At 64.6% G+C, this 112,878-nt stretch carries 104 protein-coding genes and 1 tRNA gene (2 of these 105 running past the window's edge); 70 read left to right on the plus strand and 35 right to left on the minus strand.

Annotated features, from left to right (window positions below; all coding sequences use genetic code 11):
- Together JQ635_RS07805 and JQ635_RS07810 are read left to right on the plus strand one after the other, a co-directional pair.
- Window positions 1-81, plus strand: partial view of a DUF1656 domain-containing protein gene (locus JQ635_RS07805; protein WP_211409282.1) — the final stretch only. The gene continues 126 nt to the left of window position 1, outside the view; 81 of the gene's 207 nt are visible here — the last part of the coding sequence; its start codon lies off the left edge, out of view; the stop codon is at window positions 79-81.
- Entirely contained in the window at window positions 78-944 is an 867-nt protein-coding gene (locus JQ635_RS07810; RefSeq protein WP_211409283.1) for an efflux RND transporter periplasmic adaptor subunit, read from the plus strand. Before JQ635_RS07805 ends, JQ635_RS07810 begins: the two co-directional genes overlap by 4 nt.
- Window positions 945-1,604: 660 nt before the next feature.
- Here JQ635_RS07810 and JQ635_RS07815 read toward each other — a convergent pair.
- The 3 genes from JQ635_RS07815 to JQ635_RS07825 form a co-directional block, all read right to left on the minus strand.
- A complete protein-coding gene (locus JQ635_RS07815) occupies window positions 1,605-2,816 on the minus strand; it encodes an acyl-CoA dehydrogenase family protein (protein WP_211409284.1) in 1,212 nt (403 codons plus the stop codon).
- Window positions 2,817-2,848: 32 nt separating this feature from the next.
- A complete protein-coding gene (locus tag JQ635_RS07820; RefSeq protein ID WP_211409285.1) occupies window positions 2,849-3,967 on the minus strand; it encodes a glycoside hydrolase family 172 protein in 1,119 nt (372 codons plus the stop codon).
- Between the two features lie 102 nt (window positions 3,968-4,069).
- Window positions 4,070-5,695: a long-chain fatty acid--CoA ligase gene (locus JQ635_RS07825; RefSeq protein ID WP_211409286.1), complete on the minus strand. Its 1,626-nt coding sequence runs from the start codon at window positions 5,693-5,695 to the stop codon at window positions 4,070-4,072.
- A gap of 178 nt (window positions 5,696-5,873) precedes the next feature.
- Between JQ635_RS07825 and JQ635_RS07830 the strand changes: the two genes are divergently transcribed.
- The 14 genes from JQ635_RS07830 to JQ635_RS07895 all read left to right on the plus strand — a co-directional run bounded on the left by JQ635_RS07830 (window position 5,874) and on the right by JQ635_RS07895 (window position 18,878).
- Entirely contained in the window at window positions 5,874-7,718 is a 1,845-nt protein-coding gene (locus JQ635_RS07830) for a flavin-containing monooxygenase (protein ID WP_211409287.1), read from the plus strand.
- 5 nt (window positions 7,719-7,723) lie between these two features.
- Window positions 7,724-8,527, plus strand: coding sequence for a shikimate dehydrogenase family protein (locus tag JQ635_RS07835; RefSeq protein WP_211409453.1), 804 nt, complete (start codon window positions 7,724-7,726; stop codon window positions 8,525-8,527).
- A gap of 119 nt (window positions 8,528-8,646) precedes the next feature.
- Window positions 8,647-9,462: a lytic murein transglycosylase gene (locus tag JQ635_RS07840; RefSeq protein ID WP_211409288.1), complete on the plus strand. Its 816-nt coding sequence runs from the start codon at window positions 8,647-8,649 to the stop codon at window positions 9,460-9,462.
- A 157-nt stretch (window positions 9,463-9,619) separates the two neighbouring features.
- Complete coding sequence (locus JQ635_RS07845; protein WP_211409289.1) at window positions 9,620-9,841, plus strand: hypothetical protein; 222 nt, start codon at window positions 9,620-9,622, stop codon at window positions 9,839-9,841.
- 12 nt (window positions 9,842-9,853) lie between these two features.
- Entirely contained in the window at window positions 9,854-10,276 is a 423-nt protein-coding gene (locus JQ635_RS07850) for a hypothetical protein (RefSeq protein ID WP_211409290.1), read from the plus strand.
- Between the two features lie 455 nt (window positions 10,277-10,731).
- Window positions 10,732-11,178, plus strand: a complete 447-nt coding sequence (locus JQ635_RS07855; RefSeq protein WP_211409291.1) for a MaoC family dehydratase — start codon at window positions 10,732-10,734, stop codon at window positions 11,176-11,178.
- Window positions 11,179-11,276: 98 nt separating this feature from the next.
- Window positions 11,277-11,789 carry a hypothetical protein gene (locus JQ635_RS07860; protein WP_211409292.1) on the plus strand — a complete coding sequence of 171 codons (513 nt, stop codon included), beginning with the start codon at window positions 11,277-11,279 and terminating at the stop codon, window positions 11,787-11,789.
- Window positions 11,790-12,093: 304 nt separating this feature from the next.
- Complete coding sequence (locus tag JQ635_RS07865) at window positions 12,094-13,251, plus strand: helix-turn-helix transcriptional regulator (protein ID WP_211409293.1); 1,158 nt, start codon at window positions 12,094-12,096, stop codon at window positions 13,249-13,251.
- Between the two features lie 223 nt (window positions 13,252-13,474).
- Window positions 13,475-14,449: a helix-turn-helix transcriptional regulator gene (locus JQ635_RS07870; RefSeq protein WP_211409294.1), complete on the plus strand. Its 975-nt coding sequence runs from the start codon at window positions 13,475-13,477 to the stop codon at window positions 14,447-14,449.
- A gap of 151 nt (window positions 14,450-14,600) precedes the next feature.
- Window positions 14,601-14,849 carry a DUF6894 family protein gene (locus tag JQ635_RS07875; protein ID WP_211409295.1) on the plus strand — a complete coding sequence of 83 codons (249 nt, stop codon included), beginning with the start codon at window positions 14,601-14,603 and terminating at the stop codon, window positions 14,847-14,849.
- 278 nt (window positions 14,850-15,127) lie between these two features.
- Window positions 15,128-16,246, plus strand: a complete 1,119-nt coding sequence (locus JQ635_RS07880) for a helix-turn-helix transcriptional regulator (protein WP_211409296.1) — start codon at window positions 15,128-15,130, stop codon at window positions 16,244-16,246.
- A gap of 110 nt (window positions 16,247-16,356) precedes the next feature.
- Window positions 16,357-17,475: a helix-turn-helix transcriptional regulator gene (locus JQ635_RS07885; protein WP_211409297.1), complete on the plus strand. Its 1,119-nt coding sequence runs from the start codon at window positions 16,357-16,359 to the stop codon at window positions 17,473-17,475.
- Between the two features lie 230 nt (window positions 17,476-17,705).
- Complete coding sequence (locus JQ635_RS07890) at window positions 17,706-17,963, plus strand: hypothetical protein (protein ID WP_211409298.1); 258 nt, start codon at window positions 17,706-17,708, stop codon at window positions 17,961-17,963.
- A gap of 186 nt (window positions 17,964-18,149) precedes the next feature.
- Window positions 18,150-18,878, plus strand: coding sequence for a sulfite exporter TauE/SafE family protein (locus JQ635_RS07895; protein WP_211409299.1), 729 nt, complete (start codon window positions 18,150-18,152; stop codon window positions 18,876-18,878).
- Window positions 18,879-18,888: 10 nt separating this feature from the next.
- Here JQ635_RS07895 and JQ635_RS07900 read toward each other — a convergent pair whose 3' ends face one another.
- Both JQ635_RS07900 and JQ635_RS07905 read right to left on the minus strand, forming a co-directional pair.
- On the minus strand, window positions 18,889-22,089 hold the full coding sequence (locus JQ635_RS07900; protein ID WP_211409300.1) for an efflux RND transporter permease subunit: 3,201 nt from the start codon (window positions 22,087-22,089) through the stop codon (window positions 18,889-18,891).
- A gap of 143 nt (window positions 22,090-22,232) precedes the next feature.
- Complete coding sequence (locus JQ635_RS07905; RefSeq protein WP_211409301.1) at window positions 22,233-23,474, minus strand: efflux RND transporter periplasmic adaptor subunit; 1,242 nt, start codon at window positions 23,472-23,474, stop codon at window positions 22,233-22,235.
- A gap of 200 nt (window positions 23,475-23,674) precedes the next feature.
- Between JQ635_RS07905 and JQ635_RS07910 the strand changes: the two genes are divergently transcribed.
- Both JQ635_RS07910 and JQ635_RS07915 read left to right on the plus strand, forming a co-directional pair.
- Complete coding sequence (locus JQ635_RS07910; protein WP_211409302.1) at window positions 23,675-24,277, plus strand: TetR/AcrR family transcriptional regulator; 603 nt, start codon at window positions 23,675-23,677, stop codon at window positions 24,275-24,277.
- A gap of 243 nt (window positions 24,278-24,520) precedes the next feature.
- Complete coding sequence (locus JQ635_RS07915; protein ID WP_211409303.1) at window positions 24,521-25,549, plus strand: transglycosylase SLT domain-containing protein; 1,029 nt, start codon at window positions 24,521-24,523, stop codon at window positions 25,547-25,549.
- A gap of 241 nt (window positions 25,550-25,790) precedes the next feature.
- Here the strand turns inward: JQ635_RS07915 and JQ635_RS07920 are convergent, their stop codons facing one another.
- The 5 genes from JQ635_RS07920 to JQ635_RS07940 all read right to left on the minus strand — a co-directional run bounded on the left by JQ635_RS07920 (window position 25,791) and on the right by JQ635_RS07940 (window position 31,754).
- The gene (locus JQ635_RS07920; protein WP_349631843.1) at window positions 25,791-26,204 is read right to left on the minus strand and encodes a hypothetical protein; all 414 of its coding nucleotides are present in this window, start codon (window positions 26,202-26,204) and stop codon (window positions 25,791-25,793) included.
- A gap of 182 nt (window positions 26,205-26,386) precedes the next feature.
- Window positions 26,387-27,871, minus strand: a complete 1,485-nt coding sequence (locus JQ635_RS07925) for an amidase (protein WP_433996555.1) — start codon at window positions 27,869-27,871, stop codon at window positions 26,387-26,389.
- A 269-nt stretch (window positions 27,872-28,140) separates the two neighbouring features.
- The gene (locus JQ635_RS07930; protein WP_211409305.1) at window positions 28,141-29,508 is read right to left on the minus strand and encodes an MFS transporter; all 1,368 of its coding nucleotides are present in this window, start codon (window positions 29,506-29,508) and stop codon (window positions 28,141-28,143) included.
- Window positions 29,509-29,577: 69 nt separating this feature from the next.
- The gene (locus tag JQ635_RS07935) at window positions 29,578-31,107 is read right to left on the minus strand and encodes an aldehyde dehydrogenase (RefSeq protein WP_211409306.1); all 1,530 of its coding nucleotides are present in this window, start codon (window positions 31,105-31,107) and stop codon (window positions 29,578-29,580) included.
- Window positions 31,104-31,754: a GntR family transcriptional regulator gene (locus JQ635_RS07940; protein ID WP_211409455.1), complete on the minus strand. Its 651-nt coding sequence runs from the start codon at window positions 31,752-31,754 to the stop codon at window positions 31,104-31,106. Before JQ635_RS07940 ends, JQ635_RS07935 begins: the two co-directional genes overlap by 4 nt.
- 144 nt (window positions 31,755-31,898) lie before the next feature.
- Between JQ635_RS07940 and JQ635_RS07945 the strand changes: the two genes are divergently transcribed.
- The 5 genes from JQ635_RS07945 to rnz all read left to right on the plus strand — a co-directional run bounded on the left by JQ635_RS07945 (window position 31,899) and on the right by rnz (window position 37,652).
- Complete coding sequence (locus tag JQ635_RS07945; protein WP_211409307.1) at window positions 31,899-32,672, plus strand: alpha/beta fold hydrolase; 774 nt, start codon at window positions 31,899-31,901, stop codon at window positions 32,670-32,672.
- A 444-nt stretch (window positions 32,673-33,116) separates the two neighbouring features.
- Window positions 33,117-34,289, plus strand: a complete 1,173-nt coding sequence (locus tag JQ635_RS07950; RefSeq protein WP_349631844.1) for a multidrug effflux MFS transporter — start codon at window positions 33,117-33,119, stop codon at window positions 34,287-34,289.
- Window positions 34,290-34,304: 15 nt separating this feature from the next.
- Entirely contained in the window at window positions 34,305-35,702 is a 1,398-nt protein-coding gene (gene guaD, locus JQ635_RS07955; RefSeq protein WP_211409309.1) for a guanine deaminase, read from the plus strand.
- Window positions 35,703-35,713: 11 nt separating this feature from the next.
- The gene (locus JQ635_RS07960) at window positions 35,714-36,697 is read left to right on the plus strand and encodes an antibiotic biosynthesis monooxygenase (protein WP_211409310.1); all 984 of its coding nucleotides are present in this window, start codon (window positions 35,714-35,716) and stop codon (window positions 36,695-36,697) included.
- Window positions 36,698-36,749: 52 nt separating this feature from the next.
- On the plus strand, window positions 36,750-37,652 hold the full coding sequence (gene rnz / locus JQ635_RS07965) for a ribonuclease Z (RefSeq protein ID WP_211409311.1): 903 nt from the start codon (window positions 36,750-36,752) through the stop codon (window positions 37,650-37,652).
- A 15-nt stretch (window positions 37,653-37,667) separates the two neighbouring features.
- Here rnz and JQ635_RS07970 read toward each other — a convergent pair whose 3' ends face one another.
- Window positions 37,668-38,531, minus strand: a complete 864-nt coding sequence (locus tag JQ635_RS07970) for an IclR family transcriptional regulator (protein ID WP_246583358.1) — start codon at window positions 38,529-38,531, stop codon at window positions 37,668-37,670.
- A gap of 102 nt (window positions 38,532-38,633) precedes the next feature.
- On the opposite strand from JQ635_RS07970, the gene JQ635_RS07975 reads away from it, so the two are divergent.
- From JQ635_RS07975 to JQ635_RS08000, 6 genes are all read left to right on the plus strand, one after another.
- Window positions 38,634-39,557, plus strand: coding sequence for a dihydrodipicolinate synthase family protein (locus JQ635_RS07975; protein WP_211409312.1), 924 nt, complete (start codon window positions 38,634-38,636; stop codon window positions 39,555-39,557).
- Window positions 39,558-39,584: 27 nt separating this feature from the next.
- The gene (locus tag JQ635_RS07980; RefSeq protein ID WP_211409313.1) at window positions 39,585-41,024 is read left to right on the plus strand and encodes an FAD-binding oxidoreductase; all 1,440 of its coding nucleotides are present in this window, start codon (window positions 39,585-39,587) and stop codon (window positions 41,022-41,024) included.
- A 2-nt stretch (window positions 41,025-41,026) separates the two neighbouring features.
- On the plus strand, window positions 41,027-42,133 hold the full coding sequence (locus tag JQ635_RS07985; RefSeq protein ID WP_211409314.1) for a four-carbon acid sugar kinase family protein: 1,107 nt from the start codon (window positions 41,027-41,029) through the stop codon (window positions 42,131-42,133).
- Complete coding sequence (gene pdxA / locus JQ635_RS07990; RefSeq protein ID WP_211409315.1) at window positions 42,130-43,167, plus strand: 4-hydroxythreonine-4-phosphate dehydrogenase PdxA; 1,038 nt, start codon at window positions 42,130-42,132, stop codon at window positions 43,165-43,167. Before JQ635_RS07985 ends, pdxA begins: the two co-directional genes overlap by 4 nt.
- The gene (locus JQ635_RS07995; RefSeq protein WP_211409316.1) at window positions 43,124-44,311 is read left to right on the plus strand and encodes an iron-containing alcohol dehydrogenase; all 1,188 of its coding nucleotides are present in this window, start codon (window positions 43,124-43,126) and stop codon (window positions 44,309-44,311) included. The genes pdxA and JQ635_RS07995 overlap by 44 nt, the downstream gene beginning before the upstream one ends.
- An 80-nt stretch (window positions 44,312-44,391) precedes the next feature.
- Window positions 44,392-45,339, plus strand: a complete 948-nt coding sequence (locus JQ635_RS08000; protein ID WP_246583359.1) for a Bug family tripartite tricarboxylate transporter substrate binding protein — start codon at window positions 44,392-44,394, stop codon at window positions 45,337-45,339.
- A 47-nt stretch (window positions 45,340-45,386) separates the two neighbouring features.
- Here JQ635_RS08000 and JQ635_RS08005 read toward each other — a convergent pair whose 3' ends face one another.
- Genes JQ635_RS08005 through JQ635_RS08015 form a run of 3 tightly spaced genes read right to left on the minus strand, consistent with a single transcriptional unit; the run spans window position 45,387 to window position 49,370 of the window.
- On the minus strand, window positions 45,387-46,373 hold the full coding sequence (locus JQ635_RS08005) for a G1 family glutamic endopeptidase (protein WP_211409318.1): 987 nt from the start codon (window positions 46,371-46,373) through the stop codon (window positions 45,387-45,389).
- Window positions 46,360-47,301: a phosphatase PAP2 family protein gene (locus JQ635_RS08010; protein WP_211409319.1), complete on the minus strand. Its 942-nt coding sequence runs from the start codon at window positions 47,299-47,301 to the stop codon at window positions 46,360-46,362. The genes JQ635_RS08005 and JQ635_RS08010 overlap by 14 nt, the downstream gene beginning before the upstream one ends.
- 35 nt (window positions 47,302-47,336) lie before the next feature.
- Window positions 47,337-49,370 carry a BTAD domain-containing putative transcriptional regulator gene (locus JQ635_RS08015; RefSeq protein ID WP_211409320.1) on the minus strand — a complete coding sequence of 678 codons (2,034 nt, stop codon included), beginning with the start codon at window positions 49,368-49,370 and terminating at the stop codon, window positions 47,337-47,339.
- Window positions 49,371-49,925: 555 nt separating this feature from the next.
- Between JQ635_RS08015 and JQ635_RS08020 the strand changes: the two genes are divergently transcribed.
- From JQ635_RS08020 to JQ635_RS08055, 8 genes are all read left to right on the plus strand, one after another.
- The gene (locus JQ635_RS08020; RefSeq protein ID WP_211409321.1) at window positions 49,926-50,246 is read left to right on the plus strand and encodes a hypothetical protein; all 321 of its coding nucleotides are present in this window, start codon (window positions 49,926-49,928) and stop codon (window positions 50,244-50,246) included.
- Window positions 50,247-50,431: 185 nt separating this feature from the next.
- Window positions 50,432-50,505, plus strand: a tRNA-Gln gene (locus tag JQ635_RS08025).
- Between the two features lie 175 nt (window positions 50,506-50,680).
- Window positions 50,681-51,043, plus strand: coding sequence for a DUF1428 domain-containing protein (locus JQ635_RS08030; RefSeq protein ID WP_211409322.1), 363 nt, complete (start codon window positions 50,681-50,683; stop codon window positions 51,041-51,043).
- Between the two features lie 336 nt (window positions 51,044-51,379).
- On the plus strand, window positions 51,380-52,633 hold the full coding sequence (locus JQ635_RS08035; protein WP_211409323.1) for an ABC transporter substrate-binding protein: 1,254 nt from the start codon (window positions 51,380-51,382) through the stop codon (window positions 52,631-52,633).
- Window positions 52,634-52,696: 63 nt separating this feature from the next.
- Window positions 52,697-53,560, plus strand: coding sequence for a branched-chain amino acid ABC transporter permease (locus tag JQ635_RS08040; protein ID WP_211409324.1), 864 nt, complete (start codon window positions 52,697-52,699; stop codon window positions 53,558-53,560).
- 13 nt (window positions 53,561-53,573) lie between these two features.
- Complete coding sequence (locus tag JQ635_RS08045) at window positions 53,574-54,575, plus strand: branched-chain amino acid ABC transporter permease (protein WP_246583360.1); 1,002 nt, start codon at window positions 53,574-53,576, stop codon at window positions 54,573-54,575.
- The gene (locus JQ635_RS08050; protein WP_211409325.1) at window positions 54,565-55,332 is read left to right on the plus strand and encodes an ABC transporter ATP-binding protein; all 768 of its coding nucleotides are present in this window, start codon (window positions 54,565-54,567) and stop codon (window positions 55,330-55,332) included. The genes JQ635_RS08045 and JQ635_RS08050 overlap by 11 nt, the downstream gene beginning before the upstream one ends.
- On the plus strand, window positions 55,329-56,048 hold the full coding sequence (locus JQ635_RS08055; RefSeq protein WP_211409326.1) for an ABC transporter ATP-binding protein: 720 nt from the start codon (window positions 55,329-55,331) through the stop codon (window positions 56,046-56,048). The genes JQ635_RS08050 and JQ635_RS08055 overlap by 4 nt, the downstream gene beginning before the upstream one ends.
- Window positions 56,049-56,157: 109 nt before the next feature.
- Here the strand turns inward: JQ635_RS08055 and JQ635_RS08060 are convergent, their stop codons facing one another.
- The 4 genes from JQ635_RS08060 to JQ635_RS08075 all read right to left on the minus strand — a co-directional run bounded on the left by JQ635_RS08060 (window position 56,158) and on the right by JQ635_RS08075 (window position 61,569).
- A complete protein-coding gene (locus JQ635_RS08060) occupies window positions 56,158-56,526 on the minus strand; it encodes a hypothetical protein (RefSeq protein ID WP_211409327.1) in 369 nt (122 codons plus the stop codon).
- Between the two features lie 96 nt (window positions 56,527-56,622).
- On the minus strand, window positions 56,623-57,189 hold the full coding sequence (locus JQ635_RS08065; protein ID WP_211409328.1) for an invasion associated locus B family protein: 567 nt from the start codon (window positions 57,187-57,189) through the stop codon (window positions 56,623-56,625).
- A 64-nt stretch (window positions 57,190-57,253) separates the two neighbouring features.
- Entirely contained in the window at window positions 57,254-60,400 is a 3,147-nt protein-coding gene (locus JQ635_RS08070) for a multidrug efflux RND transporter permease subunit (RefSeq protein WP_211409329.1), read from the minus strand.
- On the minus strand, window positions 60,397-61,569 hold the full coding sequence (locus JQ635_RS08075; RefSeq protein WP_211409330.1) for an efflux RND transporter periplasmic adaptor subunit: 1,173 nt from the start codon (window positions 61,567-61,569) through the stop codon (window positions 60,397-60,399). The genes JQ635_RS08070 and JQ635_RS08075 overlap by 4 nt, the downstream gene beginning before the upstream one ends.
- A gap of 389 nt (window positions 61,570-61,958) precedes the next feature.
- Between JQ635_RS08075 and JQ635_RS08080 the strand changes: the two genes are divergently transcribed.
- From JQ635_RS08080 to JQ635_RS08105, 6 genes are all read left to right on the plus strand, one after another.
- Complete coding sequence (locus JQ635_RS08080; protein WP_027571757.1) at window positions 61,959-62,198, plus strand: hypothetical protein; 240 nt, start codon at window positions 61,959-61,961, stop codon at window positions 62,196-62,198.
- Between the two features lie 229 nt (window positions 62,199-62,427).
- The gene (locus JQ635_RS08085; RefSeq protein ID WP_211409457.1) at window positions 62,428-64,833 is read left to right on the plus strand and encodes a TonB-dependent receptor; all 2,406 of its coding nucleotides are present in this window, start codon (window positions 62,428-62,430) and stop codon (window positions 64,831-64,833) included.
- A 2-nt stretch (window positions 64,834-64,835) separates the two neighbouring features.
- Window positions 64,836-65,525 carry a Fe2+-dependent dioxygenase gene (locus tag JQ635_RS08090; RefSeq protein ID WP_211409331.1) on the plus strand — a complete coding sequence of 230 codons (690 nt, stop codon included), beginning with the start codon at window positions 64,836-64,838 and terminating at the stop codon, window positions 65,523-65,525.
- The gene (gene exbB / locus JQ635_RS08095) at window positions 65,522-66,502 is read left to right on the plus strand and encodes a tonB-system energizer ExbB (protein WP_211409332.1); all 981 of its coding nucleotides are present in this window, start codon (window positions 65,522-65,524) and stop codon (window positions 66,500-66,502) included. The genes JQ635_RS08090 and exbB overlap by 4 nt, the downstream gene beginning before the upstream one ends.
- Before the next feature lie 3 nt (window positions 66,503-66,505).
- Window positions 66,506-66,970: a TonB system transport protein ExbD gene (exbD, locus tag JQ635_RS08100; protein ID WP_211409333.1), complete on the plus strand. Its 465-nt coding sequence runs from the start codon at window positions 66,506-66,508 to the stop codon at window positions 66,968-66,970.
- A gap of 8 nt (window positions 66,971-66,978) precedes the next feature.
- Entirely contained in the window at window positions 66,979-67,812 is an 834-nt protein-coding gene (locus tag JQ635_RS08105; protein ID WP_211409334.1) for a TonB family protein, read from the plus strand.
- On the opposite strand, the gene JQ635_RS08110 is transcribed toward JQ635_RS08105, so the two are convergent.
- The 3 genes from JQ635_RS08110 to JQ635_RS08120 form a co-directional block, all read right to left on the minus strand.
- Entirely contained in the window at window positions 67,800-68,222 is a 423-nt protein-coding gene (locus JQ635_RS08110) for a hypothetical protein (RefSeq protein WP_211409458.1), read from the minus strand. The two genes, JQ635_RS08105 and JQ635_RS08110, sit on opposite strands and share 13 nt — an antisense overlap.
- 63 nt (window positions 68,223-68,285) lie before the next feature.
- The gene (locus JQ635_RS08115) at window positions 68,286-68,966 is read right to left on the minus strand and encodes a site-2 protease family protein (protein ID WP_211409459.1); all 681 of its coding nucleotides are present in this window, start codon (window positions 68,964-68,966) and stop codon (window positions 68,286-68,288) included.
- 71 nt (window positions 68,967-69,037) lie between these two features.
- A complete protein-coding gene (locus tag JQ635_RS08120) occupies window positions 69,038-69,910 on the minus strand; it encodes a LysR family transcriptional regulator (protein ID WP_211409335.1) in 873 nt (290 codons plus the stop codon).
- Between the two features lie 89 nt (window positions 69,911-69,999).
- On the opposite strand from JQ635_RS08120, the gene JQ635_RS08125 reads away from it, so the two are divergent.
- The gene (locus JQ635_RS08125) at window positions 70,000-70,908 is read left to right on the plus strand and encodes a DMT family transporter (protein ID WP_211409336.1); all 909 of its coding nucleotides are present in this window, start codon (window positions 70,000-70,002) and stop codon (window positions 70,906-70,908) included.
- 2 nt (window positions 70,909-70,910) lie between these two features.
- On the opposite strand, the gene JQ635_RS08130 is transcribed toward JQ635_RS08125, so the two are convergent.
- The 6 genes from JQ635_RS08130 to JQ635_RS08155 form a co-directional block, all read right to left on the minus strand.
- Window positions 70,911-71,303 (minus strand): GFA family protein, encoded by a 393-nt coding sequence (locus JQ635_RS08130; protein WP_211409337.1) that lies wholly within the window; start codon window positions 71,301-71,303, stop codon window positions 70,911-70,913.
- 3 nt (window positions 71,304-71,306) lie between these two features.
- The gene (locus JQ635_RS08135) at window positions 71,307-72,452 is read right to left on the minus strand and encodes a serine hydrolase domain-containing protein (RefSeq protein ID WP_211409338.1); all 1,146 of its coding nucleotides are present in this window, start codon (window positions 72,450-72,452) and stop codon (window positions 71,307-71,309) included.
- Window positions 72,453-72,478: 26 nt separating this feature from the next.
- Window positions 72,479-73,225, minus strand: a complete 747-nt coding sequence (locus JQ635_RS08140; protein ID WP_211409339.1) for an SDR family NAD(P)-dependent oxidoreductase — start codon at window positions 73,223-73,225, stop codon at window positions 72,479-72,481.
- 16 nt (window positions 73,226-73,241) lie between these two features.
- Window positions 73,242-73,973, minus strand: a complete 732-nt coding sequence (locus tag JQ635_RS08145) for an SDR family oxidoreductase (RefSeq protein ID WP_211409340.1) — start codon at window positions 73,971-73,973, stop codon at window positions 73,242-73,244.
- 157 nt (window positions 73,974-74,130) lie between these two features.
- A complete protein-coding gene (locus JQ635_RS08150) occupies window positions 74,131-75,957 on the minus strand; it encodes an IlvD/Edd family dehydratase (protein ID WP_211409341.1) in 1,827 nt (608 codons plus the stop codon).
- 135 nt (window positions 75,958-76,092) lie between these two features.
- The gene (locus JQ635_RS08155; protein WP_211409342.1) at window positions 76,093-77,193 is read right to left on the minus strand and encodes a LacI family DNA-binding transcriptional regulator; all 1,101 of its coding nucleotides are present in this window, start codon (window positions 77,191-77,193) and stop codon (window positions 76,093-76,095) included.
- Window positions 77,194-77,397: 204 nt separating this feature from the next.
- On the opposite strand from JQ635_RS08155, the gene JQ635_RS08160 reads away from it, so the two are divergent.
- The 14 genes from JQ635_RS08160 to JQ635_RS08225 all read left to right on the plus strand — a co-directional run bounded on the left by JQ635_RS08160 (window position 77,398) and on the right by JQ635_RS08225 (window position 90,380).
- Window positions 77,398-78,465, plus strand: a complete 1,068-nt coding sequence (locus JQ635_RS08160; protein ID WP_018645714.1) for an ABC transporter ATP-binding protein — start codon at window positions 77,398-77,400, stop codon at window positions 78,463-78,465.
- A gap of 51 nt (window positions 78,466-78,516) precedes the next feature.
- Window positions 78,517-79,836, plus strand: a complete 1,320-nt coding sequence (locus JQ635_RS08165) for an ABC transporter substrate-binding protein (protein WP_211409343.1) — start codon at window positions 78,517-78,519, stop codon at window positions 79,834-79,836.
- Window positions 79,837-79,936: 100 nt separating this feature from the next.
- On the plus strand, window positions 79,937-80,854 hold the full coding sequence (locus tag JQ635_RS08170; protein WP_211409460.1) for a carbohydrate ABC transporter permease: 918 nt from the start codon (window positions 79,937-79,939) through the stop codon (window positions 80,852-80,854).
- Between the two features lie 73 nt (window positions 80,855-80,927).
- Complete coding sequence (locus tag JQ635_RS08175; protein ID WP_433996417.1) at window positions 80,928-81,773, plus strand: carbohydrate ABC transporter permease; 846 nt, start codon at window positions 80,928-80,930, stop codon at window positions 81,771-81,773.
- A 66-nt stretch (window positions 81,774-81,839) separates the two neighbouring features.
- Window positions 81,840-82,826: a D-erythronate dehydrogenase gene (gene denD, locus JQ635_RS08180; RefSeq protein WP_211409345.1), complete on the plus strand. Its 987-nt coding sequence runs from the start codon at window positions 81,840-81,842 to the stop codon at window positions 82,824-82,826.
- A 29-nt stretch (window positions 82,827-82,855) separates the two neighbouring features.
- The gene (locus JQ635_RS08185) at window positions 82,856-83,836 is read left to right on the plus strand and encodes a sugar kinase (RefSeq protein WP_211409346.1); all 981 of its coding nucleotides are present in this window, start codon (window positions 82,856-82,858) and stop codon (window positions 83,834-83,836) included.
- Window positions 83,837-83,846: 10 nt separating this feature from the next.
- Window positions 83,847-84,497 (plus strand): bifunctional 4-hydroxy-2-oxoglutarate aldolase/2-dehydro-3-deoxy-phosphogluconate aldolase, encoded by a 651-nt coding sequence (gene eda / locus JQ635_RS08190; RefSeq protein ID WP_130362361.1) that lies wholly within the window; start codon window positions 83,847-83,849, stop codon window positions 84,495-84,497.
- Window positions 84,498-84,557: 60 nt separating this feature from the next.
- Window positions 84,558-85,727, plus strand: a complete 1,170-nt coding sequence (locus tag JQ635_RS08195) for an acetyl-CoA acetyltransferase (RefSeq protein ID WP_211409347.1) — start codon at window positions 84,558-84,560, stop codon at window positions 85,725-85,727.
- 146 nt (window positions 85,728-85,873) lie between these two features.
- The gene (locus tag JQ635_RS08200; RefSeq protein WP_211409348.1) at window positions 85,874-86,080 is read left to right on the plus strand and encodes a hypothetical protein; all 207 of its coding nucleotides are present in this window, start codon (window positions 85,874-85,876) and stop codon (window positions 86,078-86,080) included.
- A 125-nt stretch (window positions 86,081-86,205) separates the two neighbouring features.
- Window positions 86,206-87,405 carry a CaiB/BaiF CoA transferase family protein gene (locus tag JQ635_RS08205; RefSeq protein ID WP_211409349.1) on the plus strand — a complete coding sequence of 400 codons (1,200 nt, stop codon included), beginning with the start codon at window positions 86,206-86,208 and terminating at the stop codon, window positions 87,403-87,405.
- A gap of 143 nt (window positions 87,406-87,548) precedes the next feature.
- On the plus strand, window positions 87,549-88,685 hold the full coding sequence (locus JQ635_RS08210) for a thiolase family protein (RefSeq protein ID WP_211409350.1): 1,137 nt from the start codon (window positions 87,549-87,551) through the stop codon (window positions 88,683-88,685).
- The gene (locus JQ635_RS08215; RefSeq protein ID WP_211409351.1) at window positions 88,682-89,041 is read left to right on the plus strand and encodes a Zn-ribbon domain-containing OB-fold protein; all 360 of its coding nucleotides are present in this window, start codon (window positions 88,682-88,684) and stop codon (window positions 89,039-89,041) included. The genes JQ635_RS08210 and JQ635_RS08215 overlap by 4 nt, the downstream gene beginning before the upstream one ends.
- Before the next feature lie 482 nt (window positions 89,042-89,523).
- The gene (locus JQ635_RS08220; protein WP_211409352.1) at window positions 89,524-90,051 is read left to right on the plus strand and encodes a carboxymuconolactone decarboxylase family protein; all 528 of its coding nucleotides are present in this window, start codon (window positions 89,524-89,526) and stop codon (window positions 90,049-90,051) included.
- A gap of 26 nt (window positions 90,052-90,077) precedes the next feature.
- Window positions 90,078-90,380: a nucleoside triphosphate pyrophosphohydrolase family protein gene (locus tag JQ635_RS08225; RefSeq protein WP_211409353.1), complete on the plus strand. Its 303-nt coding sequence runs from the start codon at window positions 90,078-90,080 to the stop codon at window positions 90,378-90,380.
- Between the two features lie 67 nt (window positions 90,381-90,447).
- Here JQ635_RS08225 and glsA read toward each other — a convergent pair whose 3' ends face one another.
- The 4 genes from glsA to JQ635_RS08245 all read right to left on the minus strand — a co-directional run bounded on the left by glsA (window position 90,448) and on the right by JQ635_RS08245 (window position 95,984).
- Entirely contained in the window at window positions 90,448-92,295 is a 1,848-nt protein-coding gene (glsA, locus tag JQ635_RS08230) for a glutaminase A (protein WP_211409354.1), read from the minus strand.
- Window positions 92,296-92,316: 21 nt separating this feature from the next.
- A complete protein-coding gene (locus JQ635_RS08235; RefSeq protein ID WP_211409355.1) occupies window positions 92,317-94,392 on the minus strand; it encodes a TRAP transporter permease in 2,076 nt (691 codons plus the stop codon).
- Between the two features lie 37 nt (window positions 94,393-94,429).
- The gene (locus JQ635_RS08240) at window positions 94,430-95,596 is read right to left on the minus strand and encodes a TAXI family TRAP transporter solute-binding subunit (RefSeq protein ID WP_211409356.1); all 1,167 of its coding nucleotides are present in this window, start codon (window positions 95,594-95,596) and stop codon (window positions 94,430-94,432) included.
- A 166-nt stretch (window positions 95,597-95,762) separates the two neighbouring features.
- Window positions 95,763-95,984, minus strand: coding sequence for an acetyl-CoA carboxylase biotin carboxyl carrier protein subunit (locus JQ635_RS08245; RefSeq protein ID WP_018645731.1), 222 nt, complete (start codon window positions 95,982-95,984; stop codon window positions 95,763-95,765).
- Window positions 95,985-96,079: 95 nt separating this feature from the next.
- Between JQ635_RS08245 and JQ635_RS08250 the strand changes: the two genes are divergently transcribed.
- The 6 genes from JQ635_RS08250 (at window position 96,080) to JQ635_RS08275 (ending at window position 102,344) form a co-directional block, all read left to right on the plus strand.
- Window positions 96,080-97,054, plus strand: a complete 975-nt coding sequence (locus tag JQ635_RS08250; protein WP_211409357.1) for an IclR family transcriptional regulator — start codon at window positions 96,080-96,082, stop codon at window positions 97,052-97,054.
- A complete protein-coding gene (locus JQ635_RS08255) occupies window positions 96,984-98,543 on the plus strand; it encodes an acyl-CoA carboxylase subunit beta (RefSeq protein ID WP_211409358.1) in 1,560 nt (519 codons plus the stop codon). Before JQ635_RS08250 ends, JQ635_RS08255 begins: the two co-directional genes overlap by 71 nt.
- 277 nt (window positions 98,544-98,820) lie before the next feature.
- Complete coding sequence (locus JQ635_RS08260) at window positions 98,821-99,315, plus strand: hypothetical protein (protein ID WP_211409359.1); 495 nt, start codon at window positions 98,821-98,823, stop codon at window positions 99,313-99,315.
- 382 nt (window positions 99,316-99,697) lie between these two features.
- Window positions 99,698-101,107: a TadE/TadG family type IV pilus assembly protein gene (locus JQ635_RS08265; RefSeq protein ID WP_211409360.1), complete on the plus strand. Its 1,410-nt coding sequence runs from the start codon at window positions 99,698-99,700 to the stop codon at window positions 101,105-101,107.
- 11 nt (window positions 101,108-101,118) lie between these two features.
- On the plus strand, window positions 101,119-101,679 hold the full coding sequence (locus JQ635_RS08270) for a TadE/TadG family type IV pilus assembly protein (protein ID WP_211409361.1): 561 nt from the start codon (window positions 101,119-101,121) through the stop codon (window positions 101,677-101,679).
- A complete protein-coding gene (locus JQ635_RS08275) occupies window positions 101,679-102,344 on the plus strand; it encodes a TadE/TadG family type IV pilus assembly protein (RefSeq protein ID WP_211409362.1) in 666 nt (221 codons plus the stop codon). Before JQ635_RS08270 ends, JQ635_RS08275 begins: the two co-directional genes overlap by 1 nt.
- Window positions 102,345-102,430: 86 nt before the next feature.
- Here the strand turns inward: JQ635_RS08275 and JQ635_RS08280 are convergent, their stop codons facing one another.
- Window positions 102,431-103,405: a LysR family transcriptional regulator gene (locus JQ635_RS08280; protein WP_211409363.1), complete on the minus strand. Its 975-nt coding sequence runs from the start codon at window positions 103,403-103,405 to the stop codon at window positions 102,431-102,433.
- Between the two features lie 124 nt (window positions 103,406-103,529).
- On the opposite strand from JQ635_RS08280, the gene JQ635_RS08285 reads away from it, so the two are divergent.
- The 5 genes from JQ635_RS08285 to leuD are packed head-to-tail and all read left to right on the plus strand — an operon-like array spanning window position 103,530 to window position 108,767.
- Window positions 103,530-104,489, plus strand: coding sequence for a hydroxymethylglutaryl-CoA lyase (locus JQ635_RS08285; RefSeq protein ID WP_211409364.1), 960 nt, complete (start codon window positions 103,530-103,532; stop codon window positions 104,487-104,489).
- Window positions 104,486-105,700: a CaiB/BaiF CoA transferase family protein gene (locus tag JQ635_RS08290; protein WP_211409365.1), complete on the plus strand. Its 1,215-nt coding sequence runs from the start codon at window positions 104,486-104,488 to the stop codon at window positions 105,698-105,700. Before JQ635_RS08285 ends, JQ635_RS08290 begins: the two co-directional genes overlap by 4 nt.
- Before the next feature lie 47 nt (window positions 105,701-105,747).
- Complete coding sequence (locus JQ635_RS08295; protein WP_211409366.1) at window positions 105,748-106,743, plus strand: Bug family tripartite tricarboxylate transporter substrate binding protein; 996 nt, start codon at window positions 105,748-105,750, stop codon at window positions 106,741-106,743.
- Between the two features lie 3 nt (window positions 106,744-106,746).
- Window positions 106,747-108,144 carry a 3-isopropylmalate dehydratase large subunit gene (gene leuC / locus JQ635_RS08300; protein WP_211409367.1) on the plus strand — a complete coding sequence of 466 codons (1,398 nt, stop codon included), beginning with the start codon at window positions 106,747-106,749 and terminating at the stop codon, window positions 108,142-108,144.
- The gene (leuD, locus tag JQ635_RS08305) at window positions 108,141-108,767 is read left to right on the plus strand and encodes a 3-isopropylmalate dehydratase small subunit (RefSeq protein ID WP_211409368.1); all 627 of its coding nucleotides are present in this window, start codon (window positions 108,141-108,143) and stop codon (window positions 108,765-108,767) included. The genes leuC and leuD overlap by 4 nt, the downstream gene beginning before the upstream one ends.
- Before the next feature lie 42 nt (window positions 108,768-108,809).
- Here the strand turns inward: leuD and JQ635_RS08310 are convergent, their stop codons facing one another.
- From JQ635_RS08310 to JQ635_RS08320, 3 genes are all read right to left on the minus strand, one after another.
- Window positions 108,810-110,099 carry an MFS transporter gene (locus tag JQ635_RS08310; protein ID WP_211409369.1) on the minus strand — a complete coding sequence of 430 codons (1,290 nt, stop codon included), beginning with the start codon at window positions 110,097-110,099 and terminating at the stop codon, window positions 108,810-108,812.
- Window positions 110,100-110,209: 110 nt separating this feature from the next.
- The gene (locus JQ635_RS08315; RefSeq protein WP_211409370.1) at window positions 110,210-111,406 is read right to left on the minus strand and encodes an acetyl-CoA C-acyltransferase; all 1,197 of its coding nucleotides are present in this window, start codon (window positions 111,404-111,406) and stop codon (window positions 110,210-110,212) included.
- Window positions 111,407-111,614: 208 nt separating this feature from the next.
- Window positions 111,615-112,385: an enoyl-CoA hydratase gene (locus tag JQ635_RS08320; protein ID WP_211409371.1), complete on the minus strand. Its 771-nt coding sequence runs from the start codon at window positions 112,383-112,385 to the stop codon at window positions 111,615-111,617.
- 155 nt (window positions 112,386-112,540) lie between these two features.
- Here JQ635_RS08320 and JQ635_RS08325 point away from each other — a divergent pair, with 155 nt between their 5' ends.
- On the plus strand, window positions 112,541-112,878 hold the 5' portion of the coding sequence (locus JQ635_RS08325; protein WP_211409372.1) for a PaaI family thioesterase. Its footprint extends 190 nt past the window's final position; only the first 338 of its 528 coding nucleotides appear in the window; it begins with the start codon at window positions 112,541-112,543; the stop codon falls past the right edge of the window.

The raw sequence follows: 112,878 nt of genomic DNA on the forward strand, positions 1-112,878 counted from the left end.
TGGCACCGCGCGCTGTTCGATTTCGCAATTTTCGTCTGCCTTCTCGGCGGCGTCGTCTATCTCTCGGAGTACCTCACATGAAGGGGAATCTTGTCTGGCTCGGCCGCATCGCGCTGACCGTCATAGCCGTCGTGCTTGCGCTCGTCGTCGGACGCGAGCTCTGGGTCTATTACATGGAATCGCCCTGGACCCGTGACGGCCGCGTGCGCGCCGATGTGGTGCAGGTCGCGCCCGATGTCTCCGGTTTCGTCACGGAGGTGTTGGTTAGGGATAACCAGAAGGTCCGTCGCGGCGACGTGTTATTCCGGATCGACCGCGAGCGCTTTGCCCTGGCGCTGCGGCAGGCCGATGCGTCGGTCGCCGGTCATCAGGCGACGCTCGACCAGGCCAATGCCGATCTGAAGCGCTACAGCACGCTCACGACCGACGCGGTGTCGCAGCAGAAGCAGGAGCAGGTGCTCGCCACCCAGCTCCAGGCCAAGGCGGCCTTCGATGCGGCCGTCGCCGACCGCGCGGTGGCGCAGCTCAACCTCGACCGCAGCGAGGTTCATGCCTCCGTGAACGGCGTGATCACCAACATGGATTTGCGTCCCGGCGCCTACGTCACGGCCGGGAAGGGCGTGATGGCACTGGTCGACACCGACACGCTGCATGTGGAAGGCTATTTCGAGGAGACGAAGCTCGCGCGCATCCGCGTCGGCGACAAGGTGCAGGTGCGCTTGATGGGCGAGAAGACCACGCTCTCAGGCCGTGTCGAGAGCATCGCCGCCGGCATCGAGGACCGCGACCGCGCCGAAGGCGCCAGCATGCTCGCGAACGTCAACCCGACTTTCAGCTGGGTCCGGCTCGCGCAACGTGTGCCGGTACGGATCGCGCTGGATAATGTTCCGGGTAACGTGTCGCTGGTCGCCGGCCGCTCAGCGACGGTGGAGGTATTGGACTAACGCAGCAAGCAGATGATTGCGCTTGGCCTGGGGAAAACCGGCGACAGACGTTTCAAAGCCAAATCGCAAGGCTAATCCTGACTCGCCTGTGTTGAGTCGGGGGACTGTATGGGCGTTTGGTTTTTAGTCCTAGCAGCATGCGTTGTCGGCGCGTTGCTCCTCTTGGCGTTCTGCCGATAGCGCCGATAGCAGATGCAATTGTTGCCGCGAAGCATCAGCGAGCCGCGGAATAGCGGTTCCAGACCGATGGTTTTTGACTGTGCATGGATGAACGCGTTCACTTCCGGGATCGGAGGCGGACGTGAGCTGGTTGTTAGTGTTTCTCATTGCCGCAAGCGCAGTCGTTCTGATCGCCCATGCGGTTGACGCGATGCGCTCTTGATACGGCCTGTGACTCGGTTTCGTCGGTAGCTTGGTAAGCGCCGAAAATGTTCCGAGGCGGGCGAGCGTCAATTTGAGGAACCTGGCCCTGCGGGCCAAGGTTGTCACATCAGGAGGAATACGATCATGCTTGCGTTCTATCTGCCGTTCATCATTTTCGGAGCGATGCTCGAAGCGATTTCGAATCAGAACGTATCTGCGCCCTTCCAGGAGCCGCCAAGCTTCGACTAGACGCCGATCCCCTTGCGCAGTCTCCAGTACTGACGCGCCAGCGTCGGCTTAGACATTCGAATATTTCTTCAGCTCGAACCGCGCGATCTGGTTCCGGTGCACCTCGTCCGGTCCGTCGGCAAGGCGCAGCAAACGTGCCGTCGCATAAGCCTGCGTCAAACCGAAATCGTTCGAGGTGCCGCCGCCGCCATGGGCCTGGATCGCCCAGTCGATGATCTGGCAGGCCATGTTGGGCACGGCGACCTTGATCATCGCGATCTCGCTTTTCGCGACCTTGTTGCCGACCGTGTCCATGGCATAAGCGGCGTTCAGCGTCAGCAGGCGCGCCTGCTCGATCATGATGCGGGCTTCCGCGATGCGCTCCTGCGTCACCGTCTGCTCGGAGACCGGCTTGCCGAAGGCGATGCGGCTGCGGACGCGGCGGCACATCTTTTCCAGCGTGCGTTCGGCAAGGCCGATCAGCCGCATGCAATGGTGGATGCGGCCCGGGCCGAGGCGGCCCTGTGCGATCTCGAAGCCGCGGCCTTCGCCGAGCAGCATGTTTTCCTTCGGCACCCGCACATTGGTGAAGACGACCTCCGAGGCGCGATCCGGTACGCCGTAGAAGCCGAACACGGGCAGGGGCCGTTTCACCTCGATGCCCGCCGCGTCCATCGGCACCAGGATCATGGATTGCTGCTTGTGGCGATCCGGATTGTCAGGATCGGTCTTGCCCATGAAGATGCAGATCTTGCAGCGCGGATCGGTGGCGTTGGTCGTGTACCATTTGCGGCCGTTGATGACGTAATGATCGCCGTCGCGCACGATCGAGCTTTCGATGTTGGTCGCATCGGATGAGGCCACCGCCGGCTCGGTCATGGCGAAGCAGGAGCGGATTTCGCCCGCGAGCAGCGGCTTCAGCCAGCGCTCCTTGTCCTTCTCCGAACCGTAGCGCTCCAGCACCTCCATGTTGCCGGTGTCGGGCGCCGAGCAGTTGAACACTTCGGGGGCAAGGTGCGAGCGGCCCATGACCTCGCAGAGCGGGGCATATTCGAGATTGGTCAGGCCCGCGCCGTGGCTCGACTCCGGGAGGAACAGATTCCAGAGACCTTCAGCGCGTGCCAGCGGCTTCAGCTCCTCGACGACGGGATAGACTTTCCACGGTCCGAGCTCCTCCGCCTCGCGATAGAAGCGTTCCTCGTTCGGATAGATGTGCCGGTCCATGAAACTTTCGAGCTTGCGCTTGAGCTCGACGACTTTGGGCGACATCGGGTAGAGCATCTCTGGTCTCCTTGATCGAAGAGCGGCCGGGCCTATGCGATTTCGAGATAGTCCGGCCCGGGCAGTGTCGGGAAGGGTGCCGTCGGCAGCGTCTGGTACCAGAACGCGACCGAGGCGATGTCGTCCTGCAATGGAAGATATTTTCCGTCTTTCGCGCCGGGCAGCCAGCCCAGCGCCTGGATGGTCACGCGCAGATCGCTCCGGAAGCGCACGGGATCGGGGATGTGCCAGCGATAGAGGCCAAAGCGCTGCTGCGATCGGTAAACGCCGTCGGGGCGGATCACCTGCGGCAGGCCGGCATAGGGCGTGGTGAATTCCTGATAGCGCGATTGCTGAAACGGGGCCTCGCCGGCATGGGCGACATGGGGATCGAAATTGTAGGCGCCGCAGAAATAGTCCTCGGTGCCGGTGCCGCAAATGGTCGGGAATGCGCCGTCGCCGTCGATGAAGAACTTGATCTCGCCCTCGCCCCACCAGCCGTTGTTGTGGACGCCCCAGGCCATGTAAGTGCCGACATAATGGCCGGCGCCTTTGACACCATCGAGGATGGTGTAGACCTCCTTGTAAGGCAGCGGGTTGGTGCGGCGGAATTGCGCATGGAAATAGGCGCAGTCTTCCGGCACGTCGGTCAGCGTGTAGTTGATCTGGTAGTAGATGGTGAGCGCTTCCTCGCTGCGGTTCTCCAGCGTGAAGCGCGCGCGCTTGCGGAACGGCATTTCCCAGTAGCAGTTGAAGGCGCGGCCCGGATTGACGCAGACCGCCAGTGAGGAGACCTGCGCGAATTCCTCCCACCCACAGGCGAAGAAATCGCCGGCCGGACATTCCACGCTCGGCTGTGCCTGATCGTCCCAGTAGACGCGCAGGATCGAGTGGCGCAGGCGTCCGCGCGCCAGCGTCATCCAGATCTGCTGGATCGCGCCCTGGCCCTCGATGTCGGCGAGCGTGAACGTCGCGCCGGGCTCGATCACGACATAAGGAGAGACCTTCCAGCCCTGGCCGAGATCGCGGGCCTGACGCGCGGCGGGGCCGTCGATCGACATGCCGCCCTTGCCCTTTTCGCCGGTGAAATTCTCCGGGCTGATGGAGCGCGTCAGCGCATTCGACAGGCGCGACAGATTGCCGAGATGCATGCCCAATCCGGAAAACGTCATGATGTCCTCGATCCAAGGTGAGCGAGGCCTCGATATATCGCTCCCGAATTGACCAAAACATGAAGACCGCGCGCAGAATTGTCCGCATGCGATCAGGTGCCGTCATGCGATGCGATACTCCCTAAATCTCTCGCGCAGCGCCGATTTCAGCACCTTGCCGGTGCCGGTCATTGGGAATTCGTCGAGGAATTCGACGGCGTCGGGCAGCCACCAGCTCGCGATCTTGGGTCGCATGTGCTCGAGCAGCGTCTTGCCGTCGACGGTCGCGCCCTTCTTGCGCACGACGAGGAGCAGGGGGCGCTCCTGCCATTTCTCATGCGCGATGGCGACGACGGCGGCTTGCAGCACGTCGGGATGCGACAAGGCGATATCCTCGAGCTGGATCGAGGAGATCCATTCTCCGCCGGACTTGATCACGTCCTTGGAGCGGTCGGTGAGGGTGACGTGGCCTTGGCTGTCGATCACGGCCATGTCGCCGGTGATCAGCCAGCCGTCGCGGTCGAGGCCTTCCTCCAACTTCATGTAGCCGGAGGCGACCCACGGTCCGCGGGCGCGCAAATGGCCGACCGTCTTGCCGTCGCGCGGCAGCTCATTGCCGGCATCGTCGACGATGCGTAAGCTCGTGCCGAAACAGGCGCGGCCGGAGACCTGCCGGCGGTCGAACTTCTCCTTGTCGCTGAGGTGCTCCGAGCCCGGCCGCAGGCCCGGCATCGAGCACCCCAGCGCCTCGGTCATGCCCCAAGCCTGGATATAGTCGACATTGTACTCGCGCTTGAGCTTCTCGACCATGGCGCGCGGCGGGGCGGAGCCCGACGACAACGTCGCGCGCAACGTCGAGAATCTGTTGCCGGTCCGCCCCAGCCAGTCGAGCAGGATCAGCCAGAAGCTCGGCACGCCCGCCGACAGCGTCACCTTCTCGCCTTCGAGCAATTCATAGAGCTTGTCGGGCTCGTAGTTGCGGCCGGGCAGCACCAGCTTGGAGCCGGTGTAGGGCGCGGTGAACGGCATGTTCCAGCCATTGCCGTGGAATAGCGGCGCCATCGGCATCATCACCTCGCGCACGCCTTCGACATGGCCCGGCAGGAAGTCGAAATTGCAGCAGGTCATGGTCTGCAGGATCGCGGCGCGGTGCGAATAGATCACGCCCTTGGGATTGCCGGTCGTGCCCGAGGTGTAGCAGATGGTGGAAGCGGATTTTTCGTCGAACTCCGGCCAGGTGAAGCCGGCGTCTTTCTCCTTCTCCAGTAATTCCTCGTAGCAATGCACGTTGGCGAGCTTCGTTTCCGGCATCCGCTCGCGCGAGGACATCACGACAAAGGCTTCGACCGTCTTGAGCTGCGACGCGATCGCTTCCACGATCGGCAGCGTGGCCCGGTCGATGAACAGCAGGCGGTCTTCGGCGTGGTTGATGATGTAGACGAGCTGCTCGGGAAAGAGCCTGGGATTGACGGTGTGCAGCACGTAGCCCATGCCGGGGGCCGCATAGAACATCTCGAAATGCCGGTGGGTATTCCAGGCCAGCGTGCCGACGCGGTCGCCTTGCGTCATCCCGAGCCGCTTGAGCGCCAGCGCCATGCGCTTGATGCGCGGATGCGCGTCGGCATAAGTATAGCGATGGATGTCGCCCTCGATCTCGCGAGCGACGATTTCGGCTTCGCCGTGATAGTCGGCGGCATACTGGATCAGGCCGCTGATCAGGAGCGGCATGTCCATCATCAATCCCTGCATTGTCTCCTCCGGATTGCCACGTCGTTGCGTGGCGTAGGCTTGTGATTTGCGCGCGAGGTTACCGGAACGTCACGCGGCGTTCACGCAAAAAACAGCGGACGTGATTGCGTGCGTCACTTTTTCAGGGCTAACGTGAGTACAGCTGCCGGCGAAGCAGCGTCCGCCGTGGAGGAAATGAATGTCAGCGGAAAGACACAAGACCGGCACAGCCGGCGCATCTACGCTCGATGTTTCCGCACTCCGTGCGCGCTATCGCGACGAGCGCGACCGCCGTCTGCGCGCCGACGGCAAGGCGCAGTATGTCGAGCTCACGGGCGAATTCGGCCGCTATCTCGACGATCCCTGGGCCGATCCCGGCTTTGTGCGCGAGCCTCTCAGCGAACAGACTGAGGTGTTGATCGTTGGCGGCGGCTTCGGCGGGCTGCTTTGTGGTGCCCGCCTGCGCGAAGCCGAAATCAGAGATTTTCGTATCGTGGAAAAGGCCGCTGATTTCGGCGGTACCTGGTACTGGAATCGCTACCCTGGAGCTGCCTGCGATACCGAGAGCTACATCTATCTGCCGCTGCTGGAAGAGACCGGCTACATGCCGGTGCGAAAGTATGCGCGGGCGCCGGAAATCTACGAGCACTCGCGCCGCATCGGCCGTCACTTCTCGCTTTATGAGCGCGCGCTGTTTCAGACGGTCATCTCGCGCATGGAATGGCAGGAGCAGGAGGCACGCTGGCTGGTCGAGACCGATCGCGGCGACCAGATCCGCGCGCGCTTTGTCATTCTGGCCGGTGGCCCGCTGAGCCGGCCGAAGCTGCCGGGCATTCCCGGCATCGAGACGTTTAGGGGCCACAGCTTCCACACCAGCCGCTGGGACTACGCCTACACCGGCGGCACCGCTGAGGGTGATCTCACGGGCCTTGCCGGCAAGCGCGTCGGCATCATCGGCACCGGGGCCACCGCCGTGCAATGCGTGCCGCATCTCGGCCGCTCCGCGAAGGAGCTCTATGTCTTTCAGCGCACGCCCTCGGCGATCGGCGTGCGCGACGACCGGCCGACGGATCAAGCCTGGGCGCAAAACCTCAAGCCCGGCTGGCAGCGCGAGCGCATGGATAATTTCACCGCCGTGATCTCGGGCGAGCCCTTCGAGCAGGATCTGGTGCAGGACGGCTGGACCGGCCTCCTCGGCGAGATCCTGCTGGCGCCGCGCCGGCAGCCGCAGCCAGTGACCTCGATGGAGGAGGCGCTGAAGGTCATCGAGCAGGCCGACTACCGCAAGATGGAAGAGATCCGCGCCCGCGTGGACGCCGTGGTGAAGGACGAAGCAGCCGCGGCGGCGCTAAAACCCTGGTACAAGGCATTCTGCAAGCGGCCATGCTTCCACGACGAATATCTCGACACTTTTAATCAATCCAACGTGCATCTCGTCGACACCAAAGGGCAGGGCGTCGAGCGCATCACGGAGAATGCCGTCGTCGTCGACGGCAAGGCCTACGAGCTCGACGGCCTGATCTACGCCAGCGGTTTCGAGGTCGGCACCGATTACGCGCGCCGCATGGGCTTCGAGGTCTATGGCCGCGACGGCATCAGCCTGTCCGAGCGCTGGCGCGACGGCGTCAAGACGATGCACGGATTCTACAGCCGCGGCTTTCCGAACTGCTTCCTGATCGTCACGGTGCAGGCCGGCCAGAGCGCGAACTTCCCGCACATCATCGACGAGCAGTCGCAGCACATCGCCTATGTCATCGATCAGGCGCGCAAGCGTGGCGCCAGCACGCTGGAGCCGACGCTCGCCGCCGAAAACGCCTGGGTCGAGGAGGTCGTCAAGGCCGCGATCGGCCGCCAGACCTATCTCGCCGAGTGCACGCCCGGCTATTACAACAATGAAGGCGTGTTCGATCCTATCGCGGCTAGAAACAGCCAGTACTGGCGCGGGCCGGTGGCGTTCCTGCGGATGCTCGACAGATGGCGCAAGGAGGGCAATCTGGACGGATTGGAGTTGACCTGCGGGACCGACGCGGAGGCCCGGGCTTGAGCGACATGATCCCGGCTCCGAAAGGTGCCACGCGGCTCCACGTCATCGTCGGCGACCCCATCGCACAGGTGCGCTCGCCGGCGGGGGTGTCGGCCGCCTTCGCCGCGCGCGGGCACGACGGCATTCTCGTGCCGGTCCAGGTGGCGCCGGTAGATTTGCCCGACTTCCTCTCGGTGGCAACGCGACTGAAGAACCTCGACGGCATTGTCGTGACCATCCCGCACAAATTCGCCTGCTACCAGGCCTGCGCGAGCGCGACGGCGCGCGCGCATTTCCTGCGGACCGTGAACCTGATGCGCCGGCGTCCCGACGGCGCATGGCACGGCGACATGGTGGACGGCCTCGGCTTCGTCGGCGCGGCGCGGGCGAAAGGGATCAACCCTGCGGGCATGCGGGCGCTGCTCGTCGGTGCCGGCGGTGCGGGCTCGGCGATTGCCCTTGAGCTGGTCGAGGCCGGCGTCCGCGAGCTTGCGATCCACGACAGCGCGACTGAGCGGCGCGACACACTGGTCGGCCAGCTCGACAGACTGGGCAAGGCGTCGGTGCGGATCGGCTCGGCGGATCCGGCCGGCTTCGATTTTGTCGCCAATGCGACGCCCGCAGGGATGAAGGATGGCGATCCGCTGCCGGTCGATGTGGCGCGGCTTGCGCCATCAGCCTATTGCGGCTGCGTCATCACAAAGCCCGAGGTTTCGCCGTTCATCGCAGCCGCCCGCAGGATCGGTTGCGTGACCGGGACCGGCACGGACATGTACCAGCAGCACCAGAGCATCATGGTGGATTTCCTGCTGGGAACGGACGAGGCGTGACCGCTGGTGTCAAGGGCTTTGCTTGTATTGATTGTAGCCATCGGGACTTGAGCGATCGCAACGGGCGTAGGATCATGCGCTTGCGCGAGCCGGTCGCGCACCAGCAAGAGGAATGCGCAATGATCAAGGGCAGGACAGTCGCAACGGCGGTGATTGGCGCGACCGCGCTGCTACTCTCCCTGCCTTCGGCCGAGGCCGCGCAATGCGGCAGCTCGCCGGCCGGCTTCGAGGCCTGGAAGCGCGAGTTCAGCGCGGAGGCGCAGGGCAAAGGCATCGGCCCGACCGCGATCGGCGCCCTGATGCAAGCCAACTACGCCAGCGCGACCATCGCGGCCGACCGCGGCCAGCGCAGCTTCTCGCTGTCGCTCGACCAGTTCCTCGCCAAGCGCGGCGCCACCACCATCGTCGCCAAGGGGCGGCAGCTCAAGCAGTCCCAGGCCGCCTTGTTCGCCTCGATCCAGCAGCGCTACGGCGTCCCGCCGGGGCCGCTGATCGCGATCTGGGGCATGGAGACCGGCTTCGGCAGCCAGCGTGGCAACCAGAACATGCTCTCCTCGATTGCGACGCTCGCCTATGACTGCCGCCGTCCCGAATTCTTCACCGACCAGCTCTACGCCGCGCTGAAGCTGATCGACCGCGGCACCCTGTCGGGATCGACCCGCGGCTCCATGCATGGCGAGGTCGGCCAGACCCAGTTCATGCCCAAGAACATCCTGGCCTATGGCACCGGCAATCTCGAGGTCGCCGCCAATGCGCTGAACTCGACCGCCAATTTCCTCAAGGCCCACGGCTGGCGTGCGGGAGCCGGTTACCAGCCGGGCGAACCGAATTTCGCGGCCATCGAGGCCTGGAATGCCGCCGGCGTCTATCAGAAGGCAATCGCGCTGATGGGCCGGCAGATCGACGAGGGGGGAGGGGCGGCGGCCTCGCGCTGACGAGAGCCCGTCACGCGAACCGGCGTCCACTTCGCTCGAAAAACGCTCTTGCTCAGCAAGGCGTGATGCGTTGGTGCGAGAAAGTTGTTGCCTTCGGGAACCGACGGCATGAGGTTTGCTTTGATCGATTCAGGGCTGGGCATGAGGAGACTCAACTATGGCAACCCAGATCGTGATGGACCAGACTGGCGACACCCGCCACGAGTTTGATCCTGGCAATGCCGAAGCGCTGGCGCGAGCTGAGCAGCGCTTTCGGGAGCTGACCGGAGCCGGCTTCACCGCCGCCTACAGAACCGGACCCGGCGAAGTCACCCGTATCAAGTCGTTCGATCCGACCGCGCAGGAAACCCTGTTCTATCCTCGCCTGGTCGGCGGTTGATCTGAGCTGCTCATGTTCGCGGCACTGTGGTTCCGCGCGCCTGCGCGTGCGCGCTTGCACGCGCTGCGCGAACTCTACCGGCGCTTCTTCGGCGAGAACACGCCCGATGCGCGGGGCCGCCGGCTTCTGGCCGAGTGGCTGACGGCGGAGCAGCGTGCACAGTTCGAACAGCACCGGTATTTCGACGTCATCGGCTGCGATACCGGCAAGAGGTATCGCATTCACTACGGCACGGCCGCCAACGTCCACGAGGTCGATGACGCCGGTCACGCGACGATGGGCTGGTGCTTCGTCCCCTCAGGCTTCCTCGTGCCCGGCGACGTGATGCTCGCGCAGAAGATCGCGCTCGAGACGGATGAAAAGGCCGCGCTCGCGCTCGCCAACAGGTTTCCGCCGGCAACGCATTCAGAGCATTTTTACCGGCGGCCGTTCTAAAGCATGATCCGGACCCGAAGGACCGCGTTAGCGCAAAGTGTGCAGCGGTTTTCCGAAAAGATCATGCTCAAACGAAGAGCAAGCGCTCAGTAGTGCGTGGTGCGATAGGCATCCAGCGCATGCGCCGCAAAGATGCCGATGCTGCAAAGGGCGAGCAGGGCCGAGATCAGCTCGATCATAACTCGTCCTCCCGTAGCGGCTGCGCGACGAGGTTCTGGCAGCAGGCATAGTCGTAGATCAGGTCGAGGAGGAATTGCATGGTGGCCGTCCCTGTATTTATTTTGACAACGACTTAACCGGCCATCTGTTTCAGGGGTGTTTCGTCGCATCGGGAAAGAGGTTTCGCAGGGAACCCAGGGCTGGTTTGTGCGCCGCGGACCCGCTACATCGCAATTTCGCTAAATCCTCTTAGCCGCGCACTCCCGGTAGCGGCGCACCAAATTGCGAGGCAAATCATGGCGCAGGTCGAGTGGTTCGACGATCTCACCATCGGAATGCGGTTCAAGTCCCCGGAAGTTCAGGTCACCGAGGCCGACATCAAGCGCTTCGCCGCCGAGTATGATCCGCAGCCGATGCATCTCGACCATGAGGCGGCCAAGGCGACCCGGTTCAGGGGGCTGGCAGCCTCGGGATGGCACACCGCCGCGATTGCCATGAACCTCGCGATCCAGGCTCGCCCGTTCGGCCCGCATCCGCTGATCGGCGCCGGTGTCGACGGGCTGCGCTGGACCATTCCGGTGCGACCCAACGACCGCCTGCATCTGGTCGGGGAGGTCATGAGCCTGACGCCCTCGAAGTCGAAGCCGCAGGGCATCGCGCTGGTGAAATGGACGATGTTCAACCAGAACGGCGAGGAGGTTTACACCTTCACCCCGATCGCGATCGTGCTGCGACGGGGGTAGGGCGGCCGCCGGCCGGTTGCCTCGCCCGCTGCCCGAAACCCTTGCGAGCCGCCGGCAGAGATGGTCATCTCGGCGCGGGGAACGCGCCGGAGGCCGACATGAAACGATCTCTTCTCGCCGCCGGAATTCTCGCGGGCGCCTTGAGCGCAGCCGCCTTGGGCGCAAGGCCTGCGCTTGCGCAACAATCCAAGGTCGGCGACTGGACCATCGAGAAGCGGACCCAGGACACGCATTGCAATGCGAGCCGCGGCTACAAGGACAAGGAGGACGAGAACCGCGACTACGTCATCGTCATCACCTATTCCGACAAGGCGATCGTGATCGTGATGATCTATGACGGCTGGGAATGGGACAAGGTCGGCGAGATCCTCCGCGCCGATGTCGGCACCGATGACGCCGACATCATGAAGAGGGCGAAATGGGAGGTCATGGACAAGACCACCGTGCGCGGCATCTTCGAGTACGACCAGTCGATCATGGACCGGCTCTCAAAGGCCAAGCGCCTCACGCTCGATTTCGAGGACGATGACGAAGACAGCATCGAGATGCAGATACCGCGTGCGGGCGAGGCGCTCGCGGCGCTGAAATTCTGCGAGGAGAACCGGAAATAATTTGCCGACGCCGGTGTTCGGTCGCCAGGATCGGCGGCAATGCGATGGGCCGCAGCGAGCGGACGCGTGACCATCGGGACACAGCCCGATCGCTGTTCGCATGAATCCTAGTCTTTGGCGAAAACGTCCAAGCTCCATCCTGAGGTTGACGTTACGCAAGGACGATGTTCGATATTCCAGCATCGCGCTGTCGCGTTTTGTCATCGTCCGGGGCGGCGATTGGCCGGCCCGTTTCCTTCGCCAGTTCCCGACGTGCTCACCCCTCGCGCGGCGGGGGCTCCACGCCGATCGCATCGTCCATCCGATGACGATCCTGCAGGCAAACCGGTTCTCGTCGCTGGTCGGCGAGATCTACGATGCGGCGGCCAATCCCGCGCTGCGCAGCGCCGCATTGGAGCAGGTCTCCGATTTCGTTGGCGGCTGTGCCGCGACCATCCTGTCCCGGGACGCAGCCGGGCTTTCGATCGAGATCCACCAGCATTTCGGCACGGAGTCCCGGTTCCGCCAGCTCTATCGTGACAGATATGTCGAGCTCGATCCGCTGCTCGATCGCAGCCTCGGGCTCGCTACGGGGCGAACGCTCGGCGTGGCCGACGTCATGCCCTATCCGGAGTTCGTGGCGACGAACTTCTATAGCGAGTGGTTGGAGCCGCAGGGCGCGATCGACCTTGCGGCAGTCACGCTCGAGAGATCGGACGCGCGTACAACGATCCTACAGGTGTTGCGTCACCGGTCCCGCGGAGTCGTCGATGACGCGATGCGCGAGCGCATGCGGCTTCTTGCGCCTCACCTCCAGCGATCGCGAGTCATGGGCCGCCAGATCGGGGCCCGCTCGCATACCGTTGCGGATCTTGCCGATGTCCTGGACGGACTGAGCACGGCGATTTGCCTGATCGACGCGGATGGGCGGGTCGTGCATGCCAACGCGGCGTGCCGTCAGCTCTTTGCAAATGCCGATCTCTTCGCAATGGTCGGCGACAGAATTGTCGCCCGCAACACCCAGGCCGACAAAATATTCCGCAGCCTGTTTGAAATCGTCGCGGACCCCGGAACTCATTCAGCTCGTCGCCGCCGGACCAATCTGGTGACATCGTCCGACGGCCAGCATTATCTGCTCCATGCCTTTCCGCTGAGGCGGGAAGACCACGCGCCGCGCGATATGGCGGCCACCGTGCTCTTCGTTCAAAGGGCGTCGATGGTATCGTCGCTCGTGCCAGATGCGATCGCCGCGGCGTTCAGGCTGACTCCGTCCGAATTGCGCGTGCTGATGGCTATCGTCGAGATCGGCGGCGTTCCCGACATTGCGGCCAGGCTCGGCGTCGCCGAGACGACGGTGAAGACACATCTCGGCCGGCTGTTCGAGAAGACCGGAGCGGGCAGGCAGGCCGATCTCGTCAAGATCGCCGCCGGTTTCGCCGCGCCGTTTGCCCGGCGAACCGACAACGGCAACGACGCCGTGTGATCCAATTCACATCGCGAACCGCGCATACGCGCAATCTCAATCCATTGTGATGAGCAGGGCCTCCGGGTCATCCAAACGCAGGACGCACGTCGTTTGGTACTTTCGTATATGGCGCCACGCGAAGAAGAGCCTCGTTGCGTAACGGAGGCAATGCGCGATGCGTACCGAGCGCGGCGGGATCTCGGCGCATGGTCGGACTTGTTTTTCGATTGGAGAGATTGCGGTGAACGGCAAGGATGATTTTTCCATCTTTAATGTTTCAACGGACGACATTCCGGAAGACGAGCGCGTGCCGCTCCTGCGCGAGTTCTATTGCCGCGGCGTGGTGAGGGCGGAGGTCGAGGCAAGGGAAGGCAAGCCGGCGGCGGCTAGCTTCACGTCCCACGTCCTGCCGGAAGCTCAGTTGCTGATCGGAGGACTGTGTGGAGCGCGGGTCGTCCGAACCAAGCAGCTGGTTGCGGACGGCGACGACAGTCTCGCTTTGATCGTGAACAGGTCCGGCGTTCTCGGCATATCCGAGCGGGGACACGATGTGAGGCTTCAGGCCGGAGAGGCGGTCCTGACGAGTGCGGAGGACGTCACGATCTTCGAGCGGCTTTTGCTGGGAAGTGGCTTCTCGCTGCGCGTGCCGAGGCGCGTGCTGGCTCCGATGATCGTGGACGTCGACGACGCGGTGATGCGCGTCATTCCGGAGAGCGCCACCGGGCTGCGACTGCTCGTCGATTATGCGATCGCGCTGGTGCGCGACAAGACGCTGGAAGTGCCTGCGATGCGGCAGCTCGGCGTCGCGCATCTGCATGACCTTCTGGCGCTCGTTCTCGGCGCAACGGATCACGCCCGCGAGGTGACCGGACGGCGCGGAGTCAAGGCGGCGCGGCTCCAGAAGGCGAAGTTCCTCATCGCCAACAATTGCTGGCAGCAGGATCTGTCGGTGACAAGCGTTGCCCACGAGCTCGGCGTGACCCCGCGCTATCTGCAGCGCCTGTTCGAGGCGGACGGCAAGACCTTCTCGTCGTTCCTGACCGAGCAACGTCTCAAGCGCGCCCATCGCATGCTGCGTGAGCCGGATTTCGCCGCGCGGCCGGTGAGCTCGATCGCCTACGACGTCGGCTTCGGCGATCTCTCTTATTTCAACCGCTGTTTCCGGCGGACCTATGGCGCGACGCCGAGCGACGTCAGGAGCGGCGGGGTGCTGTGAGTGCGCTCCACTGAATTTCAGTTGGCTGTCGATTTCAGCCAGAAGAAAGGGATTTGACATGTTCCTTTATGCCGCAGTGTCGCCTCCGTTCTGGCGCGTGGAGTAGCTCGTGATGCAGCTTTGCGTGCGCCGCCGGGCAGCGGAGTCCTGAATGCGCCGTTTCTTCTTCGACCTCCTGGTCGGCAATGTCGTGAAGATCGATCCGGGCGGTATGGTGTTCGAACATGCCAAGGCGACAATCGTCGTGGCCGACGAGATGGCGCGGCATCTCTTCGTCTGGCGCGATGATCTTCGCGATCGCGACGCCTGGATTCGCGTGCGCGACAACAGCGGGCGCGAGATCTATCGCGCCGCGGTCTGGGCGGAGAGCGCGGAGAAGGTTGGCTGGGACCAGATGTGAGCGGCGCGGGTGGTGTCGCTACTTTGCACCACGTCCGGGCGAAGCGCGTTCGGTTCGTTCTGAGCCGCGACCCGGTCGCCTACGTCCAAGCCGCACCAGCACCGCGAAAGGCGGCGTTCGCGTCGCGTTCTGAGCCGGCACCAGCCCTGGCGGCCTGAACGCGATGCTTGCCGGCCGGGCTCCATCCGCCCGGCCGGCGCCTCATCCGATCGGAGGATGTCGCGTGCTTTGGTTGTGTTACGCTTCCTGGCATTGATCATTCAGTGCCATTTTGAGCCATGCCCGGAACGCGGAAACTGCCTGACCTGGTCGAGTCCATCTACGATGCCGGGCTTGATCCCTCGTTGTGGAACAACGTCGTCACCGGCATCCGCGATTTCGTCGGCGGCCAGGCCTGCGGGCTGTTTTCCAAAGACTCCATCAGCAAGTTCGGCGTCACGCACTATTATTGCGGGGCGGATCCGCACTACATCCAGCTCTATTCCGAGACCCATTCGAAGTTCGATCCGCTCACGGTTCTGCCGCCACACGGCCGGATCGTAAGCATCCCGGAGCTCGTCAATTTCGATGAGTACCGGCGCGGCCGCTTCTATCAGGAATGGATGCAGCCGCAGGGCTGCACCGACGCGGCCAACGTGGTGCTCGACCAGTCGAATGCGAGCTGCCCGGTGATGATGACGGTGCTCTCGGGCCGGCGCATGGTCGATCCCGCGATGAAGCACCGCCTCTCGCTCATCGTTCCCCACGCCAGCCGCGCGCTGCTAATCAACCGCGCCATCGATTCGAAATTGACCCTGGCGGCGGCGCTGGCGGATGTCTTGGACAATCTGGCGTCCGGCGTCTTCCTGCTCGACGCCTGTTGCCGGGTGGTGCATGCCAATTCCGCCGGTTATGGCCTGCTCGCTGCGGACGAGGTCGTCCGGTCCGTTGCCGGGCGGCTCGTGACCAGCAGTAATGAAGCCAATCAGCGGCTGCGCGAGGCGTTTGCAACCCGCAGCGAAGTTGCCCTGCTCGCCGCGAGGGCGCACGCGATTCCGTTGCTGTCGCCCCACGGCGAGCGCTATGTCGCGCACATCTTGCCGCTGTCGTCGGTGCTGCGCAACGGCAGCGAACGCGTCGGCGATGCCGTCGGCGCGCTGCTGTTGCGCGCGGTGTCGCTTCGAGGGCAGTCCTACGGCGAACTGATCGCGCGGACCTTCGATCTCACGCCGGCCGAACTCCGTGTGTTCCTGTCGATCGTCGAGGTCGGCGGCGTTCCGGAAACGGCGGCTGCGCTCGGTATCGCGGAAACAACTGCGAAGACGCATCTGCACCGCGTCTTCGCCAAGACGGGCGCGTCCCGGCAAGCCGACCTCGTCAAGCTCGCGGCGGGATTCGCCAATCCGCTCGTCAACTGATCAGCAAATCACGGCCGGAATTGAACCTTTTGCTCCCGTGAGAGACTCACAGAAGCCGCCGGGCACGAAGAACATTTCGCAGTCTCCATGCATGACCACTGGCTCTTCCGATGCCCCGACCTCCCAAACATTCCGAGCTGATCGAGAGCATCTATGACGCCGGCCTCCACCCTGAGTTGTGGAGCGAGGTGATCGTCAAGGTTAATGCGTTCATCGGCAGCCGGGCCTGCGGCCTGATCTCGAAGGATCCCGTCAGCAAATCCGGCGCGACGCATTTTTATTGTGGGGTCGATCCGCACTACATCCAGCTCTATGCCGAGACCTACGCCCAGTACGATCCGCTCGCGAGGCTCCCCCGTTATGGCGAGGTGTGCAACATCCCGGATCTCGTGGACTTCGAGGAATATCGCCGCGGCCGCTTCTATCAGGAATGGTTGCGCCCGCAGGGCTGTGCCGATGTCGCGAACGTGGTGCTGGAGCAGTCGCAGTCGTCGTGTCCGATGCTGCTGACCGTGATCCCGGGCAGTGACATGCTCGATGCGGAGAAGCGGGCGCGGATGCAGTCCCTCGTCGCACACACCAGCCGGGCGTTGCTGATCAACAAGGCGATCGAGCGACAGCAGCAGCACGCGATCGCGCTCGCCGATGTCGTGGACCGGCTGAGTGCCGGCGTCATCCTGCTCGATGCCACCTGCAACATCGTCCACAGCAATCCCGCCGCGGAGGCGCTTCTGGCCGAGGCCGACGTGCTGCGGTCGGTCTCGGGCCGGCTCGTGGCGCGCTCGTCGGAGGCCAATCTGGCCCTGCGCGATATCTTCCGTGACGGGGGGCAGGTCGCCATTGCCGCGGCGGCGGGCCGGAAAATTCCGCTGGTGTCGCACAGCGGTTCCTACCATGTCGCCAACGTCATCGCGCTGCCGTCGCTGTTGCGCGATGGAGCGACCGAACGTACGTCGGCCGTTGGGGCCTTGTTCGTCTGGAGGGCGGAACTCGACAGCCGCTCGGGCGCCGGTCTCATCGACCGCACGTTCGACCTCACTCCGGCCGAGCTCAGGGTGCTGCAGTCGATCGTCGAGGTCGGCGGCGTGCCGGAGACGGCGATCGCGCTCGGTATCGCGGAGACGACGGTGAAGACGCATCTGCATCGCGTCTTCGCCAAGACCGGCGTTTCGCGCCAGGCCGATCTCGTCAAGCTTGCGGCGGGATTTTCCAATCCGCTCGTGCACTGACGCGCGCCCGCGGGCGCAGGCTGGTCGCGCGAGCGCGCGATAGGTTCAATCAGCAGCATCATTTGAAAGTTATCGCGCCTCATTCGATCGAATGACGCGATTGGCGGCGTTCTCTTCTACAGACACGTCACACGATTTCTTGTGCGGCGGTCTCGATCTTCGTGTGAAGCAACTCACAGCAGGCGGGCGTGAATCCCGTCAGTCTCTCGTGCCATTGAGAGGAGATTGTCATGCGAACGGCGTCACCTGCTTTCATCGCCGGGCTCCGCGACATCGTCGCGCGCGTCGGTGCCGCCATTCGCAGCCAGCGCGAGATCGACGCGCGGCGCGCCTTGCAGCGCTATCGTCATTTGCTGAGCGAGCCGCACGACACATTGCTTTTGAATGAAATCATTCCGGCCTGCAACGAAGAGGAAATTTCAGGACATGCCCACCGATCTGATGCGTGCGAGCGCGCCGCCGGCCACCCCACATTCGAACGGGCGTAACGCCAACATCGTCGCGGTCGCACTCACGGCGGCACTCGTCACGCTTCAGTTGATGGGATTGGCGGTTCTGGAACGCTCCCACGCCCACGCGATTCATGTGTCGCTTCCGCTCGAGGCGGCCGCCTGCACCGAGAGCGCCACGGCTGCGGTCCCGCGGATTCCCTACGATTGACCGGAGGACTGCTCGTGCCCGATGTCACGACTCTGATCCTGCTCAGCGCCGCCGTCTTCGCCGGCGCGTTCGTCTCGGGGCTTTCGGGCTTCGCGTTCTCGGCGGTGGCGGGGGCGATCCTGCTGCGGGTGTTCCAGCCGCTGGAAGCCGTGCCGCTGATGATGGCGTGCAGCATCGGCGTGCAGGCAACCAATCTCTGGGCGCTTCGGCGCAACATCCGCTGGGAGGGCAGCCTGCTGCTGATCGTCGGCGGCGTGATCGGCGTTCCCATCGCGGTCTCGCTGCTGCAGACCACCGACACGCATCTGCTCAGACGCGGCTTCGGCGTCATCGTCGCGCTCTATGCCGCCTATATGCTGCTGCGGCCGACGCTGGTGACGGCCGGCGAGGCTGTCGGCCGTCACTGGGTCGCGCTGATCGGATTCGGAGGAGGCCTCGTCGGCGGTCTTACCGCCATGCCCGGCGCGATCCCGACGATCTGGTGCGACATGCGCGGCATGCCCAAGAGTGAGCAGCGCGGCTTGGTACAGCCGTTCATCGCCGCGATGCAGGTCTTCGCCATCGCGCTGCTGGTCGGGCACCAGGACCTGTCGTCAAAAGTCTTCGTCGACCTCGCGATCAGCCTGCCGGCGTTGTTCGCCGGTTCGGCGCTGGGCGTGATCGCCTTTCACCGGGTCAACGAGACGGTCTTTCGCAAGACCGTGCTCGTTCTGTTGCTGATCTCGGGGATTTCCCTGATCTAGTGCCCTTGACTTAATGTCCTTGGGCTTCGTGAAGCCTCTGGACCGGTGCCGCGCTGGTGTCGCTGCTGTGATGCACCAGCGGCTTGTTGCCGGTGATGGTTCTGAGCAGCACGTAGAACACCGGCGTCAGGAACAGGCCGAACACGGTGACGCCGATCATGCCGGAGAACACGGCAACGCCCATGGCCCGTCGCATCTCCGAGCCGGCGCCGGTCGAGAGCACCAGCGGCAGCACGCCCATGATGAACGCCATCGACGTCATCAGGATCGGACGGAGCCGCAAGCGGCTCGCCTCGATCGCAGCGCGGATCGGCGTGCGGCCTGCGAATTCGAGCTCGCGCGCGAATTCCACGATCAGGATCGCGTTCTTGGCCGAGAGTCCCACGAGAACGATCAACCCGATCTGGGTGAAGACGTTGTTGTCGCCTTTCGAGATCCAGACGCCGAACATCGCGGCGAGCAAGCCCATCGGCACGATCATGATGATCGAGAGCGGCAGGGTCAGGCTCTCATAGAGCGCGGCGAGTACCAGGAACACCAGCAGGATCGCCAGCGGGAACACCCAGATGCCGGAATTGCCGGCGATGAACTCCTGATAGGTCAGGTCGGTCCATTCGAAGGCAAAGCCGGGCGGCAGCGTCTCCGCCGCGATCCGCGTCGCCGCCTCCTGCGCCTGGCCCGAGGAGAAACCGGGCGCAGCCGCCGCGTTGATGTCGGACGACAGGAAGCCGTTGTAGCGGATCGCGCGCTCGGGCCCCGCGCTCTGGCGGATCTTGAGCAGCGCCGACAGCGGCACCATGTCGCCGGAAGATGAGCGCACCTTCAACTGCCTGATGTCGTCGGCGCGCGCGCGGAACGGCGCGTCGGCTTGAACCCGGACTGAATAGGTGCGGCCAAACTTGTTGAAGTCGTTGACGTAGTAGGACCCGAGGTAGATCTGCAGCGTGTTGAACACCTCCGTCACGGGCACCCCGAGCTGCAGCGCCTTGGTGCGGTCGATGTCGGCGAACAGCTGCGGCACGTTGACCTGGAAGCTCGAGAACACGCCGGCGATCTCCGGCGCCTTCTGCATCGCCGCCATGAACGCCTTGGTTGCCTCGTTCAGCGCCTCATAGCCGAGGCCGGCGCGATCCTCGATCTGCAGCTTGAAGCCGCCGATGGTGCCGAGGCCGTTGACCGGCGGCGGCGGGAACATGGCGATGAAGGCTTCCTGGATGCCCGCATACTTCTTGTTCAGCTCGGCCGCGATGGCGGGACCGCTGAGCGCGGGATCCTTGCGCTCGTCGAACGGTTTTAGCGTCGAGAACACGATGCCGGCGTTGGAGGAGTTGGTGAAGCCGGAGATCGACAGGCCCGGGAAGGCGACCGAGCTCTCGACACCGGGCTGGGTCAGCGCGATGTCGCTCATCTTGCGGATCACCTCTTCGGTGCGGTCGAGCGTTGCGCCATCGGGCAGGCGCGCGAAGCCGACCAGATATTGCTTGTCCTGACCGGGGACGAAGCCGCTCGGCACTTGCTGGAACAGAAAGGCAGTCAGGCCCACGAGCACCACATAGAGCCCCATCACCGCGGCCTTGCCCGAGATGACCTTGGTGACGGTGCCGCTGTAGCTCTCCGAGGAGTAGGTGAACGCCCGATTGAAGCGACGGAAGAACCAGCCGAGGCTCTTCTCCATGATGATCGTCAGTCTGTCCTTCGGCTCGTTGTGACCCTTGAGCAGCAAGGCAGATAGCGCCGGCGACAGCGTCAGCGAGTTGACGGCCGAGATCACGGTCGAGATCGCGATCGTCAGCGCGAACTGCTTGTAGAACTGCCCGGTGAGACCGGAGATGAAGGCGAGGGGGACGAACACGGCGATCAGCACCATCGCGATCGCGATGATCGGCCCCGACACCTCGCGCATGGCCTGATAGGTGGCATCGCGCGGCGACAGTCCGGCCTCGATATTGCGCTCGACGTTCTCGACCACGACGATGGCGTCGTCGACGACGATGCCGATCGCGAGCACCAGGCCGAACAGGCTGAGCGCGTTGATGGAGAAGCCGAACACGTGCATCACCGCAAACGTGCCGACGATCGAGACCGGAACGGCCAGCAGCGGAATGATCGAGGCGCGCCAGGTCTGCAGGAACAGGATCACCACCAGCACCACCAGCGCGATCGCCTCCAGCAGCGTGTGGATGACGGCCTCGATCGAGGAGCGCACGAACTGGGTGGGATCGTAGACGATCTGGTAGGACACGCCCTCCGGCATGTTCTTCTTGATCTCGGCCATGGTGGCGCGGACGTTGTCGGAGATCTGCAGCGCGTTGGAGCCGGGCGCCTGGAAGATCGGGATCGCCACCGCCTGCTTGTTGTCGAGCAGCGAGCGCAAGCCGTATTCGGACGCCCCGAGCTCGATGCGCGCGACGTCGCGCAGGCGAACGACTTCGCCGCGCGTGCCGGTCTTGACCACGATGTCGCCGAATTGCTCCTCGTTCGCGAGCCGGCCTTCCGCGTTGACCGAGAGCTGGAGATCGATGCCCCTGACGTTCGGGGAGGAGCCGACCACGCCGGCGGCGGCCTCGACGTTCTGCGCCTGGATCGCCCTCACGATGTCGCTGGCGGTGAGCCCGTGCTCGGCTGCCTTCTGTGGATCGACCCAGACGCGCATCGAATAGTCGCCGGCGCCATAGAGCTGGACGTCGCCGACGCCGTCGATCCGCGCCAGCCGGTCCTTGACGTTGAGCACCGCGTAGTTGCGCAAATACGTCATGTCGTAGCGGCCGTTGGGCGACAGCAGATGCACGACCATGGTGAGGTCGGGCGAGGACTTCTTGGTGATGATGCCGAGCTGGCGCACCACGGCCGGCAGGCGCGGCTCGGCCTGCTGCACGCGGTTCTGCACCAGCTGCGTCGCCTTGTCGGGGTCGGTGCCGAGCCGGAACGTCACCGTCAGCGTCATCGCGCCGTCGGTGGTCGCCTGGCTCGACATGTAGAGCATGCCTTCGACGCCGTTGATCTGCTCCTCGATGGGAGTAGCCACGGTCTCCGCGATCACCTTGGGATTGGCACCGGGATAGGTCGCGCGCACCAGCACCGAAGGCGGCACGACATCGGGATATTCCGAGATCGGCATCGCGAACAGCGAGATCAACCCTGCGAGAAAAATCAGGACCGACAGCACGCCGGCGAAAATCGGACGGTCGATAAAGAACTTTGAGAGATTCATGGCTTTGCCCCTGCGCGAGAGACAGCTCTCCCGTTATTCCGGAAGGCGGCTGAGCCCGCGCCCGGAATCGAGAAGCGTTGTCCTGGTCGGTCTATGACGTCGTCCTTCCGAGCTCGCGTGATGCGCGGCCCGGAAGGACGTAACTAACGTTGCACCACGTCCTGGTTGCTGTGGTTGGAGGCCTGCAGCCCGCGCGCACCCATTGCCGCGATCTCCGTCTTGAGGAGGGCGCCGGGGCGCACGCGCTGCAGGCCGTTGACGACGATGCGGTCGCCGGGCTTCAGGCCCGCGGTGACGATACGCAGGCCATCGACCGCGCCGCCAAGCGTGATCGGCCGATACACCGCGCGGCTGTCGTCGCCGACCGCCATCACGAACTTCTTGTCCTGGTCGGTGCCGATCGCGCGCTCGTCGATCATCACCAAGGTCTGCTGCTTCGGCTGGCCCATGCGCACGCGGGCGAACTGGCCGGGGATGAGGCGCCCGTCCTCGTTCTTGAATACCGCGCGGACGCGGATGGTGCCGCTCTGGCCGTTGACCTGGTTGTCGATGAGCTGGATGTGGCCCTTGGCCGAGAGGCCGCCCGACGTCGCCATCTCCACCGGGATCTGGTCGAGATTGCCGCGCTTGCCGGAGCCGTCTGCGATCGAGTTCAGCGCGCGCAGCACGACCTCTTCATCCGCATCGAAGGACGCGTAGATCGGATTGACCGAGACCAGCGAGGTCAGCACGGGGGAGGCAGTGCCGGCGGCGACGAGGTTGCCGACGGTGACCTCGATCTTGCCGACGCGTCCCTCCACCGGCGCGCGCACCTCGGTGTAGTCCAGATTGAGCTTGGCGGTCTGGAGCGTCGCCTCGGCTGCTTTCACATTGGCGATCGCCTCGCGATTGGCGTTGTCGCGCTGGTCGTAGTCGCGCCGGGTGACGACCGCGTTGCCGACGAGCTGCGCGCCGCGCTCGAGCTCGCTCTGGGTGAACACGACGCGCGCTTTCGCGGCTTCGAGCTGAGCGGCGGCCTTGTCGACCTCGGCCGCGTAGGGCGCCGGATCGATCTTGAACAGGACGTCGCCGGCCTTCACCAGCGCGCCTTCGGTGAAATTGGTGGAGAGGATCGCGCCGGCCACGCGCGGGCGAAGCTCGACGCGTTGGATGGCTTCCAGCCGGCCGGAGAAATCGTCCCACAGCACGGTCTGCTTGGGTTCGATCAGCGCGACCGTCACAGGGACGGCCTGTTCAGCCGCGGCCGCCGTCGCGGTCGCCTGTGCGGCACGGAAGTAGTGGCCGGTCGCGATCGAGCCGGCTACGGCGAGGGCGCCCACGATGGCGACGCCGCCGAGAAGGCGGCGGATACGGCCGGTGCGGGAGGTATTTTGGGAGGGGGGCATTTGCGCGCTCCAGATATGTAGTGTTCACTACAGATGTGAAGCTGGATATCGCGGCGCAAGATACTTATGTAACATTCGCTAAGAAAATTGTAGCCGCTTACCGCAAGAATGGAAAGGCGAAAGAGAAAATAAAGCGAGAACAACTAGATAGCATCGGGCGTTGATTGGGGCGAAGCGCCGATTGTGAGGAGACTGAAGTCATGGGCATGGGACGCCCCCGCGAATTCGATGCCGATGTGGCATTGGACCAGGCGATGGAAGTGTTTTGGCGCCATGGCTATGAGGGCGCCACGATCGCCCAGCTCACCGAGGCCATGGGCATCAACCCGCCGAGTCTCTACGCCTGCTTCGGCAACAAGGAAGGCCTGCTGAAGGCCGCGCTCGACCGCTATACCAAACTGCGCGGCGCCTGGATGGACGAGGTGGTCGCAGCCCCCACCGCCCGCGACGTCGCCGAACGGATGCTGATGGGCATCGCCGAGAAGCAGACCGATCCCGCCAATCCGCCCGGCTGCCTGCTCGTGCAAGGCGGCATCGCCTGCGGCACCGGCTCCGAGAACGTCCCCTTCGAGCTCGCCGCCCGCCGCGCCCAGAACGAGGACCAGCTCCGCGATCGCTTTGTCCGCGCCAAGGCCGAAGGTGATCTCAAGCCGACGTCGGATCCCGCCGCGCTCGCGCGCTATGTCTCGGCGGTGTCGGTCGGCATGGGCGTGATGGCGTCTTCGGGCGCGGATCGCGAAGCGCTGCGACAGGTGGCTGATGTCGCCGTGCAGGCGGTGGAAGCGCAGTCGGCGCGAAAGTAAAATGCGGAACTATTGGGCCGGAGCTTCAAACCAGGGCGTCTACTTCGTCGCTGCCGGTGATACAGCGGAAGCTGCCAGTTCGATCGGCCATCGGCGGCACCCATAGCGCCGACGTGTGGCGAGGCAGAAAGTCCGCTCTCGTTCACCACATTTAAACCATACGATTCTACGAAGGAGGACTAACCTAGGCCGCAGGAACATGCGAATAGCCTTCATACAGAAGCCATCCGTGGACTTCCGGCAGTGAAGGTTTTGCAGACCAGCTGCATCGTGGTTGTCATCGCATCCCTTGGACTTTGTCTGGCCGCCGGTAACAGACTGGCCGCGACGGTGCCGGATGTCATGCCGGAAGCGGCAGCGAACATGACGGCTCCTGCGAACATGGTGACGCCTGCCGTGTACGCAGAGGCATCCGCCAGGCTTGCGGCTGCGCTTCGGGCAGAAAGAGCAGAGCTTGGCTCGGTGACGTCAGCAGGTTCCGGGTCGTTGAGCACCGGAGCCGACATCGTCGATGAACCCGTCGCGCCAAAATTGGCGTCGTTGGGACAGGATATCGTCCAACCGATGCCGGCAGAACGCGATGCGCCCAACGATGCTCCGAAATCGGCGTCGACGCAGGATTTCCGTTATCTGGTCTACTACGTCTGGTCCGAACTGCCGCCCGCCGAGAAACCGGCGGAGATCGTCCCGCGTGCGTTGAAGGACATTCCGGTCGGAACGCCGGCCGAAGAGATCAAGCGCGCTTCCGAGGCATTTGGACTCGATTTCAATTTCATGATGGCGGTTGCCAAGATCGAATCGGGTTTCAACCCCAATCAACGCACCGGGTCGTATATCGGCCTGTTTCAGCTGAGCCAATATGAATTCGGGAAGTTCGGCTTCGGACAGATCCGCAATCCGCGGGACAACGCCGTTGCGGCCGCCTACAAAATCATTACCGAAGGCGTCCAGTTCGAGTGGATCACGCACCGGACGCCGGACATGAGCGATCTTTACCTGATCCATCAGCAGGGCTGGGAAGGCGCCGCTGAGCACATCAGCCGGCCCGCTCGGACCGCCTGGAAATCAATGTGCGCCACCAGCGAAGGCAAGGAGAAGGGTGAGAGGTGGTGCAAACGCGCGATCTGGGGCAATGCACTTCCGGCGTTCAAGCGCACCTGGAAATCGGTGGACAACGTGACGTCAGAGGCGTTCGTCGGCATGTGGCGCGGCCGGGTCGCCGAATTCTACACGAAATATGTGGCGACCGCCGCTGCGGCGGCAAGCCAATAATTCCTTTGTCGCCGGGGCGGCGTCCTCAGCTGTCGGCTCATCGGGGAGACCGGAAGCAACTGGCCGACCTTCCAAACGGCGCTTATGACCGAAGGCGAAGTCGCTGAGCCGACTCGTGGTGCTCGCGGCGAGTCTTTCCGTTGATGAGTGCGGCCCATTGCCTGGGTTGCGGTATCCAATACGTCGCTGAGCGAGGCAACCGATCATACGTCCGGCGGCAGTGGATAGCATTGTTGCCTGATCAGTCATTCGCGCCGACCTCCGTAAAAAGGAATCCCGCCGGCGTCTTGGTAAAGACGAAGATGAGCTCGCCGCAGAAGACGAAGTAATTGTCATTGTTCTCTTGATCGCGATCGTAGACGGCCTTGCCGCGCTCGATACACGCGCGATTTTTCGCCGTGAACGAGGTCGGATAGGTCTTGGCGCGAAATTGCGCGGCGTCGCGAATTGCGCTGTCGTTCATGAATGGCAATCGTGTCATACTGGCGACGGCAGCGGAATCGTTTGTTCTCAGCGCCGCGCGAAACTTCTCGATGAAGCCGTCGAATTCCTTTTGCAAGGCAGGAGAAGCGACGGCTTTCTTCGGCGCCTTGGCGACGGCTGGAGCAAGGTTCACGAGAGCGGTTGCGAGCATAATTCTCAGCAAAAATCCCACAGGTCGGCTCCGTCCATCGACTAATCAAGATCTTCCGACCGATCCAAATCCATGGTGTTCTGTTGCGTCAAGGACTTTCTGGCTCGCCGGCGTAGCGTTAACCCCGCCCAGGCGTGGACCAACGCCATTGGCCGGAGCATGCGCTGGCATGTTTTGCCGCGCTGCCTAGGCCGTCTCACAGATTACATTGCAGAGAGCGACGGCGGTGGGACGAATCCGCCGAATTCGCGTTCGATGAGCCCGCCGAGGGCAATCGTCGTACAGTCTTCCAGATAAGGTCCGATGATCTGCACGCCGATCGGCAGGCCTGACGGCGTGCGCTCGATTGGAACGGCGGTCGCAGGCAGTCCGCAGGTCGAAGCCGGATCTGCCCAGATGAAGCACGCATCGGAATAGTTGTAGGGCTTGCCGTCGATGTCGAGCTGCCGTGCGTCGAACGGCTCGGAATGATCGTGTGGAAAGGCCGGCACGGTGGCGGCCGGATAGATCACCGCGTCGAACTCGCGGAAGAACTCTTGCCAACGTTGCTGCAGCTGCAGGCGAGCCGCGTCGGCCGCCAGCCAGTCCCGATGGCTCATGCCCCAGCCGCGGGCGCGATCGGCCTGCAAGCTGCGGTCGTCGGGCGAGAGTGCTGTGGCAGCGTCTTGCGCCTCGGCGAAGGCGGCCGCTGTCAGGCGCGGGCTTCGCGCGCCGTTCAACAGCTTCATGTAGAGCCGCGCGGACTCGCCGAGATCGGGCAGCGATGCGCTCGCGCGCGCGACATGTGCGCCCGATCGTTCGAGCCGTTCGGCCAATCGTCCGATGGCGGATCGCACGGCGTCGCCGGTCGGCATCAGCGGATGCGTATCGATCACGAGGATGCGAAAGTTCCTGAGCTGGTCGTGACGTGGTGCAGGCAGCGCGAGGCGATAGCCGACGCCGTCGCGCGTCTCGTCGGGACCGGCAATCACGTCGAGCGACAAGGCGAGATCCGAGGCGGTGCGCGCCATCGGCCCGACGACGGCGAGATCGCCCTGGCCGGGGACGGGCGGGGCCGGCGGCAGGCTGTAGCCGCGCAGCGGCACCAGGCCGAGGCTCGGCTTGTGTCCGAACACGCCGCAGAAATGAGCGGGCACCCGGATCGAGCCGCCGATATCCGAGCCGATCGAGAGCGGACCGAAGCCTGCGGCCAGCGCCGCGCCGCATCCGCCCGAGGAGCCGCCGGGCGAGCGGCCGAGATCCCACGGGTTGTTCGTCGCCCCATAAATCTCGTTGTAGCTCTGGAAGTCCCTGAGGCCGATCGGGATGTTGGTCTTGCCGATGATGACAGCGCCCGCCGCCTTCAGCCGCGAGACCACAAGGGCATCTTCCCTCGGCTTAAAATCCCTGAAATGCGGAAAGCCCCATGTCGTCGGCAGGCCGGCGACGTTGAACGGTTCTTTGAGAGTCACGGGGATGCCGAGCAGCGGCAGCCGCTCGCCGCGGCCGAGCGCAGCATCGGCGGCGCGCGCGGCCTCTCTGGCGCGATCGAAATCACGAACGATGATCGCGTTGATCGGCCCGTCCAGCGCCTCGATGCGGGCGATGGTATGCGCGAGCAGCTCTGATGCAGATATTTTTCGGGCGTGCAGGGCGCCGAGGAGTGCGCCGATCGAGCCGTAGTTCAGGTCAGTAGCGTCTGCGGTCATCACGCGCTCCATCGTATCCCGGCCGACACCTTGTAGCCCGGATGGAGCGCGGCGCAATCCGGGACATGTCCCGACGCGGATGGAGGACCCGGATTACGCTATCGCTTCATCCGGGCTACGGGGCTGCGGCCCATCCTTCGAGACGCCCGCCTGCGGCGGGCCCTCAGGATGAGGTCGCGTTTTGCGGCAAGATATCAGACCCTCATGGTGAGGAGCCCGCCAAAGCGGGCGTCTCGAACCATGCAGGCCGCGTTCGTCCCGGCAGCCTCTCAGGAAGCTTCCTTCAGCACCGGCGAAGCCGTTTCCTCCGCCTTCAACTCCTCGAGACTGCGATGCCTGGGCTCGATGCCGAGCGCCCAGACCGTGATGATCTGCACCAGCAGCAGTCCGATCATCAGCGCCATCACGCCGGCGACGCCGCGCGACTCGAACAGCGACACGACGAGGAACGGCGTGACGATCGTGGCGCCGCGCCCGAGCGTGTTGACGATGCCGGAGGCGCGCAGGCGGACCTCGGTCGGAAACAGTTCTGGGATGTAGATGCCGAACAGCAGGGCGACCAGCACGTAGATCGGCACGGTCAGCGCGAAGCCCACGGCCGGCAGCAGGATCGGATCCGAAATCATGGGGTAGAGGATTCCGAGCACGACCGCGATCAGCGAGGCGCCGATGATGGTCGGCTTGCGGCCCCAGCGGTCCGCGGTCAATGCACCGATGGCCGAGCCGATGGGCGCGCCGAGCGCCATCAGCAGCGAATAGCCGAACGAGGTCGCAATCGAGAGGCCCTGCTTGACGAAGAACACCGGCAGCCAGGTCACGAAGCCGTAGAGCAGGGTGTTGATCGTGATCAGGCAGACGGCGCCCACGATCATCCGCGACAGCAGGGGCGCGGTGAACAGCGTGCCGAGATCGGGCGCGACCGGGGCCGGGATCGCGGGCGCCGGCGCGGGCAAGGGCTGGCCCTGCGCGGCCTCCTTCTCGATCGCTTGCATCAGCGCTTCCGCTTCAGTGGTGCGACCGACGGCCTCCAGCCAGCGCGGGGATTCCGGCAGCGACTTGCGCATGTACCAGACGACGAGCGCGCCGACGCCGCCGAGCACGAACATCGAGCGCCAGCCGAATTGCGGCACCAGCACGGATGCGACCAGCAGCGCCACGGGTAGGCCCGTCACCACGCACACTGCGGTGAAGCCCAGCCATTTGCCGCGGGTGCGCGCGGGCACGAACTCGGTCATCGTCGAATAGCCGACGACGTTTTCCGCGCCGAGGCCGACGCCCATCACGAAACGGCAGGCGATCAGGAAGGCCATGTTCGGCGAGAACGCGGCGGCAAGGGAGGCGATGCCGAACAGCAGCAAATTGAATTGATAGGTGAAGCGGCGTCCGTAGCGGTCGCCGAGGAAGCCGGTGCCGAACGATCCCAGCATCATGCCGACGAAGGTCGCGGAGATGAAGGCCGCGTTCTGGGCGAGGGTCGAAAAGCCCGTCTTCAGCGTCACGCTGAGCACGGTCCCGGCGATATAGATGTCGAAACCGTCGAAGAACATGCCGATGCCGATCAGCAGCATGATGCGGCGGTGGAATGGTCCGATCGGAAGCCGATTAAGACGGCCGCCTGCGTTCACCGATGTCGACATAGACGCTCTCCCTGTTATCCCCGTTGATGCGGCCCGCCTTCTCTGGGCGTTTGCCGCTTGTCGTTTCTGCTAGTTCAGTCGCTTCTGATTGGCCGTGTCGCGGTACCAGTCGAACGGCTGCTCGTGCGTCGCGACCATCACGCTCTTGGTGTTGAAATGGTCGTTGAAGCTTTCGGTGCCGCATTCGCGGCCGATGCCGGAATCGTCGACGCCGCCCCAGGGCGATGCCGGGTCGAGCCGGTGGTGATCGTTGATCCAGACGATCCCGGCCTTAACGGAGGCGGCGACGCGATGGGCGCGCGCGACGTCGCGGGTGCGGATCGCGGCCGCGAGGCCGAACGGCGAGTCGTTGGCAAGCCGCAGCGCATCGGCCTCGTCCTTGAACGGCGTCACCGAGGTGAAGGGACCGAACACCTCTTCCTGGAAGATGCGCATGTCGGATCTGACATCGGCGAACACTGTCGGCTCGACGAAATAACCGTTCTCATGGCCCGGCACCTTCGCGGCAACGCCGCCAGTGACGAGACGCGCGCCGTCGGCGTGACCGTAGCCGGCATAGGCGAGGACGCGATCTCGCTGCCTGGCGGAGATCACGGGACCCATCTGGGTGTTCGCATCAAAGGGATCGCCGACGCGGATCGTGCGGGTCTTCGCCTGCAGCTTCTCGACGAATTCGTCATAGATCGAGGCCTGGACGATATGGCGCGAGGCGCAGACGCAGGTCTGGCCGGCGCCGATGAAGGCGCCGAACGCGGCGTAGTTGACGGCGCGGTCGACGTCGAAATCGTCGAACACCATCACCGGCGTCTTGCCGCCGAGCTCCATGGTCTGGTGCGCGAACACTTTTGCGGCGGCGCTGCCGGCGATGCGGCCGGCCTCGGTGCCGCCGGTCAGCACCAGCTTGTCGATGTCGCCATGTTCGGCCAGCATCTTGCCCGCACTCTGGCCGAGGCCGAGCACGATGTTGAAGACGCCAGGCGGAAGGCCCGCTTCGGTGAAGATTTGCGCCAGCTTCAGCGTCGTCAGCGGCGTGTATTCGGACGGCTTGACCACGGTCACGCAGCCGGTCGCCAGCACCACGGCGAGTGACTTGCACAGGATCATCAGGGGATGATTGAACGGCGTGCAATTGGCGACGATGCCGATGGGGGTGCGCAGCGTGTAGTTCAGATACGCGCCTTCGACGGGGATCACGGAGTCGCGGCGCGACAGGGCGACGCCGGCAAAGTAGCGAAAGAAATCGGGCAGGCGCGAGAGCTGCGCGCGGGTCTCGTTGAGCGGACGGCCGTTGTTGAGCGTCTCCAGCCGGTAAAGGCTGTCGAGATTGGCCTCGAAGGCATCGGCGAGCCTGTTGACCAGTCGGGCGCGCGCACGCGTATCCAAGCCGCCCCAGGCCTTGCTTTCGAACGCCGCGCGCGCGCTCTTCATGGCGCGGTCGATGTCTTCGGCGGTCGAGTTGGGGATGCGGGCGATCACGTCGCCGGTGGCGGGATTACGGACATCGAGCATTGCGCCGTTCCCGGCCTCGACTTCACGTCCATCGATGAAATTGCCGTGGGTTTCGACGTCGATTGACGTGGGTTTCGACGGAACGTTCATGACGACCTCTCTTCCACGATGACGGCGTTGCGCTTGAGCGCCGGCAGAACGCGTTTTTCGGTGGCTCCGATATGGGCCTTGATGATGCGCGCGGCGGTTCGCGTCTCGCGCTGCTGCATGGCGTCGATCAAAGCGACGTGCTCGGCGACGAGCTTTGCCGGATCGTGGCCCTTCAGATTGGAAATGCTCACGCGGACCAGCCGGTCGGCCTGGCCGATCAGGTCGCACAGCGCGGTGGCCATGCGGCGATTGCCGGAGGCGTGGGCGAGCGCGCTGTGGAAACCGCGATTGTAGGCGATGAAGTCCTCGTGGTTGCCGGAGAAGCGGCGGAATTCGTCAAGCGACTTCAAGACGCTGTCGGGCGCGCTCTCGATGGCTTCGGCGACACAGGCCGGCTCCAGTGCAAGACGGAAGCGCAGGAGGTCGCGGGCGTCCGAGAGCGAGATCGGCGTGACCCGATAGCCCTGGCGCGGCTGCACCGTGACGAGGTGCTCGCGTTGCAGCCGCAGGAGCGCATCCCGGACCGGTTGCCGGCTCACGTCATAGCGCTCGGCCAGGTCCTGTTCGCGCATTTCATCGCCGGGTGCGAGGCGGCATGCTAAAATATCAGATCTGAGACGATCGTAGATATTTTCGCGCAAAAGCATCATATATTTGGTCTCCTTGGCGTTAATATCTCAGTCGTGATATTTCACGTCAAGGGCCAAATGCTTGAATTCCCTGACAGTTGATTTATCAGTCGGGGCTCTCAGGGCACGCCAACGACCGCTGAAGTGAGGAAAAGACCGGACATGGACAGGCTTCTTGCCAACGGGACCGTCAACGCCGCGCAATCGGGCGAGGGGGCGCCGCTGTTCCTCTTCCACTCGCTGTTGTCGGATCGCGCGAGCTTTGATGCGATCGTGCCGGAGCTTGCGACATCGTTTCGCACCATCGTGCCGGAGTTGCCGGGGTTCGGCGGTTCACGCGCGGTGGAGGGTGGCCTTGCAGCGGTCGCGGACCGGATGGCAGAGGCTGTGACGGATGCCGCGGGCGGTGCGCCGGCAATCGTGCTCGGCAATGGCTATGGTGGTTTCATCGCTTTGCAGATGGCGATCCGGCATCCGGCGATTGCCAGCAAGCTCATTCTCGCCGACAGCGGCGCTGCCTTCTCGGAGCCCGGCCGCGAAGCGTTTCGCAATATGGCGAGGGTCTCGCGCGAAAAGGGGCTGCAGGCCATCACCGACGTCGCGATGCGACGCCTGTTCGCGCCCGAGTTTCAGGAGCGGCACCCCGATCTGATGCGGGACCGTCGTGAAGCCTTTCTGCGAACGGACCTCGACGTGTTTCGCGCCGCATGCGACGCTTTGGCCGGCCTTGATCTCCGCGCTGAGCTCGCCACGGTGAAGGTTCCGGTGCTCGTTCTGGTCGGCGAGCACGACGAAGCGACGCCTCCACCGATGTCGCATGAGCTGGCCGCCGGATTGCCGCGTGCCGAACTCAAGATCATTCCGGGTTGCGCACATGTGCCGCAGCTTCAGGCGCCGTGGCAGTTTCTCGAAGCGCTCGAGGGCTTCCTGACCTGATCGGCGCCTAGCGCCTCGTGGCGAAGCGAAGCGCATTGCATTCGTAGCGGCGATGGCTTCCGAGCGGTTAACGGCAGCGGCGCGATGACGTATTCACAATCGGCGATCATGCAGCCGAGCGCCTGTTTTGCCCGACGTGTCAAGCGCCCGTGCTCGCGCCATGCCACGCGAAATTCCTCTATGATTTGTACTGTGCATGGGGTTGTTCTCGCATTTTTTGTTTGAAGGTTCCCCGGGGCGGAACGTCGGCCATCAACGTCGGTATCGATACGGCCACCTCTAAGAGTTTCTACACACAGTTCTGGCACGTTCCGCGCGTCAATATCCGCAACCTGCATCGTCGCCTCTCATTGCGCGCACGAAAAGACAGGGCCCGCGGGGATCGAGGGGGCGTAAGCCATGACTGCACTTGCTTCGGACGTCGGTCGCGCGAGGGGGGGGATCGTGCCGATCCTGTTGTGCGTCGTGCCATTCAGCCAGATTCCGCTCGACGCCTACACGCCCGGCCTGCCGCAGATGGTGGTGGATCTCGCAACCGACTCTGCCTCGATGCAGAACACCGTCACCGCCTACATGCTCGGCATGAGTCTGGCGCTGGTGCCTGTTGGAATCGCCTCCGATACGCTCGGTCGCCGCAACGTCCTGCTCGCGGGGCTGTCGGTGCTAATCGCGATGAGCATCGCCTGCGCGCTCGCTACCAGCGCCTCGCTGCTGCTCGCGCTGCGCTTCCTGCAGGGCATCGGCGGCTGTACCTGTCTCGTCGTCGCCTATGCGGTGGCCGCCGATTGCTTCCGCGGCCGTGAGCTCACCGCGATCTCCGGTCTGCTGGGTGCCGCCTGGGGGCTTGCGCCCGTGCTTGCACCTGCAGCTGGCGGCTTCATTGTCGAGCTGACCTCGTGGCGTGGCGTCTTCGTCGTCATCGCCATCGCCGCTGCGATCGTCGCCACCATCGTCGTATTTCTTCTGCCTGAAACATTGCCGGCCGAGCGGCGGGCGCCGTTCGATCCGCGTCGTACCGCCGGCATTCTTCGCGACGCGCTTGTCCGCCCGGGCTTCCTGGCTTTCGTGCTGGTGTTTGCCGCGGCGGCCAGCGCGCAGCTGGCGTTCGGCGTGGTCGCCCCGTTCTTCTACCAGACCGGCCTCGGTTATTCCGCGGCCATCTACGGCCTCGTTGCGCTTGGCCTTGGCGGCGTCAATCTCGCCGGCGAGCTCGGCTGCGCGCATTTCGCGCGCTTCATGCCGGCCCGCGTGTTGGGCTTCGGTGCCTTCGCGCTGTTTCTTGCCGGTGCGGTGGTCCTGACCGTAACAGGCATGACCGTCGGTCTCGATTTCATGTCGATCACGATCGGCGGCGCGCTGGTGCTCGCCGGCTGCGGCGTGCTGTGCCCGATGATGTACGGCATGGCGCTCGGCCTGTTCGGGCGCGACCACGGCCTGATCGGCGGCCTCATTAGCGCGCTCTGCTATCTCGCCGTCAGCGGCGCCATGGCGATCGCGGCGGTGCTGCCCGAGGCGACGCAGGCGCCGATCGGATGGCTCTATCTCGGCCTCTGCGCCGTCGCGGGCACGCTGCTTGCGATCTCGCTGCCCTCGGCGCGGCAGGCCACACAGCCTTAAGGAAGGAACCAGATCATGGCCACTGTTGGTATTCGCGGCACATTCTTCGACTTCGTCGACGATCCCTGGAAGCATATCGGCAACGAGCAGGCCGCCGCGCGCTTTCACCAGGACGGCCTCATGGTCGTGACGGACGGCGTGATCAAGGCGTTCGGCCCTTATGACAAGATCGCCGCCGCCCATCCGGGCGTCGAGATCACCCATATCAAGGACCGCATCATCGTCCCCGGCTTCATCGACGGCCACATCCATCTGCCACAGACCCGCGTGTTAGGTGCCTATGGCGAGCAGCTCCTGCCGTGGCTGCAGAAGTGGGTCTATCCGGAAGAGCTCAAATACCGGGATCGCAACTATGCGCGCGAGGGCGTCAAGCGTTTCCTCGACGCGCTGCTCGCCTCCGGCACCACCACCTGCCAGGCCTTCACGAGCTCCTCGCCGGTCTCGACTGAAGAGCTGTTCGAGGAAGCGAGCAGGCGCAACATGCGCGTGATCGCGGGCCTCACCGGCATCGATCGCAACGCGCCAGCCGATTTCATCGATACCCCGGAGAATTTCTATCGCGACAGCAAGCGGCTGATCGCGCAGTACCACAACAAGGGCCGCAACCTCTACGCCATCACGCCGCGCTTCGCCTTCGGTGCCTCGCCGGAGCTGCTAAGAGCGTGTCAGCGCCTCAAGCACGAGCATCCGGATTGCTGGGTCAACACCCACATCTCCGAGAACCCTGCCGAATGCAGCGGCGTGCTGGTCGAGCATCCGGACTGCCAGGACTATCTCGGCGTCTACGAGAAGTTCGACCTGGTGGGGCCGAAGTTCTCCGGTGGCCACGGCGTCTATCTCTCGAACAACGAATTCCGTCGCATGTCGAAGAAGGGCGCGGCAGTGGTATTCTGCCCGTGCTCCAACCTGTTCCTCGGCAGCGGCCTGTTCCGCCTCGGCCGCGCCACCGATCCGGAGCACCGCGTGAAGATGTCGTTCGGCACCGACGTCGGCGGCGGCAACCGCTTCTCGATGATCTCCGTGCTCGATGACGCGTACAAGGTCGGCATGTGCAACAACACGCTGCTCGACGGCAGCATCGATCCGACCCGCAAGGACCTTGCGGAAGCCGAACGCAACAAGCTCTCGCCCTATCGCGGCTTCTGGTCGATCACGCTCGGCGGCGCCGAAGGCCTCTACATCGACGACAAGCTCGGCAATTTCGAGCCGGGCAAGGAGGCTGATTTCGTCGCTCTCGATCCGAACGGCGGGCAGATCGCGCAGGCCTGGCACCAGTCGCTGATCGCCGACGGCGCCGGTCCGCGCACGATGGACGAGGTCGCGAGCATGCTGTTCGCCGTCATGATGGTCGGCGACGACCGCTGCGTCGACGAGACCTGGGTGATGGGCAAACGTCTCTACAAGAAGAGCTGAAGCGATCGCTCATGAGCGCATCTCCTGACACAGCCGGCCAGCCGGTCGCCCTCGTCATCCAGCGCCGCATCGCCGACGACGGCTTTGCCGCGTTCGCGCGCTGGAACGGCGAGGTCGGCGAGGTGCTCAAGACTTGGCCCGGCTTCCTCAGCCAGGAGGTGGTGCCACCGCAGCCGCCGGCGCATGTGGACTGGGTGACAATCGTGCGTTTCGCGAGCCCGGCCGCAGCGCGGGCCTGGCTCCAGAGCGAGGTGCGGGTGAAGCTGATTGCGGACGTGCAACGCTTCTTTGTTGGCTCGGAGGACGTTCACATCCTGCCCGATACCGGCGTTCAGCGCGACAGCGCGGTGTCCGCCGTCATCTCGTTCAAGGTGCCAGCCGGATTGGAGGACGCGTTCCTCACTTGGCAGCAGCGCATCCAGGCGGCGGAAGCCGAGTTCAAGGGGTTTCTGCGCCACAAGATCGAGCGGCCGATTCCCGGCCTGCATGACGAATGGATCATCATCCTGTCGTTCGACAGCGATGCGAACCTCAATGCCTGGCTCGACTCGCCCCTGCGGCAGACGCTGCTGAAGGAGGGCGCGCGCTTCAACGCCGGCATGAACGTGAAGCGGGCGAGCTACGGCTTCAATTTCTGGTTCCCGGCCGGCAAGACCCAGGCGCCGGAGCAGGGGCCCGCGTTGATCTGGAAGAGCAATCTCATCGTCCTGCTGGTGCTCTATCCCGTGGTGTACCTCTGGGGTTATTTCATCAGCAGACCGCTGATCGACAGCCACGGCGTGCCTGTCTGGCTGTCGCTCTTCGTCGGCAATCTCGTCAGCACCCAGCTGCTCGGCTGGTGGCTCGTGCCCGCCGCCTTCAGGGCGCTCGACTGGTGGGTGGCGCCGAAGGCGGCGATCAGTCGCCAGATCGCGGGCTACGTGCTGCTTGCCGCGCTCTACGCTGCGTCGATGGGCCTGTACGCGCTGCTGCTCGCGTGGCATTGGGGACGGTGAGACCGTCCACCGTGCTGTCGCGGAGAAGGGCGGTCGCTGGACATCGACGACCATGTTCGCCCTGACATTTCTCGGGACCTCGGCAAGCGTTCCTTCGGCGGAGCGCAACCATCCGGCTCTTCTGGTGGAGGCCGCGGGCCAGCGCATCCTGGTCGATTGCGGCGAGGGCACGCAGCGGCAGCTGCTGCGCAGTGGCGCCGGCTTCCGGCGGCTCGACCGCATCCTGCTGACGCACGCGCATCTCGATCACGTGCTCGGCATCCCCGGCCTGTTCTCGACACTGGGTTTGCGACAAACCTTCGAGGTGATGACCATTCACGGCGGTGAGGGCACTCTCGACCTCGTCATCCGCATGCTTGCGGGCCTGTGGGGTGCGGGCAGGGCACCGATCCCTGTGGAGTTCGCTGCCCTGAGCCTAGGGCAGGTCATCGACGTCGGCGACTTCACCATCGACTGCTTTCCGGTCCGCCATCGCGACACCGACAGTTTTGGCTTCGTCTTCAAGAGTCCCGCTCGCCGCCATCTTCAGTCCGATCGCCTCGCTGCGCTCGGTGTCCCCGATGGTCCCTTGCGCGGCGAGCTGGCCGCCGGCCGGCCAATCGTGGTCGATGGCCGAGCGATTGACCCGGAGGATGTCCTGGGGCCGCCGAGCGGCGGCAAAAAGCTCGTCGTGATCGGCGACACCGAGACAACGGATGGACTTTCCAGGCATGTTGCCGACGCCGACATGCTGGTGATCGAGGCGACGTTCCTCGATCGCGACGCGCCGACTGCGCGAAACTACGGCCATCTCACCGCGGCAGAGGCGGCGTCCTTTGCCGCCGCGAACAACGTCGGTCAGCTCGTGCTGACCCACATGTCAGGGCGCTACGAAGACGAGGAGATCCTGACTGAAGCGGCAAGGATCTTTCCGAACAGCCGGATCGCCGCCGACTTCGACCATGTGATCATCTAGTCGCCGCGACCGTGTTCAGCTCGACAATCCCGACTTGATCGCGAGATCCTGTGCCTGGTTCGTCACCTGCACCAGCCGCGGCAGCGCCTGGTCGCGAAAGGCCGGCATGTCCATCCGCATCGCATCGACGGTGACGCTCAATCCGGCGATCACCAGACCCTGCGCATCGAAGATCGGCGTTGCCAGCGTGCGCAGGCCGTAGGCGTTCTCTCCGTCGGAGACGGCATGGCCTTTCTTCTTCACCTGATCGAGCCGGGAGAGCAGGGCATCGAGGTCGGTGAGCGTCCGCTCCGAGAGTTTGACGCGCGGCCGTGACTCCAATCGCGCGATCTGCTCGTCGCGGGCCAGATGCGCCAGCATGACGTGGCCGAGCGCGGCGCTGTAGGCGGGGATGCGCGTGCCCGGCCGACGGTCCACCTTGTGGCGGTCGAGACCGGTGCCGATGCGCGCGAGATAGACCACGTCGCCGCCGTCGAGGATGCCGAGCGAGGCCGCATCGCCCACCGCAGGCACGAGCTCGCGCAGCAGCGGCTCGACGATGGTCCGCAAGGATCCGTGCGACAGCACGGTATAGCCAAGATCGAGACAGGCGACGCCGAGGCGGAACCGGCGGCTCTGCGGAACCGCCTGGAGGTATCCGAGCTCGCACAGGGTCTGGATCAGCCGGAACGCGGTGCCGCGATCGAGATCGGCGCGTGCGGCAATCTCACTCAGGGTGAGCTCGAAGCCCTCGCTGGTGAAACTCTTGAGCACGGCAAACGCCTTGCCGACGGAAGCGACGTAATTCTTTGGATTTTTCGGTGTCGCTTCAGGCTTGCGTTTTGTGGTCTTGCTCTCAGCCTTGCTCTCAGTCTTGGCCATGCCCGAATGCCCCGCCATGACTGCCGCCCTTGACGCGGCGGCAGCCTGCTCTTACCAACGGGACAGATCATAACAAATGTTCGCATTCCGAACAATATCGAATTGACGATCGGAGGAAGTTTGTCGACATCATCGCTACACCCTCATGGTGTGTTCTCCGCCGCGTTGACGCCCCTCGACGCCGAACTCGCCCCCGATCATGCGCGCTTCGTCGCGCATTGCCGCTATCTGCTGGACGAAGGCTGCGACGGCATCGCGCTGCTGGGGACCACGGGCGAGGCGAACTCCTTCTCCGCGGCTGAGCGCATGGCCCTGCTCGAGGCGGCGGTGGCCGCGGGCATCGCGCCGCGGCGGCTTCTCCCCGGAACGGGCGTCGCTGCGCTTACCGAGACCATCGCGCTGACGCGTCACGCGCTGTCGGTCGGTGTCGATACCGTGGTGATGCTGCCGCCGTTCTACTACAAGGGCGTCAGCGATGACGGCATCTACGCGTCCTACAGCGAAGTCGTGCAGCGCATCGGCGATGCCAGGCTCAAGGTCGTGCTCTATCACATCCCGCAGATGTCGGCGCAGCCGATCTCGCATGCGCTGATCGATCGGTTGCGCAAGGCCTATCCGGCCGTCTTCACCGGCATCAAGGATTCCTCCGGCGACTTCGCCAACATGACCGCGATGGTCGAGCGCTTCCCCGGCTTTTCGGTTCTCGTCGGGGCCGATCCGCTGCTGCTGCCGCTGCTGCGCAAGGGCGGGGCGGGCTGCATCACCGCGACCTCGAACCTCATCGCGCGCGACCTTGCCTATGTCTACAAGCATTTTCGCGACAGCGACGATGATGCGGCGCTCAAGGCGGCACAGGCGCGTATCGTGAAAGCGCGCGAGCTGGTCTCGCGCTTCCCGCAGATGGCCTCGCTGAAGACGATCGTCGCTGAACGCACCGGCCATGCCGGATGGCAGCGCCTGCGGCCGCCGCTGGAGTCGCTGCCGCCGGCTCAAGCGAAAGAGCTGCTTGCAGATGCTGCGGCATTCGCTGCCGCCACCGTCTAGAATAAGCCCGGGCGACGAGGCGAACCGATGTCCGAGTCTTTCCAGGATGCGCTGACCGGGCTCGCCGCGATCGTCGGCGACAAGCACGTCATCGCGCCCGGACCTGACCAGGAGCCCTATGTGGTGGACTGGCGCGGGCGCTACCACGGCCGTGCGGTCGCGGTGGTGAAGCCGGGCTCGACCGCCGAGGTCGCCGCCGTCGTGAAGTTCTGCGCCGCCAGGCGGCTCGCGATCGTGCCGCAGGGTGGCAACACCGGCATGTGCGGGGCGGCGACGCCGGACGATCACGCGGGCAATGTCGTGATCCGGCTCGACCGCATGCGCACCGTGCGCGACGTCAGCCCGCTCGCCAACACGATCACGGTGGAAGCCGGCTGCATCCTTGCCGAGGTGCAGAACGCGGCGCGGGACGTCGATCGCTATTTTCCCCTGAGCCTTGGCGCCGAGGGCTCCTGCCAGATCGGCGGCAACATCTCGACCAATGCCGGCGGCACCGCCGTGCTGCGCTACGGTCCGACGCGCGATCTCGTGCTCGGGCTGGAGGTCGTGCTGCCCGATGGTCGCGTCTTCAACGGGTTGCGCGCGCTGCGCAAGGACAATACGGGCTACGCGCTCAAGCAGCTCTTCATCGGCGCGGAGGGCACGCTCGGCATCGTCACCGCGGCGGTGCTGAAACTGTTCGCGCCGCCGCGCAGCTCCGCCCTGGCGCTGTTGAAGCTGCAGAGCGTGGAGCAGGCGCTCGAGATCATGCAGCGCCTGCGCGGCGCGGTCGGCGACCGGCTCGGCAGCCTCGAGATCATGTCGCGTTCGCAGATCGAGGCGATCGCCGCGACCGTGCCGCATGTCACCATCCCCTTCGAGCTGACGACGCCATGGTATCTGATCGTCGAGCTGACCGACACGCTCGCGGGCGTCGATCTTAGCGAGCCGCTGGCGACGGTGCTTGCGGACGCGATGGAAGCGGGGCTCGCCGAGGACGCCATCTTGGCCTCCAATCTGGCGCAGGCGAAGGCGATCTGGGCTGTCAGGCACAGCGTCTCCGAAGGCAACAAGCGCAGCGGCTATGTGGTGTCGCATGACAGCGTGGTGCCGCTGGAGCGCCAGGCGGCTTTCGTCAACAATGTCGAGGCGCGGATCAAGGCCGCTGTGCCGCATGCGAACGTCGTGATGCACGGCCATATCGGCGATGGTAACATCCACGTCGTGGCCTTGATCGATCGGGTGCATTGCCAGGACCCGGAAGCGACGGCGAGGCTGGTGGCTGAGATCAACGAGATCGTCGATGACGAGACCGCGGCGCAGGGCGGGGCGATCAGTGCCGAACACGGCATCGGCATCACCAATCGCGGCCGGCTCGCGCGGGTCGCCGATCCGCTCGACATCGCGCTGATGCGCGACATCAAGCAATTGCTCGATCCGCATGGTCTGATGAATCCCGGCAAGATTTTTGGCGCGGGAGCGAGATGACGATGACGAGCGTCCGCCTGCTTGCTGACGATCTCACCGGTGCGCTCGACACCGCGGCGGAGTTCGTCGGCCTGTGCGGACCGTTCGACGTCACCTGGCCGGAGGCACCCGCGACGTCGGGCTCCGGGAGCCTCGCGATCGACAGTGGCACGCGGGAGCGGTCGAGGGCCGAGAGCGTCGAGATCGTCGGCCGGCTGGCGCCGCAGCTTCAGGGAGCGACGATCGCCTACAAGAAGTTCGACAGCCTCCTGCGTGGGGCGTGGGCGGCCGAGCTCGGCGCCTGCCTGCGCAGCGGCCATTGGGCATCCTGTGTGGTCGCGCCCGCGTTCGACTATCAGGGGCGCCGCACCGCAGGCGGCCAGCAATTTGCGCGCAACGTGCAAGGCGAGTGGCACCGGGTCGGCGACAATTTGCTGGATCAGTTGAGACAAGACGGCATCGAGGCGCGACAGGTCGGCTCCGATACGCTGTCGCATGGCGGCGTTCAGGTGTTCGATGCCGAGAGCGACATCGACCTCGATCGCGTCGTCGAGATGGGATGGCGCATGCCGGGGCCCGTGCTGTGGTGCGGAAGCGGCGGATTGGCCGGCGCGCTCGCGCGCAGTCACCGTGCCGATGCGCCGAGCCAACTGAAGTTGCCGGTGCTGGGGCTGTTCGGCTCCGATCAGCCCGCCACCGCCTCCCAGCTGGCTGCGTGCGGAGAGGCGACGATTGCGCTTTCGGAAGGCGAGGGCGCGACGCGCGTTCAGCGCAAGCTGGCCGAGGACCGCGTCGCCATGGTCAAATTCTCACTCGCCGAAGGCCTGTCGCGCGCTGAAGCGGCGCAGCGGATCGCGCGCGAGATGGCGGCATTGATTGCGGCGCTCGATCCGCCCGGCACATTGATCGTCGCCGGCGGCGAGACCTTGAAGGCCGCATGTGTTGCCCTTGGCGCGCATGCGCTCCAGGTGACAGGACGCATCGTACCGGGATTGCCGCGTTCGATCCTGCAAGGCGGGCGCTGGGCCGGTGTCGACGTCGTTTCAAAGTCTGGAGCGTTCGGCAACAGCGAGCTGTGGCGCGACCTGCTCCGGGACAATCATCTGCTCAGAATGGAGAGTCCGATATGACCTCTCGTCATCTTGCCATCACCATGGGCGATCCGGCCGGGATCGGACCGGAGATCATCGTCAAGGCCTGCGTCGGGCTGAAGGAGCGGATCACGAAGGGGGATCTACGCCTGCTCGTCATCGGCAGTGGCGCGGCGCTGGAAGGCGCGAAGGCCGCGCTCGGCGCCGACGTTGCGATCCCGGAGGTGACGGCCGACGATCGCGAATGGCCCAATCTCTGCTACCTGCAGGCCGACGCCGAGGGCGATCCGATCAAGCCCGGCGTGCTCAGCGCCGATGGCGGCCGCTTCGCCTACAAGGCGATCGAGCAGGGCGTGCGCCTGACGCAGGCCGGCCGCACCGCGGCCATCGTCACCGCGCCGCTCAACAAGGAAGCCCTCAACAAGGCCGGCTATCATTTCCCCGGCCATACCGAGATGCTGGCGCATCTCACCGGCGTGCGCGGCTCGGTGATGCTGCTCGCCCATGGCAACATGCGCGTCAGCCACGTCTCGACTCATGTCGCGCTGGAGGACGTGCCGAAGCGCCTGACGCCGGAGCGCCTGCGCATGGTGATCGACCTCACCAACGACGCGCTGCGCCTCCTCGGCGTTGCCAAGCCGAAGATCGCGGTCGCCGCGCTCAATCCGCATGCGGGCGAGGGCGGCCTGTTCGGCCGGCAGGACATCGACGTGTCGGCGCCGACGATCGCGAAAGCGGTCGCCGACGGCCTCGACGTCGTCGGGCCGGTGCCGGGCGACACCATCTTCGTCAAGCTGCGCGCCGGCCAGTTCGATGCTGCGGTCGCGATGTATCACGATCAGGGGCACATTCCCGTCAAGTTGCTCGGCTTCCAGGTCGATCCCGCGACCGGCCGCTGGCAGGAGCTTTCCGGCGTCAACATCACGCTGGGCCTGCCGATCATCCGCACCTCCGTCGATCACGGCACCGCCTTCGACATTGCCGGCAAGGGCATCGCCAACGAGCACAGCCTGATCGAGGCCATCGACTATGCCGTGCGGCTCGCCGCCGGCGCCTCCGCAGCCAAATCATGAGATCGAACGCACGATGACCAACGCCTTCACGCCCATCGAAATCCAACGCCCCACCATCCTGGAGTTCGGCAACGGCACGATCACCGCGGCGGCGCGTTTCGCCGAGCGGATCGGCGCCAAGCGGCCGCTGGTGATCTCGGACCCGTTCAACGCGCGCCGCGTCGACACGCTGGCGCTGCCGGGTGCCGTGAAGGTGTTCGGCGACGTGAAGCCTGAGCCGGACCTGCCGAATCTCGAGAAGGCGGTGGCGATGGCGAAGGACGCCAAGCCCGATCTCGTCGTCGGCTTCGGCGGCGGCAGCGCGATGGATCTCGCCAAGCTGGTCGCGGTGATGTGCAGGTCTGACGTGCCCTTTGCCGACATCGTCGGGCCGGAGAAGGTCGCGGGCCGCAGCGTGGCGCTGATGCAGATCCCGACCACGTCGGGCACCGGCAGCGAGGCCGGCACCCGCGCGCTGGTCACCGATCCCGTCAGCCAGAACAAGCAGGCGGTGCAGAGCCGCTTCATGCTCGCCGATATCGCCATCGTCGATCCGGACCTGACCATGACCGTGCCGAAGGAGGTGACGGCGGCGACTGGCGTCGATGCGCTGGCGCATTGCGTCGAGGCCTATACCAGCCGCAAGGCGCACCCGACGATCGATCTCTACGCGCTCGAAGGCGCGCGGCTGGTCGGACGCTATCTCAAGCGCGCGGTGGCCGATGGCGGCGACCGCGAGGCGCGCGCTGGTCTTTCCCTGGCCTCGCTGTATGGCGGCTATTGCCTGGGACCGGTGAACACCACGGCAGGCCACGCGGTGGCCTATCCGCTGGGCACGCGCCATCATGTCGCGCATGGCCTGGCCTGTGCGGTGATCTTCCCGCACACGCTGGCCTTCAACATGTCCGCGGTGGAAGACAAGACCGTCGCCGTGCTGGGGGCGCTGGGGCTTCCCGAACAACGCGACCCGAAGCTCGCGTTCGAGGCGACCTACGCGTTCTGCAAGGATCTCGGCATCGAGATGCGGCTGTCCGCGCTCGGCGTGCCCAAAAACGACCTCGGCGTGATGGCCGACGAGGCGCACGCCATTCGCCGCCTGCTCGACAACAACCCGCGCGATTTGAGCCGGGATGCGATCCTCAACATGTACGAGGTCGCGTTCTAACTGCTCTCTGCCGTGCGCGGCCAATCAACAACACAGTGAAAGTAGAGGAAACTTCGATGAGATCGATGTGGCTTGGTCTTATGTCAGCAGTGTTGCTGGCGACGTCGCCGGTGAAGGCGCAGGACGGTTATCCGTCCAAGCAGGTGACGGTGATCGTTCCCTTCGCCGCCGGCGGTACCGCCGACATTTTCGCGCGCATGGTCTCGAACCATTTGCAGGTGAAGCTCGGCAAGCCCTTCGTGGTGGAAAATGTCGGCGGCGCCGGCTCGATCCTCGGCGTGACGCGGCTGGCGAAGTCGGCGCCTGACGGCATCACGCTCGGCCTTGCCAGCACATCCGCGCTCGCGATCAACCCGTCGCTCTACGGCCGGAAGCTGAGCTACCAGCCGGACAAGGATCTGGTGCCGGTCGCCCAGATCAGCGTCGTGCCCAACGTGCTCGTCGTCAATCCCAACAAGATCAAGGCGCGTACCGTGCCTGATCTGATCGCCTATCTGAAGGCCAACCCGGACAAGGTCTCGTTCGGCTCGGCCGGCGTCGGCACCTCGCAGCATCTGGCCGGCGAGCTGTTTCAGCAGATGACCGGCACCAAGATGGTGCACGTGCCCTACAAGGGCTCGAGCCAGATGCTGACGGACCTGCTCAGCGGCCAGATCGATCTCGCCTTCGACAACGTGCCGCTGCTGCTGCCGCAGGTGAAGACCGGCCAGCTCGCGATGCTTGCGACGGCAACGCCGAAGCGGGCCGACTTCGATCCGCAGGTCCCGGCGGTGGCGGAATTCCTGCCGGGCTTCGAGGCCGTGGCCTGGCACGGCTTCTTCGTGCCTGCGGGCACGCCGAAGCCGATCGTCGAAAAGCTCTCGGCTGAGATCCGCTCCTTCATGCAGCAGCCGGAGACGGTGCAGAAGATGGCCGAGCTCGGCGCGACCGCGGTGGCGGTGGATTCGGAGCCGTTCGCAGCCTACATCGCCGCGGAAACGACACGCTGGAAGAAGGTGATTGAAGCCGCGAACATCAAGCTGGAGTAGGTGTAGAGAACGACATCAGATATGGCTCCGGACCGGATGGCGGCCAATCAGTTTGTCGGCTCATTGAAAGTGCACGTCACGTCAATCGAGCCATCTTTATTCCGCCGTAGCTCCGGGGTCGAGACGGAAACGGTACGATAGGGATCCGCGAAAGCCTCGCGCATGTGGATCATGAGCGCCTTGTCGTCCAGCGTCATCAAGCGCCCCGGCGCGAGTGGCCCATTGGTTGTTGCTCGCGCCAGGCAATATTTGAAATCCACCGAACCATAAGCGGGAAGTGGGAACAATTTGCGGCTGGGAGGGTCTGTCGGCCGCTCCACCACCCATTCCACCGATGATCCAAGCGGCAGGATTGCGCCTGGAGGCCGGGCGAGAAACGAGCGAAACTCGCCGCTGTTCTGGTTCTTGATGAAGAAGAGCACGTCTCCGCTGACCTGAACGGCAAGACCGGCAAGGATCTCGTCGCCGGCGTCGATCGGGAGGTTGTCGATCAGCGTGATTGCTTGTGGGGGCGCGCCGGTCCCTCCATCCAACGCAGAGTTGCGCCACCACTCCCACCACACGAAGTGTTGGGGCTTGTGATTCGGCCAGTGGCCGGTGCCGATTTGAGGCAGGGAGATGTTCGCAATCGCGCCGTTGTGGCCGTCGAGGCCCACCCATAACAACGATCTTGGATCGTTCGAGGGCGTGAAAAGCGCCGGTGCCGACGGCAGGCTCACTTTCGGCGCATTCCATCCAGCCGCGGCGAAGACGATCCGCTCCGGCGCGGACGGAGCGATGAGTGCACCTGACCAGTTCATCAGCGACTGGAGCGGACCTCCCAGCAACGGAGGATCGATGGTGCTGAATGTTGGTCGTCGTGCTGTGAATGGCGACGACACGAGCCTTTTCCAGAACTCGAACAGGCGCGGCTCGGCGACGGAATCCGGCTTTTGTGGAATGCCGTAGAGATCGAGCTTGTCGGGTGTCGCGTCGAGAAGATTGAAGCCGTTGGGCACGACTTCGTAGAAGCCGTAGCTGTCATTCTCCGGCATTTTTTCCTCCCGTGAAGACGCCGGTGTCCTTCCACTCGCGCTTCGCATTGTCGACGAGCTCTGCGAACTTCGGCAGGTAGGTCCGATCCAGGAGAATTTTTCTGGTGATCGCCGTCGCCAGCTTCACTCCCGCCCTCGTATCCGACGGATAGTGTAGGCCGGCGATCTCGCGATTCCGCGAAACTCTGTCGGCGAGAACGCTAAGCGACTTTTCGATCGTGGTTCTCTCAGGAGCTTCCGGAGTTGGATCACCGAGCCACTTCGGCATCACTTCGGTGAGGAGCGCCGCAAAAACGTGCGATTGGGTGGCGTGGCCGCTAGGGAAGGAGGCGTGCCCGCCGTGCTGGATCGGCGACATCAGTCCGGGGACTACCTGCGTAGGGCGCGGACGATTGAAATGCGCCTTGTAGTGCATCGAGATCAGGGCGGTGAGGGCATCGGCAACGATCAACATGCGCGATGTCGCCGGATGTGTCGTCGCCGTGGCGGACACGAGGTGCAGAAACTTGCTGATGAACTCGTCGGCCTCGGTCACGATTTCGTCGATTGCATCGGCGCGCTCGGAGAGTGGTACGGCGGTCATCCTTCTCAACTCGACAATGTCGACTTCGAGATCGCCGTCCCATGGCGTCGGTCCCGCGCCAAGCAGTGCAAACCCGCCGAGTCGCTCGAGCCAATCTGCCCGACTGGCGAGATCGGACATCACGACCCACGCGTACCACCGGGTCGACCAGAGCCGCGTGCCGAAACCGGCGGTATTGAATGTGACTTCGCTGATTCCAGGATCCCCTGCGAACGGAAGATTGGCGCGGTCGGCGAACATGGCGCCGCCCGATCCGCCGGTGCCGCCGTATCCTCCATAGCCGCCATATCCTCCGTAGCCGCCATACCCGCCGTAGCCGCCGTATCCTCCGTATCCGCCCGCCATATGTGCCTCCTCTGGTGCGATTTGTCGGTGCTGCCTCAGGTGTTTCCGTGCCGGAGTGTCGACGCCAGCCGTGAAAGTGCTGCTTCGATGCGCGCCAGGGTCGACTTTGGCCATGGCGACGTCGCGATCCATTTCAGGTCGAGCTGGCCGTCCGTGATCAGCGGCCGCGCAAAACTCTGTGCATCGTCGAGACGTTCGCTTTCCGCGAGCGCAGCAACGAGAACGCGCAGGTTCACCTGGTTGCTGGGCAGCAGCGTCGCGACCCGCGTCGCGTGTTCGATGGCCGAGTTCAAATCGTTCATGGCAAAGTGGGCCTGGGCCGAAATCATCTCTGCGAACCAGGCGTGCCGGTCTCGCGGCGACAGGCGTAGATTGATCGCCGCATCGCTGAGTGCGTCCGCATATCGTTCGCAGCGAACATGCACGGCAGCCCGGTATGCGAATGCGAGCGCGAGATTCGGGGTGAGCTCGATGGCGCGGTCGAGCTGTTTGAGCGCCTCGACATGATCGTGCTTGCATTGCGACAGCGTGTAGCCGCCCACCGCATTGGCGAGCGGATCGGCCGAGTTGCGCTCCAGCGCCCGTTCGGCGAGCGCCCGCGCGGTGTCGAGCTCGTTCGGTGCATTCGCGGACCATCCGCGCGCCACGCGCTGCATGTGCCAGATCGCGCTGTAGGACAGCGGCGGAGCCCAATTCGGGCTGAGCATATGCGCCCGCTCGAAGTTGGTTCGCGCCGTCACGAATGTCGTGTAGTCAGGGCTGAACATCTGGTCGTAGCCGACAAGGGCCAACTGGTATGCATCGAGGTCGTCGGGCCTTTTTTGCATTGCGCGATGTAGCTCCCGGTCGCGTACTTGAGGCGCCAGCGAGCGTATGACCTCGACGGCGATGCGGTCCTGCAGGTCGAAGACGTCGGCCGCAGTCCCGCTGAGGCGATCGACACGAACGACTTCGACCGTTTCGGCGGCAACGAGCTCGGTCGAGATCCGGATCTGATCGCCGGCGCGCTGAATGCTTCCGTGCAGCAGATATTGCGCATTGAGATCGCGGCCGATGGCGCGCAGATCCGGTGTCTGGGACATCGGGATCATGGTCGAGCCGCGCGAGATCACGAACAGCTCTTTCAGAGTCGACAGGGCCTGCACGACGCTGTCGACGATACCGATCGTGAACTGGGGCTCGAGCGCCGGCGACAGCGCGCGGAAGGGCAGAACGGCAACCGATGGCCGGCTCGCGGCAAATCCGGCGAGGCCGAGCGCGGGGGCTGCCGCCGAGGACACGACCGGCCGCGTGACTGTCTCGGGTTGCTGCTGTCGCAGGCCGGCAATCAGCTCTTGCGTGAGCTTGTGCGGCTCGATGTCGTAGGTGTCTTCGAGCTGGCGCCAGAGCCGTGCATAGATCGCGAGCGCGGCACCGATACTTCCGGACGCGATGTGGCTCCTGATGAGAACGCGAATGGCGCGCTCGTTCTCGGAATCCAGCCGGTAGATGGACTTGGCTGCAGCCTCCGCGGTGGCCGTGACATCGGCTTGGCCCTCATCGGGAAGCAGTCTCGTCAGGGCATCGATCAGCCGTTCGTGGATCAGCGGTCGCGTCTCTGCAAGCCAATCCGAAAATGCGGGATCGACACCTTCCAGGTCGTCGAGAATGCCGTCGGTCAGGCGTTCGCGTGCGAGCAGGGTGGGATGGACGATGCCGCCCTCGGCATCCGCGATGATTTCCATCAGGTCACATGCGACCTGCTCGATATCGAGTGCCACGTACATCTGGTCGGCATGGAAATGCGTGCAGCCGTACGTCTTGAGTTCGCGCTGGATTTGGCTCAGCGATTGACGCAGCGAACCCTTGGCGAGCGGATCTTCCTTCTCGCTCCAGAGCAGGCCGACCAGTTTGGTCCTGGGCAATTGTCGTGCGGAGGAGAGCATCATGTAGCCGAGAAGCGCTTGCGCTTTGCGGCCGAGCGCGATCTCGTGTCCGTCCACCGATGCTGAAAATGCTTCGATGATATTCAGCCGCAGGCGGCCGGTCGCGCTCCCGCCTGCCGCCTTGTCGCCGCCAACTCCCGACATCTCGTCCCATCCCCCGTCGACATCGTCGACGACAATACAGGAGGGCAGGTCCCGGGAGCTTAGGCTTGGTGAAATACAGATAATCGGTTCGCGTTGTCCGCGAAACCAATGACTCGTGAGCTCAGGAATGCAGCCCGCCGGATTTGGTGCAATGCCGAAATGGTACATCTTGGGTTGTCAGACGGTCAAGGGTTGCTGAGCGATAGGAATGCGACCTTGCGGGCAAAATGAAAATCGCTCCTCACTTGGAGCCGACGAGCGTGAAATGAGCGTGAATGGCGAGTTTTCGCTCACCTGCACCAAGCGCGCGATGCGGTCGCAAGCCGTCGGCAACTCACACGCGAGTACGTCCGACTTGTTCGCCGGCCGACATGTGTCGCGAACCGGCACAAGCGCCGCGCCGGTCGGTATCGTGTGGTGGCAGGCTCGTGGTCTTCGCAGCGGGAGCTCGCCGGCTCGCCCGATTCACGGGTCATTCACGTTTCGCTTCGCTGTGCCGCCTATGTTTCGCCCGCGATCGCAGGATCGCGCAACTTGGCGAGGGAGAGGTGCATCATGACTGTCCTGCTGAGAAACACCTTCAAGGCCTGGATCGACCGCGCGCCGGGTGCGCCGCCCAGGCTGATCATGATTGGCGACGTGCGGGTCCCGAGCAATGGCTGGCAGGCCCGCCTGACCAAGCGCTCACCGCAGGGGATCAATCCGAAGATCCTGATCCTCGATGTGGACGCGGAGCAGCCGGCCGGCGCGGCGCAGGAGCAGATCACCACGATCCCGCTCCGCTACGAGGAGAGCCCGCCGCAGGACGAATATGGTCAGGTGATGATCGCTCATAGCCGGGGCGAGATCGTCGTCAGCATCGGCCGCATGCATTAGGGGACGTTCGCTCCGGTCGTATCCCGGTCCCGCCATTGGGCTGACGAGCCATCCACCGGAGCGCTTGCCAGCCCAGATGCGAGCGGGTAGAAGGCTGCCACGCCTGAGCCGTGATTTGCGCCAAACGCGCTTCCGGCCAAAGTCGGACAGATCAGTAAGGCATTGAATTTGTTCGACTATTCCGTTGGGGAATGGTGTAACGGTAGCACAACAGACTCTGACTCTGTTTGTCTTGGTTCGAATCCAGGTTCCCCAGCCAATTCCGGGCGCTTTTCTGAAGAATGATTTGTCGGCTCCGGCGCCGTACCATTCTGGAAACCGGAGTGTCGCACTGTTGCTCGCGACGGTTTGCCTCAGTGGAAATGGCGTCTTCGACGTCGGCCCGCCGCGCTCCCCGTCGTCCTTGGGGCACATACAACCCGAGGAGATCAGGAATGCCCTATGTCGATGGTTTCGTGCTGGCGGTCCCGAAGGACAAGATCGAGGCCTACAAGGCCCTGGCGCGAACGGCCTGCGCGGTCTGGATGGAGCATGGTGCGCTCGATTATGTCGAGTGCATCGGTGACGACGTTCCCTATGGCGAACTGACGTCGTTTCCGCGCGCGGTGATGGCGAAGGAGGAGGAGGTCGTGGTGTTCTCCTGGATCGTCTATCGCGACCGGGAGACGCGCGACGCCGTCAACATGAAGGTGATGGCGGACCCGCGGCTCAAGCGCGGCGACATGCCGTTCGACGGCAAGCGCATGATCTATGGCGGCTTCGCGACGCTGCTGCGGGCAAGCGACGTAATGAGTTGAGCGAAGGGGAGCGGGGAGACCCGTAGCCCGGATGAGCGAAGCGACATCCGGAGATGGCGGCCGCTGTTGTCCCGGGTGTCGCTTCGCTCACCCGGGCTACACGTTCTTGCACCGACGATCCTCGTCGTAGTTGTCGCGCTAACACAAAGCTATGTCAGATTGAGTGCGCGCAATCGCTGCTCCCATATGCAGCATCGTCGCAGCCCGTTTCACCTTGCCGGTCGTCAGTCGGCATGCCATCCTCCCGCAGCCAGGCATAATCAAACGGAGGCGGGCGTTTCGCCCAGGCTCTCCAAAAAATCTTGGTTGGGGAAACCCTTGGGGAGGTCTGATTTCATGACATTGAAGCAGGTCACGAGGCTGCTTTGCGCGGCCGCAATGTCCTCTGCGCTCGTCTCGGGCGCAACAGCGCAGGACAAGGTCGTCAAGATCGGGGCGATCCTGCCGATGTCCGGCGGCACGGCCTCGATCGGCGCGCACGCCAAGGCGGCGCTCGAGGTCGCCATGGACATCATCAACAACGCCCATCCGGAGCTCGGCAGTCTCCCGCTGGCGAAGAATGCCGGCCTTGCCGGCCTCGGCGGCGCCAAGGTCGAGGTGGTGTTCGCCGACAACCAGGGCAGCCCGGCGACAGGGCAGAACCAGGCGCTGCGTCTGATCACGGAAGAGAAGGTCGCCGCGATCCTCGGGGCCTATCAGTCCGGCATCACGCTGACCTCGAGCGCGATTGCCGAGAAATACGGCATCCCGTTCCTGACGCCGGAATCGGTTGCCGCCAATCTCACCGAGCGCGGCTTCAAATGGTTCTTCCGCACCACGCCGATCGCGCCGGACTTCGTCCGCATCTATGACGAATTCCTCACCGACATGAAAGCGGCCGGCGCCAAGACCGACAGCATCGCGCTGGTCCATGACAACACCGAATACGGCACCTCGGTCGCCAACACGATCGCCTCCGGATTCAAGGAGAAGGGGCGTGGCGGCGTCATCGACATCGCCTATGCCGTCAACGCCACCGATTTGCAGGCCCAGGTGCTTCAGCTCAAGGAGAAGAAGCCCGACGTCGTGCTGATGATCAGCTACACCTCGGATGCGATCCTGTTCGCCAAGACGATGCAGTCGCTCGACTACAAGCCGCCGCTGCTGCTTGCGGACGATGCCGGCTATTCCGATCCGTCCTTCATCAAGGCGGTCGGCAAGCTCTCGCAGGGCGTCTTCAACCGCTCGTCCTGGGCGGTGGGGCCCTCCGGATCGCCGTCCGCCATCATCGCCGACATGTACAAGAAGAAGAGCGGCGAGGAGATGGACGACACCGTCGGCCGCCAGATGCAGGGCTTCTTCGTGCTGGTCGACGCCATCGACCGCGCCGGCTCGACCGATCCGGCCAAGATCCAGGCCGCGCTGAAGGCGACCGACCTCAAGCCCGGGCAGCTCATCATGGGCTACAAGGGCGTGAAGTTCGATGACAAGGGCCAGAACATCCTGGCCTCGGCCTACATCATCCAGCTTCAGGACGGCGAGAACTACGTCTCGGTCTGGCCGAAGGCCAATGGCGAGAAGGCGCCGGTGCTGCCCTACAAGGGCTGGTGATCATGCGAAGGCGGGACCTGCAGCCCCACCTGTTTCACAAGGCTTGATAGAGCAGCGCAGCTCATGTCCTTTGTTCTCGTGCAGGTGATCATCGGCGGCCTTCTGCTTGGCGCCGTCTACGCCCTGTTCTCTTCGGGCCTCACGCTGGTGTGGGGCATGATGAACATCGTCAATTTCGCGCATGGCGACTTCGTCATGCTCGGCATGTACGTCGCCTATGTCGTCTACACCCTGATGGGAGGCGGGCCGCTGCTCGGCGCCCCGCTCGCGACGCTGGTGCTCGCCACGCTCGGCATCGTGGTCTATTTCGGCCTGATCCGCGACATCATGAAAGGGCCGATGCTGGCGCAGATCCTCGGCACCTTCGGCCTCGCGCTGCTGCTGCGCTATTCCGTGTTCTGGTGGTTCGGCGCCAACTTCCTGTCGATGCCGCCGAACATCGTGGGCGGCACCTATGCCTTTGCCGGCCTGCGCATCGAGGCCTCGCGGCTGCTCGCGGGCGTCGTCGCGCTGCTGGTGACGCTCGGCCTGCATCTGTTGCTGACACGCACCTCGCTCGGCTCGAAGATGCTGGCGGTGGCGGAGGATCAGACTGCGGCGCAGCTGATGGGTATCCGGCCCGACACCATGCAGGCGATCGCCTGGGCGATCGCGGCCGGGGCCACTGGGCTAGCCGGCGCGCTGATCGCGAACTTCTTCTACATCGTGCCGACCGTCGGCGAGACGCTCGGCATCGTCGCCTTCGTCACGGTCTCACTCGGCGGTTTTGGCAGCGTGCCCGGCGCGCTCGTTGCGGGTCTTCTGATCGGCGTGATCGAATCTCTGTCCGGATATCTCATCGGCGCGATCTACAAGGACATCGTCGTCTACGTCCTGTTCCTGTTCTTCCTCTGGTTCCGGCCGCAAGGCTTGATGGGCAAGACCTGATGGGGAAGATGTGATGCGGCGCTGGATCTGGCTCTCGGTCGTCGCAGCCTTTGCGATTGCCTATCCGCTGCTGCTGTCCTCGCCATTCCAGCAGCGCCTCGGCGCGCTGGTGCTGCTCTATGCCATCGCCGCGTCCGCCTGGAACATCGTCGGCGGCTATGCCGGGCAGGTGTCGGTGGGGCATGTCGTGTTCTTCGGCTGCGGTGCCTACGCCGCGATGGGCGCGTACGCCAAATTCGGCCTGTCGCCGCTGTTCGGCATTCCCGGCGGCATCGTGCTCGCGGTCGGGCTCGCCGCGATCGTCGGCGTGCCGACGCTGCGGCTGTCGGGCCACTATTTCAGCATGGCGACGATCGCAGTCGCCGAAACGATGCGGCTGATCGTGACCAACACCGAATGGCTCGGCGCGGCCGTCGGGCTTTCGGGCCCGACCGTGCCGCGCAACATCTTCGATCTCTCGTTCCTGTCGGCGCTGCCCTACTACTATCTTTTCCTCGCCATCCTCGCGATCACGCTTGCGATCACCTGGTGGATGACCAACAGCCGGATGGGATTTTACCTGCGCGCAATCAAGGATTCCGAGCGCGCCGCGCGCTCGCTTGGTGCGCCCGCCAGCCGCACGAAACTCTACGCCTACATGCTGAGCGCGGCGCTGACCAGCGTTGCCGGCGCGCTCTATGCGATGATGTTCGGCTTCGTCGATCCCGAGTCCGGGCTCGGCATCCTGATCTCCGTGAAGATCCTGATCATGGCGGCACTCGGCGGGGCGGGGCTGCTGTTCGGGCCGCTGGTGGGCGCGGCGATCCTCGTGCCACTGGAGGAGATCTCCAACAGCTGGCTCGGCGGCAAGGGCGCCGGGCTCACCTTCGTGGTCTATGGCGCGATCATCGTGCTGATCGCGCGCTTCCAGCCGGGCGGCCTGCTCGGCCTGCTCACCCGCCGCGGCAAGCCCAAGACTGACATGTCGAAGACTGACACGTCGAAGACCGATACGGGAGCCGGCCATGCTCCTTGAAGCGCGCGGCATCACAAGAGCGTTCGGCAGCTTCAAGGCGGTGGATGACGCCTCCGTGACCCTGGAGCAGGGCGACATTCTCGGCCTCATCGGCCCGAACGGCGCCGGAAAATCCACCTTCTTCAACTGCCTCACCGGCGACATCAAGACCACCTCCGGCCGCGTGCTGTTCGAGGGGAGCGACATCACCGACGTCGCGCCGGAGCAGCGTGCCGGGCTTGGGCTCGCCCGCAGCTTCCAGGTGCCGCAGACCTTCGAGGGCATGACGGTGCTGGAGAACGTCATGATCGGCGCCTTCCTGCGCACCTCGCATCGCAAGGAGGCCGAGGCTAAGGCATACGCGGTGCTGGAGCGCGTCGGCATGAGCAGGCTTGCGGAGGCGCCGGCGCGCTCGCTCGGCACGCCCGGCCGCAAGCGGCTGGAGATCGCCCGGGCCCTTGCGACCGAGCCGAAGGTGCTGCTGCTCGACGAGGCCATGGCCGGCCTCAACGCACATGAGGTGAGGCTCGCCATCGATCTCGTCCGCGACATCCACCGCTCCGGAATCACGCTCGTCATCGTCGAACACATCATGGAGGTGATCATGTCGCTCGCGAGCCGCGTGATGGTGTTCCACCAGGGCAAGGAGATCGCGCGCGGCAGCCCACGCGAGGTCACGTCCAATCCGGCGGTGATCGCGGCCTATCTCGGCACGCGCGCGGCGAAGGCCGCCGCGGGGCATACGCCGGTCGAGCTGATGGGCGGGCCGGACCTATGAGCGGGGCGCTTCTCAGGATCGAGCATCTCGAGGTGCGCTATGGCGATCTCATCGGTGTCTCCGACGTGTCGCTGGAGGTGCCCGAGGGCAGCGTCGTCGCACTGCTCGGCTCCAATGGTGGCGGCAAGACCACGACGCTGAATGCGATCGCCGGTCTCATTCCCGTGCATTCCGGCTCGATCAGTTTTCGCGGCGAGGGGATCGCGGGCCAGAAAGCCTTTGCGATCGTACGCAAGGGGCTCGCGCTGTCGCCGGAGGGCTGGCGGCTGTTCGTGCAGCAGAGCGTCGAGAACAACCTGATGTTAGGTGCGACACCGCTGCACGACAAGTCGCGGCAGGCGACGCTGCTCGAGCGGGTCTACGAGATCTTCCCGCGCCTGAAAGAGCGCCGCAACCAGCGCGCCGGCACCATGTCCGGCGGCGAGCGGCAGATGCTCGCGGTCGGCCGCGCGCTGATGAGCGATCCCAAGCTGCTGATGCTCGACGAGCCCTCGCTCGGCCTCGCGCCGGCGGTAGTCGAATCCATGTACGAAACCTTCGGCCGCCTGCATCGCGAAGGCCTGACCATCCTGCTCGCCGAGCAGTCGATCGAGCTGGCGCTGGAGGTCTCGGACTTCGCGACGGTGCTCCAGGTCGGCAAGAGCGTTTTGTCAGGCACCGCGGCCGCGCTCGCGGAGGATCCGCAGGTGCAGAAGGCCTATCTCGGTGTGGACTGACCAAGCTCCGCCTGGAGCAGCAGCAGGCAGCCGGCGAGCCGCGTCTCCATCTCTTTCGACCGCAACGCACAGATGGCGCGGCAGTGAGCGCAATGCCGCAGGGTTGTCGCTAAGGCTTGGTTGGGGGCGGTTGCAGCGGCGCGATCGCGGGAGGAGCGGAATCGTCCGTGATCCGCTCACGCGTCGTCCGAATGCGCTTGGCGTCGGAGGCGTTAAGAACGCCGTTGCCGCCTTCCGTCATTCGTTCGTGCGAGGTGCGAACCTGCTTCACATCGGAGGCGGGCAGTGATTTGCCGATATAGGGTGTCGGCGACCGGCCGCTGTCGGTTTGCTCGTTGTTTGGCCGGACCTTGACGTTGGTGATCATAGGCGAAGCCGGCGGCTGTGATTGAGCCTCAGCGACCTGGGTCGCGCCGATTGCTCCAAGCAGGATCATCAAAAGGCCAAACCGGCCAGAACCTGACTTCTCGCGCGTCATGCTTCACCGCCGATGTCTGGCCCCCGCCGGCAGCAGGATAGACCGGCCCGCGCGGCTCGGGAAGTCGCCCGGGGCGAGCAACCGGCGTGTGCAGAACTATTTGATCTTGTCGTAGGCCGCCGCGAAATCGCCGAGCGGCATCGGAATCGCGATCGTCTCCTTGGCCATGTTCTGGAAGGAGACCTTCAGCTGCTTGCCCGACCGCAACGCTGCGAGCATGTCGGCCGCGATCGGCGTCGAGGCGTAGCAGCCGCGGCTCTCGCAGGTCTGGATCTGCAGGTCGAACGTCTTGCCCTCGTCGACCTGGAGCTTGGCGCCGACGGGAAGGTTGAGGCCGAGCGGCAATTGCAGCAGCGCGATCGGCGTGCGGGTGTCGGGTGCGATGCGGATGTTGATCAGGATGACGGTCTGGCCGGTCTTGGTCAGCACCGCGTTCTGCTCCATCGCGCATTCCAGCGGCGCCTCGCGGCTGGCGCTGGTGCAGCGGACGACCCAGCCGGGTTGTCCGGAACCACCTTCAGCCTGGGGCTGCGTCGGCGCAGGCGCGGGTTGCGCGGCCGCGGCGGGCGCTGCGTTCTTCTTGGCGCCCTGCTGGGCATGCGCGGCGCCCGTCGACAACAGGACAGCAGCGACGAGGGCGACAAGTCTGGATTGCATGAGCATGGCGAAACCGCGTTGGCGTGAACCGGGGGTCTCGCTGTAGCGTCGCGGGAGCCGCCGCGCAAGCTTACTCGGCGGCTTCCTTGACGGTGCCGTGCTGTTGCGTCTCGTGACCTTCGCCGTCACCCGTACGGCCCCAGCCCGAGAACCAGTTGTTGAGTTCGTCGAGATAAAGATAGACCACGGGCGTGGTGAACAGCGTCAGCGCCTGGCTGACGATCAGGCCGCCGACCATAGCGTAGCCGAGCGGCTGGCGGATCTCGGCGCCGGTGCCGTGGCCGAGCATCAGGGGCACGCCGCCGAGCAGGGCCGCCATCGTCGTCATCATGATCGGACGGAAGCGCAGCAGCGCGGCCTGGCGGATCGATTCCGCCGGCGTCTTGTGCTCGTCGCGTTCGGCGGCGATCGCGAAGTCGACCATCATGATGCCGTTCTTCTTCACGATGCCGATCAGAAGGATAATGCCGATGAGCGCGATCAGGCTGAAGTCGAAACCGGCCGCCATCAGGATCGCGAGCGCACCGACGCCGGCCGAGGGCAGGGTCGACAGAATCGTGATCGGATGGATGTAGCTCTCGTAGAGAATGCCGAGGATCAGATAAACCACGACCAGCGCGGCGAGGATCAGCAGCGGCACGGTGCCGAGCGACTGCTGGAACGCCTGCGCGGTGCCCTGGAAGCTCGAATTCAGCGTCGGTGGCGCGCCGAGCTCGGCCATCGCTTTCTGCACGGCCTCGGTGGCCTGGCCGAGCGCGGTGCCTTGCGCGAGGTTGAAGCTGATCGTGATCGCCGGGAACTGGCCCTGGTGGCTGATCGAGAGCGGGCGGACCGGATCGGTGGTCCAGGTCGCGAAGGTCGACAGCGGCACCTGGTCGCCGGTCAGCGGCGATTTCAGATAGAGCTTGTTGAGGCTTTCGAGATTGCCCTGCATCTCCGGCAGGATTTCGAGGATCACCTTGTAGGTGTTGAGCTGGGTGAAATACTGGGTGACCTGCCGCTGTCCGAAGGCGTCATACAGCGTGTCGTCGATCAGCTGCGGCTGGATGCCGTAGCGCGATGCGGTGTCGCGGTTGATCTTGAGCTGGACCGTGGTGCCCTGGGTCTGCTGGTCGGTGGCGACGTCGCGCAGCTCCGGCAGCGTCTGCATCTTGGCGAGGATCTTCGGTGCCCACTCGTTCAGCTCGCCGAGGTCGGCGTCCTGCAAGGTGAACTCGAACTGCGTGCGCGTCGGCCGGCCGCCGAGCCGGACGTCCTGGGCAGCCTGCATGTAAAGCCGGGCGCCCTCGACCTTGTCGAACTGCGGACGCAGTCGCGCGATGATCTGCTGGGCTGAGGCCTCACGTTTGTCGCGAGGCTTCAGCGTGATGAATATGTTGCCGTTGTTGCCGGCGCGGCCGCTGCCGCCGATCGACATGGCAACGCTGGCAACGTCGGGATCGGCCAGGATGATCTTGCCGAGCTGTTCCTGGCGCCGGACCATCTCCTTGAACGAGATGTCCTGCGAGGCTTCCGAGGTCGCGGTGATCAGGCCGACGTCCTGCTGCGGGAAGAAGCCCTTCGGGATCAGGACGAACAGGTAGATCGACAGTCCGAGCGTGGCGAAGAAAATGGCGAGCGTGGTGCGCCGCCAGGCCAGGGCATGGTCGAGGCCATATTCGTAGCCGCGTAGCATCGAATCGAAGGCGCGCTCGCTCCACTGGTAGAAGCGGCCGTGGCGCACTTCGCCATGGGCGCGTAGGAAGCGCGAGGCCATCATCGGCGTCAGGGTCAGCGACACGAACATCGAGACGAAGATCGTCATCGCCAGCACGACGGCGAATTCGCGGAACAGGCGGCCGATGATGCCGCCCATCAACAGGAGCGGGATCAGCACCGCGACCAGCGAGATGCTGATCGACACGATGGTGAAGCCGATCTCCTTGGAGCCGCGGAAGGCCGCCGCCATCGGCGATTCGCCTTCCTCGATGTAGCGGGTGATGTTCTCGAGCATCACGATGGCGTCGTCGACGACGAAGCCGACCGCGATGGTGAGCGCCATCAGAGACAGGTTGTCGAGCGAATAGCCGGCGACCCACATCAGCGCGCACGCGCCCAGGAGCGCCAGCGGAACCGTGATGGTGGGGATCACGGTGGCCCAGAAGCTGCGCAGGAAGATGAAGATGACCATGACCACGAGGGCGATGGTCAGCAGCAGCGTGAACTGGACGTCCTCGACCGCGGCGCGGATGGTGGTGGTGCGGTCGCTGATGAGCTCGATCTTGATCGCGGGCGGGATCGCCGCCACGAGGCGGGGCAAGGTGGCCTTGATCCTGTCGACCGTCTCGATGACGTTGGCGCCCGGCTGCTTGAAGATCACCAGGAACACGCCACGCTTGCCGTTGGCCCAGGCCGCCTGCTTGGCGTCTTCGGCACCGCTGACCGCCTGGCCGATGTCGCGGATGCGCAATGGGCCGCCGTTACGATAGGCGATGATGACGTCGTTCCAGTCCTTGGACTGGGTGAGCTGGTCGTTGGCGTAGATCGTGTAAGCGCGTTTCTCGCCGTCGATATTGCCCTTGGGGCTGTCGACCGTGGTGATCGCGATCTGGCTGCGCACGTCCTCCATCGACAGGCCCTTGGCGACGAGCTTCGCCGGGTCGACCTGGATGCGGATGGAGGGTTTTTGCTGGCCGCCGATGAAGACCTGCGCGACGCCGGAGAGCTGGCTGATCTGCTGGGCGAGCTGGGCGTCGACCGCGTCGCTGACGCTGGTCAAGGGCAGCGTCTCGGAGGTTGCCGACAGCAGCAGGATCGGCGCGTCGGCCGGGTTGACCTTGCGGTAGGTCGGCGGCGAGGGCAGGTTCTTCGGCAGCTGGCCGCTGGCCGCGTTGATGGCCCCCTGCACATCGTTGGCGGCGCCGTCGATGCTGCGGTTGAGGTCGAACTGGATGGTGATCGACGCGGTGCCGAGATAGCTCGTCGAGGTCATCTGGGCGATGCCCGGGATCTGGGCGAACTGGCGCTCCAGCGGCTGGGCCACCGACGAGGCCATCGTCTCGGGGCTGCCGCCCGGCAAATTGGCGGTGATCTGGATGGTCGGGAAGTCAACCTGCGGCAGCGGTGCGACCGGCAGCAGCGGATAGGCGACGAGACCAACGAAGAGGATGCCGGCCATCAGCAGCGAGGTGCCGATGGGATAACGGATGAAAGGTGCCGAAATCCCGCCCTCGGTCATTCCCGTCGTACCTTGTTCTGCCCCGGATCCGAACTTGCCACTGCCGTCGAGACGAGGCTTCCGGGCTGCACCTTGAATTGACCGCCAGTGATCACCTGCTGCCCGGGCGTGAGCCCTTCGTCGACGACCGAACGGCCGTCGATGGCGTAGCTGACCTTGATCTTGCGCACTTCGGCCTTGTTGTCCTGATTGACGGTGTACGCGTAGAGGCCGTTGGTCGAATGCTGGACCGCGTCATCCGGAACCACGGTCGCATCCTTCAGCGTCCGCACCAGAAGGCGCGTCGACACCGATTGTCCCGGCCACAGCGTGTGGTCCTTGTTGTCGAACACGGCCTTGAGCCGAATAGTCCCGCTGGTGGTGTCGACCTGGTTGTTGATGACCGCGAGCTTGCCTTCCGCCAGCGTCTTCTTGCCGTCGGTGGTGAACGCGATCACCTTGAGCGCGCCTGCCTTCTGTCCTTCGCTGATGTAGGGAAGCTGGTCCTCGGGCGCGGTGAAGATCACCGAGATCGGCTCGACCTGCGTGATCGTGACGATGCCGGTCTGCGTCGAGGCATTGACGATGTTGCCGACGTCGACCTGGCGCAGGCCGGCCACGCCGGTGATCGGCGCCTTGACCTGGGTGTAGTCCAGCTGGGTCTGTGCGTTGGCGATTGCGGCTTCGTCGGCGGCGATCTGGGCAGTAAGCTGGGCGACGGTGGAGCGCTGGGTGTCGACCCGCTGTGCTGTGGCGAATTCGCCGAGCTTCATGGCGCGCTGGAGCTCGAGATTGGCATTGGCCAGACTAGCCTCGTCCTGCGCCTTCTTGGCCTTGGCCTGGTCGAGCGTGGCTTGATAGGGGCGGGGGTCGATCGAGGCCAGAAGCTCGCCTTCCTTGGCGATCTGGCCTTCGGTGAAGGCGATCTTGTCGATCTGGCCGTCCACCCGGGTGCGGACCTGAACGGTGTTGAAGCCCTGAACCGTGCCGAGACCGGTCAGATAGACCGGGAAGTCGACCTTCTGGACCGGCGCCACGCTCACGGGAATGGCGGACGCGCGAGGCGGACCTTTCTGTGCTGTCTGGGATTTTCCGGCGTCCGGCGAGCCGTATTTCTGCCAACCAAAGTAACCCGCGGAGGCCACGGCCGCGAGGATCAGAATCCAGAGGATCGGCCGTGTTTTTTTCATATCGGCTCGTGTCGGCTCTTGTGCCCTAGCTTACGAATTTTGGGGCAATCATAGGGTTCCAAGGCGTTTGTATAATACACGCCAAGTTCCAGTGTAAACAGCACTATCGGGTGAGAAATCTAAACAATTGGAAAGCTTTGCACCGCTTAGGCAACTCACTGGCGCGCCGGTGTGCAGTGCTGCATTTCCTCGACCCGGGCGATCAACGAGTAAGAATAAGGCAATGCCCGCGGAGGATGTTGCAGGCGCGGCGGGACTGGCGAAGCACCTTGGTCAGGCCGCCGGGGATACGCACTTTGCAAGAACGGTTCTAAATCGCGTTGGTCCCGTTTCGGTTGTCAGGAAAATCGGCATCGTCCATATCGGCGCCGCCACACATGGAGCGCAGGATGGACGAATTGAACGGCAAGCTGATCGCGTGCCAGATTCTGATCACCGGATTGATTGCGCGCGTCGCCAACGAGCAGCGCGATCCCTTGCGCTTCCTCACGGACTTCCGCGACGAGATCAAGGCCGTGGTCAATGGCGTCAACATCGCCGGCATGGACAGCACCGATCGTGTGCGCGCCGTCGCGCAGAAGACAGTCGACGAATTGTTCTCGCTGATGAAGCCGCCGAGCAGTGATTGATGTTGCGAGCGTGAGCGCCGATTTCGCGGTGTTTTTTTTGTGCTCGTTTTAGAACGACTCCAATCTGTTTTTAGAACCGTTTCAAACTGAAATTTAGAATCGTTTTGATCTGGACTTATTCAAAGGTTCTCGCGGCTTGCCCGCATTGACCCACTATTTTGCCGCCGATACCAACAGCCCAATCGCTCGTCGAAGTGAGTGAGCGAACATGAAGATGGGGCGTGGTGTAATGGGGCAGGTGGTCGCACCGAAGTCGTTGCGTTCGGTGACAGCATTCAATCCGGCGGATGAGAAGTCCGCGGGCATTTCCGGCAAGAAGGTCTCGGCAGTCGCGAGTCTGATCGCGGCGGCGTCGGTGTCGAGCGGTGCAGAGGCGCAGCAGTCGAACCTGCCGCCGGTGACTGTCGATGCTCCGGTGCAGCGCCCGCGTCCGACGGCTTCGAAGCCCACGCCGGATCAAGTCCGCGCCCGCAACGCGCTTCGCCGCGCCGCGCAGCGGCAGCAGGCGGCGCAGCAGGCCGCTCCCGCAGCGCCGGCCGGCGAGGTGGACCGCAATCCCTATTCCGATCCGGCCGCGCCCTACAAGGTCGACCACGTCCAGGCCTCGGGCAAGTTTCCCGAGCCGATGCTGAACACGCCCAAGACCATCACGGTGCTCAGCAAGGAAGTGCTCGCGGACAAGAACGCCACGACGCTGAAGGAGATCGGGCGCTCGACCGCCGGCGTGACGCTGGGCTCGGGCGAGGGCGGCAACGCGTTCGGCGACCGCTTCTTCATCCGCGGCTTCGACGCGCGCAACGACGTCTTCATCGACGGCATTCGCGATCCCGCGGTCTCCATCCGCGAGAACTTCTTCACCGAGCAGATCGAGATTCTGCGCGGTCCGGCCTCGTCCTATGCCGGCCGCGGCACCGCCGGCGGCGCCATCAACATCGTCACCAAGCAGGCCGGCGACGTCAATTTCAAGCGCATGGATACCGAGTTCGGCACCGACATGACCAAGCGCGTCACGCTCGACGTCAACCAGGTCATCGACCCGACCTTCTCGGTGCGCACGGGCGGCCTGTTCCAGGACGCCAACGTTGCCGGGCGCAACTACGTGACCGACAATCGCTGGGGCAGCTTCATCTCGACCAAGTACACCCCGACCAACGACATCAAGATCACGACGAACTACGTCCACACCGATCTCAGCGGCTATCCCGATTTCGGCGTGCCTTATTACAAGCAGGGCAACGTGCCGGTGACGTCGGCGGGCATTCCCCGCGGCAACTGGTACGGCTTCCTCAACCGCGACTTCCAGACCGCGCGGCAGGATTTCGGCACCGGCACGATCGAGTACAAGGTCAACGATGCCATCACGCTGACCAGCAAGGTGCGCGGCGAGCACTCGCTGCTCAACTACATCGGCACGCTGCCGCAGAATCCGGTGACGACCAACGCCAATCCGCTGCTCTGGACCACGACGGCGAGCGCGCAGAGCCGCTACCAGAACGTGGACGTGTGGGCCAACCAGAACGAGGCCACGTTCAAGCTCGACACTGCCGGGGTCAAGCACACCGCGGTGTTCGGCGTCGAATATTCGAACGAGAACATCTCGATCGACCGCTACGCGGGTCTCGCGTCGGAGCTGGCCGGCTCCGCTTTCACCAGCACTGGCGCCGTGACGGGGGTCAATCTCTACTCCCCGCAATACACCAACATCCCCTTCGGCACCCCGTCGCTGCTTGGAAACCCGACGCGCTATGGCGTCAACACCAGCAGCGTCTACGTCATGGACACCGCGAACTGGCAGGACACCATCATCCTCAACGGCGGCGTCCGCTATGACGGCTACAGCCAGAGCTCGTCCACGAACTCGGCCTACCTCAAGCAGAATGCCGATCTCGTCAACTACAACGTCGGCGCGGTCTACAAGCCGATGTCGATCGGCAGCATCTATGCGGCCTATGCGACCTCGTCTAACCCGTTCGGCTCGGAGCTCGATGCGACCGGCACCGATTACGGTGGCATTCCGGCAAACACGGCCATTCTGCTTGGGCCCGAGCGCAACAAGGCGGCCGAAATCGGCACTAAATGGGAGCTGGCGGATCGCCATCTGCTGGTGACCGGTGCGTTGTTCCAGACCACCAAGGACAATGCGCGCGAGAACGACGCCACGGGCAAGCTCACATCGAACGCGGCCTACCGCATCCAGGGCATCGACATCGAGGCCGAGGGCAAGATCACCGATCGCTGGAGCATCTTCGGCGGCCTGGTGCTGATGCAGTCGAAGGTCACGCAGAGCAACATTCCCTCCAACATCGGCCTGCAGCTTGCCAACGTCGCCCACCAGTCGTTCAGCATGCTGACCAAGTACAAGTTCGACGACGGCTGGGAGATCGGCGGGCAGGCGGTGTACCGCTCGAAGGTCTATGGCGGCACGTTCGCGGCCAATACCGGCAACCTGCTGCCGAGCTATTGGCGCTTCGATGCCTTCGTCGAGAAGAAGATCGACCAGAACTGGACCATGAAGTTCTACGCCCAGAACCTCACCAACAAGCTGTACTACGACACGCTCTATCGCAGCGCAGTGCCGTTCGTGGCGGTCGCACCGGGCCGGGCGTTCTACATCGTGACGACGGCGAAGTTCTGATCATGTTGACGTGCCTGCCTGGCATCCTGAGCAAAGACGATGTGGCGGATTTCCGCCGCATCATGGACGCCAGCGCGTGGGAAGACGGCCGCTCCACCGCGGGTGCGCAGTCGGCCATGGTCAAGCGCAACGAGCAATTGCCGCCGGACAGCGAGGTCGCGCGCAAGCTCGGCAACCGCATCATCTCGGCGCTGACGTCGAACCCGCGCTTCATCGCGGCGGCGATCCCGCTGCAGATTTTCCCGCCGCTGTTCAACCGCTATGCGGCCGATAGCGGCCACCATTTCGGCCTGCATGTCGACAATGCGATCCGCGGTGACCGTCTGACCGGCCTTCGCATCCGCACAGACCTGTCGGTCACCTTGTTCCTCGCCGAGCCGGAGGATTACGACGGTGGCGAACTTGTGATCGAGGACACCTACGGTTCGCACGAAGTCAAGTTGCCAGCCGGCGACTGCGTGCTCTATCCCTCGACCAGCCTCCATCTCGTCACGCCGGTGACCCGGGGGACCCGGGTTGCGTCTTTCTTCTGGCTTCAGAGCATGATACGGGACGATCAAGCCCGGAGCATGATCTTTGACCTCGACACCGCGATACAGGCGCTGGTGGAACGGCTCGGGCGTGACGATCCCGAAACGGTCAAATTGACAGGTATCTATCACAACCTCATTCGCTACTGGGCCGAAGTATGAAGACCACAACGTTCCAAGCCAGTCTTGCCGCAGCCGTCCTCCTGGCGGCCACCTGGCTCGCATCGCCTGTTTCTGCCCAGACACAAACCCAGCCGGCCGCGCCGGCGCCGGCCCAGTCGAAGGCTCAGCCGGCCGCGCCCGCTCCGGCGGCAGCGCCATCGGCAACGGCGCCTGCGCCCGTTACCGCCCCCGTGGCGGCTGCGCCGGCGGCTCCCACGGCCGCCGCGGCTCCCACAGCCACCGCACCGGCGGCTGCGAAGTCCGAGGCTGTATCCACTGCCCCGGCCATGAAGGAATTGTCGCCCTGGGTGATGTTCATGTCGGCGGACGTCATCGTGAAGGCGGTGATGATCGGGCTCGCCTTTGCATCGCTCATGACCTGGACCGTCCTGATCGCGAAGTCGATCGAGCTGTCGGTCGCCTCGGCCAAGCTACGTTCGGCGCTGAAGAAGGTCTCGGAGGCGCGCTCGCTCGCCGAAGCCCAGATGGCGCTCGGCTCCAAGGAGGGCATCCTGCCGTCGTTCCTGGCGGCGGCGCTGCGCGAGGCGCGGATGTCGGCCGGCCTGTCCAGCGATGTCGGCATCAAGGAGCGCGCAGCCTCGAGCTTCCAGGAGATCGTGCGCGCGGAGGCGCGGCGCATCCGCATCGGTATGGGCGTGCTCGCGACCATCGGCTCCACGTCTCCCTTCGTCGGCCTGTTCGGCACGGTCTGGGGCATCATGAACAGCTTCATCGGCATCTCGAAGTCGCAGACCACGAATCTCGCCGTGGTCGCGCCGGGCATCGCCGAGGCGCTGCTCGCCACCGCGATCGGCCTCGTCGCCGCCATTCCCGCCGTCATCATCTACAATCACTTCTCGCGCGTGACGAAGGGCTATCTCGAACTGGTCAGCCGTGCTTCGGGCGCGGCGGGGCGGCTGCTCTCGCGCGATCTCGACCGCAGCCACGGCAGCGTGCATTCGCGCGCAGCGGAGTGAACCATGGCCGTCTCGCTCGCAGACAATGATGACGACGACGATTTCTCGGAAACGCATGACATCAATGTCACGCCGTTCATCGACGTCATCCTGGTGCTGCTGATCATCTTCATGGTCGCAGCGCCGCTCTCGACGGTCGATCTGCCGATCGACCTGCCGACCTCGAGCGCAACGCCGCAGAAGAAGCCGGACAAGCCGACCTATCTCAGCATCAAACGCGATCTGGCGCTCGCGATCGGAGAGGACTCCGTCCACCGGGCCGATTTGATCGCCACGCTCGATTCAATGTCCGACATGAGCAAGGACAAGTACCTCTTCCTGCGCGCCGATCGCTCGGTGCCTTATGGTGAATTGATGGGCGTCATGGAGCTGTTGCGCTCCGGCGGCTACACACGGGTGAAGCTGGTTGCACTGGAAGGTCCGGCCGGGCAGGCGGGAGCGCCTGCCGCGGGGGCTGCGCAGCCATAGGGATAGCCATGTCCAGCGCCGAGCACGAACCCAGACCATCCCGGAAGCTGTGGATCCTGGCCGCGATCGCGGCGGTCGCGCTCCATCTGGGTGGGGCCGCGCTCGCGCTCGCAAACCTGCGGGCCGACGATGGCGACGAGGGGCTGGGGGCTGCGGGGGCGGAGTTCGCGGTCGAGATGACGTCGCCGCCGGTCCAGGAGTCCGACAGGCCAACCGGGCCTAACGACAGTGAAGCGCAAGAGGAGCGTCCCGAGCTTCCGGAGCAAAAGGCCGAGGTCAAGGAAACGGATCTTCCTCAGGATCGACCGCAACAGGTCGAGGAGGCCGACCGGATCGTCACAGAGAACAAGCCGAAGAAGGAACAGGACGACGATCCGAAGATCGCTGCCGTCGAAACACCGGCCATGGAGGCAGCCCCGAAACAGATTGACCAGGAGCGGCAAACCTTCGAGGACGCCACGCGAGAAGCCGAGAAGGCGATGGCGCCCGTGCTCGGCATCGGCAAGGACATCCTGAAGGTGACGACCGACTGGAACCGGAAAATCAGTGCGCATCTCAAGCTGCACCAGATCAATCCGGAAGGGAAAGAGAACAGCAATCAGAAAGTGAAGGTCAGCTTCGCGATCAATCGCCGGGGAAACGTGCTGTCCGTCGACGTGGTGGAGTCGTCAGGGGACGCAGCCTACGATGCGGCTGCGATCGCAATGGTTCACAAATCCGATCCCTTCACGCCGCCGCCCGCCGCGCTGACTGAGGATCGCTTCGAGCGCACCGTCGAAATCCGCTTCCCGCCGCCGGACGAGAAGAAAAAGAAGAAGTCGGCCCAGGCTCAGCGCCAGTAGAACCGGATCCCGACATAGACCACCACTAGGCAGGCGAAGATCAGCGCCACCGGGAGGGGCCGTTTCTGGGTTCCGGCGGCTGTGCCGGCCCCGAAAAAGCCGGTGGTCTTTGGCTTCGGTGCGGGGCGTCGGAAAGCGGTAACATTGTCCGCAGCGGGCTCGGCCTGGCGGGGGCGGACGTCGGGCGGAGTTCCCCCGCCGCCCATTTCGACATAGTAGGATTTGTAGATCGCGGCGATGGTGGCTTCGGTGGCCTCGCCCTCGCTCATCTGGGCCAGCAGGTTCTGGTAGCTGCTGAGGAACTCCTGGGCCTCGGGAGGCAGCGCGGATGCCCCGTTGAGCTTGGCCATCATCTTCCAGGTGGCGAAATCGGCGCGGGCACGGGTGTCGGCGCGTCGCGCGATCAGCATATCGGCAGCTTTGACCAAGTCGGCCTCTGGCCCTTCGGCGTGTGTTCGGAGCGGTCTGTTCAACTACGCATTGCCGGTCAGGAAGAGAACAGCCTGAATCACATAACCGGTCAACGTTCGCAGTATTGCTGAAATAACATCAAGATTTAGACCGAACTGCGAGCCCGCGAGCGGGAGCAGGATCAACAGGCCGATCAGGATCAGCATACCGAACGGCTCCAGCCGGGCGAGCGGCAAAGCGAGGGGGCGGGGCAGCAGCCCGACCGCGACCCGCCCGCCGTCGAGCGGCGGGATCGGCATCATGTTGAACACGGCCAGCGCCGCGTTGAGCCGGATCGCATTCCAGATGTTGTCGAATATCCACCGCTCTGAGCTGTCCGGGGCCCACGGCAGGGCGTGGAGGGCGACGGCGGCGATCAGCGCCAGCAGGATGTTGGTCGCGGGTCCGGCCAGCGCCACCCAGACCATGTCGAGCCTGGGGTTGTTGAGCTTGCGGAAATTCACCGGCACCGGCTTGGCATAGCCGAACAGGAACGGCGAATGCGCAAACAGCAACATGGCCGGCAGGATCACGGTGCCGAACGGGTCGATATGGCGGAACGGATTGAAGCTGACGCGGCCGAGCTGCCAGGCCGTATTGTCGCCGAGACGGTGCGCGACGAAGGCGTGCGCGGCTTCGTGGAAAGTAATGGCGATCAGGACTGGGAAGACCCAGACCGACACGTCATAAAAGGAAATGTTCACGGCTCGTCCGTCCCGGTTTGTGCCTCGTGACCTTGCAGCCAACCCGGCCAATCCGGTGGTGGGGCAGCGCGTCAGGACAGGATATGGGACGCCGGTTCCGAAATCCCAAGCTGTAGATGATCGGCCAGCAAGGCCGCCGGACGCGACAGGTTGCGCGTGCGGTGGAGGCGGATGTCCGCGGCCGGCAGCGGCGGCAGGCCTTCGCGCTCCGACAGAGTGCGCAGGCGAGGGGGCAGGGTGCCGGCTTTCACGACGGTGATCGCAAGGCCCTGCGCCGCGATCGCCTCCACCGCTGCAAGCGTCCGGCTGACAAAGGCGAGTCGCCAGGGCCGGCCGGCGGCATTGAGGGCCTCCGCGGCCCATTGCCGGAATAGACAGCCCGGCGGGTAGAGCGCCACGGGCAGCGTGTCGTGCGCCTCGGCCGAATACGACGCGGCCGCGGCCCAGACCGCCTGTTCGCGCCGTAGTAGCTCGCCGTCGCCGCGTCCTTCCGGGTGCATGGCGATGACGAGGTCATAGGTCTCGCCGAGCCGGGCCGGCATCGTCGCGGTGAGTCCCGTCTCGATCTCGACACGGATCTCCGGATGGCTTCTCGCGAATTGCGCCAGCAATGGCGGAATGACGATGGTGCCGTAGTCGTCCATCACGCCGAGGCGGACCACCGCTTCGCGCTTGCGCGCGCAGAGTGCATCGACGGCCTCTGCATTGAGGTCGAGCAGCCGCTTTGCATAGACGAGGAGTTCATCGCCTGCTGCGGTCAGTGCGACGCCGGCCCGGGTGCGTTGAAACAGTTTTGTGCCAAGCCGTTCTTCCAGGCGCCTGATCTGGACGCTGACCGCCGATTGGGTCCGGTTGAGCGTCGTGGCGGCGCGCGTGAAGGAGCGATGCTCGGCGACGGCGGCAAACGCCTTCAGCAGATCAGGATCGAGAACAGGTGAGCTCATGACGAAAGCTTATCCTGGCATGACGGAAATTCCATTCCCTGTTTCGGCGCGCCTCCTATGCTGCTTGCAAAGCATCAACGGGAGGAAGCGTGGGCGAGATTCTGGGCGTTCTGGCCGCTGTGCTGTCGAGCGCGCTGGGCGGGACTTCGATCGGCGCCACACGCTACCTCGTAGGCAGCATCGATCCGCTGGCGATCGGCTCGCTCCGGTTCGGCATCGGCTTCGTCCTGCTGCTGCCGCTGACGCTGCAGCGCGGCGATCGCTGGCCGGAGCGAGGCGACTGGGCCACCGCCGCCGCACTAGGCATTCTCTTCTTCGCGTTGTTCCCGATCCTGTTCAATGCGTCGCTGATCTTCACGACAGCCGCGCGCGGCGCGCTCGCTTTGTCGACGCTGCCGCTCTTGTCGCTGGTGATCGGGGCCGCGCTTGGCGCCGAAGCCCTGACCTGGCGAAAATCGGTCGGTGTCGTGATTGCGACATTGGGCGTCGCCGTCGCGCTTGTCTCGGACCTGACCTCGGCGCCATCTGGCGCCTGGCGTGGCGATCTCCTGATGATGGCGGCTGCGCTGTGCATGGCGCTCTACGGTATCTGGTCAAAGCCGCTGATCCGGCGCTCGGGCCCGATCGCCTTCACCACGATGAGCATGGCGGCGGGCGCCGTCTGCCTGATTCTGCTCTCGTATGTCCGCGGCAGCTTTGCGCCGGTCGCAGGCTTCGGCACGCCGCAATGGCTGGCGAGTGCCTATCTCGGTGCCTTCGGCGCGGCGCTGACTTTCTATCTCTGGGCCTTCGCGCTGGAGCGCACGACGCCCACGCGGGTCGCGATCTCGGTGACCGTCAATCCGATCACCGCGTCGCTGGTTGGCGCCTGGCTTTTGAACGAGCCGCTGCGCTGGAATCTGGCGGCCGGCATCGTCGCGGTATTTGCCGGGATCTGGATCGCGACGACGAGCGGGCGCACTCAGCCGGCAAGTGCGCGCGCGTCAGATCAGGCCTGACGTCACGCCGGGATCGTCCCCTGATATTGCACCAGACCATCATCGAGTTTCACCCAGGCGAGCTTCTCGCTGACCCAGATGTGCTCGGTCGGAGCGAAGGCGTTGCGGTCGTCGAAGACGGCGAGTGCCACACCGGCCAGCGTGCCGTTGCGCCGCCACGCGAACAGCCGCGTACCGCATTGCTTGCAGAACACGCGGTCGATGTTCTCCGATGACGCGTAGCGGGCGGTCTCGCCTTCGACGGTCAACGCGCGTTGATCGAATTGCGCGCGGGCAAAATAGGGCGAGCCCATCGCCTTCTGGCAAATGCGGCAATGGCAGACGCGGACGTTGAGCGGCTCGCCCTCTGCCTTGAACCGCACCGCGCCGCACAGGCATCCACCTTCCCGGATCATGGCTCAGGCCACCCGCCATTCGCCGACCTGGCGCGCCATGTTCCAATTGAGATTGTCGAGATCGCCATCCATGTCGGAATTCCTGCGTCTGGTGTTGGTGAAGGCGGCCCAGCAGAAGCCGCCATGGGTGCGCACGGCAATCGTGCTCGTGCCCGGCAGGCTGCCATTGTGCCACCAATTGCCTGATTTGTTGACGCAAAAACCCTTGGCATAGTCCGGGCTGTAGCTGGGCGCGGTGGTCATGACCTCGATGGTGCGCGGCCGCAGGATGTTCGCCGGCTTCGTGTAGCCGTCCACATGCATCAGGAATTGCACGAGGTCCGCCGGCGTCGCGATCCAGCCGCCATGGGAATCCATCCGCCGGACATTCATGCTGTAGGGAGTTTCGCCCTGACCGTAATAGACGACTTCACCGGCCTGGCGCTGGTCGCGCGTGTTGCCGGCAATGGTCATGTCGGGAACGCCACAGCGCGCGAGCACGTCGGTGTGGACATGCTCGGCATAGGGTCGGCCGGTGAGCTTCTCGATGACGCGGCCGAGCACGCAATAGCCGAAATTGGAATAGGCGTAGCGCTGGCCCGGCGGCCGGTTGGCGAGCGTCCGGGCGATCAGCTCGGCATGATCCATCCGCGGATGGGTGAACATGGGATCGCGGTTGTCGTTGCTCCAGCCGCCGGCGGTGTGGGTCAAGAGATGCTCGAGCGTGATCTGGTCGATGCCGGCAGAGTAGGGCGGCTGTCCGTAGTCGGTGCCCAGCAGCGCGCCCGGGCCGAACACGCGATCCGTCAGCTTGAGGCGGTTCTCCTCGATCAGGCGGAAGATCGTGACCGAGGTGATCATCTTGCTGACGCTGGCGATCCGGAACAGATGCCGCGGCGTCACGCCCTCGTTCCGCTCGATGTCGGCAACACCGAAGGCGTCCTCATGGACAATGGTGCCCGCATAGCCGATCGCAAATGACAGCGCCGGCACGCCGTACTTGTCCATGAAGCTGTGCGCGAGCCGTGCCATGGCGCCGCACTCGGCCGGCGAGGGCGGGCGGATGCTCGGCGGGTTGGGCGCGAGTTGCGCTGTTGTCGTCGATGACAGCAGCGGCAGCGCGCCTGCGCCCGCTGCGAGCTTCACGAAATCCCGACGCCCAAATTGCATGATCCGCCCCCTCGGGCGGCCATGCCTCAGTAGGTCGCCCGTCCGCCGGAAATATCAAACACCGCGCCGGTGGAGAAGGCACAATCTTCGGATGCGAGCCAGCTCACCATCGCGGCAAGCTCTTCCACCAGCACGAAGCGTGCTTTCGGGATCTTTGACAGCATGAAGTCGATATGCTGCTGCGTCATCTGGTCGAAGATCGCGGTCTTGGCCGCGGCCGGCGTCACTGCGTTCACGAGAATGTCGTGTGCGGCGAGTTCCTTGCCGAGCGACTTCGTCAGCGCGATCAGGCCGGCCTTGGAGGCCGAATAATGCGCCGCATTCGGGTTGCCTTCCTTGCCGGCGATCGAGGCGATGTTCACGATGCGCCCGTATTTCTGCTTGAGCATCGCTGGCACGATCGCCTTGCAGACGATGAAAGGACCGTCGAGGTTGATGCGCAGCACCTTGCGCCATTCCTCGAGGTCGGTCTCCCAGACCGGCTTGTTGACGCCGGCGATGCCGGCATTGTTGACGAGGATGTCGATCTTGCCGAAGGCTTCGAGCGTCGCATCGCGCGCCTGCTCGACGGCTGCGGTGTCGGTGACGTCGACCTTGAAGACTTTTGTCTCGCCGCCGATCTCTTTTGCCGTTTTCTCAGCCAGCGCGGCGTCGAAATCCCAGATCGCGACCTTGGCGCCGGAGGCGACGAAGCGTTCGGTGATGGCACGGCCAAAACCCTGCGCGCCGCCGGTGACGACAGCGACGCGGCCGTTGAGATCGATCTTGTTCATGCCGGTGCCTCTGGCGTCAGAGCATGTAACCGCCGTCGACGACGAGGTCGACGCCGGTGGTGAAGGCGCTCTCGTCGCTGCCGAGATAGATCGCCATGTTGGCGATCTCCTCGGCGGTGCCGAGCCGACCCATCTTCTGGCGGGAGATGAACATCTCCTTGCCCTGGGGGCCTTGCGCGGCGGCGCGGTCGAGCATCGAAGGTGTCTCGACGGTGCCGGGGCAGATCGAGTTGCAGCGGATGCCCTTGGTGATGAAGTCGAGCGCGACCGCGCGCGACAGCAGCGACACCGCCGCCTTCGACGAGCTGTAAACGTAGCGGTTCGCCGGCGGCCTCAAGGCCGCGCAGGACGAGATGTTGACGATGCTGCCGCCGCCGCCCGCAATCATGTCGGGCAGGAAGGCCTTGATGGTCCGGTGCATCGACTTGACGTTGAGGTCGAACGAGAAATCAAAATCCTCTTCCGAGCATTCCAGGATGGTGCCATGGTGCACGAAGCCGGCCGCGTTGAGCAGGATGTCGATCTTGCCGACGCGCTTGGCAAACGCATTGACGTCGGCGGTGTTGCGGACGTCGAGTTTGGCGACCTCGGCAATGCCTTCCTTGGTCAGGCCAGCGATGCCGGCTTCGTTGATGTCGGTGGCAATGACGGTTGCGCCTTCACGCGCGAATGCGATGGCGCAAGCGCGCCCGATGCCTGCTGCCGCAGCCGTGACGACGGCCCGCTTTCCCTTGAGGCGGTCTGCCATTTTTCTCTCCTGTGAATTTTCTGTCGTCATTCCGGGGCGCGCCTCTTGGCGCGAACTACGGTGCGCAATTGCACACCTGAGAATCCATCGGGCCACAGCGTCGGCGGATCAATGGATTCCGGGCTCGCGACTTCGTCGCGCCCCGGAATGACAGTTGTCAGTGATTATCCCGCGCCACACCAAAGGTGCCGGCGACGTTCTGGTAGCGCGTGGCGAGCTCCATGCAGGCGCCGGTCGATTGCTGGCCGACGGTGTTGCGATAGATCTCCTGCCACGGCGTCTGGTTCGGCGGGTGCTTGAAGCCGCCATTGGCCTTGAGCTCGGCGTGGCGCTGCTTCAGCTCCTCGTCCGAGATCAAAATGTTGGCGCTGCCCTTGTTGAGGTCGATGCGGACCTTGTCGCCGGTCTTGAGGATCGCAAGCCCGCCATTGGCGGCGGCTTCCGGCGAAGCGTTCAGGATCGAGGGCGAGCCCGAGGTGCCGGACTGACGGCCGTCGCCGATGCAGGGCAGGGACAGGATGCCGCGTTTGATCAGCGCCGCCGGCGGCTGCATGTTCACGACCTCGGCTCCTCCAGGGTAGCCGATCGGGCCGGTACCGCGGATGAACAGCACGCAGCGCTCGTCGATGTCCAGCGAGGCATCGTCGATCCGCTCGTGGTAATCCTCCGGACCCTCGAACACGATGGCGCGGCCTTCGAAGGCGTTGAGGTCTTTCGGATTGCTCAAGTAGCGATCGCGGAATTCCTTGGAGATCACTGAGGTCTTCATGATCGCGGAATCGAACAGGTTGCCCTTCAGCACCAGGAAGCCGGCATCCTTCACCAGCGGCTTGTCGTAGGCCCAGATCACGTCGTTGTCGGGCTTGGGCGCATCCCTGCAGTTCTCGCCGATGCCGCGGCCGTTGACCGTGACCGCATCCTCATGGATGCGCTTGTGCTTCATCAGCTCGCGCACCACGGCCGGCACGCCACCGGCGCGGTGGAATTCCTCGCCGAGATAGAAGCCGGCCGGCTGCATGTTGACCAGCAGCGGCACGTCGTGGCCGACCTTCTGCCAGTCGTCGATCGACAGCTCGACGCCGATATGGCGGGCCAGCGCGTTGATGTGGATCGGCGCGTTGGTCGAGCCGCCGATCGCCGAGTTGATGACGATGCAGTTCTCGAACGCCTTGCGGGTCAGGATGTCCGAGGGCTTGAGATCTTCCCAGACCATCTCGACGGCGCGTTTTCCCGTCTCGTAGGCGATCTGGCCGCGCTCGCGATAGGGGGCGGGGATCGCCGCGCAGCCCGGCAGCGAGAAGCCGAGCGCTTCGGCAAGCCCGTTCATGGTCGAGGCCGTGCCCATGGTGTTGCAATGGCCGACCGAAGGCGCCGAGGAGGCCACGATCTCCATGAACTCCTCATAGTCGATCTCACCGGCGGCGAGCCGCTCGCGCGACTTCCAGACGATGGTGCCGGAGCCGGTGCGCTCGCCGTCGTGCCAGCCGTTCAGCATCGGGCCGCCCGACAGCACGATCGCGGGCAGGTTGACGGTCGCCGCCGCCATCATGCAGGCGGGCGTCGTCTTGTCGCAGCCGGTGGTCAGCACCACGCCGTCGAGCGGATAGCCGTAGAGGATCTCGACCAGGCCGAGATAGGCGAGGTTGCGGTCGAGCGCCGCGGTCGGGCGCTTGCCGGTCTCCTGAATGGGGTGGGTCGGGAATTCCATCGCAATGCCGCCGGCCTCGCGGATGCCTTCGCGGACGCGGTGGGCGAGCTCGATATGGTGGCGGTTGCAGGGGGAGAGGTCGTTGCCGGTCTGGGCGATGCCGATGATCGGCTTGCCCGACTGCAGCTCGGCGCGGGTGAGGCCGTAGTTCAGGTAACGCTCCATATAGAGCGCGGTCATGCCTGGATTATGCGGGTTGTTGAACCAGTCCTGCGAGCGAAGGTGGCGGCGGGTGCCGTTACCGGGCGCGTGCCCATTGGTAGGCTTTTTTGTCATTGGTTTCTCCTGCAATGCAAACGCACTGGCGTCAGTCACCGGCGTAAATCTTGGGCTGTCGGCTTGTGCGATGCCCAACGGCGTGAGCAATGGTCTGCCTGCCCGTTGGCGGGTCGTTTCCTCACAAGTTCGATATTAGTCATGGCTGCTTGGTAACGCTACCATTTTGTTCGGTGCGCCGCCGGCCGATACGGCTGGCCTGTTGTCCGACTGCCGCGACGACGAGCTTTGCCGCTCGATCACCTTGAAGCCGAGGTCGAGCACCGGCTGCTCCGGGCGCCGTCCCTCGATCGCCTCGATCAGCATGGTGGCGGCCGTCTTGCCCATCTCGTAGCGGTTGGTGCGCACGCTGGTGAGGGTGGGAACGGCGGAGGCCATGAATTCGAGGTCATTGAATCCGACGATCGCGATCTGCTCGGGGACGCTGATCTCGCGGCGGCGGCATTCGAACAACACGCCGAGCGCGAGGTCGTCATTGGCGCAGAACACCGCGTCGAGGTCGGGCTGGTGCGCCAGGAGATCGGTGAAGAGGGCGCCGCCAAGCGTGACCGAGGTCGGCGTCGCGGTCGTCACGACGAGGCGCTGCTCGAACAGGCCGGCGTCCTTCATGGCGGAGACATATCCGTCCAGCCGCCGCTGCACCCTGGGATCCATCCGCGCGCCGACGAAGCCGATCTTGCGGTGACCTTGCGCGAACAGGTGGGCAATCGCCGCGCGTGCTGCATCGTAGTGGGAAAAGCCGATCATCATGTCGACCGGACTGGGCCCGATCTCCATGATCTGCACGATCGGGCAGTCGGCCGCCTCCAGCATCGCGCGCGATTCCGCGGTCTGGTCGATGCCGGTGACGATCAGCCCGGCCGGCTTTTGTGCCAGAAACAGGCGCAGCAGCTTCTCCTCCTGGAGAATACTGTAGCGTGTGTTGGACAACTGGATCGAGTAACGGCTGCCTTCGGAGGCGTCGTAGATGCCGCGCAGCACGTCGGAAAACACGTTGTTGGTGAGTGACGGAATCAAGACACCGATCACCTCGGTGCGCTGCGAGGCGAGGGCACGTGCCGCAAGGTTGGGCACGTAGCCGAGCTCCTTGGCCGCGCTTTCGACCCGCGTCCGCTTGGCCACCGACAGCGCCTCGGGATTGCGGAAGAAACGGGACGCCGTAATCGGGCTCACGCCGGCAAGCTCGGCGACTTCCGCCAGCCGGATTTTGCCTGACTTGGTGCGTTTTCGACCCATTTGCTGCTCTTAGCATAGCCACTGTCGCAAACAAAGGATCGTTGACAGCGCTACCAGCAACGACTAACCAAAGACAAATTGCCAAAGCCGCGCAAACTGCTGACAATGTCGCCTGCTAAGAGTGGGCTTCGTTCGGCGAAGTTCGGAAAAACAAGACGGTGGCGGCGCGAGGGTTGCGTCGCCTGAGTCGGAGGAGGGAGCTAGATGTCGTCTGTGCAAATCCGCGACGTGCGGAAATCGTTCGGCAATTTTGAAGTCCTGCACGGCGTCACGATTCCGATCGAGGACGGCCAGTTCGTCGTCCTGGTTGGCCCCTCCGGCTGCGGCAAGTCGACGCTTCTGCGCATGCTCGCAGGCCTCGAGAACATCACCTCCGGCACGATCTCGATCGGCGACCGCGTCGTCAACAATGTCCAGCCCAAGGAGCGGGACATTGCGATGGTATTCCAGAACTACGCGCTCTATCCGCACATGACGGTGGCCGACAACATGGGCTTCTCGCTGAAGCTGCGGAATGCCGGCTCCGACGAGATCAATAAGCGCGTCAAGCGTGCCGCCGAGATCCTCGCGCTGTCGCCGCTGCTCGACCGCTATCCGCGCCAGCTCTCCGGCGGTCAGCGCCAGCGCGTCGCCATGGGCCGCGCCATCGTGCGCGATCCCCAGGTCTTCCTGTTCGACGAGCCCCTGTCGAACCTCGACGCCAAGCTGCGCGTCGCCATGCGCACCGAGATCAAGGAGCTGCACCAGCGGCTGAAGACGACCACCGTCTACGTCACCCACGACCAGATCGAGGCCATGACCATGGCCGACAAGATCGTCGTCATGCATGACGGCATCGTCGAGCAGATGGGCACGCCGCTCGAGCTCTACGACAAGCCGGAGAACCAGTTCGTCGCCGGCTTCATCGGCTCGCCTGCCATGAACTTCCTCAAGGGCCATGTGCGCGTCAACGGCGTAGCGACCTTCGAGGGGCCGAACGGCGTCAAGCTGCCGCTCAAGACTGCGCCCGCGGCCTCCGACGGCCGTCCCGCCGTCTACGGCGTGCGGCCCGAGCATTTCACCATTGCCGACGACGGTGCCGAGGCCGAGATCATCGTGGTCGAGCCGACCGGCTCGGAGACGCAGGTGTTCGCCAAGCTCGGCGGCGAGCAGGTGGTCGCGGTCTTCCGCGAGCGTCACCAGTTCAATCCGGGCGACAAGGTGCGGCTGAAGCCCGATCCGTCGCTGGTCCATTTGTTCGACGATGCGACGGGCAAGCGCATGAACGCCTAGCGATAAGACGACAAGTCATAAGACAACAAAAAGCATCACAGGGAGGACACCATGCAAGACTTTACCCGCCGGACTCTGCTTCAGGGCGGAACGGCTCTGGCTGCGACCGGCATGCTCACCGGGCCGGCGCTGTTCGACTTCGCCAGGGCGTGGGCACAGAGCGCGCCGTGGAAGGCCGAGCCGGGCGCCAAGCTGACCGTGATGCGGTGGAAGCGCTTCGTGCCGGCGGAAGACGATGCATTCAACGCGATGGTGGCGGCGTTCAAGGCCGCGACCGGCACCGAGATGAACGTGTTCAGCGAGTCGTTCGAGGACGTGCAGCCGAAGGCCTCGGTTGCGGCCAACACCGGCTCGGGGCTCGACCTTGCCTGGGGGCTGCACACGCTGCCGCAGCTCTTCCCCACCAAAGTGCTGAAGATGAACGACGTCGCCGATTATCTCGGCAAGAAGTATGGCGGCTGGACCGATGCGGCCGCCAAGACCTGCAAGCTCGGCAACGACTGGCTCGGCATTCCCGTTGCGACCAACGGCGGCTACATGACCTACCGCAAGTCGGCGCTCGACAAGGCCGGCTTCAAGGAATTCCCGAAGGACTTCCCCGGCTTCCTCGAGATGTGCAAGGCCCTGAAGGCGAACAACACGCCGGCCGGTTTCGCGCTCGGGCATGCCTCGGGCGACGGCAATTCGTGGCTGCACTGGGTGCTGTGGGGCCACGGCGCCTACACCGTCGACCAGAACGACAAGATCATCATCAATTCGCCGGAGACGGCGAAGGCGCTGGAATATTGCAAGGCGCTGTATGAGAGCTTCATCCCGGGCACGGCGTCCTGGAACGACTCTTCCAACAACAAGGCGTACCTCGCCGGCGAGCTCTATTGCACGGCGAACGGCATCTCGATCTACGTGGCCGCCAAGACCGACGCGACCAAGAAGGAGCTCACCGAGGACACCTATCACGCGCTCTGGCCGGTCGGACCGGTCGGCAAACCGACCGAGCTGCAGCTCGCGCTGCCAATCCTCGCCTTCAACTTCACCAAATATCCGAACGCGGCGAAGGCTTTCGTCGCCTTCATGCTGGAGAAGGAAAACTACGAGAAGTGGCTGGACGGCGCGCAAGGCTATCTGACGCAGACCTTGAACGCCTATGAGTCGGCGCCGATCTGGACGGCAGATCCCAAGAATACCGTGTTCTCGCAGGCCTCCAAGCGCACCCTGCCGGCGTCCGGCATCGGCACGGTCGGTGAGAAGGCGGCGACCGCGATCGCCGACTTCATCGTCGTCGACATGTTTGCCAACTACTGCACCGGCGCCAAGGATGCGAAGGGGGCGATGGCGGAAGCCGAACGCCAGCTGAAGCGCATCTATCGCTAACGGTCACGGAGTGGGCGGCCATCCGGCCGCCCACTCGTCAACATTTCGATCAGGGATATCGGGCATGGCTGAAGTCGCAATTCCCCGGGCCAAGCCTCAGATGAGCGAGGCGAGCGCCTGGAACCAGCTCAAACACAATCGCAACTGGCTCGGCTTCTGGTTCATGGTGCCGGCCATGGCGTTCCTGATCTTCTTCCTGGCCTATCCGCTGGGGCTCGGCATCTGGCTGTCCTTCACGGACACCCGTATCGGCAGGGTCGGGCACTTCGTCGCCACTGAGAACTATGAGTGGCTGTGGGACGATTCCATCTTCTGGCTGTCGGTGTTCAACACGCTCCTGTACACCTTCGTCGCCAGCGCTCTCAAATTTGCGATCGGGCTCTATCTCGCACTGCTGCTGAACGAGAATATGCCGTTCAAGGCGATGCTGCGCGCGATGGTCCTCATCCCCTTCATCGTGCCGACGGTGCTCTCTGCGCTGGCGTTCTGGTGGATCTTCGATTCGCAATTCTCCATCATCTCCTGGTCGCTGAAGCATCTCGGTCTGATCAGCCAGAACATCAACTTCCTCGGCGATACCACCTGGGCCCGCATTTGCGTGATCTTCGCCAATATCTGGCGTGGCGTGCCGTTCGTGGCGATCACGCTGCTGGCAGGCCTGCAGACGGTGTCGCCGTCGCTCTATGAGGCGGCAACGCTCGACGGCGCCACCCGCTGGCAGAATTTCCGGCACATCACCTATCCGCTGCTGACGCCGATCATCGCCGTCGTCATGACGTTCTCGGTGCTCTTCACCTTCACCGACTTCCAGCTGATCTGGGCCATGACCCGCGGCGGACCGGTCAACGCCACCCATCTGATGGCGACCCTGTCGTACCAGCGCGCGATCATCGCCGGGCAGCTGGGCGAGGGCGCCGCGATCTCCAGCGCCATGATTCCGTTCCTGCTCGCTGCGATCATGGTGTCCTGGTTCGGCCTGCAGCGTCGCAAGTGGCAGCAGGGAGAGAGCAATGACTGACCTGCCCACCAGATCCATCGATCTCAAGAATGTGCTGTCGGGCTCGGGGCCTACGGCCGATCACAGCGAGGGCATGAGCTATCTGCAGTCGGTGCCGCGCCGGATCGTGACGCTGTATCTGCCGCTCGCGATCATCGTCGTCATCCTGCTGTTCCCGTTCTACTGGATGGCGCTGACGTCGGTGAAGCCGGACGAACAGCTGCTCGATCTCGACAGGTACAATCCGTTCTGGACCTGGAGTCCGACGTTCAAGCACTTCCACAAGCTATTGTTCGAGAGCTACTACCCGCACTGGCTCTGGAATACGATGTACGTGGCCGTCTGCGCGACAGTGCTCTCGATCTTCGCGAGCGTGCTGGCCGCCTATGCCATCGTGCGGTTGCGCTACAAGGGGGCCCATCTGGTCGGCGGCCTGATCTTCCTCGCCTATCTGGTGCCGCCGTCGATCCTGTTCATCCCGCTCGCCACCGTCGTGTTCCAGTACGGCCTGTTCGATTCGCCGCTGGCGCTGATCCTGACCTATCCGACCATCCTGATCCCGTTCTCGACCTGGCTGCTGATGGGCTATTTCAAGACCATCCCGTTCGAGCTCGAGGAATGCGCCCTGATCGACGGGGCGAGCCGCTGGCAGATCCTGATCAAGATCGTGTTGCCGCTCGCGATCCCCGGCCTGATCTCGGCCTTCATCTTCTGCTTCACCCTGTGCTGGAACGAGTTCATCTACGCCCTGACATTCCTGCAATCGACCAGCAACAAGACGGTGCCGGTGGCGATCGTCAACGAGTTCGTGGACGGCGACATCTACCGCTGGGGCTCGCTGATGGCGGGCGCGCTGGCCGGCTCGCTGCCCCTCGTCATCCTTTACGCCTTCTTCGTGGAGCATTATGTGTCGGCGATGACCGGCGCCGTGAAGGAATGATCGCGGGGCTTGCCTGAGGGCGCGTCAGGAGCGGCGCGTTCCGTCCAATAAGAAGGAGTTAAGCTCTTGCACATTCTGGTTCTCGGCGCCGCCGGCATGGTCGGCCGTAAATTCTGTGAACGGCTGCTGCGCGACGGCCGGCTCGGCAAGAGCGACATCACCAAGCTGACCATGCACGACGTGGTCGAGCCGAAGAAGCCGGAGAAGGCCGGTTTCCCCGTCGAGACCGTCTCGGGCGATTTCGCCGTGCCCGGCGCAGCCGAGAAGCTGATCGCCGGCCGCCCGCACGCGATCTTCCATCTCGCCGCCATCGTCTCGGGCGAGGCCGAGCTCGATTTCGACAAGGGCTACCGCATCAATCTCGATGGCACGCGGATGCTGCTCGACGCGATCAGGCTCGTCGGCGGCGGCTACAAGCCGCGCGTGGTGTTCACGTCCTCGATCGCGGTGTTCGGCGCGCCGTTCCCGGAGGCGATCGGCGACGAGTTCTTCCACACCCCGCTGCTCAGCTACGGCACCCAGAAGGCGATCGGCGAACTCTTGCTCGCGGACTATTCCCGCCGCGGCTTCCTCGACGGCATCGGCATCCGCCTGCCGACCATCTGCATCCGGCCCGGCCTGCCCAACAAGGCGGCATCGGGCTTCTTCTCCAACATCCTGCGTGAGCCGCTGGCCGGCAAGGAAGCGGTGCTCCCGGTCTCCGAGGATGTCCGCCACTGGCACGCCACGCCGCGCTCGGCGGTCGGCTTCCTGCTCCACGCCGGCACCATGGACCTCGCCACCGTCGGCCCGCGCCGCAACCTCACCATGCCCGGCCTGTCGGCCACCGTCGGCGAGCAGATCGCCGCGTTGAAACGCGTTGCCGGCGAAAAGGTCGCAGCCCGCATCAAGCGCGAGCCCGATCCCTTCATCGTCGGCATCGTCGGCGGCTGGCCGCGCAATTTCGACGCAAAGCGCTCGCGCGAGCTCGGCTTCACCACCGCCGAGAGGACGTTCGACGATATCATCCGCATTCACATCGAAGACGAGCTCGGCGGCAACTTCGTCGCCTGACCTAACCGATGAACAGCGTGGATATGACGATGGCGAGCGTTGCTTGCATCGGCGAATGCATGGTCGAGCTCCGGCAGGCCCAGGGGGGACATTCCTCTGGGCAGTCTGCCGGGCAGGGCGGTGGTCTCTACTCGCGCGGCTTCGGCGGTGACACCCTCAACACGGCCGTGTATCTCGCGCGGCTCGAGGTCAAGGTCGACTATCTCACCGCGCTCGGCGACGATGCGCTCAGCGATGAGATGATCACGGCCTGGAGCGCGGAGAGCGTCGGCACGCGGCGCGTCGTGCGCTTGCCGGGCAAGCTGCCCGGCCTCTACATGATCCAGACGGATGCCAAGGGCGAGCGCCAGTTCTTCCACTGGCGCGACAGCGCGGCGGCGCGCCAGCTGATGAGCCTGCCGGAGACCGACGAGCTGCTCAACTCGCTGATGAGCTACGACATCGTCTATCTCTCCGCGATCACGCTCTCGATCTACGATCAGGCCGGGCGCGATCGCCTGTTCGCGGCGATCCAGCGCGCGCGCCTGCTCGGCACGCGTTTCGTGTTCGACACCAATTTCCGGGCGCGCGGCTGGCCGGATCGCGACGTCGCCCGCGAGGTCTTTGCCGGAGCGTTCGCGGCCGCCGACATCGTGCTGACCTCGACCGAGGACCTGCTCGCGCTCTGGCCCGGCGAAAGCCACGAGCAACTGATGGCGCGCATTCCGACGCCCGAGCTGGTGTTCCGGCTCGCCGAGCCCGTCAGCCTGTTGCGCTTTCCCGGCGGGACCCACGAGGTCCGCGCCGAGCCCATGACCAAACCCGTGGTCGACACCACCGCCGCCGGCGACAGTTTTGCCGCAGCCTATATCGCGGCCCGGCTCGCCGGCGCAGAGCCGGTCGAGGCGGCCCAGGCCGGCCATCGCCTCGCCAGCCTCGTGATCTGCTATCCCGGCGCCATCATTCCGGGCTATGCCATGCCGCCGAAGAAGCGGCATCGGCCGGCGGCCTCTCGCCAAGCCACCAAATGAATCGAGACCCATGACCACCTCTGCCCAACAGAACCACCTCGTCGCGCTGTTCAAGGCCGCGACCGTCATTCCCGTCCTCACCATCGAGCGTATCCAGGATGCGGTGCCGCTGGCGCGCGCGCTGGTCGCCGGCGGCGTCCGCACGCTGGAGGTGACCCTGCGCACCCCCGTTGCGATCGAGGCGGCGCGGGCGATGATGGCCGAGGTGCCCGAGGCGGTCGTCGGCATCGGCACGATCCTCAACCCGGCCGACTTCACCCGTGTCGAGAAGCTCGGCGTCGCGTTCGGCATCAGCCCGGGCCTGACCCCCGATCTCCTGAAGGCCGCAGCCCACAGCTCCCTGCCATTCGCGCCGGGCATTGCCACGGCCTCCGAGCTGATGCTGGCGCTGTCCCACGGCTTCGACGTCGCAAAGTTCTTCCCGGCCGAGCAGGCCGGCGGCATCAAGGGCCTGCGGGCGCTCGGCGGCCCGTTCCCGAACGTGCGGTTCTGTCCCACGGGCGGGGTCGGCGAGGCCAATGCGGCGACCTGGCTGGCCGAACCCAACGTGGTCGCGGTCGGCGGTTCCTGGCTGTGCCCGACGGCGGAGATCAGGGCCGGGAACTGGGCCGGCATAACTGCCATCTGCCAGCGCACCCTCCAGGCCCTTAAACCTGCGTGAAGTCTTGCCATCCCTGCGCTAAGACTTAGCTCAGGTGAAAGACCCCAGGGAGAAGAGACCATGACCGCCAGCATCGTCGGATGGGCGCATACGCCGTTCGGCAAGTTCGACACCGAAACCGTCGAAAGCCTTGTCACCCGCGTCGCCAATGAGGCGATGGCCGATGCCGGCATTTCGGCCTCCGACGTCGACGAGATCGTGCTCGGCCATTTCAACGCCGGCTTCTCGCCGCAGGATTTTACCGCCTCGCTAGTGCTCCAGGCCGACCCGAAGCTGCGCTTCAAGCCGGCGACCCGCGTCGAGAACGCCTGCGCCACCGGCTCTGCCGCGGTGCACCAGGGCCTGCGCGCGATTGCCGCAGGCGCTGCCAAGATCGTGCTGGTCGTCGGCGTCGAGCAGATGACCCGTACGCCGGGTCCGGAGATCGGCAAGAACCTGCTCAAGGCGTCTTACCTGCCTGAGGACGGCGACACCGTCGGCGGCTTCGCCGGCGTGTTCGGCAAGATCGCCAGCTCCTATTTCCAGAAATACGGCGACCAGTCCGATGCGCTGGCACTGATCGCGGCCAAGAACCACAAGAACGGCGTCGCCAATCCCTTCGCCCAGATGCGCAAGGACTTTGGCTTCGACTTCTGCCGCGCCGAGAGCGAGAAGAACCCTTACGTCGCCGGCCCCCTGAAGCGCACCGACTGCTCGCTGGTCTCCGACGGCGCAGCCGCCCTGGTGCTGGCCGACGCCGAGACCGCCAAGGGCATGAGCAAGTCGATCGGCTTCCGCGCCACCGCGCATGCCCAGGATTTCCTGCCGATGTCCAAGCGCGACATCCTGCAGTTCGAGGGCTGCACCGTCGCCTGGCAGCGTGCGCTGGAGAAGGCGGGCGTAACCCTGTCCGATCTCTCCTTCGTCGAGACCCATGACTGCTTCACCGTCGCCGAGCTGATCGAGTATGAAGCGATGGGCCTGACGCCGAGGGGGCAGGGCGCCCGCGCCATCAAGGAAGGCTGGACGCTGAAGGACGGCAAGCTGCCGGTCAATCCGTCCGGCGGCCTGAAGGCCAAGGGCCATCCGATCGGCGCCACCGGCGTCTCCATGCATGTGATGACCGCGATGCAGCTGGCCGGCCAGGCGCCCGAGGGCATGCAGCTCAAGAACGCCAAGCTCGGCGGCATCTTCAACATGGGCGGCGCGGCCGTCGCCAACTACGTCTCCGTCCTGGAGCCGTTGAAGTAGGCTTGCGTCGGGTGGGTTGGCCCCGCGACTGCGCAAAGCGCAGTTCGCACGGCGCAACCCACCCCTCGCATTGAGTTCTTTGCGTTAGATCATGGTAGGCCCGCGTGGCCCCCTTAATGCTCTGATTAGTTTGCAGGGAATGCATCATGAGCACTGACTACGAAGATTCACTTTCTCTCGAAGCCCTCAACGACCGCATCGCGATCCTTGAGGACAATATCCGCCAGCTCATCGAGCAGGCCGCCGCCGCCTCCGGCGAGCAGAACGAGTCGCGTATCGCCGATCGGATCAACCAGCAGAATGACGAGCTCGAGCGGCTCTTGAAGATCCGGGAATCCCGCCAGAAGAAATAGCCGCCGAAATCGCCGCGCGGCGCATGCGGCCATACCCCGGCCGCCCTTGCGCGCGCGGCGTCCCTGTCTTTAGCTGGACCGAAATCGCCGGGCCGCTTCCAGGCCCGCGCAATCGGGAGCGAACGATGGGGCCGCTGAAGGGCATCAAGGTCATTGATATGACCACCGTGCTGATGGGGCCCTATGCGACCCAGATGCTCGGCGACTACGGTGCCGACGTCATCAAGGTGGAATCGCTAGACGGCGACGTCACCCGCCTGATCGGCCCGATGCGCCATGCCGGCATGGGCCCGGTGTTCCTCAACACCAACCGCAGCAAGCGCTCGATCTGCCTCGACCTGAAGAAGCCTGCGGGGCGTGAAGCCGTGCTGCGTTTGCTGAAGGACGCCGACGTGCTGGTCTACAACGTTCGTCCGCAGGCGATGGCGCGGCTGCAGCTCGGCTACGACGTCGTCTCCGGCATCAACCCGCGCCTCGTCTATGCCGGCGTGTTCGGCTTCGGCCAGGATGGTCCCTATGCCGCAAAGCCCGCTTATGACGATCTGATCCAGGGCGCCACCGCGTTGCCGGCGCTGATGGCGCAGACCGGCGACGGCGTGCCGCGCTACGTGCCGAACGCGCTGGTCGACCGCATCGTCGGCCTCACCGCGGTCGGCGCGATCTGCGCCAGCCTCGTGCATCGCGACCGCACCGGCCGCGGCCAGCGTCTGGACATCCCGATGTTCGAGACCATGGCCGGCTTCGTCATGGGCGACCACATGGGCGGGCTCACTTATGAGCCGCCGCTCGACAAGGGCGGCTATGCCCGCCACCTTTCGCGCGACCGCCGGCCGTACAAAACCTCGGACGGCTATCTCAGCGTCATCGTCTACAACGACAAGCAGTGGGAGAATTTTTTCAACGCCACGGGCCGCGACGATCTGCGCGCCGATCCCAAATTCGCAACTTTCGCCGGACGTGCTGCCAATATCGATGTCGTCTATGCCGAGCTCGCGCGCATCTTCGAGACGCGTACGACGGCGGAATGGATCGAACTGCTCACCAAGGCCGACGTGCCCGTGATGCCGATGCACGATCTCGCCTCGATCCTGCATGACGAGCATCTGGAGGCGACGGGATTTTTTCCGGTGGTGACTCATCCGACCGAAGGCCCGATCCGCAGCATGAAGGTGACCGCGACCTGGTCGGAGACCGAAGCCGAACCGGTGCGGCTCGCGCCGCGGCTCAACGAGCACGGTGCGGAGATTTTGCGCGAGATCGGTTACTCCCAGGACGAGATCGCCGCCATGATCCGTGACGGCGTCACGCGTTCGGCGCCGGAGTAGGGGATGGTGATGGCTCTCTCATCCGTCATTCCGGGGCGCGACGAAGTCGCGAGCCCGGAATCCATTTTTCCTCCGCACACGCCGCGCGATGGATTCCGGGCTCGGCCCTTCGGGCCGCCCCGGAATGACGAGGAGGAGAGACGATGAGCTTCATCACGGGCGTCGGCCTCACACCTTTCGGCAAGCACGAGGGCTCGTCCTCGCTCGACCTGATGAGCAAGGCCGCGCAAGCCGCGCTCGACGATGCCGGGCTGAAGCGTGCCGAGATCGACGGCATCCTCTGCGGCTACTCCACCGTCTCCCCGCACATCATGCTCGCCACCGTCTTCGCCGAGCATTTTGGCATACGCCCATCCTACGCTCATGCCGTGCAGGTCGGCGGCGCCACGGGCCTCGCGATGACGATGCTCGCCCATCATCTCGTCGAAGCCGGTGTCGCGCGCAACGTTCTCGTCGTTGCCGGCGAGAACCGCCTCACCGGACAGAGCCGCGACGCCTCGATCCAGGCGCTGGCGCAGGTTGGCCATCCCGACTACGAGGTGCCGCTGGGCCCGACCATCCCGGCCTATTACGGCCTCGTTGCCAACAGGTACATGCACGAATACGGCGTAAGCGAAGAAGATCTCGCCGAGTTCGCGGTGCTGATGCGCAGCCACGCCTGCACCCATCCCGGTGCGCAATTCCACGATCCCATCACGGTTGCCGACGTCATGGCCTCGAAGCCGGTGGCGATGCCGTTGAAGCTCCTCGACTGCTGCCCGGTGTCCGACGGCGGCGCGGCGTTCGTCATCAGCCGCGAGCGAACCGGAGACGTCGGCGTCCGCATCCGCGGCTGCGCCCAGGCCCACACCCATCAGCATGTCACCGCTGCGCCCGCGCTCAGCGAGCTCGGTGCGGAGATCTCCATCGCGCGCGCCAAGGAGGCAACTAGCCTGGCGATCTCCGATGTGCGCTACGCCGCGATCTACGACAGTTTTACGATCACGCTCGCCATGCTGCTGGAAGACCTCGGCCTTGCCGGCCGTGGCGAGGCGGCGGCCCGCGTCCGCGCCGGCCATTTCGGCCGCGACGGCGCGATGCCGCTGAACACCCATGGCGGCCTGCTCAGCTACGGCCATTGCGGTGTCGGCGGCGCGATGGCGCATCTGGTCGAGGCGCATCTGCAGATGACGGGGCGGGCGGCGAATCGCCAGGTGCGCGACGCGTCGATTGCACTGCTGCACGGTGATGGCGGCGTGCTGTCGTCCCATGTCAGCATGTTTCTGGAGCGGGTGCGATGAGCAAGCGTCTAGCGGACTGGACCAAGGGCGAAGAGGTCATCACCTATCAGACCTGCACCTCATGCGGTCATGTCCAGTATTTCCATCGCGCCTTCTGCGCGGCCTGCGGGGCGTCCGATCCGCGCGAGCAGCGCGCAAGCGGCAAGGGCAGGGTGTACGCGACCTCGCTGGTCGGCCGCGCCGCAACGCCCGAGACGCGCGCGCACGTGCCCTACAACATCCTGCTGGTCGATTGTGCCGAAGGCTTTCGCATGATGGCGCATGGTGACAACGGACTCGCCATCGGCGATTCGGTCGTCGCGAGCTTCAAGCCGTTCGCCGGAAAGCTCGTGCCGTACTTTGCCAAGAGCAAATAGTAGGATCCGTCATTCGGGGGCGGTCCGAAGACCGAGCCTGGAACGGGATTCTGGGCCTGGCCTGTGCGAGGGCCACCCCGGAATGACGAAAACACTCAAAACGCTTTACTCAACGCCCGTAGAACAAGATGCTGGCGATGACGAGCATCGCCGTCACCGCCAGCATATGCGCGAGCGCTCCCGAGGCCGCCCCCTTGGTGGCTTCCTTCATGCCGTTTTCTCCCTAGACTTGGGCGTGACTCATCGTGGCGCGGCGAGCGCGCACGACGGCCAATTGTTTTTACTCGGAACACCCCTTGCGAGTATCCGCCGCGATTTGTCCCCACGCGGCGAATATCGACTGTGTCAGGGTCGATCAGCAATGCGGCGGCATTTTGACTCGATGATGTTGCTCCTGCGTCCGCTCGCAATTACAGTTTCAGGGAACTCTCGCCGATGGCGACAAAAAGCATCAAAAGATCAGGGAAAACTTCAGGAAAATCATGGCCCGCATTCAGTACAGCGATCCGTCCAAGGCATCCGACCGCACCCGCGAAATCCTCGACAAGAACCGCCACGCCAACATCTTCCGGATGATGGCGCACTCGCCGAGCTACTTTGAGCAGTACTGCCGTCTTGGCGGCGCCATCAGGCACAAGGGCGAGCTCGATCCGGTCGTGCGCGAGCTTGCGATCACGCGCACCGGTATCCTGTGCCAGGCTCCGTACGAGATCGTCGCGCACAAGCGCATCGGCAAGAATGTCGGCGTCACCGACGAGCAGAACGAGGCGCTCGAGAACTGGCAGGCCGCGACCTGTTTCAACGAGGTGCAGCGCGCGGCGCTCGCCTTCACCGACGAGATCGTGAAGCTGAACAAGCCGACGGATGCGACCTTCAAGGCGATCGCATCAAAACTGACGCCGGCAGCACTGGTCGAATTGCAGCTCTCGGTCGGCTTCTACATCATGACGTCAAGGTTTTTGGAGACGTTCGAGATCGATCTCCAGCCGGTCACCGAAGTGGTGGGCTGATCCGACACAAGCGGCGAGGGATGCTCATGACGATCGATGAATATGCGGTCTGGGCGGCGAGCATTGCGAAAGTCGACGAGCATCCGTCCAACGAGCGGCTGTCCTATCTTGGCCTCGGCCTCGCCGGTGAATCCGGCGAGGTCGCCGACCACATCAAGAAGCTGCTGCGCGACAATTGGCTCGACCAGGCGGGTCTCGTCGACGAGCTCGGCGATGTCATCTACTACTGGGCCTGCCTTTGTGCGGCGACCGGCCAGAAGCCGTCCGAGCTGCTCGAAGCGAGCGCAGCGAAGATCAAGCGGCGGCTGAGCGAAGCCGCGAGCCGCTGAAGTAAGCTGTGAGCTGGAGGCCCGGATCACCTCTCCCCGTTGGGGACAGGTGAAGAGCCTCCGCTGCTCACGTCGACGTCAGAATATCCACCTTGGCGTTGGCGACGATCAGGCGGTCGGCCAGCAGCCGGGCGAGGTTGCGCATGATGCACTCGCTGGCGCGCGGGTGCTGCTCGCGGAAGCGCTCGAAATCCTTCAGCGGTGCTTCGAACGCCGTCGCCGCCATGTCGGCGAAGACGTCGGCCGAGCGCGTCTGCTCCAGCAGCGCCATCTCGCCGAACGCCATGCCTGCGGTGAGCGTTGCCAGCCTGACGCCATCGGGCAGCGCGACATGCACGGCGCCGCTGCGCAGGAAGAACAGGGCGTCGGCAGGATCGCCGGTGGTGAGGATTTTTGCACCGGACTGATAGGTCCTGATGGTGCAGAGCGAGGCGAGGTCGGTCAGCTCTTGCTCGCTCAGCCCTGCCAGCAGCGGCTGTTCGGCGAGCTCGGTGGCTTCGTGGAAATCGATCGAGCCGCCATAGCGGTAGACGATCTGGTCTTCGGCCCATTCGATCGCGGTGTCGAGCAGGTAGAAGTCGCGGACGTTCTTCAGCTCCGCGGTCCATTCCCGCAAGCTGTTCCACTCCTTGGACGCACGCCTGACGCCAGACAGCACGACCGTGACATTGAGGGCCGCCAACTCCTCGAACGCTTCCGCCACAAGCCGCGCACCGGCGCGCGTGGTCGAGGTGACGCGGTGGAGATCGAAGATTACGAATTGCGGTCGTGGCCGTCCCGCGAGCCGGCGCGAGATGTAGTCCACCGCCGAGAGCGAGAGCGTACCGACCAGCTCGATGACCCGCACCTCCTGCTCATGCGCGGCCAGGATCTCGCGCTCCTGCGGGCGGCGGACGCGGCGGGACGGGCTCTTGCCGATGTCGTAGTCGGCGATCACGGCGTTGCGCGCGTCGTCGCTGCGGTTGAGCATGTGCAGGTCGTAGTGCGAGGACAGCGCCTCGCAGACCTTGATGCCGCGCACGCTGTTGCCGTGCTTGTCGAGCTTTGGCGAATAGCTGCCGAGCCCGAGCCGGGCAGGGAGCGCGGCCAGGATGCCGCCGCCGACGCCGCTTTTGGCGGGGATGCCGATCCGGTAGATCCATTCGCCGGCATAGTCGTACATGCCCGACGACGTCATCACCGACAGCGTGCGCGAGATTGCGTAAGCGCTCATGACCTGCTCGCCGGTCACCGGATTGATGCCGCGATTGGCGAGGGTTGCCGCCATGACCGCGATGTCGCGCGCGGTGACCAGCACCGCGCATTGCCGGAAATAGACGTCGAGCACGCCGGCGACGTTGTCGGAGATCACCGCGTTGGTCTTGAGCAGATAGCCGATGGCGCGGTTGCGGTCGCCGGTCTGGCTCTCGGAGGTGTAGACGGCCTCGTCCACGGCGAGGTCGCGCCCTGCAAAGCGGCTGAGCGCAAGCCGGATCTGCTCAAAAGCCTCGGGGCCCTTGCTGTCGTAGATCAGCCCGGTGCAGGCGATCGCACCGGCGTTGACCATCGGGTTGAACGGATGGTTGTCGGAATTGAGCCGGATCGAGTTGAAGGGATCGCCCGAGGGCTCGACGCCGATCGCACTCTCTACCTTGCTTGCGCCCAGAAGATCCAGCGCCAGCGCGAACACGAACGGCTTCGACATCGACTGGATGGTGAAGGGCACGCGGCTGTCGCCGACCTCATAGACATGACCATCCAGCGTCGCGAGACTGATGCCAAAATAGGCAGGATCGGCCTTGCTCAGCTCGGGAATGTAGTCGGCCACATTGCCTGACGTCTCGGCCGAGAATTCGCTGAGGCAATTGTCCAGGAACCGCAGCAAAGGCGGCTTCGAACGGGTCCAGGCGGTTGCGAGAGGCGAGAGCGGTTTCATCGCCTCCCTTGTGCAACGCAATCAGGGCACGCGCAACCCGTTCGGCATGGGCGACTGCCGCCGCACCAGCAGCAGGGCGATCAAGACGGTAGGCAGCAGGATCGCGAGCCCGAGCAGCGTCACCTGCATCTGCGACAACGGCATGATGCCGCCGCCAGGGGTGGCCACCACGAAACCGCCGATCACCAGCAGCACGCGGATCGGCCATTCCAGCGCGCCGGTACCGCGAAGATCGCCGACGAACGCCTGGTAGCCCTGGATGCCGCCGCAGATGAACATCGTGCCGAATGCGGCGAGCGCCATCAGGCCGAGGCCGGCGAGATAAGGGCTAGCCCCCTGCAGCACCAGCGCCGGATTGAGGACGAAGAAGAACGGGATGAAATAGATGATGCTGCCGACCCACATCGATTCCCATCCGGTCTTCATCGCCGGCGAGCCGGCGATGCCTGCGGCCGCGAAGGAGGCAATCGCGACCGGCGGGGTGATCGAGGACAGCATGCCCCAGTAGAAGATGAACATGTGCACGGCCATGCGGTTGAGTCCGAGCTTCTCCAGCGCGGGTGCGACCAGGATGGCGAGGAAGATGTAGCAGGCCGTTGTCGTCAGCCCGAGGCCGAGGATGAGGCTGGTGAGCGCGCACATGCCGAGCAGCAGGAACGGATTGTCGCCGGCGATGTGCAGCAGGTCGTTGGCGAGGCTCGAGACCACGCCGGTCATCGAGAACGCGCCGATCAAGAGGCCGCAGCCGGCGAGGATGCCGACGAGCTCGACGAAGGTGCGGCCGTTGACCTCCAGGAATTTGCCGATGGTCGCGAGCGTCCAGCGCGTGTCCTTGGAGAAGAGCTGATTGAGCACCAGCAGCAGCGCGGTGGCGTAGAACGGCGCATGGCTCTCGCGCTTGAAGTAGAGCAGCATCACGATCAGAAGCGCGATCACGAAGACGTAGTACCAGCCGTCCTTGATCGTATCCATGATCCGCGGCAGCTCCGCACGGGGGATACCCTTGAGGCCATGGCGCGCGGCATAGGCGTCGACCTGCATGAACAGGCCGACGTAATAGAGCGCGGCCGGAATGATCGCGGCGACGGCGACGTCGGCGTAGCTGACATTGAGGAATTGCGCGATGACGAAGGCGGTCGCGCCCATCACCGGCGGCGCCAGCACCGCCCCTGTCGAGGCGCAGGCCTCGATCGCGCCGGCATAGGAGGCGCGGAACCCGCTCTTCTTCATGACCGGAATGGTCATGGTGCCGGCGGTGAGCACGTTGGAGATGATCGAGCCCGACATCATGCCGAGCAGGCCGCTGGCGAAGATGCAGACTTTTGCCGCGCCCCCGCGAAAAGTGCCGCACAGCGCGAAGGCGAGATTGATGAAGAATTTCCCGGCGCCCGTCATCATCAGCGCCGTGCCGAACACCAGGAAGCCGATCACGGTGTCGGCGAAGGCCTGGATGGGAATGCCGAGCAGGCTCTCGCCCGAGAGCACATGATAGGCGGTCGCCTGTTCCAGCGTCGACTGCGTGCCGCGGAACGGCCCGAGCCAGCCGGCCTCCGCAAACAGCGGGTAGACGGTGAAGGGGAGCACGCTCAGCAGCAGGCTCCAGCCGCCGGTGCGGCGCAGCGCCTCCATCAGCATCACCCACATCACGAGGCCTGCGGCGATCACGGTGTTCGGTGCGCCGCCGAATTCCCAGCCGGCCTCCGCCGCCTTGCGCACGTTCGACATCAAGAGCAGCGCGGCCGCGAAGGTCGCAACGAAGAAGACGAGGTCATACCAGGGAATGCGGTCGAGCGGCGCTCGCTCCGTGCCCGGAAAGATCAGGAAGGTGAAGGGCAGCATCAACGCGATCAGGAGATAGAAATATTCCGTGTTGAGCTGGGTGTAGCCGATGAAGAAGCGCAGCGAGAATTGCTGGTTGATGCAGAGCAGGATCGTCGCCGCGGTCGCGACGATCAGCGTCCAGCGCCAGGCGCCGCGAAGTGTGCGCACGCGCGTCACCTCGGCCTCCTGCATGTTGCCGGCCGCGCCGTGCGGATCGTCGAACACGACCCGCTTGGCCTCGTCCTGCGAGGCGGTGGAGGTGGAAGCAGAAGACATCATCGACCCCGCGCGTGGGCTGGTAACAGCTGGTGGACTATTCCTCGAACCCGTTCGGCATGTCGGCTTTCGCTAGCGCTGCGGCGCGGGCCTTCATCCAGCCGTCTAGGAACGCCTTGTCGTCCGACGGCGGATTGGACTTGCCGTAGTCGGTCCAGGCTGCGCCAAGCACCTCCTGGCGCTTGATCAGCTTGTTGTTGTGCGCCTCCTGCGCATCGCTCCATTGCCCGGCCTCTTTGAGCGCTTTCACCGCGCCGGGATGCACCGGCACCACCCAGTTCTTGGTCTGGCGGTCGGCGGCAAGGCCGCCGGCGCCGGGTGCGGAGTCCTTGTAGGCGTCGTAGTTCACGATCATCGCCTTGGTGATGGCGTAGACCTGGTCGGCCGGCTGCGAGGCATAGGCAACGAAGATGGGGTAGGGGTAATTGCCGAGCTCGACCGGTTTCTCAGGCGAAATGCCGGCGCCGCACGTCGCGACTTGCGGGAAGAAGAACGAGCCGACCTTCTGCATCCGCGCCCAGCCCTCCTTGTCCTTGGCGGGCAGCGGCGGCCAGATCAGGCCGCGCGGCGAGGTCTCGGCTTCCTTGGCGGGGCCGGTGATGGTGGTGCCGAAAGCGGCATCGACGTCGTTGTTGATCAGGCCTTTCCACATCGCGCCGTAGCTGGCGAACTCGACCGCCTTGACGTCCTTCTGCGTCAGGCCTGCGAAGGCGAGCACCGCGAGCGAGTTCTGGTTCAGCGCGGGCGAGCCGACCACGAAGCCGACCCGCTTGCCCTTGAGGTCCTTCAGCTCCTTCACGCCGGTATCGGCGGCGACCGCGAGCGAGCCGCAATTGCAGTCGACGGTCGAGAGCAGGATCTGGAGCGGCTGCGGTCCCCATTCCTTCGAGCCGAACTCGAACACGCCTTCCTGTGCGAAATAGGTCCCCGATCCCATCGCGGCGGAGGCCGCGCGCTTGGCGCGCAGCGGCGCGAGGCGGGCGACGTCGTTGCCCGCGGGCAGCACGCGCACGTCGGTGCTGTATTTGTCCTTCATCATCTTGCCGACGCCGACCGCAATGTTGAAGCCGGCGGTGCCGGTGTCGTAGGCGGTGAAGGTCAATGTCGCCGGCAGCTTGATGTCTTCGGCGAATGCATAGCGTGTAGACGCAAAAGAAATGCCCGCCACCAAGGCAGGCGCGAGCATGAGCAGCCCACGACGCATGTTTCCCTCCAATGATCCTCGCTTCGCTGCGAAGAGTTTCATTCTTTGTTTGAAACAGATTTTTGTTTGTATCGGATCATGTCATCCGCATCAGGCGATGGCAACGCCGTACCGCGCATGCAGGAATGCGACTGACAGATTGTCGCGGAAACCAGGGATAACGCAGTCAGTTCGCGACGATCGCGATCGCCTGTCCCTCGGCAACGAGATCGTCGAGCTTCACCAGAAGCGATGTGATCGTTCCGCTGGCGGGCGAAGGCACCGGGATCTCCATCTTCATCGCTTCGACGACCACAACGTCATCACCATCCGCAACGGTTCCTCCAACCTGCACGGGAGTTGCGCAGATACGACCCGCGACCTCCGTGACGATCTTAATTTCTGGCATGCCATCGCCTTTTTGTTGTCGTTGCAAAATGCCTGAGGTAGCGTCGTCTGCAAGTGGAATTTAATTCCGCAGAGCGGAACATAACGGTAGGGATCATGGGACGACGTTCGGAGCGGTTGAGTAGGCAAGGTGCGCTCGTTGGCGAAGCCGGCGAGGGTGATGTCATCCAGGTGGTGTCGCGCGCGTTCGATGTGTTGCGATGCTTCGAGGGCCATGAGGCGCGGCTCGGCAATCTCGAGATTTCAAATCGCTGCGGCCTGCCGCGCTCGACGGTGTCGCGGCTCACGCACACGCTGACGCGCATGGGCCAGCTGGTGTATCTGCCGCGCGATCAGAAATATCGCATCGGCCCGAGCGCGGTGGCGATGAGCGCCTCGATGATGAAGGGCGCGCAGCTGCGCAGCATGATCCGCCAGCGGCTGCAGGAAGTCGCCGAGCAGTTGCCCGGCACGGTGGGCTTCGTCGTGCCTGACCGCTTCCATCTCGTCTATCTCCAGTTCGCGCGCTCGGCTTCTGCGCTCGGCCTGCACGAGGGCACCGGCAGCCGCATCTCGATGGCCTCGACCGCGGCAGGCGCGGCCTACACCGCGGCGCTGGCGCCGGAAATCGGCGATGCCTTCATCGCGGAGATGGAGCGCGAAGCGCCCGAGGCTGCGAAGATCCTCAAGCCTCGCATCGAGGCCAACCGGCAGTCGCTGCGCGAACGCGGCTATGTCGTGGCCTGCGGCCTGTGGAGCCCGCACATCAACGGCCTCGCGGTGCCGATCTGGTCGCCGCAATACCAGACCTTCGTCGTCATCACGATCGGTCTTCTCTCCGCGATGTATGACGAGCAGCGTCTGCATGACGAGGTCGCTCCGCTCATGCTCGCGCTCGGCCGTTCGCTCGGCAGCCTGATGGAAGGCGCGGAAGGCGACGTCTTCAACAACCGCATCTCGCGCAAGCCGGTCGCGATGGCCGTGCACAACAATAACAAGCCGATCAATTCGGAGGGAGTGAATGAACTGGAAGCCGGAACTCGACGAGCTCGCCCGGCGCGAAGCCTTCGCGCGGGAGATGGGCGGCGTTGACAAGGTCAAGCGACAGCATGACCAGGGCCGGCTGACTGTTCGGGAGCGTATCGACAAGCTGATCGACAAAGGCAGCTTCCATGAGATCGGTGCCGTCTCCGGCATCGGTGAGTACGATTCCAGCGGCGAACTGCAGAAATTGACGCCGGCGAACTGCGTGTTCGGCCGCGCGCGCGTCGACGGCCGCACCGTCGTCGTGGTCGGTGACGATTTCACCGTGCGCGGCGGCTCGGCGGATGCGTCGATCTCCGCCAAGCCGCTGATGGCGGAGGAGATGGCGCACGACTTCCGCCTGCCCATCGTCCGCATCATCGAGGGCTCCGGCGGCGGCGGCTCGGTCAAGACCATCGAGACCAAGGGCGCAGCCAATTTGCCGGGAGGCATCGGCGGCACGCGCTGGTACCGCTTCACGACGGAAAACCTGGCGCGCGTACCCGTGGTCGCGCTCGGGCTCGGCTCGGTTGCAGGGCTCGGCGCTGCGCGTCTTGCCGCCAGCCACTATTCCATCATGACCCGGAAGTCCGCGATGTTCGTCGCGGGCCCGCCGGTGGTGAAGGCGCTGGGGCAGGACCTTTCGAAGGAGGAGCTCGGCGGCGCCGAGATCCAGACCCGCGCGGGCGCGGTCGATCATGCCGTCGACACCGAAGAGGAGGCGTTCGCCTGCGCGCGCCGTTTCCTCTCCTACCTGCCGTCGTCGGTCTACGAGCTACCGCCGACCTTGCCCTGCACGGACAGCCCCGAGCGCAGCGACGAAGCGCTGATGAACGCGGTGCCGCGCAACCGCAAGCAAGTCTACAAGATACGGCCCATCATCGAGTCGGTCGTCGACAAGGGCTCGTTCTTCGAGGTCGCCAAGAACTTTGGCAAGCCGATCATCGTGGGCCTAGCGCGGCTCGAGGGCCGGGCGGTGATGGTGCTCGCGAGCGACAGCTTTCATTACGGCGGCTCCTGGACAGCCGATGCCTGCCAGAAAGTGGTGCGCTGGGTCGACTTCGCCGAGACCTTCCATTTGCCGGTGGTCTATCTCATGGACTGCCCCGGCTTCATGATCGGCCTCGACGCCGAGAAGGCCGCCACCATCCGCCACGGCGTCCGCGCCATGGCCGCGGTGAACCAGACCACCGTGCCCTGGTGCACCGTGATCCTGCGCAACGCTTTTGGTGTGGCGGGTGTCGTGCATCAGCCCGCCGACCGCTTCTCGATCCGCTACGCCTGGCCCTCGGCCTATTGGGGCTCGCTGCCGCTCGAAGGCGGCATTGAAGCGGCATACCGCGCCGATATCGACGCGGCCGAGGACAAGGCCGCAAAACTGAAGGAGATCGAGGAGCGGCTGAACAAGCTGCGCTCGCCATTCCGCTCCGCCGAAAAATTCTGGATCGAGGAGATCATCGACCCCCGGAAGACGCGCTCGCTGCTGTGCGAGTTCGCGCGGCTGGCCGAGCCACTGCGGAAGCTCGGCCCGCCGGAGAATTTTTCGATCAGGCCCTAGGCCCGGCTGTCGCGGCGAACACCACCGTCATTGCGAGCCACCGGGTCCGCGCGAAGCGCGGCCCGATGACAGGCTCCGCGAAGCAATCCAGAGTCCCTCCGCGGAAAGATTCTGGATTGCTTCGCTGCGCTCGCAATGACGGGTTCGTAAAGCCGAGCTTATTCCTCGGCGCGGCAACGTTCGGGCAATCTCCGCAACATTTGTAAACATCTTCGCCAACATCCCGCGGCTGTTCGCGGGTAGGACGCGCCCGGATTTTACGGATCAGGATTGGCAGATGCTATTGAAGTCCATGTCCGGGCGTATCGGTGTCGGCGTGATTTGCCTTGTGCTCGTCGGCGCGAGCCCGCTGCGGGCAGAGCCGGTGTTCGACGGCCTGGCCGGCGCATGGTCGGGCATCGGCACGATGAAGCCGTCGGACGGCCCGCGTGAAAAGGTTCGCTGCAAGGTGGCGTACAACGTCACGCGGCCCGGACGGTCGCTGACACTGGACCTGCGCTGCGCGAGCGATGCGTACAAGATGGTCCTGTCCGCCAACATCGAGCAGAGCGGGACGGAGCTTTCGGGAAACTGGTTCGAGAGCGAATACCGCCAGGGCGGCAAGGTCTACGGCACGAACAAGGATGGCCTGATCGAGGCCCGGATTGAAGGAAACACGGTGGCCGCGCTGGTGACGATCCAGACCAAGGCCACTCATCAGTCCTTCCTGATGGAAGCTCCCGGCTCCTGGATGTCGGAGGTCGCAATCGAATTGAACAAGGAAGCGAAGTGACCTCGATCTCCGCCTACGCGGAGGCGCCTCGCGTTTCGGCGCGCTATCTATTGGAGCAGGGCTGTTCGGCGCCCCCATACCGCCATGTCCTTGATGCGCGCCTCGGGGCCGCGGCGACCGGGGGCCGTCCGTATTACGCGTCCCTGCATCCCCTCGCTGCAATCTCCGGGAACCTGTTTAATTGGCGTTAATGATGCCTTCTCAATAAGACACGTCTCAATTTGTTGCAGTCCATGTTTCTGGATTGCCCGTAAGCGTTGATTAAGAAGCCCATCCCCATAGTTCCCCCCGTGATGAGGTGGAAAACCCCTTCAATCCGCTCTGATCACACCCGTTTTGGGACGTGTCGCCGCCGCAACGACGGCAATCAGGGTTAAGGGCAATGCTCCGCCGCGCAATGCTTCGTTTCGCGATAGACCGAAAGGCTAACGTGGCCATCATCTTCGCCTTGATGATGGTTCCGATCATCTTTTTGCTGGGCATGACGCTGGACTACACGCTGGCCTTGCGCAAGCGCGAGCAATTGAACGCGGCCGCCGACGCGGCTGCGATCGCAGCCGTGCGGCCGGCGATGCTGACTCAAAGCGACGCCACGGCCGTCAAGGCGACCGCAGCAGCCGTGTTCGCGGCAAAGGCGAATCTTTCCGGTCTGGCGGCGGTGCCGACGCCGACGATCACGGTTACCGATTCCGGGCTCTCGCGGAGCATCACGGTGTCCTACACGGCGGACTCGGTCAACAATTTTCCGGGCGTGCTCGGCAAGCAGACCTGGCAGATCGGCGGTTCGGCGACGGCAAAGGCGTCCAGCGCGCCCAACATGAATTTCTATCTGCTGATGGATGACTCGCCGTCCATGGGCATCGGCGCGTCCGCGAAGGACATCAGCAAGCTCATCCAGTACACCGCCCCCGCGTACCAGTCAGCAGGGGCCTCGCAGAATTGCGGCTTCGCCTGTCATCAAACCAATATCGCTCACGATGGTGGGACCAAGGATAACCTCGCGATCGCACGAGCCAACAATATCACGTTGCGGATCGATCTCGTGACGAGTGCCGTCAACCAGTTGCTCAATACATGGTCGAACTGCCCGCAGTCGGGCATTTCGGGGGGCGTCATGCAGTGCATGGCGGCCTTGAACAACACCACCTACAAGGCGGCGCTCTATACGTTCGACTTGAGCTTGAACACACTGGCCACGCTGACCACCCCGAGCCTCGCCGGAGCCCAGGTTAACAACATCTCGCTGATGCCGGTCGCCTACCAGAACTGCGTCGTTCCGACAACCAACTGCAAGACCGACAACGGCACGGATATCGCCGGCGCGCTCAAAAGCATCAACGACATCATGCCCACGCCCGGGCTTGGCAGCAACGCGGCGAACGATACGCCGCAGGAAGTGGTGTTCCTTGTCACCGACGGCGTCGAAGACAAGATCTCCGCGACTTGCCCCAACGCGAGCTTCGCCTCCAACAGTCGATGCCAGCAGCCACTCGACACGACGATGTGCAAGACCATCAAGGACCGGGGCATCAAGATCGCCGTCCTCTACACCGAGTATCTGCAGCTCATCGCCGATCCCGCCACCGGTATCCAGAAAACGGATAATTGGTACATGACCTGGATCGACAAGTACGACCAGCCTAAGTCCTCAACCGGCAAGATTGCGCAAAACCTAGAAGCATGCGCCTCGCCTGGTTTCTATAAAAGTGTTCAGAGCGGCGGGGACATTAACGAAGCGCTGAAGGACCTTTTCATCAAGGTCGCTTCCAGCACAGCAAGCCTCGTGCAGTAGAGGAAAGCGCCATGACGGGGGCGGGTGTTGCCACAACCAAGAGACGCCGCAATCGGAGCAAGGCTTTCGCCGCGGATCGCGGCGGGGCCACGGCCGTCGAATTCGCGCTCGTCGCCGCGCCGTTCCTCGCCCTCATCATCGCACTCCTTCAGACGTTCCTCGTCTTCTTTGCCCAACAGCTGCTCGAAAACATCGCGCGTCAATCCGCGCGCCTGGTCATGACCGGGCAGGTGCAGTCTGCGCAGATGACCCAGGCCGCCTTCAAGCAGAAGGTCTGCGATCAGATCTCGATCCTGTTCACCTGCAGTGGTCTGATGGTTGACCTGCAGGTGGCCAATTCGTGGTCCGGCGCCAACACGGCCATGCCGACCTTGACCTTCAACGCTTCGGGAGCCGTCACGAACGCCTGGCAGTACAATCCGGGAGATGCCGGCGACATCGTCGTTCTCCGGGTGATGTATGTATGGCCGGTGATGCTCGGGCCGCTCGGCTTCAACCTCTCGAACCTTTCGACCGGCAACCGGCTGCTCATGTCATCGGCCGCGTTCCAGAACGAGCCAGGAGCTTCCTGATGATCGCCGCCTTGTCGTCCCGCGCTCGGCGCCTGCTGACCGATGTCCGCGCTGTTGCCGCGACGGAGTTCGCCATTGTGGCGCCGTTCATGCTGGTGCTCTACGTCGGCGGCGTCGAGCTCGGCAACGGGCTGGCGATGAACGTCAAGGTCAGCGCCACCGCGCACAGTGTCGCCGACATGGTCACACAGAACACGTCAATCAGCACGGCCCGCATGCAGGCCATTCTTGGCTCGGCGCAGGCAATCATGGCGCCTTATGCCGTCAAGGATTCCAGCGGGGCTTCGCTCATTACGATCACGGTGTCTCAAGTCTCCACCGACGGCAGTGGAAACGCGACCGTACAATGGAGCGAGTCGACCAATACGTCGGCGGCGAGAAAGAAGGGCGATCCGATGACCTTGTCGTCGTTCACCGCACCTGACCCGAACAATCCCAGTAATAAGAACATCTCGCTCATTCTGAGCGAGGTGACCTATGATTACACGACGAACCTCGGCTACACCATCGCCGGTACCGTGAAGCTGAGCGACAGCTATTATCTGTTCCCGCGCTGCTCGACGAACAGCCCGACCTCGTCGAGCTTTCCGTACTACGACGTGAAGTATTCCTCGACGACGCCGGTCTGCACCTGCATCCAGCATCTGCAGCAGAAGAGCTGCTGAGGCCCGTCCCGAATAGCGCGCAGCGGCTTTCCGGAAAGATCATCCCCGAACGACAAATCGAGAGGCGACGAGGACTCATCCTGATCTCAACGCGCCTTGGCCTCGCCGGAGCCGGCGCGGCTGCGCTGCCGATCGCTCCGCTTAGCAGGCCATCGTCGTTCGCTCACGGCCGCGCGGACGACCTCCGTCACGGTCTTGCGGACCTCGAGGAAGGCCTTGGTCTGTGGCCGGTCAGCGAGTGCGACCAGCGCAAGGGAACGCGACAGCGCCGGATCGACGATGCGGCGTGCGTGATATTTCTCCGCCGCGAGATCTGCAAGGACCGTGGCGCGGGAGAGGATTGCGCATCCGAGTCCGGCTTCGAGCGCCATGCGCAGCGCCGACAGGGAATCGACCTCGAGCGTTTCGCTCGGGACGATCTGGTTGCGGAGAACCTGCGTCTGGATGATGGCGCGCGAGGCCGGCAGCGGCGTCAGCCCGATCACGCTCTTCTGCGGAATGGCGGAGAAGGGAACCGGACCGGAGGATCGGCCGATCAGGCTCGGATGCCCGACGAGGAAGAGGTCTTCCTCGTGCAGCCACTCCACATCCAGCCGGGTATCGCGCTGCGGATTATACGCCAGCGCGAGATCGACCGTGCCCGAGAGGACGCGCTCGATCAGCGCCGGTGACAGCGCCTCGACGACCGTCAGGTGCACGCCGGGGGAGTGCTTGCGGACCGCCTTCATCAGATCGAGCGCGACCATCGAGATCGCGGTGTGGCTGAGGCCGAGGCTCACCGGTCCCGTTGCCGCCTCGTTATAGGTCCGCACGTCCTCCTCGGCCTTGCCGAGGCTTGCGAGCACCGCGCTGCCATGTTCGTAGAGCCGGCGGCCGGCCGCGGTCAGGGCGACGCCGCGTGGCCGCCGTTCCAGCAGTTTTACGCCGAGGTCGGCTTCGAGCGCCGCAACATGATGGCTGAGTGCGGACTGCGCGATGTTGAGGCTCTCGGCGGCCCGCGACAGCACGCCGGCGTCGGCGATCGCGATGAAGTACCTGATCTGCCGCAACCCCAGCGCCATGGCACTGCTCCCTATCGATCTAATAATCAGATCACGACGATCTTCATATTATATTTGTCAGATGCCTTGGCGTCCGGCAAGCTCCGGCCAGAACCAATAAAAACAGCTCCGGGAGTGTCGCGGCATGGACCTGCCGAACAGGATCGTCATCACCGAGGAGGGGCCGCGCGAAGGCTTTCAGATCGAGCCAGGGCCGATCGCGACCGCGGACAAGGTTGCCTTGATCGATGTCCTCTCGGCGACCGGTCTCTCGCGCATCCAGGTCGCGTCCTTCGTCAATCGCAAGCACGTGCCGGGCTGGGCCGACGCCGAGGCGGTTGTTGCGGGATTCAACCTCCGCGCAGGTGTCGCGTACACGGCGCTGTGGTTCAACGACAGCGGTTTGCAGCGCGCCCTGGCGTTCAAGGAAAAGCTCACGCTCGCGGGGTTCATCTCGCTGAGCGCCTCCGAGCCATTCGCGCTTCGCAATCTCAACCGCGATCGTGCCGGGCAGATAGAGGCGATGCGAAACTACGTGCGCGCGCACCGCCAGGCGGGCGTGCCGATCGCGAAGATCATCGTCATGGCCGCGTTCGGCTGCAACTTTGGCGGAGACGTGCCGGCGGCCAAGGTCGTCGAGACCGTGTCTGACGGGCTCGCGATCGCACGCGAAGCAGGCATCGAGGTGCGCGAGGTGTCTCTCGCGGATTCGATGGGATGGGCCACACCGCGCCGGGTCGCCGCGGCCGTCGGGGCTGTGCGCGACCGCTGGAGCGATCTGCGGATCGCGCTGCATCTGCACGATACCCGCGGCCAGGGCATCGCCTGCGCCTATGAGGGGCTGCGACTTGGCGTTGCCGCGTTCGATGCCGCGGTGGCGGGGCTCGGCGGCTGCCCGTTCGCGGGCCAGCCGGGTGCGCCCGGCAACATCGCCACCGAAGAGCTGGCGTTGCTGTGCGAGGAAATGGGCATTGCAACCGGGCTCGACATCGAGGCGCTGATCGAGGCCGGGCGGCTTGCCGAGCGGATCGTCGGACACCGGCTGCCAAGCGCAGCACTACGATCGGGCACGCTCGCTGCATTGCGGCGGAGGGCCGGCGCATGACCTCCGCAAAGCCGCTCACCGGACTGAAGGTACTCGATTTCGGCCATACCATCATGGGTCCGTGCGCGGGCGTTCTGTTCGCCGATCTCGGCGCCGACGTGGTGAAGATCGAGCCGGCCGACGGCGATCCGACCCGGCGCTTGCCGGGGTTCGCTGCCGGTTTCTTCGCGACCTACAACCGCAACAAGCGCTCGATCGCGATCGATCTGAAGCGGCCGGAGGGGCAGGCGATCGTGCACCGGCTGGTCAAGGATGCCGATGTCGTGCTGGAGAATTTTGGACCCGGGACGATCGAGCGGCTGAAATGCAGTTGGGACGATCTGCGCAAGATCAACCCGCGGCTCGTGTACCTCTCGATGAAGGGTTTTCTGAAAGGCCCCTACGAGAACCGGGGAGCCCTCGACGAAGTCGTGCAGATGCAATCCGGCCTTGCCTACATGACGGGACCGCCCGGCCGGCCGCTGCGCGCGGGCGCGCCCGTGATCGACATCCTCGGCGGCGTCTTCGGCGTCGTGGCGGCATTGTCGGCGCTGCGCGAACGCGACGTCACGGGCGTCGGACAGAAGGTCTCGAGCTCGCTGTTCGAAAGCGCGACCTTCATGCTCGGTGCGCTCGTCGTCGGCAGCGCGGTGATCGGCGGTCCGATGCCGCCAATGCCGGCCCGGAAGAATGCCTGGGGCGTGTACGACGTCTTCACGGCATCGGATGGCGGCCAGGTCTTCATCGGGTGCACCTCCGACGGGCACTGGCAGCGCTTCTGCGACGCGTTCGGCTTCGACGACTGGCGCGACGATCCGAGGCTGCTCGGCAACGCCAATCGATGCGAGGCGCGCGAATGGATGCTTCCCGAGCTGGAGCGGCGGATCACGCGACTGCCGCTCGAGGAGATTCTCGCCAAATGCGAAACCGCCCGCGTGGCCTATTCGCGGGTGGGGCGGCCGGACGAGCTGTCGGTCGATCCGCATCTGCTGGCCAATGGCGGACTGCTGGCAACCGCCATCGCCGGATTTGGCGGCGGACCGCTGGTTGGAATTCCGGCGCTGCCCGTCGAGTTCGGCGACGCGCGCGAACGGCCGGGCCTCGAGCGCCAGCCGCCGCGCGTCGGCGAGCACACCGACGACATCCTCGGCGCGGCCGGATATTCGGCGCGCGCGATCGCCGATCTCCGCACCGCCGGCATATTGGGCGTGTCCGCGAACGTGCCTGCATAAAAAGAAGAGTGGCCGAGCCACCATCTGCAACAGGGAGGGAAGGGATCATGATGTCCCGCATGCTGCTTCGTTGGAAGGCGCGTATTCCGGCAGCCGCGATCGCGCTGCTTGGGCTGGCTGCGATGGCGGAGCCTGCGAGGGCGCAAGCCTATCCCGCCCGAACGATCACGATGCTGGTCGGCTATTCCGCGGGAGGCCAGGCCGACGCGCTGGCGCGGATCATCGGCAAGCAGCTCGGCGACACCTTCAAGATCTCCGTCGTCATCGAGAACAAGACCGGCGCCAACGGCATGATCGCTGCGCAGGCGGCGGCGCGGGCGGAGCCGGACGGATACACGGTGCTGATGGTGACGGATGCGATGCTCACCATCGATCCGCACCTTGCCTCCAGCAACCATTTCGACCTATCGAAGGCGATGGAGCCCGTCGTCAGCGTCGCCTGGTCGCCGCTGTTGCTGGCCGCGGCGAAGGATGTGCCGGCCAATTCCGTCGCCGAGCTCGTCTCTCTCGGCAAGCAGAAACCGCAGGCACTGAGCTTTGGCAGCGCCGGCGCCTCGACGCCGCATCGCCTCGCCGGCGAGATGCTGCAGAAGTCGGGCGGTTTCACCATGACCCACATTCCCTACAAGGGAACGGCGGCATCCGTGAGCGACCTCCTGGCCGGGCAGATACCGCTGATCTTCGGTGCGCCAACGGCCGTGGAGCCGCTGGCGACCGCAGGCCAGATCAAGCTGCTCGGCTTCACGTCGGAGCAGCGCTACCCGCTGCTGCCGGGCGTGCCGGCCATCAGCGAGACGTATCCCGGCTTCAAGATCATCAGCTATATCGGGCTGATGCTGCCGAAACAGACGCCGGCGCCGGTGATCGCGGCCTTCAACAAGGAGATCAACGCGATCCTTGCGACCGAGACGATGCGCACATGGCTCGACAAGCAGGGCATGGTCGCGATGGGCGGCAGCCAGGATGACTTCAAGCGCCAGATCGAGATCGACTACAAGGCGCGGGGCGAGCTTGTCCGCACGCTCGGCATCACGGGCGAGTAGGGCATGCCGCGGACGCTGTTCGAGAAGATCTGGCAACCCCATACGGCAAGGACGTACGGGACGCGGGACCTGCTGACGCTGGACCGTGTCTTTCTCCACGACATGACCTCGCTGCCTGCCTTCGAGACGCTGCGCGAGCGCAACCTCGCGATGGCCGATGTCGGGCGCACCCTGGCGGTGATCGATCACACCGTCGCGACCGCGCCGGGCCGGACCGAAGAGACCTATCCCGTCATGGCGCCGACGGTGCGCGCGTTCCGGCGCGAGGTGACCGAGCGCGGCATTCCCCTGATCGGGCTCGGCGATCCCGCGCAGGGCATCGTCCACGTCGTCGCCGCCGAGCAGGGCGCCGTGCTTCCGGGCATGACGGCAGTCTGCGGCGACAGCCACACCTGCACCAACGGCGCGCTGGGGGCGATCGCCTTCGGGATCGGCAGCACGGAGATCGCCCATGCGCTTGCCTATCAGGCGCTCTGGCTGCCGCGGCCGAAATCGCTGCGCGTGACCGTGAACGGCGTTCTCGATCCCTGGGTCAGCGGCAAGGACATTGCGCTGGCGATCATCTCGCGTTTCTCGACGGATGGCGGCACCGGCTGCGCCGTCGAATATGCCGGCAGCGCCATCCGCTCCCTCTCGGTCGAGGAGCGGATGACGCTGTGCAATCTCTCCATCGAATTCGGCGCCCGGATCGGACTGGTCGCACCTGATGATGCGGTCTTCTCCTATCTCGAAGGACGTCCACGAACGCCAAAGGGGGCCGCGTTCGATGCTGCAGTCTCCGCCTGGCGCGATCTTGCGAGCGATGACGACGCGCCTTTCGACAAGGAGTACGCCATCGACGCGCGTTCGATCGCCCCCATGGTGAGCTGGGGCACCAGCCCGGAAGATGCGATCTCCATCGATGGCGCCGTCCCTGATCCCGGGACGGCGAGGGACCGCTCGCAGCGGTCACGATGGGAGCGGGCGCTGGTCTACGCCAATCTTGAGGCGGGCAAACCCATCCTGGGGACCCCGATCGATGTCGCCTTTATCGGCTCATGCACTAATGCCCGGCTTTCCGATCTTCGTGCAGCCGCGCGTGTCGTCGACGGACGCAAGGTCGCGCCGGCCGTGCGCGCACTGGTGGTCCCGGGGTCATCCGGCGTGAAACGGCAGGCCGAGGCCGAGGGGCTCGACCGGATCTTCCGCAAGGCAGGCTTCGAATGGCACGAGTCCGCGTGCTCGCTCTGCGCGGCGCTGGGACCCGACGTCGTCGGCCGCGGCAAGCGGTGCGCCTCCAGCTCGAACCGGAACTTTGAGAACCGGCAAGGCCCGGGATCGATTACGCATCTGATGAGCCCGCCGATGGTTGCCGCCGCGGCCGTCAACGGTGCGATCACGGATGTCAGGACCTTCGCATGACCAGCAAGCTCACCAGCATTGAAGGCGTTGCCGTTCCGCTGCTGTGGGACAATGTCGACACCGACGCCCTTGTCCCGGCGGCACCTCACAAGCGGATCAACGGCGGCGGCCGGGACCGGTTGCGCGAGGTCCTCTTCCACGAATTCCGCTTCGACGCTGCTGGGCAGCTCAAGCCGGAATTCGTACTGAACGTGCCGCAATTCGCAGGCGGGCCGATCCTGCTTGCCGGCGAGAATTTCGGCTGCGGCTCCTCGCGTGAAGTCGCCGTATGGGCCCTGTTGGACTACGGCTTCCGCGCGGTCATTGCGAAGAGCTTTGCCGAGATCTTCGAGCAGAACGCCTACAAGAACCATCTGCTGCCTGCGACCGTCGATGCCGCGACCCATGCCCGCATTGTGGGGGAGTTGCGCCGCCCCCGTCCGCCGCAAATGTCGATCGACCTCGTCGCACGTCACATCGCAATCGACGATCAGGCCATTGGCTCATTCAGCGCGGACGAGATGGGTCTGGAGATGATCGTCCAGGGCGTGGACGAATTCGCGCTGACGGCGCAGTACGTCCCGGACATCGCAGCGACGCAGCGTCGCCTCACCGAAGCTTGTCCATGGCTCGCGGATCGGTGACGCCGCAGTGTTCGGCGTCACCACCACGATCAGGTACTAGCTTCAGGCCACCGCGGGCTGAAGCTTCGGTTGCCGCGACAGCGCCAGCACGATCAGCGCGGCGAACACGCAGAGCGCGCCGGCGATGAAGAACGCAGGCAGATAGCTCTGATAGACCGTCCGCGAGAAACCGGCGCCGAACGCGGCAGTACCGGCGCCGAGTTGATGTCCGGCAAAGATCCAGCCGAACACCAGATTGGCGCGCTCGGGCCCGAATTTCTGCGCGGTGAGGCGGACTGTGGGCGGCACGGTCGCGATCCAATCGAGTCCATAGAACATCGCGAAGATCGAGAGCCCATAGAACGAGAAATCGCTGAAGGGCAGGAAGATCAGCGAGAGCCCGCGCAGGCCGTAGTACCAGAACAGCAGATAGCGGTTGTCGTAGCGGTCCGACAGCCAACCCGACATGATGGTGCCGAAGAAGTCGAAGATGCCCATCGCGGCGAGCAGGCTTGCGGCCTGCACCTGCGGGATGCCGAAGTCGAGGCACATCGGGATCAGGTGCACCTGCACGAGGCCGTTGGTCGAGGCGCCGCAGACGAAGAAGGTCGCAAACAGGATCCAGAACGCGGTCGACTTCGAGGCGTCGCGCAGCGTGCCGAGCGCCACCGCCGTGATCGAGCCGTGGTTGATCGGCGGGGCGGGCAAGGGCTCGGTGCCCTCGTCGCCGAAGGGGCGCAAGCCCACGTCGCTCGGCCGGTCGCGCATCGCGAGCAGCACCGCCAGCGCGGAGACGCCGAGCATGATGCAGACGAAGCCGAGTGCAAGGCGCCAGCCGAATCGCTCGGTCAGGCTAGCGAGCAGCGGCAGGAACACGAGCTGGCCGGTGGCGACGCTCGCCGTCATGATGCCGACCACGAGGCCGCGTCGTGCCGCGAACCAGCGCGTGGCGATGGTGGCGCCCAGCACCAGCGCGGTCATGCCGGTACCGATGCCGATCACGACGCCCCACAGCGCGATGAGCTGCCAGATCTCGGTCATGCCGAGCGAGAGCACCAGCGCCGAGACCACGATGAGCTGCGCGGTCAGCGTGACATTGCGCAGGCCGTAGCGGTTGAGCAGGGCGGCGGCGAACGGCGCCATCAGCCCGAACAGGATGAAGCGGATCGACAGCGCGGAGGAGATCTGCGCGGTGCTCCAGCCGAACTCCTTCTGCAGGGGAACGATGAACACGCCGGGCGCGCCGACCGTGCCGGCGCTGATCAGCGCGGCAAGGAAGGTCACGCCGACCATCACCCAGCCATAATGGATGTTGCGGCGGGACAGTGCTGCCGCGAGCCAGTTCGAAATCATTGGTCCTCAATCTTGTTGGCGAGCCCACGGGACCCGCGTCATCCTTGCTATCTGGCACAGTTGAGGGAAGTCTGAAATGCCAAGACTTCCCTCAATTTCGGACATTGGCGCTAATGCGCCAATCGCTCCACAGCGATCGCGGTAGCCTCGCCGCCGCCGATGCAGAGGGCTGCGACGCCGCGCTTGAGGTTCTGCGCCTCCAATGCGTGCAGCAGCGTCACAATCAGCCGCGCGCCGGTGGCGCCGATGGGGTGGCCGAGCGCGCAGGCGCCGCCGTTGACATTCAGCTTGTCGCGGGGAATGCCGAGATCGCGCTGCGCCGCCATCGCCACCACGGCGAAAGCCTCGTTGATCTCGAACAGGTCGACATCGCCCGCGCTCCAGCCGACCTTGTCGAGCAGCTTGCGGATCGCCGGGATCGGCGCCGTGGTGAACCATTGCGGCTCCTGGCTGTGGGTGGTGTGGCCCTTGATCTCGGCGAGAACAGGCAGGCCGTTCCGATCGGCAAGCGAGCGCTTCGTCAGCACCAGCGCGGCAGCGCCGTCGGCATTGGCGGAGGAGGCCGCCGGCGTGATCGTGCCGTTGGCGCGGAACGCCGGCTTCAGTCCAGGAATCTTTGCGGGGTCGACCTTCAGCGGATGCTCGTCGTTGGCGATGATGCGAGGGCCTGCCTTCTCGGCCAGCGTGATCGGCGCGATCTCGGCCTTGAATGCGCCGCCCTCGACCGCCTTGCGGGCGCGGCTGAGGGTCTCCATCGCGTAGGCGTCCTGGTCCTTGCGGGTGAACTGATAGGCCTCCGCGGTCGCTTCGCCGAAATCGCCCATCGAGCGGCCGGTCTCGTAGGCGTCTTCCAGGCCGTCCATCATCATGTGGTCGATGATGCGGTCGTGGCCGACGCGATAGCCGCCGCGCGCCTTTGCCAACAGATAGGGCGCGTTGCTCATGCTCTCCATGCCGCCGGAGACGACGATCTCGGCCGAGCCGGCGCGGATGATGTCGTGCGCCAGCATGGTCGCCTTCATGCCGGAGCCGCAGACCTTGTTCACCGTGGTGGCGCCGGTGGCGTCTGGCAAACCGGCGCTACGTGCCGCCTGGCGCGCCGGCGCCTGGCCTTGTCCGGCCGGCAGCACGCAGCCCATGAAGACCTCGTCGACCTTCTCAGGCGAAAGTCTTGCGCGCTCCAGCGCCGCCCCGATCACGTGCGATCCGAGCTTGTGCGCGGGGAGCGGCGACAATTCGCCCATGAAGCGGCCGAGCGGGGTGCGGGCGGCGGAGACGATGACGACGGGATCGGCGGCTTCGGCCATGACGGAACTCCCTGGCGGTGAATGTAAGATTATGGTCATCATATGATGCGGCGCAAAAAATGCAACCGCGGCAGGGATGAGAAAATCTTGCGGTTCGCATGAGATTTGGTCGTGTGAGCCCACAGCTGTCATGCCCCGCGAAGTCCGGGGCGTGACACGGTTGGTGTGGTGGCGGGCTGCTAATGCGGAGACTACTGCTGCCCAGAACCTACCGCTTCCGGTTCACAAACGCCTGCATCAGCCGCGTCGGCTCGTCCGTCAGGAAGGACTCGCCGAACACCTTCACACTCAAATTCACCGACTCCGTCAGCGGCAACTCCTCCCATTGCCGCAGCAGGGCCTTCTGCGACCGCAGCGCCTCCGGGCCGCATTCAAGCAAGGCCTTCACGAGGTGCTCGATCTCCGCATCGAGGCCGCCCTCGGGCGCGACCTTGTCGACCATGCCCCAGGCCAGCGCCGTGGCTGCGTCGATGTTCTCCGCCGTCATCACCAGCCAGCGCGCGCGGGCCCAGCCGATAAGGCGCGGCAGCAGGGCGGCGTGGATCACCGAGGGGATGCCGACGCGCACCTCCGGCATGCCGAAATGGGCGTCGTGCGCGGCGATGCGGAAATCACAGGCCGCAGCGACCTCGAGTCCGCCGCCGAGGCACCAGCCGGGCATGCGCGCGATCACGGGGGCAGGGAACTGGCGCACGGCCTCGCAGAGATCGCGCAGGCGGCTGATGAAGGCTTCTGCGGATTTCTGGTCGAGCCTGACCATCTCCTTGATGTCGGCGCCGCCGATCATGCTCTTCTCGCTCTGGCCGCGCAGCACCACGACGCGGATGCTGCGGTCGGAAGAGAGCTGCTGCAGGCCTTCGCGCACCGCGTCGGTGACGGACGAGCCCAGGATATTCAGCGGGCCGGCGTTGCAGATCGCGACATGAACGACGCCGCGCGCATCGCGCGTGATGCCGCAGTGGTTGTTGAGCATTTCCATCGTGGATCTCGAAGGTTTCGTGGACAGGCGCGATGCGCGCCGGTCGGCGTCACTTCCGAGCCGAAACGTGCTGCTTGTCAAGCGGGCAGGACAGGCGGAGTTGCCAGCGCGAAGTCCGTGACATAGTATGACAGACATCATTCAATGAGGCCGTCATGACCAGTAACGATCAACTCGACCTGTTTTCGCCGGCGCAGCGGCGCGAGCGCGTGGTGGACTGGCAGGTTCCTGCACCGGTTGCCAAAGTGGCAATGGGCCTGTCGGGCATGGACGCGATGCTGGGCATTCGCGACGGCCGGCTGCCGCCGCCGCCCTTCGCAAAACTGATCGGCTTCACCATGGCCTTGGTCGAGCCAGGCCGGATCGTGATGGAACTTGAGCCGCGCGAGGATCTCGAAAATACCATCGGCCTGCTGCACGGCGCGACCGCCGCGGCGCTGATCGATACAGCCATGGGCTGCGCGATCTCGACCCGGCTGGAGGCGGGGCAGTC

The sequence above is a fragment of the Bradyrhizobium iriomotense genome, from assembly GCF_018130765.1.
Classification (GTDB): domain Bacteria; phylum Pseudomonadota; class Alphaproteobacteria; order Rhizobiales; family Xanthobacteraceae; genus Bradyrhizobium; species Bradyrhizobium iriomotense_A.

Bases quoted from the DNA above. Each gene is read 5' to 3' on its own strand.
- JQ635_RS08035 (WP_211409323.1), top strand. From the start codon at position 51,380: ATGACATTGAAGCAGGTCACGAGGCTGCTTTGCGCGGCCGCAATGTCC.
- JQ635_RS08245 (WP_018645731.1), bottom strand. From the start codon at position 95,984: ATGCCAGAAATTAAGATCGTCACGGAGGTCGCGGGTCGTATCTGCGCA.
- JQ635_RS07980 (WP_211409313.1), top strand. From the start codon at position 39,585: ATGTCCGAGTCTTTCCAGGATGCGCTGACCGGGCTCGCCGCGATCGTC.
- JQ635_RS07825 (WP_211409286.1), bottom strand. From the start codon at position 5,695: ATGCAGGGATTGATGATGGACATGCCGCTCCTGATCAGCGGCCTGATC.
- JQ635_RS08175 (WP_433996417.1), top strand. From the start codon at position 80,928: ATGAGCTATCTGCAGTCGGTGCCGCGCCGGATCGTGACGCTGTATCTG.
- leuC (WP_211409367.1), top strand. From the start codon at position 106,747: ATGCCGCGGACGCTGTTCGAGAAGATCTGGCAACCCCATACGGCAAGG.
- JQ635_RS08215 (WP_211409351.1), top strand. From the start codon at position 88,682: ATGAGCAAGCGTCTAGCGGACTGGACCAAGGGCGAAGAGGTCATCACC.
- JQ635_RS08220 (WP_211409352.1), top strand. From the start codon at position 89,524: ATGGCCCGCATTCAGTACAGCGATCCGTCCAAGGCATCCGACCGCACC.
- JQ635_RS08030 (WP_211409322.1), top strand. From the start codon at position 50,681: ATGCCCTATGTCGATGGTTTCGTGCTGGCGGTCCCGAAGGACAAGATC.
- JQ635_RS07935 (WP_211409306.1), bottom strand. From the start codon at position 31,107: ATGAACGTTCCGTCGAAACCCACGTCAATCGACGTCGAAACCCACGGC.
- JQ635_RS08000 (WP_246583359.1), top strand. From the start codon at position 44,392: ATGTCAGCAGTGTTGCTGGCGACGTCGCCGGTGAAGGCGCAGGACGGT.
- JQ635_RS07860 (WP_211409292.1), top strand. From the start codon at position 11,277: ATGAAACGATCTCTTCTCGCCGCCGGAATTCTCGCGGGCGCCTTGAGC.
- JQ635_RS07995 (WP_211409316.1), top strand. From the start codon at position 43,124: ATGCCGTGCGGCTCGCCGCCGGCGCCTCCGCAGCCAAATCATGAGATC.
- JQ635_RS07925 (WP_433996555.1), bottom strand. From the start codon at position 27,871: ATGACCGCAGACGCTACTGACCTGAACTACGGCTCGATCGGCGCACTC.
- JQ635_RS08075 (WP_211409330.1), bottom strand. From the start codon at position 61,569: ATGAAAAAAACACGGCCGATCCTCTGGATTCTGATCCTCGCGGCCGTG.
- guaD (WP_211409309.1), top strand. From the start codon at position 34,305: ATGGCCACTGTTGGTATTCGCGGCACATTCTTCGACTTCGTCGACGAT.
- JQ635_RS08150 (WP_211409341.1), bottom strand. From the start codon at position 75,957: ATGACAAAAAAGCCTACCAATGGGCACGCGCCCGGTAACGGCACCCGC.
- JQ635_RS07815 (WP_211409284.1), bottom strand. From the start codon at position 2,816: ATGCTCTACCCGATGTCGCCCAAAGTCGTCGAGCTCAAGCGCAAGCTC.
- rnz (WP_211409311.1), top strand. From the start codon at position 36,750: ATGTTCGCCCTGACATTTCTCGGGACCTCGGCAAGCGTTCCTTCGGCG.
- JQ635_RS07845 (WP_211409289.1), top strand. From the start codon at position 9,620: ATGGCAACCCAGATCGTGATGGACCAGACTGGCGACACCCGCCACGAG.
- JQ635_RS07985 (WP_211409314.1), top strand. From the start codon at position 41,027: ATGACGAGCGTCCGCCTGCTTGCTGACGATCTCACCGGTGCGCTCGAC.
- JQ635_RS08070 (WP_211409329.1), bottom strand. From the start codon at position 60,400: ATGACCGAGGGCGGGATTTCGGCACCTTTCATCCGTTATCCCATCGGC.
- JQ635_RS07875 (WP_211409295.1), top strand. From the start codon at position 14,601: ATGCGCCGTTTCTTCTTCGACCTCCTGGTCGGCAATGTCGTGAAGATC.
- pdxA (WP_211409315.1), top strand. From the start codon at position 42,130: ATGACCTCTCGTCATCTTGCCATCACCATGGGCGATCCGGCCGGGATC.
- JQ635_RS08285 (WP_211409364.1), top strand. From the start codon at position 103,530: ATGGACCTGCCGAACAGGATCGTCATCACCGAGGAGGGGCCGCGCGAA.
- JQ635_RS08225 (WP_211409353.1), top strand. From the start codon at position 90,078: ATGACGATCGATGAATATGCGGTCTGGGCGGCGAGCATTGCGAAAGTC.
- JQ635_RS08200 (WP_211409348.1), top strand. From the start codon at position 85,874: ATGAGCACTGACTACGAAGATTCACTTTCTCTCGAAGCCCTCAACGAC.
- JQ635_RS08010 (WP_211409319.1), bottom strand. From the start codon at position 47,301: ATGGCGGGCGGATACGGAGGATACGGCGGCTACGGCGGGTATGGCGGC.
- exbD (WP_211409333.1), top strand. From the start codon at position 66,506: ATGGCCGTCTCGCTCGCAGACAATGATGACGACGACGATTTCTCGGAA.
- JQ635_RS08290 (WP_211409365.1), top strand. From the start codon at position 104,486: ATGACCTCCGCAAAGCCGCTCACCGGACTGAAGGTACTCGATTTCGGC.
- JQ635_RS07880 (WP_211409296.1), top strand. From the start codon at position 15,128: ATGCCCGGAACGCGGAAACTGCCTGACCTGGTCGAGTCCATCTACGAT.
- JQ635_RS08275 (WP_211409362.1), top strand. From the start codon at position 101,679: ATGATCGCCGCCTTGTCGTCCCGCGCTCGGCGCCTGCTGACCGATGTC.
- JQ635_RS07890 (WP_211409298.1), top strand. From the start codon at position 17,706: ATGCGAACGGCGTCACCTGCTTTCATCGCCGGGCTCCGCGACATCGTC.
- JQ635_RS08260 (WP_211409359.1), top strand. From the start codon at position 98,821: ATGCTATTGAAGTCCATGTCCGGGCGTATCGGTGTCGGCGTGATTTGC.
- JQ635_RS08015 (WP_211409320.1), bottom strand. From the start codon at position 49,370: ATGTCGGGAGTTGGCGGCGACAAGGCGGCAGGCGGGAGCGCGACCGGC.
- JQ635_RS08315 (WP_211409370.1), bottom strand. From the start codon at position 111,406: ATGGCCGAAGCCGCCGATCCCGTCGTCATCGTCTCCGCCGCCCGCACC.
- JQ635_RS07885 (WP_211409297.1), top strand. From the start codon at position 16,357: ATGCCCCGACCTCCCAAACATTCCGAGCTGATCGAGAGCATCTATGAC.
- JQ635_RS08205 (WP_211409349.1), top strand. From the start codon at position 86,206: ATGGGGCCGCTGAAGGGCATCAAGGTCATTGATATGACCACCGTGCTG.
- JQ635_RS07855 (WP_211409291.1), top strand. From the start codon at position 10,732: ATGGCGCAGGTCGAGTGGTTCGACGATCTCACCATCGGAATGCGGTTC.
- JQ635_RS08265 (WP_211409360.1), top strand. From the start codon at position 99,698: ATGCTCCGCCGCGCAATGCTTCGTTTCGCGATAGACCGAAAGGCTAAC.
- JQ635_RS08310 (WP_211409369.1), bottom strand. From the start codon at position 110,099: ATGATTTCGAACTGGCTCGCGGCAGCACTGTCCCGCCGCAACATCCAT.
- JQ635_RS07820 (WP_211409285.1), bottom strand. From the start codon at position 3,967: ATGACGTTTTCCGGATTGGGCATGCATCTCGGCAATCTGTCGCGCCTG.
- JQ635_RS08155 (WP_211409342.1), bottom strand. From the start codon at position 77,193: ATGGGTCGAAAACGCACCAAGTCAGGCAAAATCCGGCTGGCGGAAGTC.
- glsA (WP_211409354.1), bottom strand. From the start codon at position 92,295: ATGAAACCGCTCTCGCCTCTCGCAACCGCCTGGACCCGTTCGAAGCCG.
- JQ635_RS07960 (WP_211409310.1), top strand. From the start codon at position 35,714: ATGAGCGCATCTCCTGACACAGCCGGCCAGCCGGTCGCCCTCGTCATC.
- JQ635_RS08040 (WP_211409324.1), top strand. From the start codon at position 52,697: ATGTCCTTTGTTCTCGTGCAGGTGATCATCGGCGGCCTTCTGCTTGGC.
- JQ635_RS07945 (WP_211409307.1), top strand. From the start codon at position 31,899: ATGGACAGGCTTCTTGCCAACGGGACCGTCAACGCCGCGCAATCGGGC.
- JQ635_RS08145 (WP_211409340.1), bottom strand. From the start codon at position 73,973: ATGGCAGACCGCCTCAAGGGAAAGCGGGCCGTCGTCACGGCTGCGGCA.
- JQ635_RS08140 (WP_211409339.1), bottom strand. From the start codon at position 73,225: ATGAACAAGATCGATCTCAACGGCCGCGTCGCTGTCGTCACCGGCGGC.
- leuD (WP_211409368.1), top strand. From the start codon at position 108,141: ATGACCAGCAAGCTCACCAGCATTGAAGGCGTTGCCGTTCCGCTGCTG.
- JQ635_RS08240 (WP_211409356.1), bottom strand. From the start codon at position 95,596: ATGCGTCGTGGGCTGCTCATGCTCGCGCCTGCCTTGGTGGCGGGCATT.
- JQ635_RS08090 (WP_211409331.1), top strand. From the start codon at position 64,836: ATGTTGACGTGCCTGCCTGGCATCCTGAGCAAAGACGATGTGGCGGAT.
- JQ635_RS08270 (WP_211409361.1), top strand. From the start codon at position 101,119: ATGACGGGGGCGGGTGTTGCCACAACCAAGAGACGCCGCAATCGGAGC.
- JQ635_RS08255 (WP_211409358.1), top strand. From the start codon at position 96,984: ATGAACTGGAAGCCGGAACTCGACGAGCTCGCCCGGCGCGAAGCCTTC.
- JQ635_RS07910 (WP_211409302.1), top strand. From the start codon at position 23,675: ATGGGCATGGGACGCCCCCGCGAATTCGATGCCGATGTGGCATTGGAC.
- JQ635_RS08210 (WP_211409350.1), top strand. From the start codon at position 87,549: ATGAGCTTCATCACGGGCGTCGGCCTCACACCTTTCGGCAAGCACGAG.
- JQ635_RS08295 (WP_211409366.1), top strand. From the start codon at position 105,748: ATGATGTCCCGCATGCTGCTTCGTTGGAAGGCGCGTATTCCGGCAGCC.
- JQ635_RS08110 (WP_211409458.1), bottom strand. From the start codon at position 68,222: ATGCTGATCGCGCGACGCGCCGACACCCGTGCCCGCGCCGATTTCGCC.
- JQ635_RS08045 (WP_246583360.1), top strand. From the start codon at position 53,574: ATGCGGCGCTGGATCTGGCTCTCGGTCGTCGCAGCCTTTGCGATTGCC.
- JQ635_RS08105 (WP_211409334.1), top strand. From the start codon at position 66,979: ATGTCCAGCGCCGAGCACGAACCCAGACCATCCCGGAAGCTGTGGATC.
- JQ635_RS07840 (WP_211409288.1), top strand. From the start codon at position 8,647: ATGATCAAGGGCAGGACAGTCGCAACGGCGGTGATTGGCGCGACCGCG.
- JQ635_RS07830 (WP_211409287.1), top strand. From the start codon at position 5,874: ATGTCAGCGGAAAGACACAAGACCGGCACAGCCGGCGCATCTACGCTC.
- JQ635_RS08135 (WP_211409338.1), bottom strand. From the start codon at position 72,452: ATGCAATTTGGGCGTCGGGATTTCGTGAAGCTCGCAGCGGGCGCAGGC.
- JQ635_RS08065 (WP_211409328.1), bottom strand. From the start codon at position 57,189: ATGCTCATGCAATCCAGACTTGTCGCCCTCGTCGCTGCTGTCCTGTTG.
- JQ635_RS07940 (WP_211409455.1), bottom strand. From the start codon at position 31,754: ATGCTTTTGCGCGAAAATATCTACGATCGTCTCAGATCTGATATTTTA.
- JQ635_RS08185 (WP_211409346.1), top strand. From the start codon at position 82,856: ATGGCGAGCGTTGCTTGCATCGGCGAATGCATGGTCGAGCTCCGGCAG.
- JQ635_RS07835 (WP_211409453.1), top strand. From the start codon at position 7,724: ATGATCCCGGCTCCGAAAGGTGCCACGCGGCTCCACGTCATCGTCGGC.
- JQ635_RS08235 (WP_211409355.1), bottom strand. From the start codon at position 94,392: ATGTCTTCTGCTTCCACCTCCACCGCCTCGCAGGACGAGGCCAAGCGG.
- JQ635_RS08130 (WP_211409337.1), bottom strand. From the start codon at position 71,303: ATGATCCGGGAAGGTGGATGCCTGTGCGGCGCGGTGCGGTTCAAGGCA.
- JQ635_RS08085 (WP_211409457.1), top strand. From the start codon at position 62,428: ATGGGGCAGGTGGTCGCACCGAAGTCGTTGCGTTCGGTGACAGCATTC.
- JQ635_RS08280 (WP_211409363.1), bottom strand. From the start codon at position 103,405: ATGGCGCTGGGGTTGCGGCAGATCAGGTACTTCATCGCGATCGCCGAC.
- JQ635_RS07905 (WP_211409301.1), bottom strand. From the start codon at position 23,474: ATGCCCCCCTCCCAAAATACCTCCCGCACCGGCCGTATCCGCCGCCTT.
- JQ635_RS07850 (WP_211409290.1), top strand. From the start codon at position 9,854: ATGTTCGCGGCACTGTGGTTCCGCGCGCCTGCGCGTGCGCGCTTGCAC.
- eda (WP_130362361.1), top strand. From the start codon at position 83,847: ATGACCACCTCTGCCCAACAGAACCACCTCGTCGCGCTGTTCAAGGCC.
- JQ635_RS08055 (WP_211409326.1), top strand. From the start codon at position 55,329: ATGAGCGGGGCGCTTCTCAGGATCGAGCATCTCGAGGTGCGCTATGGC.
- JQ635_RS08195 (WP_211409347.1), top strand. From the start codon at position 84,558: ATGACCGCCAGCATCGTCGGATGGGCGCATACGCCGTTCGGCAAGTTC.
- JQ635_RS07930 (WP_211409305.1), bottom strand. From the start codon at position 29,508: ATGTCGACATCGGTGAACGCAGGCGGCCGTCTTAATCGGCTTCCGATC.
- JQ635_RS08005 (WP_211409318.1), bottom strand. From the start codon at position 46,373: ATGCCGGAGAATGACAGCTACGGCTTCTACGAAGTCGTGCCCAACGGC.
- JQ635_RS08060 (WP_211409327.1), bottom strand. From the start codon at position 56,526: ATGACGCGCGAGAAGTCAGGTTCTGGCCGGTTTGGCCTTTTGATGATC.
- JQ635_RS08320 (WP_211409371.1), bottom strand. From the start codon at position 112,385: ATGGAAATGCTCAACAACCACTGCGGCATCACGCGCGATGCGCGCGGC.
- JQ635_RS07970 (WP_246583358.1), bottom strand. From the start codon at position 38,531: ATGGCGGGGCATTCGGGCATGGCCAAGACTGAGAGCAAGGCTGAGAGC.
- JQ635_RS07810 (WP_211409283.1), top strand. From the start codon at position 78: ATGAAGGGGAATCTTGTCTGGCTCGGCCGCATCGCGCTGACCGTCATA.
- JQ635_RS08080 (WP_027571757.1), top strand. From the start codon at position 61,959: ATGGACGAATTGAACGGCAAGCTGATCGCGTGCCAGATTCTGATCACC.
- JQ635_RS07900 (WP_211409300.1), bottom strand. From the start codon at position 22,089: ATGAATCTCTCAAAGTTCTTTATCGACCGTCCGATTTTCGCCGGCGTG.
- JQ635_RS08170 (WP_211409460.1), top strand. From the start codon at position 79,937: ATGAGCGAGGCGAGCGCCTGGAACCAGCTCAAACACAATCGCAACTGG.
- JQ635_RS08120 (WP_211409335.1), bottom strand. From the start codon at position 69,910: ATGAGCTCACCTGTTCTCGATCCTGATCTGCTGAAGGCGTTTGCCGCC.
- exbB (WP_211409332.1), top strand. From the start codon at position 65,522: ATGAAGACCACAACGTTCCAAGCCAGTCTTGCCGCAGCCGTCCTCCTG.
- JQ635_RS08020 (WP_211409321.1), top strand. From the start codon at position 49,926: ATGACTGTCCTGCTGAGAAACACCTTCAAGGCCTGGATCGACCGCGCG.
- JQ635_RS08165 (WP_211409343.1), top strand. From the start codon at position 78,517: ATGCAAGACTTTACCCGCCGGACTCTGCTTCAGGGCGGAACGGCTCTG.
- JQ635_RS08250 (WP_211409357.1), top strand. From the start codon at position 96,080: ATGGGACGACGTTCGGAGCGGTTGAGTAGGCAAGGTGCGCTCGTTGGC.
- JQ635_RS07865 (WP_211409293.1), top strand. From the start codon at position 12,094: ATGACGATCCTGCAGGCAAACCGGTTCTCGTCGCTGGTCGGCGAGATC.
- JQ635_RS08160 (WP_018645714.1), top strand. From the start codon at position 77,398: ATGTCGTCTGTGCAAATCCGCGACGTGCGGAAATCGTTCGGCAATTTT.
- JQ635_RS08050 (WP_211409325.1), top strand. From the start codon at position 54,565: ATGCTCCTTGAAGCGCGCGGCATCACAAGAGCGTTCGGCAGCTTCAAG.